The following is a 115,343-nucleotide window of genomic DNA, read 5'->3' on the forward strand; positions in this document are numbered from 1 at the left end:
CGTGGCGGCGGTCAGGCCCTGCTGCGCCAGCTCCAGCCGCCGCGGCGTCACGTTCAGTTCGGGCTTGCCGGGCTGGTCGCTGGTCTGCACCTCGACGAGCCGGGCGCCGAACGCACCATCCTCGTGAGCTGCCGGCGGCCGCCAGCAGCTGCGTCGGGTCATCGGCCGTGATCTCGATCCCGAGGTCGGACCTGGCGACGCGCTTCTTCGCCGACCGCCGACACCGACAGGCGCATCGGGGACGCCCGCCAGTTCGGGGCGCAGCACGTTCATGAACGCGTTGACGCCCAGCGAACGCCTTGACCGGCTTCAGGCGGACAAGGACCGCCGCATCCTCGATGCCCCGCGCCTGCCGCCGACCTTCACCATCACGCCTTCCACCTCGGGGTGGGCGCCGGCAATGGAATATGCCACGCGGTCGGCCACCTCGCCGGAACGGGACAGGCTCGTGCCCTCGGGTGCCCGATGAGCTCCTGCACTGGCCCCGGGTCGGTGGTCGGGATGAACTCGCCGCCCACGAAGCGGAACAGCATCAGGCTGCCGACCAGGACCAGGGATGTCACGGCCAGCGGCACCCACTTGCGGTCCAGCGACCAGGCCAGCGAGCGGCCGCACGCCGCGGCCAGGCCGTCGTAAGCCCGGTTCCAGCCCCGGGCCAGCCGGGCGCCCAGGCCTTCGCCGTGCCCGACTCCCTGCCCCGGCCGAATCATGCGGGCGGCCAGCATGGGCACCAGCGTGAAGCTGACCACCAGCGAGAACATGGTGGCATAGACGACGGTCAGGCCGAACTGCAGGAAGATGCGACCGATGACGCCGCTCATGAAGGCGATCGGCGTGAACACGACGACGCTGGAGGTCGAGGCGAGCACCGTGATGCCACTTCCTTCATGCCGCGCTCGGCGGCTCGAACTGCTCCACGCCTTCCCGCACCAACCGGCCGATGTTCTCCAGAACCACGATTGAGTTGGTGACCAGCGTTCCCACCGAGATGCCGAGCGCCATCAGCGACATGACGTTGAGCGTGAAGCCGGACGACTGCATCAGCATGAACGTGGCGACGACCGAGATGGGCATGGCCACCGCGGCAATCAACGTCTGCCGCCAGTCGTGCAGGAACACGAACAGCAGCACGCCCGCCAGCAGGATGCCGAGGGCCAGGTTCGTGAGCACGTCCCGGACGGAATCGCGCACGAAGCCCGCGTTCTCCGAGACCTGCTCCAGGCGGTAGTCGGACGGCAGTTCGGACCGCAGCTTCTCCACGGCCTCCTGCACGCCGGCAACCACCTTGACGGTGTTGCCGTCGCTGCGCTTCTGGACGCCGATGCCGATGACCGGCTGGCCCTTCCACTCGGCCATCTCGCGCAGTTCGGCCGTGGCGTCGCGGACGACGGCCACTTCCGACAGCGGGATGGACTGGCCGCCGGCGATCGGCAGCCGGAACTGGGCCAGCTCGGCCGGGTCGCGCACCTCGCCGCGCAGGCGCACGTTGATCTCGCCGGCGCCGCGCGTGATGTGCCCGGCCGGGACGTTCAGGTTGGCGGCGGACATCAGGCGCACCACGTCGAGCAGCGTGAGCCCGTAGGCGCGCAGGCGCTCGGCGTCCACATCGACCCGCACTTCGCGCTCGCGCGCGCCGGTCACCACGACCTCGGCCACGCCGTCGACGCGGCTCAGGCGCTCGGAAATGACCTGGTCGACGGTCCGGTAGACCTCGTCGAGAGGACGGTCGGCCGATACGGCCAGGTTGATGACCGGCTCGCCGCCGATGTCGTACTTGGCGATCACCGGGTCGTCGGCATCCTCGGGCAGCTCCGAGCGGATGCGGTCGATCTTGTCCTTCACGTCGATCGCGGCCTGGTCCTGGCTCACCTGCAGCGCGAACTGGATGATGACCTGCGAGACGCTCTCACGCGATGTGGAGGTCAGTTCCTCGATGTTCGCCAGGGTCGACACCTGGTCCTCGATGCGCTTGGTGACCTGCGACTCGATCTCGCCCGGCGCCGCGCCCGGGTAGACCGTGGTGACCACGATGACCGGGTAGTCGATGCGGGGCATCAGTTCCAGGTTCAGCGCGCGATACCCGTTCCAGCCCAGGTAGAGCATGGCGACCATGAGCATGGTCGTCAGCACGGGTCGCCGCACGAATGCGCTCAGCATGGACATCTCAGCCCTCCACGCGGCGGACGCGGTCGCCGTCGCTCAACCGGCTCTGCCCGAAGCGCACGACCTGCTCGCCGGCGTCCAGGCCCGACGTGATCTCGACGAAGTCGGGGTCGCTGGCGCCGATCGTGACCGGGCGCTTGCGGGCCACGTCGTCGGCGCCCACCACGAACAGGGCGTTGCCGTCGACGAGCGCCGCGGCCGGCACGCGGACCACGTCGGTGCGCGCGCCGGTGCGCACGCGGGATCGAGACCAGCAGGCCGGGCACGAGCCGTCCGTCGGTTGGCGAAGAGGGCTTCCCGGCCAGGAGATGGGTCTTCGGGTCGGCACGCAGGTCGAGGCGCGCGACTTCGCCCTGACGCAGGGAGCCGTCGGGCGCGTCCCACGCCACCGGCTGGCCCACGGCCAGTTCGAGCGCCTGCCGGCTGCCGGCGGTGAAGTGGACCTTCACGTCGTCGGTCCGCGCGATCCAGACCAGGGGCTTGCCGGCCTCCCGCCACGTCACCCGTGTTGGCGACGATGCCGGCCACGATGCCGTCCTGCGTGGCGACGAGCGAGGTGCTGCCCTCCACGTCCTGCAGTTCGGCGGCCGCCACCTTCAGCCGGGTCTCGGCCTGGTCCAGCGCCTGGTCGCTGATCGCGCCCTGGGCATGCAGCGCGCGCAGGCGTTGCACGTCCTTCACCAGGTTCTCGTGGTTGGCCCGCGCGCGGGCGTAGCTGTGGACCATCGGCGTCGGAGCCTCGCGCGCCAGGCGCACGATGACATCGCCGGCGCGCACCTTGTCGCCTTCGTGCACGTTGATGGCCGTGATGCGCAGCGCATTTGTCGAGGTCACCGCATACTGCACCACGCCCTCGACCGTGCCGGCCAGCGGCAGCCAGCGCTCGCGGTCGCCGCGGTCGGCCGCCACCAGTTCGACGGGCTTGCCCGACGCTGCCTGCGTCGATTCCAGGCTGGCCGGCGCCTCGGCGCTCGAGAGTGCATTGAAGCGGACCGCGAACGCGGCAATCGTCAGCACGGCGATCGTCGCCAGGATGGCCGGGGTCCTCGGGATGCGGGTCTTCATGAGTCGGCTCCTGTGCTGCCGACCGCCAGTTCCAGGGCGGCCTGTGCGAGGTTCGAGGCGTGAAGGGCGGAGGCCAGCTGGGCGCGGGAGGTGGCCAGGGCGCGTTCGGCGTCCAGGCGTTCGAGCGGGGTGCCCACGCCGTTGTCGAGGCGGACGACTGCCAGGCGGTGTGTCTCCTGCGCCAGGCGCACGGTTTCCTGCGCACCGGACAGCGCCGCGAGCGCACTCTCCAGCGACAGCGCGGCCCGCCGCACGGCCAGTTCGCGGTCGCGCAGCGCGCTCGAGTTCAAGGCGGGTCCCGCGCAGCCACCACGGCGGCCAGCGCGCGCAACTCGGGGCTGCCGGCGCGCATGCGGGCCAACAGGTCGTCGAGCGGCGCCGGTGACGGCGCTGCCGCCAGCGTGTCGGCCGGCGCCACCTCGGCGCCGCAGACGCGCGACAACTGGAGATCGGCCAGCGCGAGCCGGTTGCGCGCCTGCACCAGCCGCGGGCGATGGTTGGCCAGTTCGACGTCGGCACGCTGCCCGTCGAAGCGACTGGTCGTTCCCTGCTCGACACCCAGCCCGGCCAGGCGCGCGGCCTCGGCCGTCTCGGCCAGCGCCAGTTCGGCGTTCGCCAGTTCGGCCCGCGCCAGCAGCGCATCGCCGTACGACACCGCCGCCAGGTAGCGCACGTAGTCGCGCACGGCCACTTCGCGGTACCGGGCGGCGTCGACCCCGCCGCGCGCGGCGCTTTCGGCCGCCGCCAGGCGACCGGAGGTCCAGAGGTTGATGCGGGCCGTCAGGGCGATGCCCAGCTCGAGGTCCTGCCCCATCTCCAGGCGCGTGACACCGCCGAACGCGGCGCCCAGGTCGGGCGGCAGGAACATCACCGGCTTCTTCAGGTTGGCGGCGTACTGCGCCGCGAGGTCGAGGGTCGGCAGTCGACCCGAGCGCGCGTCGGCAAGGTTCGCCACGGCGGCGAGCACGGCCTGCGTGGCCTGCTGCACGGTCTGGTCGCCGCCCAGGGCCAGGCGCACGGCTTCGTCCCTGGTGACGGGTGTCTGGGCCGCGACGGCGCCGGCCCACAGGACCGCCGCCACGCAGCACATCAGGCGATTCATCGGTTTGCCTCCGGGCGCGCCAAGTGCGGGCGCACCATCAGGTCCATGATGCGATCGGGAATATCCTGAACGGGTCCTCGACGCCGCTGGCAGCCAGGTCATCCACGAGCGCGCTGCCGGCGCCGACGATCATCGTGGCCAGCAGCCCGGTGTCGACGGGGCGCAGTTCCCCGCAGGCGATGGCCCGGTCGAGCAGGCGGCGGGTGCGGTCGCGGAAAAGTTCGATGATGGACTGCTCGGCCTGCTGCGGGCGGCCGAGCTTCTCGGCGACCTGCAGGCGGATGAGTTGCAGTTGCCCCGACGCGAAATCAAAGGCCGCGCGTAGCGTGGCCAACAAGGCCAGCAGCGGCGCCGAGTCGTCGTCGACGCGGGCGGCGAACGCAGCGCAGTTCGTTGATGGCGCGTTCCTGCAGGGTGCGCAGCAGCGCTTCCTTGGAAGGGAACAGCGTGTAGATCTTGCCGACCGAAAACTCGGCCCTGCCGGCAATCTGCTGCATGCTGGTGCCGTGGAAGCCCTGCGCGGCGAACAGGGCCAGTGCCGCGTCGAGGATCTCGATCTCGTCCTGGCGGCGGCGGCGTTCGCCTCGATTTCCGGTCATGGCGGCCTCCCGAACGGTGATTTCACGTTGTGAATCGACATTCACGATATGAATCTTAATTCATTTTTTCAGCGGCCGCCAGCAGAAAACGCGCGAGCATGTTCATATTTGTTGCAACACATTACACAACAACAAGTTGTCTTGCCGTCGGTCCCCGCGCCGACTTTCACTGGCGACACCACCGTCCCCAAGAACCCGCCACGCCCGGACTTCCTCGACACGGTGCCGGCCGCGGCCTAATTTCTCAGGGCAACCCCCGCGAGGCCGAAAATACGGCCCACGACGCCCGGCCCCACCTTGCGTCGCCCCGTGAGTCGAACCCGAAGAGGCGCGCGCGTCCATGGCCGCAGAACTCCAGCCACGCCCCCGGCACACCGGTGTGCCCACCGGCCTGCCCGCCGTTCGGCGCGCGCCTGCGCGCGCTCACGGCGGCGGTGGCGTTGCTTCTTGCGGTGACCCTGGGCGGTTGCCGCGCCTTCCATCCGGAAGCCGCTCTCGTCAACAAGGCACCGGAGACCTACATCATCGGCGCGCCGACCGAGCACGGAGGCGGCTACTACCGCTTCCATGTCTACTGGTACGGTCGCGACGAGGACGGCTACGTCGAGCGGTTCGTCTGGGCGTTGAGCAGCGGTACGGCGCAGGATCCCCGCACCGTCGACGACGAGGAGGATCGGTTCTTCAACCCGGGCGTTAACGCCTCGACGCTGGCGATCGGACACTGGACGACGCGCACCGACTCGATCTTCAACTTCACGGTCGACAACGGCGCCAATCCGTCGGCCGAGAGGACGCTGCACCTGGTCGCCCTGGACGACCGCGGCGCCTTCGACCGCACGCCGGCGCGGCTCCACTTCTTCGCCAACAGCCTTGGCACCCCGACGATGCAGTTCTTCCGCATCGACGGCACCGACACCGTGGCCCTGGCGCCGGGCGCCGTCGACACCGTGGGCTATGGTCGCCCGTACAACCTGGCGTGGCGGGCGCGTTCCCTGAACATCCGCGGCTACGGCGACGAGACGCTGGCCCTGCTCGACACACTGCCGCCCCTGACGGACGGGATCGTCGGCTACAAGTGGATGTTGCGCGGCCTGCCAGGCGAGGAATGCGATGTCACGAACGAGGACTGCTGGCATCCGCGCCGCTTCAACGAGAGCACGAACGACAGCTTCTCGTATTTCGGCGATGACACCGCGCTCCGCTTCGCGAACGACGGCTCGGCCCCGGGCGCCTTCCGGCGCCTGCTGCCCAGCGGAACCGTCGAGGTACTTGCCAATGCCATCGATATCGCGGGCGTCGAGGTCGCTGAGAGCGCGCGGCGCTTGCGCTTCATCGTCAATTTCGATCCGCAGACGCTCCTGCTGGACGGCGAGGCCGACTGGGCGCATCCGGACGATCCCGAGACCTACCCGTACTACATCCAGCTGGGCGACCCGGGGCGAACGCACCATCCGTTCCGCTCCGGCGATCGCATTCCCGACCGCACCTATGTGGTGGTCAAGGCCCTGGCCAGGGACGATCCGCGCGACATGCGGACCGCAGACGACTACCGGATCGGGCTGAACGGCTACCTGCAATGCTCGCGCAGCAACTACCTGGGGGGAGTCTTCAACTTCGCCTCGGAAGCCAGCGTGATTGACAACGCACCCGCCTGGGATGCTGGTGCCGGCGGCTGGTACGGCGACACGCTGGGATTCCTGACGGCGCCCAGTTCCACCTTCACGATCAACATGGTCTCGGTGGACGAGCTGGCGCGGCGCGACGGGTCACCCGCCACGCTGTCGTTCTCGGTCGGCTACCCGCCGTGCCTGCAGTGCATCGAATTGTTGCCCAAGCCGGGGATTTCGACCTCGGCCTTCGACGAGGACACGGCGTGCGTGGAGAGCGCCGCCGAGGTGGAGACGCATCCCTGCCTGGCCGGCGTCACCGACCTGAGGGTAACCTATGCCGGCGACGGCCCCGACGACCTGCGCTACTACGGCGTCACGAACATGATGGTGCACCGCGACACCGGCTTCCTGAAGGTCGCCGAGTCGCCGGCGCCGGGCGAGATACCGTTCTACTACGTCCTGCCGTCGCGCCTCTACAAGTTCAACCTCCTGCTGCACGGGCAGGACGACCCGCGCGATGCCTGGGCCGAGCCGCTGCGCCGCATGGGCGCCTGGCGCTACCAGGTGTCGTACGCCTGCGACCCTTACAACGTCATCCAGGACGGCGGCGGGAACGACGAGATCCGCGCCACCACCTGGGGTCCGCCCAAGCCGCAGACCATCGACCCGACGACCGGGGTCTGGAAGCTCGAGGTGTCCGTGGCCGTGCCCACCCTGCTGGTGCAGCAGGGTCCGGCCGTCTTCCGCGCCTATCTCAACGCCGCCATGGCTGCCGGTGACCCGACGATCGTCGACATGATCTACGACGCCGTCACGTCGCAGTTCGGCGAGGGCACCATCGATGCGGTGGCCGTGGACCAGACCATCTGCGGGCTGGACCCGGATCGCCCGGCACGCTTCAACTTCTTCCGCAACGTGCGTGTGCCGGCAGGATTGCCGGCCGGCTTGTCATGGCGTGACTGTGGGCTCGACGGCTACTTCGGGAACCGCATCAAGGATCGGTTGCCGTTGTCCCACGGCGCCATGTCCAGCCTCGGGGGCGAGCCGGTGCGCAAGCGGTTCCGCCTGACGCTGGTGACTCCCACGGGCGAACTGGTGTGCAGCGGCGACTGATGCCCGGTGCGTGCAGCCAGGCGTTCAACGGGGAGTTGCGGCAGCATCCAGCTGCTGGAGGTCCTGCCGCACCTGCGCGGCCTCGGGCGTGTCGGGCGCCAGTTGCAGGAATCGCTCCCAGGCTGTCCGGGCCTCGGCATCGCGCCCTCGGCGCGCGTGGACCACTCCCAGGTGCCTCCAGGCCTCGGCATCGGCAGGCGCGCGGCCCAGGTATTCCCCGAGCAGGATCACGCCTGTCGCCTCGTCGCCGGCTTCGGTCTCCAGCCAGCCCGCTTCCTTCCGGCGCATCCAGTTCGAGGGCTCGACACGCAGTGCCTCGCGATAGGCCGTGAGCGCCGCCGCGAACTCGCGCCTCTCGGCGCGCTGCCGGCCCAGCTTCTCCCACAGGAAGGCGATCTCGCGATCGTCCGGATAGGCCTGCGGCCGCAATCGAGCCAGGACGCGCTCACGCTCGGCATCCTGTCGCGCCGGATCGGTGACCGAGCCGAGGTTTCCGTTCAGGCGATAGTGACTGTTGCCGTAGTAGGAGCGGTGCAACCAGACCGCCATGTCCTCGACCCGGGCGTACGACGAGCGCTCGCCGGCGTTGACGGCGAAGACCGTTGCCGTGGCGAGTCCGAGCACGAAGGCCGGCGCGATCCAGCCCGGGGCGCGCGGCACATTGCTTTCCTGCCCGTGCCTGCGGCCGGCGGCCGCCACGAGCAGCACGGCCGTGTAGAGCAGCGGTGGCGACACCACGCACATCAGGTCCCAGTCGAAGGGGTAGCCGATCGAAGGGTTCAGGCAGAAATCGTGCAGCAGGGCGGCAGCGGCGGCAGCGGCCGTCACGTGCGCCGCCGCCGGGCGCCACGACCGCGACCACAGCAGGACAATGGCGAGCAGGACGGCCGGCGACGACAGTGACCACAGTGATCCGGCGAAGTCGAGCAGGTGCGGCCCGGAAAAGAGCGTGTAATGAAGCCACGGCTGCGCGACGCACGCCGTCGAGACCGGCAGCAGCACCTGCCGCGGCTCGGGCAGGCCGCCGGTGTAGAGGTAGTCGTAGCACCAGGCGCCGGTGACCATCCAGGCGCCGACCGCCATCACGAGGAAGACGCCGACCAGCGCGAGTGCCGCGCGTCCACCGCTCCAGGCGCGCAGGCGCGGCCGCGAACACGCCACATCGCGCAGCACAGCCAGCAGCGCCGCCGGCAACAGCACCAGCCACTGCCAGTGCAGGAACACCGCCACCGCCAGTGGCAGGTACACGCGTGCGCGCCGCAGCGAAGGCCGCTCGGGCGGCGCCAGCAGGAGCGGCGCCAGCGAGACCAGGAACCAGGTCGCCGCCAGCCGCGGCAGCGTGTAGTTCTCGACGTGGCCGAAGAAGAGCTGATTCGCGCCGTCGACAAGACCGAGCCAGGCGACGGCGGCGCGCGCCCAGCCGTGCAGCCCCGGCATCGTGGCCGCCAGCCGCAGGTGCAACAACACGAAGGCGGCGCCGCAGAGCGACGAGACGAGGCGGTAGCTCGCCAGCCAGGAAAGCCCGGTCGCGCGCTCGACCAGGTCATGGACCAGCGCGACGGCCGATCCGCGCGTGGCGATCCCGGGCTCGAGGACGCGCCCCAGGTGCCGCGCCAGGTCGTCGGGCCCGTGGTGGTTGAGGATGGCGAGGGTGTCGCCGTACATGCGCGTGGCGACCGGAAAAGCGAGGAAGCCTCCCAGTGCGGCGAGCGCGGCAACGGCAGGAACCAGGAGCGGGTGTCGCGCCAACGCCTCGCCGCCCGCAGCCCAGGCCGCCAGGAACCGGCGGCGCCAGGCCGGGACGCACAGCGCCGCCGACAGCAGGGCCAGGAACAGCGGCCAGGACACGGGCACGCGGTGGAGATGGTCCCAGCCCCAGGACCAGCCGGTTCCGCCAAACGCACCGGCCGCGAGCGGAACGCCAAGCACGACGACCGCCCCGACCAGGAGCGGACGGGAGGCTGGGGCCGAACGGGTTACGTCGTCGCGGGTCATGGCCGGTGTATAGCAGACACCCGCGGCAGGGACCACTGGTTTGCCGGTACCGGCGATCTCGCGGATATTGGGCCGCCACACCCCCACCCGCAGCGAAAGGCCCGGCCCGTGGAAGTGTCCCGACGCACGCTCAAGATCCTGGCCGCCGTGGTCTGGTACGCCGGCGGCGTGGCGCTGACGCGCAAGGGCGTCAGCCTTCTCCTCGAATCGCGGCGGCAGGATCCCGAGAGCGATTGCCTTTTCGTGGCGCTCGGCGCGGCCCTGCTGCTGGGCGGGTTGAAGGCGCGATTCCTGTTCAACCGCAGCTGCCGGCGGAACCTGGCGCGCATCGCGGCGCTCGAGCATCCGCGCGTCTGGCAGTTCTACCGCCCGGGGTTTTTCGTGGCGCTGGCGGTCATGATCGCGACCGGCGCGCTGCTGTCGCGGCTGGCTTACGCCGATCCGCGGTACATCTGCTTCGTCGCGGCCGTCGACCTGACGATCGCCGTGGCGCTGCTCGGATCCAGCTGGGTGTTCTGGCGCGAGCGCGCGTTCGCCGCGGCATCGCCGACCGGCTGACCCGGCGATGCCCGGAGATGACCCCGTGGACGATTCGTTGATCCCCGACCATTTTCGAATCCCTGTTTCAGGCACACCGCAACCGGCGCGTCGTCGCCGCCGCCGCCGAAGTGCCGCCCGCGCCGATTGATTCTGGACACCGCCCGCAGTCGGATTAACATTCATTTTACCGGATCTTTACATTCGCGGTCGCACCCGCCACCCATCCGACCCGGAGCGAGTCCGATGAAGTTCCTGCCATCCCAGGTCGATTTTCTGAAGTTCTTCGAACGTTCCGCGGACAACGTGCTCGAGGGCGCCATGGCCTTCAACGCCATGGTCGCCGACTACCGTGACCTCGAGGCGAAGGTTGCGCGCATCAAGGAACTCGAGACGGCCGGCGACACGATCACGCACGAGACGCTCGACGCGCTGAATCGCACGTTCATCACGCCGATCGATCGCGAGGACATCCACGCGCTCAGCTCGAAGCTCGACGACATCCTCGACCTGATCGACGCGGCGGCACACCGCCTGCTCGGCTACCGCATCGAGGCGGCGACGCCCGACCTGGTGCTGCACGCGCAGATGCTGATCAAGCCGATCGAGACGATCAAGACGGCACTGCTGCTCCTGGACAACATGAAGCACCACGAGCGGATCATCGGGCTGTGCCTCGAGGTCCGGCGGCTCGAGCACGAGGCGGACGTGATCCATCACGGCGCGATCACGCGCCTGTTCGACCACGAGAAGGACCCGATCCGCATCATGAAGCTCAAGGAAATCTACGAGAACCTGGAAGAAGCCACCGATCGCTGCGAGGATGTCGCCGACATCATCGAATCGGTGATCCTGAAGAACTCCTAGTCAGCGGTAGACCGGCCGTGACACCTGCGCACAGTGGACCCGCCTGCCATGGGGAGCCGAGCCGATGGACCTGACCATCGTCATCATCATCGTCCTGGTGGCGCTGATCTTCGACTTCATCAACGGCTTCCATGATGCCGCCAACTCCATCGCCACCGTGGTCTCCACGCGGGTGCTTTCACCCAAGTACGCGGTGATGTGGGCCGCCTTCTTCAATTTCCTGGCCGCTTTCACCTTCGAGCCGCACGTGGCGCAGACCATCGGCAAGGGCGTCATCCATGCCGAATCGGTGACGGCGGGCGTCATCGTCTGCGGGCTGATCGGCGCCATCGTCTGGGACCTGCTCACCTGGTGGTGGGGACTGCCGACGTCGTCGTCGCACGCGCTGATCGGCGGCTTTGCCGGCGCAGCGGTGGCCAACGCCGGGACCGAGTCGCTCATCGCCGCGGGCCTCCTGCGCATCGGCTCGTTCATCGTCCTGGCGCCGCTGATCGGCCTGATCGCGGGCTTCGGCATCATGCTGGGCGTGGCCTGGGCCTTCCGCCGCGCGACCCCCTACAAGATCGACGTGCTCTTCCGCCGCCTGCAGCTGGTGAGCGCCGCCGGGTACTCTCTGGGCCACGGCCTGAACGATGCGCAGAAGACGATGGGCATCATTGCCATCCTGCTGGTGGCATCGCACGACAAGGTGCCGAAGGACAGCTTCCTCTACATGGAAGAATTCCACATCCCGCTGTGGCTCATCCTCACCTGCCATGCCGCCATCGCGGCCGGCACCCTGGCCGGCGGCTGGCGCATCGTCAAGACGATGGGCATGCGCATCACCAAGCTGCGGCCGGTCGGCGGCTTCTGTGCCGAGACCGCCGGTGCCTTGACGCTGGTCGGCGCTTCCATGGCCGGCATCCCCGTCTCGACGACGCACACGATCACCGGCGCCATCGTCGGCGTGGGCGCCATGCACCGCACCTCTGCCGTGCGCTGGGGTGTGGCCGGGCGCATCGTCTGGGCATGGGTCTTCACGGGGCCGGCTGCGGCGGGTATCGCCTGGTTGTTGATGACGGGGCTGAAGGCTGTTACGCGCTGAACCCGGCATCCCGGCGCCTATGACGGGACAGGGCGTCCGGGTCGAGGGCGTGCCGCGGACGGGAGCCCTGCCGCAGGTGGCGCCTACGTCTGTCGGTTGTCCGGCGCGGGTGCTGTCGTGTCGCGTAAGATTTTGTTGGCCAAATAGTTATCAAAAATGGACGGTCGCGCCGGGCACGGGTGGACTGGCGGCACGAATCCGGATAGGATAAATCCGGATTCGTGCCGTTTCCCACCTCCCGGAGGTCGTCATGAACCGATACAGCCACTACCTGCTCTGCCTGGCCCTCCTCGTCCTGCCGCTCGTCGCCGTTGCCGATTCCGGAACCCCGCAGTGGTTCGGCGGCCAGGGCGCGCGCCATTTCCCGATCACGACCGCATCGGCCGACGCCCAGCGCTGGTTCGATCAGGGGCTCACGCTCTGCTACGGTTTCAACCACGCCGAAGCGATCCTCTCCTTCAAACAGGCCGCCGCCGCGGATCCCGAGTGTGCGATGGCCTGGTGGGGCGTCGCCTATGCCTGGGGCCCGCACATCAACAATCCGGAGATGAACGAAGAGGCGATCGAGCAGTCCCACGCCGCCATGACGACGGCGATGGAGAAGCTGGCGAATACCTCGCCACTCGAACGGATGCTGATCGAGGCGCTCAACCATCGCTACGCGTGGCCTTCGCCTCCTGACCGCATGCCCTGAACCAGGCCTATGCAGCCGTGATGCGCGAGGTGTGGCACGCGCACGCCGACAATGCCGATGTCGGCGCGCTCTTCGCCGAGTCGCTGATGAACCTGCGCCCGTGGGACCTGTGGACCCCGGACGGCCAGATGCAACCGGGCACCGGCGAGCTCACCGAGACTCTGGCCTCGGTGCTGGCGCTGGAGCCGAAGCACCCGGCCGCGCTGCACTTCTCGGTCCACACCTGGGAAGCCTCGCCCACGCCGGAGAAGGCCCTGCCCGCGGCCGATGAGCTGCGCGACCTGGTGCCGTGGGCCGGGCACCTGGTGCACATGCCCGCTCACATCGACATCCGCCTGGGTCGCTATGCGGAGGCGGCAACGGCCAACCAGAAGGCGATCGCCGTCGATCTCGCCTACGTCGAGAAGGCCGGGCGCGGCGGGTTCTACACCATCTATCGGGCGCACAACTACCACTTCCTGGCCTATGCGGCCATGTTCGAGGGACGGCGCGAGGTGGCGCTGACGGCGGCCCGCGACATGGTGCGCGAAGTGCCGTTGGACGTGGTGCGCGCGTTCGCCGACCTGCTCGACGGCTTCCATGCGGTGCCGTACCACGTGATGGTGCGCTTCGGGATGTGGAAGGAGATGCTCGACGAACCGCGTCCGCCCACCGACCTGCCGGTCATGCAGGCGCTGTGGCGCTACGGGCGCACGATGGCGCTGTCGTCGCTCGGCCGCGTCGAGGAGAGCGAGCGCGAGCTCTCCGCCTTCCGCGACGCCTGTGGCCAGGTGCCCGAGTCGCGCACCATGGGCAACAATCCCACCCTGGCGATCCTCGACATCGGGCTGTCGCTGGCCGAAGGCGAACTCGAGTACCGCCGCGGCGGCCATGAACGCGCCTTCGAACTGCTGCGCGTTGCCGCCCGGCGCGATGACGCGTTGCGCTACGACGAACCGTGGGGCTGGATGCAGCCGGTGCGACACGCACTCGGCGCCCTGCTGCTGGAACAGGGAAGGTGGCCGAGGCCGAGAAGGTGTACCGGGCCGACCTGTCGCGGCACCCCGGCAACGGCTGGGCGCTGACGGGCCTTGCCGAGTGCCTCGACCGCGACGGCCGGCAGGCCGAGGCCGAGCAGGTGCGCGCCCAGTTCGCCAAGGCGTGGAAACGCGCGGACACGCCGGTCGCAGCCTCGTGCTTCTGCCGGCTCGATGTCGCCGAGGCGGGCAGCGGCCAGCGGCGTTGACGGTCCGTACGGCCATGCGGCAGGGCCCGGGGCGCGTTTGCTCCCCGGGCCCGCGGCCGCCCCGCTCACTGCAACTGCCCTTTCAGAAACATCTTATCAATAAGGACTTTTCAAGTCTTATTTTATTGGGGGCCGCCCCCCGGCTTGGTAAAGTGGACGTCTCCCAACGTCCGCCCCTGAGCCGAGGAGGGTCCCCATGTCGCACCCCCACCACATCCACCGGCACCTGAACCGGATTGTCCTGACGGTCACCGCTGCCCTGGCCTTCTGCGCCGCGCCCGCCCAGGCCTACCTCGCGCTGCTGCGGCAGGGCGTCGAATCGGCAGAAGTGCCCAACAGCGGCGACCTGTTCGGCTACACGCTGGCGACCGGCGACTTCGACGGTGACGGCTACGACGACCTCGCCGTGGCCGCACCCTGGGAAGCGAACGGCCTGATCAATGCGGCCGCCCACGGACTGGTGACGGTGAACTGGGGCACGGTCTACGGACTGGGCCACCAGAACGCCGCGACCCTCAGCCCGGGTACACCGCTCGACGATTCGGTGAAGTTCGGCTACGCGCTGGCCGTCGGCGATTTCAACGGTGACGGGTTCGACGACCTGGCGGTGGGGCTGCCCGACAACGACAACGGCGCCGTGGTCGACGCCGGCGGCGTCTGGATCTACGACGGCTTCAGCGGCGGCATCCAGCTGGCGCCGAGCCTCATGCTCTCGGAATCGAACACCGGCGGCATCGCCGAGACAGACGACAACTTCGGCTTCACCCTCGCCACCGGCGACTTCAACGGTGACGGCTTCGACGACCTGGCCATCGGCACCATCGGCGAGGACAACGGAACCGGCGACGTGACCGTCGTGCGCAGCGGCGGCGCGGCGGGGCTTTCGCCGGCGACATCCACGACGTTCCACCCCGGCGTGCTCGGCGGCAGCCTGGGCAGCCCCGGCGGCTGGTTCGGCAAGGCCCTCGCCACCGGCGACCTCGACCAGGACGGCTTCGACGACCTGGTCGTCGGCGCCCCGAAGACCACGGTCGGGGCCGTCGGTTCGTCGGGCCGCGTCTACGTGCTCTACGGCGGCGGCAGCGGCATTTCCGCCACCGGCACCTGGAAGTGGGACACGTCCAATCATCCCGGCTGGCTGCAAAGCACGGCGCTGGAACTGGGCTGGAGCCTGGCGATCGGGGACTTCAGCGACCTGGACGGAAACGCGCCGCTGCAGTTCATCGCCGGCGCGCCCGGCTATGAAAGCGGCGGCCAGAACGACACGGGCGCCATCGTTCTCTTCTCGCACGACGACGCCAGCCGGGCGCTCGGCAATACCCGCATGGTCTACAACCAGCCGGCGAACCAGTCGAATGACCAGGTGCTGACGAACGACCGCTACGGGGAGACGCTGGCGACCGGCGACTTCGACGGCGACGGCTTCGCCGACCTGGCTGTCGGCGCCGTAAGCAACAACATCACCGAGCAGGCCGCGCTGGGCGCCCAGCTCGACGCGGGCTCGGCCTATCTCTACACCAGGGACGGCGCCGTCCTGACGCTGGACACCCACATCACGCACGTCACGCTGAACGACCATGTCTTCGGCGGCGACAACCTCGGCCGCGGGCTGGCCTTCGGTCGCTTCGAGGGCGGCGGCCGCGCGGCGCTGGCCGTGGGTGCCCCCTACGGCGACGACTTCTCGTACGAAGGCGACCCGACCGTCAGCAACGCCGGCCGCGTGTACATCCACGCGCCGTGGCGGCAGCCGCGGAACCGGCCCCACCGCGGTTCGGCCGCGCTCGACTGCAACGGCTACCTGATCTACGCGCAGCGCGCCTGGCAGCGCATGCGCCCGGCCAGCACCACCAAGACGATGACGCTGCAGCTGGCCTGCGACGCGCTGGACCAGGGCCAGGACCCGAACCAGCTGACCACCATCCCGGCCTGGGTGGCGAACAACGTGGGCGGCTCGCAGGCGGGCCACCTGCAGGGCGACAGGCTGACGTTCTTCGACCTCTTCAAGACGATGATGACCGTGTCGGGCAACGATTCGGCGATGTGGCTGGGTTCGCTGATTTCCGGCGAGGGGCTTGGCGGCTGGACCGGGTGGTCGACGCAGTCACCGGGCTTCGCCGCCGACATGGAGACCCAGGCCGACAACTTCGGCATGAGCTCGGCGACCAGCTTCACGAATGCGGCGGGCATCGACTCCGGCGACCATTACACGACGCCGCTCGACTTCGCGATCATGTCGTGGCAGGCGATCCAGGACCCCTGCGTGAAGGGGATCGTCAACCAGCCCAACTGGTTCGTGCCCGTGCAGCGTATCGGCGCCAACGGTATTCCCGGCCAGTACGGCAACATCATCCTGCAGTTCACGAACGGCTTCGTGAACGGAGTGCGCGGACAGAACCCTTCGGCCGTGGGCATGAAGGGCGGTCAGACGCCGGGCGCCCTGCGTACCGGCGTCTACAATTCGTACGTGCCGCTGGCGGCGGCCCACAACGCGGCCTCGGGCTTCGGCGTCTGGGACGACGACATTCCCGTGCTCGGCACCATCGCCGACTGCAACAGCTGCATCGGCGCCGAGCTGCTGGCCATCGCCGATCTCTACTGCCAGCAGGCGGCGATGCCGGACGACATCGTGATGCCCGATCCCGTGCCCGGCCCCTGGTCGGTGCTCAGGGACCTGAGCTCGGCCGCCGAGGACACGGCAAGGGGACTGGTCTTCAATGCAGCCGGCACGGAAGCCAACGAACTGGGCCGGCTGATCCAGGTGGACCTGCTGCGCGCGAACCAGGCCTGGCCGACCGCGAACCTGACGGCGCTCCTGCGCCACACCAGCGAGTTCTGCGTGAGCCCCGGCCGTGACGCAACTGTAGGCACGGCCCCTTACCAGCAGCACGACGGCTTCGTGATCTCCAACCGCGGCGGCGCGACGGTCACCATCAGCGTGATCGCCTCCGACCCGGCCGGATACCAGCAGGTTGTGACGCTCGCACCCGACGACTTCTTCAACGTGCCGGCCACCGACGGCAGCGCACCCGCCCCCGACTTCCAGTTGTCGGTGGCCAACCTCAGCTCCACGGCGAACGCGTGCCTCGAGGTGCAGGAGACGGGCTATCGCAGCCAGGTCTCGCTGGGCGACGGCATGTCGCTGCCCGATGTGGCCACGTTCCACCTCGAGCGCGTGCTCTCGGCGACGAATGACAGCTGGTCGCTGGAGTTCCTGGGCCTGGATCCCCAGCCGGGCAACCTGCTGGATGTCAGCGCCCACGACCCCGGCGCCTCCAGTTCCGTTGGCGACGGGCCCGGCCTGCCGGTGGCGCCGCGGCCCGTGCTGTCGCGCCTGCTGCCGAACGTGCCCAACCCGTTCAACCCCAGCACCACGATCCGCTTCGACCTGGCCGGCGGCGGCAGCGTCGACCTGCGCGTATTCGACGTGCGCGGCCGCCTCGTGCGCACGCTGGCGGCAGGCGCGGTCTACGTGCAGGGCCGGCACGAAGTGGCCTGGGACGGGCGCGACGAGCGCGGCCAGGCGGTTGCGTCCGGCGTCTACGTGGTGGAACTGACGGCCGGCAGCACCCGGCAGTCGCAGCAGGTCATGCTCCTGAAGTAGGCGAATGACCGCCTGCTCGAGGTCACCGGTCATTGAACGGAGGAATTCCGTGATGCGTCTCTCTCGATACCTGGTCGTACCCGCGATTGCCTTGCTGTTGATACTGGGCGGCTGCGGCGGCGGCGACGATGGGCCCAATAATCCCGGTGGTGGTGGCGGTGGCGGCGGAAACTCGTTCACCGCCGTGATCGACGGCGTCAACTGGACCAGCGACGAGGCCTCGATCTCGGTCTCCGGGATCAACACGCCCACGCGCGAAGGCATGCTGATCGTCACCGGCTTCGAAGCGTCGAGCGGACGTGGGCTGTCGCTGGCGTTCTCGTTCTTCATCGGGCCTGCGTCGCAACCGCTGGGCGTCAACACGGGCACCACCCCGGGCGGGACGGGCACGGTCATCATGGCGCCCGATTCGTGGATGACTCCATTGAGCGGCCAGGCCGGCTTCATTACGCTCTCGGCGCGCACCGCCACCCGCGTGGCCGGCACCTTCAACTTCACGGCCGCGGCCGTGGCCGGCGCCGTTCCGGCCACACGCGTGGTGACCGGCGGCACTTTCGATATCACCAAGGACTCCGGCCTGCCGCCCCTGCCGACGGGCGTCGGCAGCACCGCCATCGCCACGATCGGCGGCGTGCCGTGGTATGCCGCCACGATCATCGGCCTGGGCGGCGGCGGCACCAGCTTCACGCTGGCCGCCGACAACACATCCTACTCGATCACGTTGTCGCCCAAGCAACTGGTGAGCGCCGGCAACACCTACGGCATCCCCTCGCAGATGGGCATCACGGTCCTTCGCACCGGCACCGCGGACTCCTGGTGGGGCGGGCTGGGTGCCGATATCGGGAGCATCACCATCACGACGCTGACCACGAACCGCGTCGTCGCGACGTTCAACGGCAACCTGGTGCCGCTGAACGCCGTCGGGAACCTCGCCGTGGGCGGGGGCGCGATCAACGCCTACCTGCAGTAGCGCCCGCATCGGCGCCCTTCGATGTGCTATAATGGAGCGGATCACGGACTTGACCGGGGCGCGAGACCATCGCGCCCCGGTTCCACCCCGGCGACAAGCAGTACCCCGATGCGACTGACCACCTGTACGGCCTTGGGCGCCGCGCTTCTGTGCGCCACCCTCCTTTGCCTGGATGCCCACGCCGTCGACGTCACCTTCCAGGTGCACATGGCCGACCAGGTGCAGCTTGGCGCCTTCGACCCGGCCCAGGATTTCGTCGATGTGGCCGGCAGCTTCAACGGCTGGGGCTCCAGCCCCCTGACGCCGCTGGCCGATGCCGACGGCGACACGGTGTGGTCGGTGGTCGTGGCCGGCTTCACGACCGGGCAGGGCATCGAGTTCAAGTTCCGGCTCAACGGGCAGTGGGACGGCACCGAGGAGTTTCCCGGGGTCGGCAACAACCGCTCCTACACGGTGCTGGCGAGCGGCAACCTGGTCGACGTCACGTACAACGACTATGCGCCTGCGGGCGGCGGCGGCAGCGATCCCGTGGCCGTGGGCCCCACGCACTGGTGGAACGACACCGTCTTCTACGAGATCCTGGTGCGCAGCTTCAGTGACAGCGACGGTGACGGCATCGGCGACCTGCAGGGCCTGACCACGAAGCTGGACTACCTGAACGACGGCAATCCGGCGACGACGACCGACCTGGGCATCACCGGCATCTGGCTGATGCCCATCAACAACGCGCCCAGCTACCACGGCTACGATTCGCTGGATTACCGCTCCATCAACCCCGACTACGGCACAATGGCCGACTTCGAGGCGTTCCTGGCGGCGGCGCACGCGCGCGGCATCAAGGTCATCATCGACTACGTGATGAACCACTGCTCGAATGAACACCCCTGGTTCGTGGCGGCGCGCCAGAACTCGCCCACCTACCGGAACTGGTTCCGCTGGGCGCCCACCAAGCCGGACGAGACGGGGCCGTGGGGCCAGGGCGTGTGGCACTGGAACCAGTCGGGCTGGTACTACGGGCTGTTCTGGAGCGGCATGCCCGACCTCAACTACGACACGCCGGCCGTGAAGACCGAGATGCTGGACACGGCGGCGTGGTGGCTCGACGCCATCGGCGTGGACGGGTTCCGGCTGGACGCCGTGCTCTACATCGACGAGGACCCGGGCCTGTTGCAGACCACGCCCGCCACTCTGCAGTTCTGGCGGGACTTCAATGCGCACATCAAGGCGGTCGAACCGGACGCGCTCTCGGTGGGCGAGGCCTGGACCGCCAGCAGCACCGTGGCGCAGTACGTCACCAACGACCGGCTCGACCTCTGCTTCGAGTTCGACCTTTCGTACGCGATCCTCGGCGCGGTCAACGGCGGCAACGCCGGGGGCCTGGGCGGCAAGATGGCGCAGGTGCACGCGCTGTACCCGTACCTGCAGTACGCGACGTTCCTGACCAACCACGACCAGGACCGCTCGTTCAACGTGCTGGGCTTCGACCAGGGCAAGGCGAAGGCGGCCGCCGGCCTCTACCTCACCCTGCCCGGCGTACCGTTCCTCTACTACGGCGAGGAGATCGGCATGGTCGGCAACGGCGCGCACGAGTACATCCGCTCGCCGATGCAGTGGACCACGGGCGCCGGCGCCGGCTTCACGACGGGAACGCCGTGGCAGGCCATCAACGCGAACTACCCCCAGTTCAACGTCGCGACCGCGCAGCAGGATACGCAGTCGCTGCTGGCTTGGTACAAGAGGCTGGTGCACGCGCGCAACGGCTCGCCGGCGCTGCGGCGCGGCAACTGCGCCATGCTGGCGGTGTCGGAACCGGCTGCGCTCGCCTATGTCCGCGCCGACAGCCAGCAGGTGGTGCTCTGCCTCGCCAACACGTCCGCGGGCGCGCTGGCCGGGTTCACGGCAACGGCGACGGCGGCCGCGCTGGCGCCCGGCGACTACCTCGCCGTCGACCTGCTCGACCCGGCCGACACCCGCACGATCACCGTCGCGGCCGACGGCCTGATTGACGGGCTCGAACTGGGCGGCCACGAGGTGCGCGCGTACGCGCTGACGGGCGCCTCGGCGGTGGATCCGCGCGGCGGGCAACTGCCGCGCACCGGGCTGCTCCTGGAGCAGAACCACCCGAACCCGTTCAACCCCTCCACGACCATCCGCTACGCGCTGCCCGAGGCGGGGCGGGCACGGCTCGGCATCTACGACGTGGCCGGGCGGGAACTGGCCGTGCTGCTGGACGGGACGCTGGCCGCGGGCGCCGGGGAGATCCGCTGGGACGGCACCGATGCGCGCGGCCTGGCGGTCGGCGCCGGGGTGTATTTCGCACGGCTCGAGACCGACGGCGGGACGCGACTGGCGAAGATGACGCTGGTGAAGTGAGTCCCGCCGGCGATGACTACTGAGACCGCGTCCTCAAGTCCGCTTCCCGCCTGCCGATAACGCAGATCAACGCATTTCGGCACCCTTGGCAGACCTATCGTGGAGCCATAGCATGCGGATCGCCATCGTTGACGACGACCCCGTCAACCTGCAGCTGGTCACGAGCCTCGTGCGCAAGACCGGCGACGGCGAACCCGTGCCGTTCCAGAACCCGCTCGCGGGCCTGCTGTGGTGCACCGAGAACGACGTCGACCTGCTCATCGTCGACTTCCAGATGCCGGAGATCGACGGCATCTCCTTCATCCGCAGCTTCCGCGAGCTTCCCGACAAGTCCGACACGCCGATCCTGATGGTCACCGGCGACCAGGATCGCCAGACGCGCTACGAAGCTCTGCAGTGCGGCGCCACCGATTTCCTGACCAAGCCAGTCGACGCGATCGAGTTCCGGGCCCGCCTGCGGAACATGCTGGCCCTGCGCCACAGCCAGCGCCTGCTGGCGGACCGCGCGGCCCACCTCGCGGCCGAGGTCGCGACGGCAACGGCCGAGATTGCGCGGCGCGAGGACGAGATGATCACGCGGCTGTCGCGGGCGGCGGAATTCCGCGACCCGGAGACGGGCGCCCACATCCTGCGGATGGCCCGATATTCGCACCTCATCGCCGTCCAGATGGGCCTGCGCCCGGGCCAGTGCGACCTGATCATGAAGGCCGCCCCGATGCACGACATCGGCAAGGTCGCCATTCCCGATCACATCCTGCTGAAACCCGGGAAACTGACCCCCGACGAATTCGAGATCATGAAGGGGCACGCGGAGACCGGCTACCAGATCCTGCGCGGCAGTGCCTCGCAGATGCTGCGCATTGCCGCGGGCATCGCCCGTTCCCACCACGAGAAGTACGACGGCACCGGCTACCCGCTCGGCCTTTCCACCGGCATGATCCCCTTGCCGGCCCGCATCGTGGCGGTTGCCGACGTGTTCGACGCCCTGACCAGTTCGCGGCCGTACAAGAAGGCCTGGAGCGTCGAAGAGGCGCTGCAGTTGCTGACTTCGGGCAGCGGCTCGCACTTCGATCCCGTCTGCATCAGCGCCTTCATGGCACGGCTCGACGAGGTGCGTGCCATCAAGGACGCGTACCCCGCCGAGGAACTGCTGCCCGAGCCGGAAACCGACCCGCTGGCCATCGCCACCTGACCCTCGCCCGCCGGACCCGCCGGACGGGCCGATGGCAAGGGTACGTTCGCCCCCCTGTGACCTCACCAAGTGTGCTATATTGCCCCGTCTTTCCCCTGGATGCCGGATCATCGGCGGTCGCCATTGAACGGAGCTCGCGCCATGACCATTCATTCCCGGTTCGCAGCCCTCGCCACGGCGCTGCTCCTGGCCTTTTCAGTGCCGGCGATTGTGGCCGCCGCCGCCCCGCTGGCCACCGCAGACCATCTGGTGATCAGCCAGTTCGTGGTCAAGACCCGGGTGCCCTACGCGACGTTCGGCAGCCCCTTCATCGCGATCACCAACCCGACGGGCAGCGATGTCGACATGGGCAACGTCTACCTGACGGATGCGACACAGCTGCCCCTGACGCTGTACAGCAACATCGCGTTGAACAACCCGACGACGGCCAACCCGGGCGGCGGCGTCGGCGGCGACTTCCACGCGCGCTTCCCCGAGGGCTACGTGCTGCCGGCCGGGGCGACGATCTCGGTGGCGCTCAGCGGCAGCACACAGTACGTGGCCGCCTACGGCCGGCTGCCCGACTTCGAATTGTTCGAGGACGAGAACTACGTGCCCGACGCGGTTTCCGAACTGGTGGCCGCGTTTCCCGGTTCCATCGGGGCCGGCCTGGGCGGTGGCGGCACCAACGTGCCGGCGTTGTCGGACGTGACCGAGAGCATCGTCCTCTACAACTGGGACGGCGTGAGCGACCTGGTGCAGGACCTCGACTATGTCACCTGGGGCACCAGCACCAGCATCCGCGTCGACAAGACCGGTCGCACGGTCGGCGCCTCGACCTACCTGCCCGACACCGCGGTCGCTTCGCAGGTCGCGGTGGCCGCTGCCGGCCCCACCTTCGGCCATGCCTTCCGGCGCACGGGCACCGACGAGGGCGCTGAGGTGCCCACCGGCGGCAACGGACTGACTGGCCACGACGAGACCAGCGAGAACCTGAACGTCACCTGGGTCGATGTCATCGGCTCGACGCCGCCGCCGGCCCCCTCATCGCCGTTCCCGTCGGCGCCCGTGTTCACGTCCGCCTCGCATGCGCCGGCTGTTCCCTGGGTCGGGCTGGCCGTGCCGCTTTCGGTCAGGGTCGTCTCCAACAGCCCCCTGACCGAGGTGGTCTTCCACTACAGCGTCGATGGTGGCGCCTACGCCGACTCGACCGGCGTCTCGCTGGGCAACGGCATCTACGAGACGGTGGTGCCGGGCCAGGCAGGCAACGCCGTGGTCAGCTGGTACTGCACCGCCACCAACAGCGCCGGCCGCAGCGTGTCGACGCCGGTTGCAGCGCCGCGGTACACGAAGGGCTGGACCGTGGCGACGGCGCCACCGGTGGCCGCGCTGCGCAAGACGCCGTACCTGATCTGGCCCGGGGACCCGACGACGATGCAGGTGCTCTGGCAGACCCCATCGACCTGGCCCTGCACGTTCGAGTGGGGTCTCGACACGAACTACACGCTGGGCAGCGTGCCGACCGCCGAGTTCGGCACCGATCACCAGCACACCTACGTGATGACGGGGCTGACGCCGGGCGAGAAGTACTATTTCCGCGTCATTTTCGACCAGACCGTGTATACCGGCTCGTTCCGCGCGGCGCCGCCGCCGGGAACCACGAAGCTGAAGTTCATCGCCTATGGTGACACGCGGACGAACTCTTCCATCCACAACCAGGTCGTCGGCCAGATGATGCACGCGATCGACGTCGACCCCGAGCGCCAGACGCTGGTCGTCTCGGTCGGCGACATCGTCACGAGTGGCGACGACGAAACGAGCTGGGACAACGAGTACTTCCCGGCCGTCTACGCCAACGTCCGCCGGATGGGCACGATGGTCCCGTTCCAGGCCTGCATGGGCAACCACGAAGGCCTTGGGATCCTGTTCCAGAAATACCTGCCGTACCCGTTCGTCAACGGTCGCTACTGGTCCTACGACTACGGCCCGGCGCACTTCACGGTGGTCGACCAGTACGTGAACTACGCACCCGGCTCGGTCCAGTACGAGTGGATCCGCAACGACCTCATGTCGTCGAACAAGCCCTGGCGCTTCGTCGTCCTGCATGAGCCGGGCTGGAGCGCGGGCGGCGGCCACCCGAACAACGCCGCGGTCCAGGCCTACCTGCAGCCCCTGTTCGTGCAGTACGGCGTCTCCATCGTCTTCACCGGGCACAACCACTACTACGCGCGCGCGGTCGTCGACGGCGTCAACCACATCACCACCGGCGGCGGTGGCGGTCCGCTGCACACGCCGGTGCCGAATTCGGAAAACGTTCTGATTGCGGTGCAGTCGTTCCAGTACAGCCGCATCACCATCGACGGCACGCGCCTCGGCTTCGCCGCCGTCAACGGCGCGACCGTGCTGGACACGTTCACCATCGACAAGGTCTCCGGCGTGGAGGCCACTCGCACGCCTTCGCTTCTCGTGCTTCACGGCGCGACGCCCAATCCATTCAACCCGACGACCACGATCCGCTTCGACCTGCCGGCAGCGGGCCGGGTACATCTGGCGGTCTTCGACCTCGCCGGGCGCCTCGTCCGCACCCTTGTCGACGGTGATCGGCCGGCCGGCACCGACGGTGTCGTGTGGGACGGGTGCGACGCCTCGGGCCGCGGCCTGGCTTCGGGCACCTATTTCGCGAGACTGGAAGCCGGCGGAGAGCGTGCCGTCACGAGGATGAGCCTGGTGCGATGAACGGCCTGGGACGCGCGGCGCCGCGAAGCCGCGCGTCCCGGTGCACCTGTTTATCCCGGCGACCTCTTCCATCCTGACGCCAACGGCGCCCCCCGCTGATTTCGGCCGGTCAATCCCCTCGCCAACCAGCAAGCCTCATTCGAAATTGGACTTAGGCATGCCGGGCGTTTGGCCGTCCGGGAGTCACTGCCCCGGCCTGGCCGGCTTCGGCGCGAACGGCCTCGGCACCATGCAGCAGTGCCGCGGCAAGGCTATTGAGATTCGTTCCCAATATATGCTACGGTCTTTACTCGGGTTCTCTGTGTATTCATTGGGGAACCGCTCGCTTCGGTTCCCCGGGGGGAGGCACACATCATGTCCCTTCGGCAATTATTCATCCTCATGACGCTCGGTTGCCTGATCGGCGCCACGGCAATGGCCGCGACGCCCGACTATGCGACGCTCGGCGTCACCAACGGCCAGGATCTCGGAACCACTGTCCATCGGCACGCCAACGGCGGCGCCAGCAAGCTTGTCAATACCCATCGCGTGCCGATGAGCGGCACTCCCGAAGAGATCGCGGCCCGCTTCGTGGCCGAGAACGCACAGACACTCTTCGACGCTCCCGCTGCCAGCGACAAGGCCGGCGATGTGCAGGTCGGCAACCTGACCTTCAAGCTGGTGCGCGTGACTTCGTCGATGTCCGGCGACCATGTCTGGATGCAGGCTTATGCCGGCGACATTCCCGTTCGCGGCGGGTACGTGGTGACACACCTGACGCACGACGGCCAGGTCCTGTTCGTGACCAACGAACTGGGCGATGTCGGCTTCGAACTGGCCGCGAGTGCCGTGTCGCTGGACCGCGCCTCGGCCCTGGCGGCGGCGGCCCGTATTATCGGCGGCGACGGCCTCACGCGCGTCGAACCGAAGGCCGACCTGGTCGTCCTGCGCGAGGGCAACCGCGGTCGCCTGGCCTGGCGCACCGAGACGGCCACCTACAACCCGTACGGCGACTGGGAAATCATGGTCGATGCGGCGAACGGCGCCGAAATCTCGCGCCGCGACCTGATCATCTGCCTCAAGCCCGAGGAAAAGCCGGCGAGCATCAACCCGCCGACCGCTCCCATGACGCCCGACCCGATGAACCTGGGCGGCGCCAAGGGCGCGAAGGCCATCGGCACCGGCCTGGCCTTCATCGCCAACCCGCTGAACAACCACGCCGACCGCTATGGCTGGCGCGACGGCAACGCGATCATCGACACGGCGCGCGATGCTGTCAGCCTGACCAACCTCAGCGGCTCGGGCCTGCTGGCCGGCCCCTGGGTCGAGGTCTTCAATACCGACGCCCCCCGTGCCAACGAGCCCACGCTGACCTACAACTACAGCGCGCTCCTCGCCAACGGACACTTCCAGGAAGTGAACGTCTACTACCATATCAACTACTGGCAGGAGTACATGCAGTCGCTGGGCATCCTCAACGCCCGTGACCGCGTGACCAACTGCTACGCCCACCAGGGCGAGGACGACAACTCCGACTACAGCCCGTCGCAGGACCGCATCCGCTACGGCGACGGCGGCGTCGACGACTCCGACGACGGCGAGATCGTCGTCCACGAGTACGGCCATGCCATCCACAACGACATCGTGCCGGGCTTCGTCTACGCGGGCGAATCCGGCGCCATCAGCGAGGGCTTCGGCGACTACCTGGGCGCCGCCCTGGGCAACAACCCGCTGGTGGGCGAATGGGACGCCACGGCCTACAATGCCGGCCCCCCGCCCTTCCTGCGCCGCACCGACACCACCAAGCACTACCCCGAGGACATCGTGAACCAGGTGCACTCCGACGGCGAGATCATCTCGGCCGCGTGGTGGGACCTGCGCAACCTGGTCGGCCCCACGGTGGGCGACCGCCTCGTGATCGAGGGCATGTTCTACACGGGCACCAGCGCCACCTTCCAGGACTACGCCGACGGCATCGTGGCCGCCGACCAGGCCCTGTACGCCGGTGCGCACGTCGGCTACATCTACCAGGCCTTCGGCGGCCGGGGCATCGGGCCCACGTACCTGCTGAACTTCACGCATGCCCAGCAGGGTGACACCGAAGACCTCTTCGGCCCGTACCACCTGGTGACGACGATCACGCACACGAGCCCGATCACCGCCCCCGACGCCGTGAAGCTGCACTATCGCTACGGCAACGCGGGCGCGTTCACGGAAGTCGTGATGAACCCGACCGGCGGCTTCGACGAGTGGGCGGGCGACCTGCCCGGCCCCGGCGCCATCGGCACGGTCGAGTACTACCTGTCGGTCGTGGATGCCTCCGGCATCGCGGCGTCGCTGCCCGCGTCGGCCCCGGCCGCCGTGCTGAGCTTCGCGGTGGGCCCGGACTCGCAGGCGCCCGTGATCACGCACAACGCGATCACCGACAAGCCGCTGCTGGTGTGGCCGGCCGTGGTGAACGCGACGATCACCGACAACGGCGCCATCAGTTCGGCGACGGTCAGCTACACGCTCAACGGCGTGTCGCAGCCGGCGCTGGCAATGGCGAGCATGGGCGGCAACCTGTTCTCCGCCACCTTCCCGGAAGCCGCGGCCGGCCTGGTCGCCGGTGACGAGTTCACCTACTCGATCACGGCGGTGGACGGCAGCAGCATGGCCAACACGACGGTCAACGGCCCGCACACCTTCCAGATCATCGATGCTCTCGGCGTGGTGCTGATCATCGACGATGACGTGGTGGCGCAGGCCGACGAAAAGTACGACGACAGCAAGGGCGCCTTGCCGGTGCACGTGCGGGACGAGGCGTCCAAGGGCGCCGCGGCCAACGCGATGGCCTCGGTGCTGACGACGGCCGGCTGGGTCGTCTACCAGGAGCCGGCCGCGACCAGCGACCCGGCGACCTGGCCCGGCTACAGCTTCATCATCTCGTCGTCGGGTGCCAACACCAGCCCGGTCGCCGGCGCTCCCTACCGCGCAGCCCTCGAGGCCTACGTGGCGGCGGGCGGCAAGCTCCTGCTCGAAGGCGGCGAGGTGGCCTACGATGCCATCAGTTCGCCGGGCTACCCGACGTTCAAGACGAACGTGGTGCACGGCACGACGTGGAACTCCGACAGCGCCGGCCCGCTTGTCGTGCGCGCGGGCATGGCCACGCACCCGATCATGTCGTTGCCGTTCACGGTCGCCAGCCCGCTGGCGATCAGCTACACCGGCTACGGCGACGAGGATGCGTACGTGGCAGCCGCCGACGCCTATGTCGTGATGGGCACCACGAACTACCCGAACAGCGCCGGCATTGCGGTGTACGACAACACCCCTGACCCGGCCAGTGCCCAGATCGTCAACTTCGCGTTCAACTACGCGGCGCTGACGGACCAGGCCGAGGCAGCCGAGTTGCTGCAGAACACCGCGCTGTTCCTGACGACGCCCGAACTCGGCGGAACCGCGAGCATCTCGGGCGAGGTCACGGTGCTGGGCGGCTCGAACGGCGGCGTGCTGATCACCGCGAACCCGGGCGGGTTCACGGCGACGACGGCGTTCGACGGCACCTACACCATCAGCGGCCTCTACGCGAACACGTACACGGTGACGGCGACGCTGGCCGGCTACGGCTCGGCGCCGCAGATGGTCACGCTGGCCGCGGGGCAGCACGCGACCGACGTGAACTTCGGCCTGGCACCCATTACCGAGTTCTCGTACTGCGCCAGCCCCAGCCTGGCCATTCCCGACAACAACCCGACCGGCGTCTCCACGCAGTTGATGGTGACCGACGGCGACATCCTTGCCGGCATCACCTGCTCGGTGAACGTCACGCACACCTGGAAGGGCGACCTCGTGCTCGAACTGACGTCGCCGCTGGGCACCACCGTCCGCCTGCACAACCGGACGGGCGGCTCCACGGACAACATCGTCGCGCACTTCGGCGTCGACACGGCCGTGGACGGCCCGGGTACGCTGGCCGACTTCGCCGGCCAGTTCCCCATCGGCATGTGGACGCTGCACCTGGTCGATGCCGCCGGTTCGGACACCGGCACCCTGAACAGCTGGTGCCTGAACACGAAGGTCACCAGCTATGTGGTGGCCAACGAGGTGCCCAACGTGACCGTGGCCGTCAACGGCGGCCGCCCGCAGTTGAGCTGGAACGTCGCGCCCGGCATGGCCGACGGCTTCAATGTCTACCGCCGGACCCAGGCCGGGATCCGGACGCGCCTCAACGATTCGCTGGTGATGGCCAGTGACGGCCGCGTCGAGTTCGTGGACCAGTCCGCGGACTTCGCCGTGGGCACGGCGCTGTTCTACAGTGTCGGCGTGGTGCGCGGCGGATCCGAGATCGCGGTCGGAACCGAGATCGAGTACCGTGTGGGAGCCGGGTCGCTGCCGACGGCGTTCGCGCTCTACGGCAACTACCCGAATCCGTTCAACCCGTTGACGACCATCAAGTTCGACCTGCCGCGCGACGGCCATGTGGCGCTGCGGATCTATGACCTGAGTGGCCGTGCGGTCCGCACGCTGGCTGACGACAACCTCGTTCGCGCCACCCACACCTACCAGTGGGACGGCACGGACGACGCCGGTCATCGCCTGGCCAGCGGCGTCTACTATTATCGCGTCGATACCGACACCCAGTCGGCTACCGGCAAGATGATGCTGGTGAAGTAGAGAGCAGACAGCCATCGTTCGGTGCGGCGGCCCGGCCACGGAGCCGGGTCGCCGCCACCGACGAAGCATTCATCGACGACAACGGGCCGCTGACCGCGCCGCGGACGGCGGCCCTTCTCTCCGGGGGGATTGAGTCATGTTCCGATCGTCGCCCGCGGTTCGCCGCATAGCCTTCGCAGCCTTCGTGGCCACTGTTTGCCCGGCACTTCTGGCACCCGCCGTTTCATCGGCTGCCGGAGTCGCTTTCCTGCCCGGCGCCACCCGCGAGGCGGCGCCGGTCGGTGGATCCGACCTTTCGGTGCTCGTACGGGAGCTGCCCGAGGGACTGCTGGTGACCGACCGCCTGGCGCCCGGCGCCGGGAACCGCTTCGGCACGCCGTTCACGGCGAAGTCCGCGGGTTCCGAATGGTACCTGATCCAGCCGAAGGGCCATCGGCATCCGGCGGCCGAGATCGAGGCCCAGCTGGAAGGCATCGCCCACATCCACCTGGCCACCGGGTCGGCCTGGGTGATCGAAGTGCCGGCGGAAAACCTCCGCGACTTCGCCCACCTCGACCTGTGCCGCGAGCGCCTGCCCCTGGAGGCGCCGCCTGCCGGCTGGGATCGCGTGCGTTCGCGGCCCGTCATGCCGTCCGCTGCCAAGGATGCGGCGCAGAAGGCGGCGTTCGTCGACATGATCAGCCAGCCCGCCATCTTCCAGACCATCCAGGAGATCAGCGGCGCGGCCCTGTTCTGGCACAACGGTGCACTGCAGTCGGTCAACAACCGGCACATCAGCTCGGCCAAGCACACGCTGGCCGCCGACTACATGGCCGCCAAGCTGGCCGCGCTGGGCTACACGGTCACGTTCGAGTCCTTCACGCAGGGCGGTTACGCCTGCCGCAACATCGTCGCGACGAAGCTCGGCACGGTGACACCGTCCGAGTACGTGATCGTGGGCGGGCACTACGACTCGATTTCCCAGAGCACCAGCACCTCCGCACCGGGCGCCGAGGACAACGGCTCCGGCACGGCGCTGGTCCTGGAGCTGGCCCGCATCGCCGCCCCGCGTGACTTCGAACGCTCGATCCAGTTCGTCCTGTTCGACGCCGAGGAGCAGGGCCTGATTGGCAGCCAGCGCTTCGTCAACACCGCGGTGTCGCAGGGTCGCGATATCGTCGCCGCGATCATCCACGACATGGTCGCGTACTACAGCGCCAACTATGCCATGCGCATCGAGGGCGAGACGCCCTGGGAATGGCTGATGACGATCATGGCCGGCAATGTCGACGCCTTCACCGACATCGGGAGGCAAAAGGACTACTACAGCTGGGGCAGCGATCACGTTCCATTCCAGGACGCCGGCATCCCGGCCTTCCTGTCCATCGACTACGACTACGACAGCTACGCCCCCTACCACCGCACGACCGACACCTGGGCCGCCATCACGGCCACGGCGCCCATCGCCACGCAGATCGCGCGCGCGGACGCGGCCACCCTGGCCGACGTTGCCGGGCTGCTGCCCGACTACGTGGCCGGGACGGGCGACGTGCCGGCCGGCGCCCGGCCCGTGCTGAGCGCGGCGCCGAACCCGTTCAATCCGCGTGTCGAAATCTCGTTCTCCCTGCGGGAACCGGCGAACGCGGCCCGCCTGGCCGTGTACGACCTGGCCGGACGCCAGGTGCGCGAGCTGGCCGGCGGATCGCTGGACGCCGGTGCGCACGCGTTCACCTGGGACGGCCTCGACGATGCGGGCCGGTCGCAGTCCAGCGGCAGCTACGTGTGCCGCCTCGAGCTGGGCAACGGCGGCGAGCCGGCGAGCGTGAAGCTCAACCTCGTCCGGTAGCTGCCTGCCGATGTCGGCCGCCGGCCGGACCGCGGTGTTGATCCGCGGCGGCCGGCGGTCTAGACTCCCCGCCGAAGTCCCGATTCCCCCCAAGGAGATGGTAATGAGAAAAGCACTGCCACTCATGATCCTGCTGATGCTGGCCGTCCCGGCGCTGCTCCTGGCCGACGGAGGCCAGGACGACCCCGTGACGCGCAACGAAGCGCTCGCGCTCAAGACGAGCGTCAAGGCCGTGGTCGACGCGCTGGGTGCCCCTCCCGCCGGTTATGCCAAGTCGAAGGAGGAGTTCGATCTCCCCACGTCGATGGGCATCGACAAGTCGTCGGGTGTCTTCTACCTGACGCAGACCCGCGGTGAGTTCGAGTTCACCAGCGGCAAGAGCGGCGAGCAGCTTGCGCAGGAGTACCAGACGAAGATGATGGCCGCCCAGTCCAAGGGCGACTTCGCCGAGATCCAGCGGCTGACCACCGAGATGCAGACCACGATGATGTCGGCCATGGGCGCGGAGATGTCGAAGGTGCAGGTCAATGTGATCCTGAACACCAACCCGCACCAGAAGATCGACCCCGAGGGTGTCATCTGGGAAGCGCCCGGCGCCATCGCGCTGCGCACCGAGAGCTCCGACAACAACACGCACCTGATGCTCGCCTTCGACCCGAAGGCGCTCGCGGACACCCAGACGGTCTCGCTGGTGGACCTGGGCGAGGGACTCCACGCGGCGGCCAAACAGAAGACTGCGGTGCGCACGATCGTGGTCGAGCTCCAGGGCCCCGAAGCCGTCGTCACCGAGTGGGCGAAGGGCGTCGACAAGGCGAAGATCCTGGCGCTGATCGGCGAATAGCCGCCGCGCAGGCGAGATATGGAGCGGCCCCCGGGAGCAATGCCCGGGGGCCGCGTCGCTTATGGGGCGCCCGCCCCTTCGGCAAGGCGGCGGCCCCGGGCACGTTCGGGTTTCCGCAGCGCCGGCCCATCTGTTACATTCGTAACCGCTTCCCGCGTACCCCCCGACAACGGCACGCAACCCTTTGGAGACGACGATGCGATCGAGATTGGCCGCCCTGCTGGCGCTGGTGTTCCTGGCGTCCCTGGCCGCGACGGCGTGCGCCCAGGCCGACGACCCCAACCTCTGGCTCGAGGAAGTCGACGGCAAGAAGGCCCTCGAATGGGTCAAGGAGCGCAGCGCGAAGGATACCGCCGAACTCGAGGCGGTGCCCGTGTTCGAACCCATCCACGCGCGCCTGCTGGAGATCTACAACGACCGCGCGCGCATTCCCGGCGTGAACTTCGAGGGCGGCTGGCTCTACAACTTCTGGCAGGACGCCGAGCACGTCCGCGGCATCTGGCGCCGCACGTTCCTCGACGAGTACCTGAAGGACAGCCCGTCGTGGGACGTGGTGCTCGACCTCGATGCGCTGGCGAAAGCCGAGGGCGAGAACTGGGTCTGGCAGGGCGCCGACTTCCTGCAGCCGGCCGGCCGGCTGTGCCTGGTGACGCTGTCGCGCGGCGGCGGCGACGCCGCGGTGGTGCGCGAGTTCGACACCGTGGCCAAGGCTTTCGTCGAGGGCGGCTTCGCCCTGCCCGAGGCCAAGTCCCAGGCCTCCTGGAAGGATGAGGACACACTGTGGGTGGGCACCGACTTCGGTCCCGGTTCGCTCACCGACTCGGGCTACCCGCGCCTGGTCAAGATGTGGCGTCGCGGCACCCCGCTGACGAGCGCCGTCACGGTGTTCGAGGGCGAGCAGACCGATGTCTCGGTGGGCGGCTACACCGCCGTGACCCCCGAGGGGACCTACGACATCATCAACCGCACGCCGGAGTTCTTCCGCGGCCTGACGTATCTCCGGCTGGACGGGCACCTGGTCAGGGTGGATATCCCCGCTGACGCCGAGTTCCAGGGCTTCTTCAAGGGCCAGATGCTGGTCTCGCTGCGCACCGACTGGACTGTCGGCGGACACACCTGGCCGCAGGACGCGCTCCTGGCGATCGGCGTCGAGGACTTCCTGGCCGGCGACCGCGACTTCACGCAGCTGTTCACCCCGGGCGAGCGCGTCTCGCTGGGCGGCGTCAGCACCACGCGCAACCACCTGCTGCTGTCCACGCTGGACAACGTGAGCAGCCGCCTCTATCGCCTGACCCTGTCCGAAGGCAAGTGGCTCCGCGAGGAGATCGCCCTGCCGGGCCTCGGCACGGGCGGCCCCGGCGCCACCAGCGATGACCACGACACGTTCTTCGTCAGCTACAACGACTTCCTCACGCCGTCGAGCCAGTACCTGGCGGAGCCGGGCCAGGCCCTCCGCCGCGTCAAGACGATGCCGACGCACTTCGACGCGACCGGGATGAAGGTCGAGCAGTACGAAGCCACGTCGAAGGACGGCACGAAGATCCCCTACTTCATCTTCATGCCGAAGGACTACACGGCCAATGGTGCCAACCCGACGGTGCTCTACGGCTACGGCGGCTTCGAGGTGTCGATGCGCCCCGGCTACTCGGGCACCACCGGCGACGCCTGGGTGGCGCGCGGCGGCGTGTACGTGCTGGCCAACATCCGCGGCGGCGGCGAGTTCGGGCCGCGCTGGCACCAGGCCGCGGTCCAGGAGAACCACCAGAACACCTTCGATGACTTCATCGCCGTGGCGGAGGACCTGATCGCGCGCAAGGTCACCTCGCCCGCGCACCTCGGCATCATGGGCGGCTCCAACGGCGGCCTGCTCGTGGGCGCCACGTTCACGCAGCGGCCCGAGCTGTTCAACGCGGTCGTCTGCCAGGTGCCCCTGCTCGACATGAAGCGCTACAACAAGCTGCTGGCCGGCGCGAGCTGGATGGAGGAGTACGGCAACCCCGACACCGCCGACTGGGACTTCATGCAGAAGTGGTCGCCGTACCAGAACCTGGACAAGTCGAAGACCTACCCGAAGGTGTTCTTCAACACCTCCACCCGCGACGACCGCGTGCACCCGGGCCACGCCCGCAAGATGGTCAAGCGCATGACCGACATGGGCAAGCCCGTCTACTACTACGAGAACACCGAGGGCGGGCACGGCGCCGCCGCGAACCTGAACCAGCGGGCCTACATGTGGGCGCTGACCTATTCCTACCTCTGGAAGATGCTGAAGTAGGCGGCGAAACGCGGTTCGAACGGACAGCGCCCCCCGGCCCCGGCGGTCGGGGGGCGCTTCTTTTCGCCGGCTTCGGGACACGTCCGGCCCATGCGACGCGGGTCGACGCGGGCAAGCGCCCCGTGCTAGACTGCCCGCTCCCTGAAGCGCCCGGTCCCCCCTGCCCCGTGGAGTGCGGTCAATGACCCGTCCCAATCCAGCCGCCCCGGCGCCGGTTTTGCCGCTGCGCCAGATCGGGCTCTATGCGGCAACCTGCATCACCGTGGGCAACATCATCGGCTCGGGCATCTTCCGCAGCCCCCACACGGTAGGCCAGCACCTCGATTCGCTGACGCTGGTCCTGGCGGCCTGGATCCTGGGCGGCGCCCTGTCGCTGTGCGGCTCGCTGGTGCTGGCCGAGCTGGCGGTGGCGCGCCCGAAGACCGGCGGCCTCTACGTCTTCATCCGCGAGGGCTTCGGCGACGCCTTCGGGTTCGTGTTCGGCTGGGCCAACCTGTGGGTGATCAAGCCGACGCTGATCGCCTCGGTCACAAGCGTCTTCGCGCTCTACTTCTGCCAGGCCGCCGGGCTGCCCGGGGCTGCGGCGTTGCCGGTGGGCATCGCCGCCATCCTGCTGCTGACGTTCGTCAACTGGCTGGGCGTGCGCGAGGGCGTGCGCACGCAGACCATCTTCACGACGCTGAAGGTGCTCGGCATCGCGGCGCTGTGCGTGTGCGCGTTCACGCTGCCGCACACCGGCCCCGGCGAGGACGCCCTCCGCGCGGTGGCCGAGGCGGGCCCGAACACGGGCCACCCCTCGCTGCTGCTGGGCCTGGTGCTGGCGATGATCCCGATCCTCTTCGCCTACGACGGCTGGACCGACTCGACGTACGTGGCCGGCGAGATCAAGGACCCGCGCCGCGCGCTGCCGTTCAGCATTCTGGGCGGCACGGTGCTGGTGATCGGCGTCTACGTGCTGACGAACCTCGCCTACTACACAGTGCTGTCGCCGGCCGAGGTCGCCGCCATCGAACCAGTCGGTTCGGAGACGATCGGCCGCATCCTCGGCACCTGGGGCCAGCAGGCGCTGGCGGTGCTCGTGGCCGTGTCCACGTTCGGCACGGCCAACGGCTCCATCCTGACCGGCCCGCGCGTGACGCAGGCGATGGCCGCCGACGGCCTGCTCTGGAAGCCGCTGGCCGCACTCGACCCCAAGCGCGCCACGCCCGCCCTGGCGCTGTGGCTGCAGGCGGGGCTGTCGTGCGTGTGGCTGTGGGCGTCCGGGAGCTTCGAGGATGTCTCGGGCTGGTTCGTGACGACGTCTTGGCTGTTCTACGCGCTGACGACGGCTGCGCTCTTCCGCCAGCGCGCGCGGGAGAAGCGCGAGGGCCGCCGCCTCTCGGACTACCGCACCTGGCTGTACCCGGTCACGCCGGTGCTGTTCATCCTGGTGACGGTGGCGCTGATCGGCAGCGACCTGCACGACCAGGGTTGGCGTGCGGCGGCGGGCGTGTTGATCGCGGCGCTGGGGTGGCCGGTGTACCTGGTGTTCTGGCGGCGGCGCGGCGCCGCGAGGTAGGTTCAGGCGTGCTCACGCCCGGGAAGTGACAGGGAGCAGCCAGTAGTTCAGCGACTTGCCTCTCCGAGGACCCCGGCCTGCAGCGGCCGGGGTCTCCTTCTTGTCCGCAAGCGGATTCACAAGCGTTGTCTGGTGGGACTATGCCCTGCTTGGGGCTAATCCAGGCAATACGGATCGGTCATGCCGATCGGCGGCGAGACGTACGTCATGACGAAACACTGCTCATTCACGGCACTGTCGCCGAAGATCACCGTCGCTCCGGAAGTGTTCTGATAAGTGAAGTCGAGCTTCACTCGATCCCCGGCGCCGAGGGCGACGGGCGCAAAGGATGTGATCCGCGTTTGGCCGAGATCGAAACTCTCGTCCACAATGATGGTATCGGGGAATCCGGTAGTGACCTTCGCATGGGTTCCGTAGCGATTCGAGTACGGCATCACCGCGAAGATGCTGGTGGCCGTTGCGAGCGTACACTCAGCCGTTACGGTGATCGTTTGTGCGGCGGGAATCGACAGAGAAACACTGCCGGCCAGGAATCCCTCGGCTTCCGAATATCCGGCGGCAGCGCCCGCCATGAGCAAATCGATGGTCGCGTGCCCGGCCAGCGAACCCGCCGTGTCATTTACCAGGTGCACAACCAGAACCAGCTGCTCTCCCGGATTCAGCTTGAACCCGACATCATCCGGTAGCGTCAACGCGCCCGTGCCGGTGCCCGCCACGAAGAGAAGGCGCCAATCGCTCTCGAGCGCAGCGGTGCAGGCGGCAGTTCCCGCAGCACCAGGTGTTTCATCGACAGCGAGCCAGACCCTGAAAACTCCAGAACCGAGAGTCGGCGTGAACCTCTTGATCCAGGTCGTGGCTGCCACACCAACTCGTGTGCATTGGTAGGTTTCCGCTCCAGAGCCCACCGAGTAATCTGAACGGATCGATTGCGTCGCGTCCGCGTCATCGGCCGGCCCCGAATCCTTGTCGTTGCCGCCGCAGGAGGCGACTAGAAGTACGATGGCGAAAACCGCCCAGCAGTTGCGCATGTCAAGTCCTCTATGGTTTCGGCGCGCCGATCTCTCACCGACCAGTCCGACCGGATCACAGGCGGGAAGTCGGTGCGCACCGCTGTTACCTTGAGATCACAATCACCCGCCCGATTGTCGCAGTTCCAGCCTCGCCGGTCAATGCGTCCGGATAGAACCTAAGGCCGCTGCTGGACGGGAGCGGCAAGCGCATTCCTGAATTCATGATCGCGCCTGAGTTGGATGCGGCCATTCAAGAAGCCGATCGGCCTTTCCGTCGCCAGGAGGATAGGCATCATAGGGGCATGGCGTCCGCCCGCCTTATCGGAATTGGGCCTTCAGGTCTCCCCAGAAAGTAGAGTCTGTGGGTACCGGCCCGTTCGCGAACGGCTCAAACTGCACCACCGCGTATATCGCCGGGTTGTCATTCCCGTCCACGATCCAGCTGGCGATGGTCGCGGCCGAGTCCGTCCCCAATAGTTGTTGGTCATGTCCAATATCCGGACGGGCGGGGTTGAATACGTCTCGAGCTTCATCGACGCCCCAGCGCCGTGCATGATCTGACACCCGTGCAGTTGCACATCACTCTTGCCAATGATGACCGTGGCAAGACTGCCACCAGAGAAGATATTGTCCCAACCGACGACGGTCGACATGCTTTGAACGCGCTGCGCGGAGCGGAAACGGCGGTCAGGCGCGAGAGCGGGGTGCGCCGATTGACTTTCGGGGCGCCATTGTGGAATACTCGTGGGGTGTCGAGGCGCTATCGCGATGGCTTGGCGGGGGGAATGGTGGTTTCAATTTCCTATTCATCGGGGCCAAGCAGTGGCTGGGCGCATACAAAGACGATTTGGGGTCACCGCCATACAGCGATCCGCGGTTCCGGTTGACCTTCAATCTGATCGGGAATCCTGGCTGGTTAATCGTCAGGCGTGATGGCCGGGCCGTTCCCACCGGCAACAGCGCATGTCACAGAGCAGCGCCCCGCGCGACATCGGATCAGTTGGACCAGTTCAAGAACGCCCTAGATGCGCGGGCGGAGTACGGACCCACTGCCGCTCGGCAGGGTCGATTGACTTGGACGTTCCCGTGAGGCTGGACAATGACGGAGAGGAGGAACGATATGCGCCGCTGCCGCACCCTCATTGTTGCGCTCTTGGCCTGCGCGATGCTGCCCGCAAGTGCGCACCAGGTGGCCGCGTCGTCCGAGCTGGCGCGACGCGCGCTCATCATCGGCGTCAGTGAATACAGTCACGTTCTGTCGCTGGATCACGCCGACTCGGATGCGAGGCATTTCTATCGCATGCTTACCAACCCGGACGTGGGGGGGGTCTACGGCGAGGATGTTCGGTTTCTCTCCACGATGGCACCCGGAGTCGAGTCAGACCTTCCGACGCGTGAAAATATCCTCCGCGCGCTCGACGCGCTGGCTGCCACTCCACAGGTGGGCGGCACGCTGTGGTTCTACTTTTCCGGACACGGAATGGAACTCAACCGCTTCAGCCACATTGCCCCCATGGATGCGGATCCGACCGGCCCGCTAACGGAACAACTGATCTCCATGGCCGACGTGCGCAGCCGCCTCAAGATGGCGTGTCCGGACGGCACCATTGTCATCGCGCTGGACGCCTGTCAGTCCGGATCGCCGCGAAGTGTACGATTCCGGGACATGGCTGGCGAGAGCGAGGAAACCGCGCCCGGCCGCGCCAATGTCATAACGGCGGCGGCCGCAGACGTTAACCAGTCCGCCATGGAGGTCGTGGCGCCGCCCGGCGGCGTGTTCACCAATTTTTTCGTGCGCGCGCTCTGCGGCGATGCGGACGCCAATCAGGATGGGGTCGTGTATGCCTCCGAAGCCAAGGACTATGTCTGTTCCCGCGTGAGCGGCTTCGCGAGGCGCTGGACGGGGGCGGATCAGTCGCCCCAATTCATTCTCCATCAGGGTCACGACGTAGCCCTGACGCGCAGCAGCACGCCGGCGATTGAAAGCCTGGAGACGCTGGGAGACGATCTCGTCGTAGCACCCGGCGCGAAACTCACGCCGGGAGTCGTTCTGGCGATCGAGGGCGACCAGGAGAATCTGGCGATGCGGGCATTTGCCAAAGCGGTGCCCGCCGAGGAGTACAGGCTCGTCGACTCCGGCGCCGCAGCGACGATGTCGGCGGTTAGCACGGCTCTGGGTCCATCGCGCGGACGCACCGCACAGGTGGACATAGGCGCCCGCTACCTGGTTGTGATCAAGGTGTCCACGCCGACGCAGTACTACCGGCAGACGGACAGCTACAAGTGCATTGCGAGCGTTCTGGTGCAGGTATTCGATGAATCGGGTCAACTGATCGGCATCGCGGAACAGGAGGCCACGCGCCCGGCCTTCGATGAACACGAGTCGGTCCGCACCGCCCTGCGCGCGGCCTGCTCGGCTCTGGTGGGGACGCCACAACAGTCGCGATTTCTGGAGGCACTTCGGGGCGGCGAAACCCAATGACAACAACACGCAAAAAGGCAGGCGTCCAGCCGGCTCACCGTGGCGGTGGCTTCTTGGAGCGATCCCATGCCGGAGGTCGCCCACCGCGAGCAGGCAGGCACGCAATTCTCGCCTGTTGGCGATCGTAACGGAGTCGAGATGGATGGGCCCTGCCACAGACCAAACGGACCGGCAGCGCGAAAGCTCCTGCCGGCCAGACAAGGAGACATCGAATGAAGCGCTCAAGGGACGGCATTGGCAGGGCAAGATCCGGATTCTTCCTGGCACGGCTTGCGGGATTGTGGATGCTCCTGTCGGCAGCCGCGCTCCCGGGTTCGGCTCGCGCGCAGGGCAATCAAGTACCCTGTTGGTCCACGGACGACTTGCGCGCGTTGTTGGAGGGGGCCGTCGACGCGGCAGCAGGATGGGGCCAGGCAATGGATCACGTGAGCGAGGTTTACCGCGAGTTAAGCGGGAAACAGGCGTTCGATCGTGCGGACAACATGCTGGTATTCTCGGGCCAACTTGAAACTCTTGTGACCATGCACGCTTCTTTGGTAAGCACAGAACTCCTCTGTGCAGCCATCACGGACCCGCAGATGCGCAGGTGGGCGTTGCTTATGCTTTCGTCGAACTATGAACATATGCAAATGCTGTGCGATAACATGGAAAAGGTGTGTGCAGCCGATACGGACTACGAAGAAAGCCGCCAAATGCAGGGCGAGGTCCTTCAGGTGACCCGTCAGTATGACCAGGCGGTCGTCCTTCCGCGTATCGCCGAACTCAACCGCTTGAAAGTGAACCTTCACGTCGATCCGAATATCGATGGAGCGGGCCCCCTCGGCAGTCCCGCCAGGTAGCGAAGCAAGTCCCGTTTCTTCGCTGGCGAATGGTGCTAGCTTCTTGGGGAGCAGAATCTGAATGAACGACAGGCGATACACAGCTGGAGCGGCGATCGCCGACTTCTACGTTGCCGCGACCGTGGCCGGCGCGGCGGAGGCCTTGTATGGTATCGCCGCGTGCCACGCCAAGGCAAGCGCTCCTGATCTGGAGGCCAAATATGCGAAACAACAAAACAACCCACAGCGCAATTTTTGACTGAGAACAGTATCAATAGGCAATAAAAAAATACAATTGCAAATACCGGGGGCTTTCGCCCTGGTCGCCGCTGAGAGCCGATGATCGCAACGCTTCGATCATTTGTGGCGCCCCCCGGCAGCTGCGTTTTATTGACGAGAAGATTGGGCCGCTATTGGCAGTATAATCACGGGGCGTGCGTATCCACGGCGACGATTGGGATCAGACCCGCGCCGCCGAAGGCCGTGGCGGACGACAAGGGGGCGTCACCCCCCCTGTCACACATCGGGAGCGGTCACGACCTGTGAAGTTGCCATGCGGAGTGGATTCGCAGCAAGAAAGCGCCCGGCTTGATGGGCGTATCGATTCCGGTCGTTCGGACAGGAGGCACAATTATGAGGTTCAGGAACAGCATCGCCTTGTTGACGATGATTTTCGTGGTCACGGCCACTAGTGGCTTGCTCGCGGCTGAAAGCCAACCCGGCGGTGATGGCCGACCCTATTTGCAAGGCAAGGATGAACAGAAGCCCTTACCCGAGGATACGGCCAAAATCAAGGACAAGGAGTGGCTGAAGATTGGCTATCCGGCATTCCCGGGTGGATTCAAGCCGCGACTGGCGGTGACCTTCTCCGAACCGCAGGAACGGCAGGAGAATCTGCCTCCGATCCAGGATGAATACCTGCGCACTCTGGCGTCGCTTTTCAACGAAGGCCGGGAACAGCCGGACGCGTCGCCGCTCAGCCACGTGGAGGACATTGTTCGGCAGGCGCTGGGAAGGACCAACCGCTTCACGATGCTCGAACGCACGTCGGCCCAGTCCAATGTCCTCGACGAGCAGCAGATGGGCCAGAGCGGTATGGTCGACAGCAAGACCGCCCCGGCGGTCGGACACCTGAAGGGTGCAGATTTCGTGGTCAAGGCCACGATCATCGAGATCAACCCGGAAAAGGAATCCAAGGACATCACCGGTATCGCCGGCGGGATCGGTGGCGGGACCTTGTGCGTATTCCAACTGAAATCGGCCACTGATTCCGACGCAAATCGGCCACCCATTCCGATTCAATTCGGCCACCCATTCCGACCGAAACCGGCCACCGATTCCGACGCAATTCGGCCACCCCTGGCAGGGTAGACGGCCGACAGCGACGCAGGACACCCCAGCGGGTACCGTGCTTCTTCACTCGCCACGCCGAGCAGAAGGAGCCGAGGTGCCCAGAGAGCGGTTGTCCATGCGAAAGATCAAAGAAGTCCTGCGTTTGAAAAGAGGCTGCGGCCTGAGCAGCCGGGCCATCGCCCACAGCTGCGGCATCGCGCGTAGCACGGTGGCGGAATATCTGCGGCTGGCGGAGGCGGCGGGTCTGACATGGCCGTTGGCCGAGGATCTGGATGACGCGGCGCTGGAGTCGCTGCTGTTCCCGCCGCCGTCGTCGCTGCCGGCCGATCAGCGGCCGCAGCCGAACTGGGCACAGTTGCATCTGGAGCTGAAGCGGCACAAGGGCGTGACGCTGTTCCTGCTGTGGCAGGAACACAAGGAGGCGCATCCGGAAGGTCACCAGTACAGCCGGTTCTGCGAGTTGTACGGCCAGTGGCGCGGTCGTCAGGACCTGGTGATGCGGCAGACGCACCGCGCGGGCGAGAAACTGTTCGTCGACTACGCGGGCCCGACGGTGCCGGTGGTGGACCGGTTGACCGGCGAGATCCGGCAGGCCCAGGTGTTCGTCGCCGTGCTTGGTGCGAGCAACTACACGTACTGCGAAGCGACGTGGACGCAGAAGCTGCCGGACTGGATTGCGTCCCATGTGCGGGCGTTGCATTACCTGGGCGGCGTGCCGCAGGTGCTGGTGCCGGACAATCTCAAAGCCGGGGTGACGAGCCCGCACCTCTACGAGCCGGACCTGAACCCGACGTACCAGGAGATGGCCAGTCACTACGAGGTGGCGGTGCTGCCGGCGCGGGTATGCCGCCCGAAGGACAAGGCGAAGGTCGAGGCCGGGGTGCAGTTGGCCGAGCGCTGGATCCTTGCCAAGCTGAGGCACCGGACGTTCTTCTCGTTGGCCGAGCTGAACCGTGCGATCACGGAACTGCTGGAAGCGCTGAACAACAAGCGGTTCCAGAAACTGGCCGGCAGTCGGCGCAGTCTGTGGGAAGAACTGGATCGGCCGGCGCTCAGGCCATTGCCGTGTTCGCCGTACGAGTACGCCGAATGGCCGCGCGTGAAGGTGCACATCGACTACCACGTGGCGGTGGACAAGCACTACTACTCGGTGCCGCATCAACTGGTGGGCCTTCGCTGCGAGGCGCGGGTGACGGCGTCGACGGTAGAGGTGCTGCATCGCGGCCGTCGGGTGGCGAGCCACGTGCGCAGCCACTTGCAGGGCCGCTACACGACGCTGCCCGAACACATGCCAGAGCACCATCGGCAGCACGCCGAGTGGACGCCGGAGCGAGTGGTGCGCTGGGCTGGCGAGGCTGGTGGCGCGGTGGCGGCGGTGGCGACGCGGATCATCGCGAGCCGGCCCCATCCCCAGCAAGGCTACCGTTCGTGCCTGGGCGTGATACGACTGGGCGAGCAGTACGGAAATGCTCGTCTGGAAGCGGCCTGCGAGCGCGCACTGGCGACCGGCGCGTGCAGCTGCAAGAGCTTGGGGTCGATCCTCAAGAGCGGCCTGGACCAGCAGCCGCTGCCGTCGCCAGTGCCGCCGACACCGTCGATCGAGCACGAGAACATCCGGGGCGCCGACTACTACGCGCCCGTGCTGCCGTTCGCCGCCGCGGGAGGTCGCCCATGTTGATCCATCCGACGGTGGAGAAGCTGCGCGACCTGCAGCTGGGCGGGATGGCCGACGCCTTGGTCGACCAGCTGCAGACCCCGGACGCATCCAGCCTGAGCTTCGAGGATCGGCTGGGGCTGCTGGTCGATCGGGAAGAGGCCGCCCGCGAGAACCGCCGACTGAAGACCCGCCTGACGCAGGCGCGTCTGCGCCTGCCGGCGTGCACGGAGGACATCGACTACCGCAGTCGTCGCGGGCTGAGCAAGACGCTGGTGTTGAGCCTGGCGTCGTGCCAATGGATCAAGGAGAATCTGAACGTGGTGATCACCGGACCGACCGGCGTCGGCAAGACGTACCTCGGCTGCGCGCTGGCGCAGCAGGCATGCCGTCACGGGCAGCGGGTCACGTACCAGCGCCTGCCGCGGCTGTGCCACGATCTGGAGATCGCCAAGGCCGACGGCAGCTACCGGAAGCGGTTGGCCAAGCTCGCACGCGCCGACCTGCTGGTGCTCGATGACTGGGGACTGGCGCCACTGACGCCAGAGAACCGGCGGGACCTGCTCGAGGTCCTCGATGACCGTTACCAGACGCGGTCGACCCTGATCACGAGCCAACTGCCGGTCAGCACCTGGCACCAGTACCTGGATGACCCAACGCTGGCTGACGCGATCCTGGACCGGGTGATCCACAACGCGCACAAGATCGAGTTGACGGGCGAGTCCCTGCGCAAAAAGAAAGGAGAAACGTTGACCGCGACTGCGGAGGCGGGCTAAGAATGAGATCCCTGCGTCGCTACGCTCCGGCGGTGGCCGGAATACGTCGGAACAGGTGGCCGGAATGGACTGGACTGCGCGGCCGGAATCGATCGGAACGGGTGGCCGAAATCACTGGAATACGCACCTTGGGCATCGGGAGCGTTGGCGTATCAGGCAAGGTAGCTTTCTGCCGCCTAAACGTTCGATTGGTCAACGCCACGTCGGGCATTGTTGCGCACGACATGACCGTGGACGGGACCTCCAGCAGCTCGGGCCTGAAGATCGGTGGCGGCATCCTCAAGGGCGCCACGGGTGGCATCTATGGCGGGGGTGCCGGCATCGACCAGAAGAAGGCGGCATCGCTGGCGGACGCCCTGCAGTCGTGCGCGAACAAGATCGCCTACTTCTTGACGCTGAGTGTCGATGACGTGCCCTGGACCGGAGCGGTGGCCATGGTCTCGCCGCTGATCATCAACGCCGGCAAGAACATCGGCCTGCGGGAGGGGCTGGAGCTGCAGCTGGTTACGAAGGGCGAGGGGATCCCGGATCCCGACGATCCGTCGGTCATCCTGGAATACATCGAGACTCCCAACGGTGCGATCCGCATCACCCGCGCGGGCGAAAAGACCTCGACCTGCGAAATCATCGAAGGTGGCGAGGGCGTGAAGGTCGGCGACTATGTGATCCTGGAACCGAAGAACAGGTAGGACGCAAAAATGCGGGGCCCGGTTTGTGCCGCCGGGCTCCGCGCACAATACGACGCCGTTCATTTTCGAGAAGATTCCGATGCCGTGGGCGCAATCGTATCCAGGGCGCTCCAGATCGACTCGCACAGCCCCGGGCGGTACACCACCGCCCGAAAGGCCTCGTACTCACGACGGTACATTTTCCATCGCTTCAGATCCCCCGTGTGGCGGCAGTAGATCGGGTTGTCCAGCCTGTCCGCGGACTTGACGATGAGCGCCATTTCCTTCGGCCCTGTCACACGCCGGCCAGCCATTTGTGAGCTGCCGCCTTTCGCTCGCGACAGGACATCCCCGTTGAATCCGTGACCAGGCCCACGCAGTCAACCACAAAATCACCGAAGGGTTTGCGCACACACTCAAGCGCGGTGTCATTCTTTTCCACGATATCATAAAGGTAGGCGATGACCTGGGCGATCCTGCCAAACCGTGAGCGTGGCGCGCCAGAGTGCCGGCGAGACCCGCCAGACCGACAAGCCGCCCCCTGCGCCACCTAGAAGCGGGGCAGGGCCTCCAGACATGAGACCCAGGGCCAGTACACAAGTATCCAAGTCACACATCGAGCCAGCCCACGACATTGATCTTGAAGAACAACCCAAGTGCGATCCGGGGATCACCGCCCGGAATGATCGAAAGAACCCCGCGAGCTAACTGGAAAGGGGACCTGCATGAACACCCGTTACGAATGCCGCCTTGCTGCGGCTGCCGCCATCTGGGTCCTGGTCGGCTTGTCATTCTCAGGATGCGATAAGGAATGCCTGGACTGTATTCCCGACGAACCGCCCCCGCGTCTGACCGAAACCGGCATTTGGGATGTCAGCAGCGAAAGGCGCGATTGCACCACCAACGAGGTGCTGTCAACCGGATACCATGAGGACAAGATATGTCCCGATGACTCGGATTTCGGTGATCTGGATCTGTGTTCGATAACAAGGTCGGGCAACAACTACACGCTCAACTGCACCCTTCCGGTGGTTTCCGCCGAGTGCAGCGGGACCATTCAGGTGGTCATGAACTACGCGCTCATCAACAGCAGGTCCTACACGGTGGATGGGACCCTAGCAATCGTAGTTGAGCCGGCCGGCTGTTCGCAGGAATGGTTCCCCGACTTCGGTCCTGATGGGTGCGCCCGTGTGCACGAAGTGCACGCCTGGCGCGAACCTGTCAGCCTGGAAATCTGCGGTCTGAAAGAGTTGCAGAAATCCGGCGGGGACACCGCCGCCTTCGATCCCTTCGTCGAGATCAGCGCGGCGATTCATCGCCATCTTGTCGAGTACGTAAATCAGGCGGCAGGCTGACCGGCTAGGTGTGAACCCGGCGAAGCACGGGCACGGCGGCTCTCCTGCTCTCAAGGGAGCCGCCGCGCTCGAATAGTGGAGATGCTCGGCGGCGGGAAGCGCGCTCATCGCCGCGCAGCCCTCTTGCCGGCCCCCTGGGCAGTGGACGTCCACTGGACCGCAAGGGTGGATCAGCCAGAGACAAGTTGCGGTTTACCGGTCACACACCTCGGCGGGGGTCGACATCAAGGCCATGGTGGCCACGGCGACCAGCGGCAATTGACGACGCACACCCGGGAGGAATCATGTCGAACTCGCGCCTTCACTCTATCCTAAAGGCGGCAACTGGGCCATGGCTTGCCGGCCTCGTTCTGGCGCTATACGCCGCCGGTTGCGCCAAGGGGCCGACTGAGCCCAGCCCACCAGCCCAGAACTACCCGGCCGCGGAATTGTCATCGGAGTCCACGAATGGATACCTCGGCGTGCTGGCTCCGGATGCCGGGACCCGCGTCCATCTATTCGGGGCGCATTCGCAATCCGGACAGCGCGACACCCTTTCTTCTGTATTCATTCAGTCACAGTCGGGAGATTCGGTAGCGCTCCACCTAGATGAATTCGAGCGCATCACCGACCTGGACGCGAACGATGGATTCTCGCTTCGCATCGAGTATCTTGACAGCGGCGAAGCGCAAGTGACCGCAGTTCAAGGTGATTCGCTTCTCACATTCTACGTGGATCGGTGGGGACATGCCGGAACGCCGTCCCGGCAGGCGGCGACAGCGGCTGCGGGTCGGGATGACGTTCCGCTTCAGTTGGCGGACTCCAGGAGCCTGATCCAGCTCAACACCACCTGCGGGGGCGCCCCCTATCCGATACGATCCGTGCGCGGGTTCTTCGTGCCCAGGACCCCTGATTATCGGCGGCACTATCCGGTCCAGGTGCGACGCACGTGCCCGGGCTGGCCGTGTGCCTCCTACGATATTCGGGTGCCAGTGATCGGGCGACTGATTGAGGCCAACCTCGCGCAGGCCTATTGCCTGCAGACAAGGCCGGCGATCTGCAATCTGATGCAGCAGGTCAACGGCAGCGACCTGGACCACAGATCGGTCGCCATGGTTGCCCTCGAGGCGCTCTGTCCGAGCAACGGCGGAAGTGCCGCCGCGTGCAGGGTCGCGCAATTCCTGGCGAGCCATCTGGGCTCGGTATGCGATATCGGGTGCGATTTTCTCTACCCGATCACCCACGACCGGTCAGATCCGGGCCCCGTGACCGGGGGCACGCTCTATCTCGAGGCCCGGCTTGGGCACCGCATCGTGGAGCCGCCATCGTACGAGGTGGAGTTCTCCGGGCTGCTGACGCAGCCGATGGTTATCACGCTCGACGTTGGAGGGGGCGAGTACAACGATGTCGGATCGTCTGCATCGCTGGTCATCCGCGGCCACTCGATCTACGCCCAGGTCAACGGATATCTCGCCTGCGCCCCGGAGGGCGAGACGGTTCAAATGTCGGCATCAAGGATGGGCCTTGGTGAAGAGGATCAGACGCCCATCAGGGCGACCGCGAGCTTTCTGCCGGCGGACGGTTCATTTCGGGGAAACCTCGGTCCGCTTCTGCCCTGCGAGCGGTACGCCATTGTCGTCAGACCCGTGCTTCGGGACGGGACACCGAATGGAGTGTTTCCGGCGGGTGAGTTCGACGTTCCCGCCGTGGGGGTCGGGGCAAGTGCGATGCGGCTTGGCGCAATCGTACAGGATCATGGTGCGGATCGACTGCGCCTGTCCCCGATGGCATTCGACTTCACCACGGGCATGATCTATCTGTCGGACAGGGGGCTCTGGTGGGATGTCGGGGTGAGCGGCGAGAGAGTCGCGGGGATTGCCGGCCTGGATTGGCATTCGGACGAAACCAGCGTGATCACCGGTGAGGAAATGACCTGTTCCGATGGCGCCTCCCTGTCGATCAACCTGTCCTTTCCGGGGTCGCAGCGGGTCAACTACTGGGATGAAGAAGGGGTGTTGATAGCCAGGAGCATCCCTGGACGAGTGGAAATCCATATCGTCGACAAGCCACACACCGGATCGGTCTGCGAGGGCTCGTTCACACGGGATGCCGGGCACGGCGGCATCGGGGGGGATGGCAGGATCTTCGCGGTACCGCTGGATCTGGGGAAAGTCCGGGTCGAGTACAATCCGTAGGCACCATTATCGCGAGGTTCCGTACCACTGGACCGGCGCGTCTGTTTGAGGCCGCTTGGAGACTAGGGAGTGGGCCGCGGCCGTGGCCCCGGTCACGACCCACTCCAGCCACAGACAGCTTGTTGGCCACTTTGCGCGGGTCTCCGCCTGATGCGCGCCGGCGACGTGTGCCGGAGACCGGATGGGCATGCACGTGAATGACAGACAACGGCAAACACCGCGACGCGATCGTTGTGCTGTTGGGCCCCAGCGCCCAGACGCACGATCTCAGAGCGCGGCGCCTCCGGACGGAGCACGGCCATGCGGCACGGCATCGCTGCGCTGACGCAACCCGCTTGTATCAAGGGGCTTCGTTGTCGAAGCGTCCTGCCTCGTTCGCCCCCTTGACTGCCGTGACCATCAAGGGGAAAAGAAAAGGCCGCCTTCCCGAGGAAGTTGGCCCTGGGGTTCAGCTCAGGCCAGGTGGGAGATCTTGGGTGGCTGCCCGTGAGAGTTGGGGCGGGACCGGACCGCCCTCTTTAGACGCCCCGGCCCCGGCTGTGCGGCCTCGCCGCGGCGGTTTGGTAGGCATCTTCCCCGGTGGCCGATCGGTCCGATCCCTTGCCGGATCGAATTAATGGGAGGCACAACAGTTCGGCTCACTTCTTTCCCGGTGCCTGGAAGGGAGACGCCTTCGCCTTTCCAAAGTCATTCGGAAAGATGCCGTTCGGACTAAAGGGGGCGTAGGTCTGCAACGACTCCTCCAGGACCAGTTTGCCAAGACCCAGACCCAGATCGGAACTTACGAGCTTCGTGAGTCTTCCGTCTTCGCTCGCGTCGAACACGACTTGAACTAGCGGGTATGTCATGCCCGCCAGTTGATCCGCGGGAATGACCATTGCGAGCATCCCGAGGGCGAGGAGGCCCTGCATTCCATTCGGCGCGTCTTCGTCCTCTCCCGAAACATCAGTAGCAAGAAGTTGGATCTTCTCGCTCATCGTGAAACGCAACTCTTTGACCGTTCCGTCGAGCAGAAGGCCTCGCTCCACCAGGCTCCGCTCGAGTTGTTCCGACGCTTCGGCATCGACCGCCTCCGCGACAAAACCCACGGTTGCGAATTGCGGGCCGCCATCGTACCCCACTTCCGAGTAGAGAACCGACCCAAAATCCGTGTTCTGCAGCAGGATCAATTGTGTAAACGCAGTGATGCGAAAACAATTGGGATGATCTGAATCGGGCTCGACCACTGGCGTAACGGGAATTCGAAAACGAATTCTGCGACCCACGAAGTCCCTGCGTTCGGCCCAAGTGTTGGCGACCGCGCAGGCAGTCTGAGTCCACGAGCCATCGGATGCGGCTCTGGCATTGGCGGGAAGCGCCTTCAGGATCTGCTCCATGAACTGCGGGTCTTCGTACCAGTGAATCAGCGACTTGTCCGTTTCCTCATCGTTCCCCTGCGCGAGTGCAGGGGAACTCGAAACGGAGCCGGAAGTAAGAACAAGAAGAAGCAGTTCAATCAGAATTGTGCGCACGAGGCTTCCTCCCTGCCGAATGATCCACTATCGTGAAGTTCGAATGACGCGAGTATCGAGTGCACCCCGCTACACTTTCCAGCTGCGCACCATCCGATCAGGTTGTTTCTGGACATACAAAGCCAAGACACTCCACACAACTCGGCGGCCAGCACGCTCATGGCTTCTCTTCCCCGAGTTGCCGAGAGATTCGGTCACGAAGCGCTAGGGCGTGGGCCCCCAGGCCAAGCCAATGCAAACCGTTGACAAGCCCAATGATGTCCACCCAGCCAATTGCCACTAAGGCCATCCAGCCACCGGAACTTCCGGCAGCCAACGCGAGACCGGTGCCGCAAACCACAATTGGGATTGACCTGCCCCCAGTGATTGTACCACGTCCATCGTTAGGCGACTCGCCCCAATGGGGGCAACCTGACGGCCTCCGGGGCTGGCGGCCGGTAGCCCAGGGAACTGTGCGGTCGGACTTGATTGTAGTGCCGCCGCCACTGCTCCACCAAGACCTTTGCCTCAAGCACCGTGTAAGAGATCTCTCCATTCAGCAGCTCGTCCCGCGGCTTCCCGTTGAAGCTCTCGATATACCCGTTCTCCCACGGGCTGCCGGGTTCGATGTACAGCGTGTCCACGTGCAGCATGCCCAGGAACTTCCGGACTTCCTTCGCCGTCATCTCGGAGCCGTTGTCTGACCGGATGTGCTCCGACACGCCGTGCTCATGGAACAGCCGGGCGAACGTCGCAATCACGTTCCTCGAGTTCAGCCGTCGGCCGACCTCGACCGCCAGGCATTCCCGGCTGTACTCGTCCAGCACCGTCATCACCCGCAGAGCCCGGCCGTCCTGCGTCCGCTCGTGCACGAAGTCGTACGTCCACACATGGTTCCGGTGCTCCGGTCGCAGCCGGTTGCACTAACCGTCGTTCAACGGCGGTGTCTGTGTCTTCCGCGATATCATAAAGGTAGGCGATGACCTGAGCGATCCTGCTAGTCCGTGAGCGCGGCGTGCCAGAATGCCAGCTAGACCCGCCAGACCGACAAGCCGCCCTCTGCGCCACCTGGAAGCGGGGCAGGGTCTCCAGACATGAGACCCAGGGCCAGTACTCAAAAGTCCAAGTCACACATCGAGCCAGCTCACGACATCGATCTCGAAGAACAACCCAAGCGCGATCCGGGGATCGCCGCCCGGAATGACCGAAAGAACCCGCGAGCCCACTGGAACGGGGAACCGCATGAACACACGTTACAAAGGTCGCCTTGCAGCGGCTGCTGGCATCTGTGTCTTGGTCGGCCTATCATTCTCCGGCTGTGGCGGTGAATGCGAGACCTGTCCCCCGCCCCCGCCTCCGTCCGTGCGTCTGACCGGAGTCGGCATCTGGGACGTCAAAGGGGAAAGGAGCGATTGCACCACAAACGAAGTGCTGTCAACCGGATACCAGGAGGAGAAGGTATGTCCCGATGACTCAGATTACGATGTTCTGGGTCTGTGTTCGATATCAGGGTCGGGCAACAACTACACGCTCAACTGCACCATTCCGGTGGTTTCCGCCCAGTGCAGCGGGACCATTCAGGCGGTCATGAACTTCGCGCCCATCAACAGCAGATCCTACACGGTGGATGGAACCATAACAATCGTCGTTGAACCGGCCGGCTGTTTGCAGGAATGGCTCGCCGACTTCGGTGCTGATGGGTGCGCCCGCGTGCACGAAGTGCACACCTGGCGCGAATCTGTCAGCCCGGAAATCTGCGGGCTGGAAGAGTTCCAGAAATCCGGCGGGGACGCCGCCGCCTTCGACCCCTTCGTCGAGATCAGCGCGGCGATTCATCGCCATCTTGTCGAGTACGTAAATCAGACGGCAGGCTGACCGGTCGGGTGTGAACCCGGCGAAGCACGGGCACGGCGGCATTGGCAGGAATGGAAGGATCTTCGCGGTGCCGCGGGACCCAGGGAACGTTCGGATCGAATCCGAACAGCGAACACGGGCTTCCCGGGGCTCCGCGCCACCTGTCCGGCGCATTTGGTTGAGCCCACGAGATCTTGGCAAGAGCAGTCCCCGGCGTACCGGCTCAACATGAGGCTACGGACAGCCTCGTCAACTATCGACCTGAACGGTCGCGCAGGATGGATCAGGGGGACCCGCGTTGTTTGCGCCAAACCAAACTCCAGAGAAGCATACGGCAGGCAATACCGGCAGGCTTGTGCTGGCCTGCATCTGCATCATCACCGCCGCGGGTGGTTGCGCAAGCTACCAACCGGCCACCATCAGGGGGCTGGGTGATGAGGGCGCGTCCAGACGCGGCGCGAGTGGCGCTCAGAGCGAAGAGATTGCTGTGACATTGATCAGTGCCGACATCGGTGACATGGTCCGTGTGACCCTGCTGTCACACAGGCGGATAAGCGGCCGGATCGAAGAACTAACAGACAAGGAAATGGTTCTGATCATTGCGGACGGCGGCGGCCACAACCGGGTCATTGCGCGCGTCTCTGAAATAGACAGGCTGGAGGTTCGTTCGTCATCGCGCGCCCTGGAAGCAGGCGTCGCTACGGCTACCATTGTGGCAGCGTCCATGGCTCTTGTGATGGTGTCTGTGCTTTCGACGCTGCGGTGAGGCCCCAATCTCCAGACGGAAGATTGCCGACAGGGCGACGTTTTCGGGCGGACAGATTGGGCTATTCAGGCTGAGCGAGAGACGTAGTGGCCGCCGGGCCGAGTGGCACGACGCGGACATTGCGCCCTTTCGACGAGCGCCCGTGGCGTATGTCGCCGACCAAGCGGAGTCCTGGCATCCGTTCCAGTCGCCAGCAATCGACTTGTTCGTGCGGAATCAATCTGATATCGTGCGAGCAGGCGACAGATTCAGACGTTTCATGCGTCTTCGGGTAGCATGCGCCAGAGCGCCATGCCCGCGGCAAAACCATCGCACCGGTCGGCGGGATCGCCGGGAGGTTGTTAATGAACTCAACGGAAGACCTTGGCCACCATGACTGGGATCAGGCGCGCGGATTCCTGTCGCGGCGGCTGTCGCGGAAGCTCTTCCGGGCGGATCAAGCCACTTTGGATGATCTGACGCAGGAGGCGCTCGTTCGGCTAGTGCGCGCCGCGCGCCGCGAAACCGTACTCAATTTTGAGGGCCTGATGGAGACCATCGCCGAGCGCACGCTGGTCGACTACCTGCGCAGCCGGCGGGCGTGGCAGAAAGACCCCACCATCGATCCCAATGAATACCCGGAACACCCGGGACTCGCGGCCCTGCCTGCCGACGATTTGACCCCTTCCCTCGAGCGATTCCAATTTGCCGTGCTGGAGTTCTTTCAGGAACACAGCTCGGGCTGCCTGGATCTGGCCCACCACTATTTTCTGGAACGAAACTGGCTCGAAGTGGCACGCAAACAAGAGCGACCGCACACAGCCATCCGCCAACAGTGGAGCCGCTGTGTCGCTCTGCTGCGGAAGAGTGCGGGCAAGGGCGCCGGCTGGAGTTGGGAGTGGGCATGAGCAAATCACGCAGTGACTCCTTCCTTGATGATCCCCACGCCTGGGTCCGGCAGCGTCTTTTGCCTTTCGAGACCGGCCTTCTGGACGAGGCCGAAGAACAGCGCATCCGAGGACATATCGATGGTTGTGGCGAATGCTCTGAACGATGGCGGATCCTCTGCGAAGAGGCGGCCCACGCGGAAATTGGTGCACATATTCCGGCCGCGATCATGGCCACGTGGTCGCTGGCCGGCGCTCGGTTGCAGGGGCTCGAGCGCGCGATGGTGGAGCGGCACCTCGGGCGCTGCGCGGACTGCCGTGAGGATCTTCGGGTGCTGGGATTCGAGCCAGCGCTCGGGCCGGCACGTGTTGCCGAATCCGTTGAGCATCCCAAGGTGGTGGCCGGCGGTCGCGGTCAGCGCCACCGGGGCCCGTCCCGCGACTGGGGTTTCGGCAGGTGGGCGATGACGTTATGGGGCCCGACGGCTACAGCCGCCGCCTTGCTGCTTGCGGTCATGCGTGGTCCAGCCACGAGGCAATTGGCTCAGAATGAAATCGATGTTCCGCAGAGCAGCGCGCCACCTGTCGAAGTCGTCACCGTGCCCCAAGCGCCGTCGGTCGTGCCCGCCATACCGAAACCGGATGATCGGCCGGCGCGGCGTCCCCGACAGTCAGCGCGGCCCAGTATCGGGTTCGCAATATTCGCGCAGACTGTGGGGGACACGCGGAGCGCCAGTCGGGCATTTGGCGATGATTCGTTTGCGCCGGAACCGACACCCGGGCCATCAAGCGGCGAGACACTCAATATCCCTTTCAGAGCCGATCTTCCTGAATTGCCCGACGATTCACCGGCCTGGATCGTTGTGCGCGATTCGGACGACAAACTTGTCGCGCGCTTCAGGACCACCCTGGGCAAGTTCAAGGAGAACAATGCGAACCTGAGCCTTTCGCCCGGCGACACTGGACTTGCCCCTGGTAAATACGTCGTGCGGGTGGTGTTCGAACCTGCGGCGCCGGCCGTTGCCGAAAGCCTGACCAACCGTTTCGCCATCAAGTAGTACAGCGAAGCACCATTGTGCGACAACTGAGCGGCCATTTCCGGCATGATCACGGCAGTGGCCACGCGCCTATTCGTCCAGTGGGCCTACGTGACGAAATCTGCGGCGTCACACCACGAACCGGATCGCGACAGCACGACGTGGTTGCGGCCGACCGAGCCCGAGGCCGCGGCCTGGACCTGCCTGAGCGGCATTGCTATCTGTTCCTCAAGCCCCGGAAGACTACCAAAATGTTTGGCGGCGCGGCCCAAGAATCGGCGAGCAGTGCCGGTTGGAACTGCGAAAGTTGGCGGCCTGCGCCCTGATGATTGCCGTGTCTCAAATGGCTAGCGCGAGTCGGAACAACTTCGGCGAAATGCGGACTCGGCCGCGCCCCAGCAAACGTTGGGCGCACCGGCGGGTTACCGGGGCCGTGGATGCATATGACTGTTGCTGCCTTGCGGAACATCATGCCGCCCGGTCGCGCGGCTCCTGCACACAAATCAATCTGTCACACCGCCGGGTCCGCGCCGACGATGGAAACGAGTTCCCCGCGTCAGGCCAACGTCCTGCATATTGGGGCGCGGGCGAGGTGGTGGGGATTGCACCAGGCTGTCAACTGCGGGGATTGCTTCGCGTGCCATGGCCCCGCCGAACAGGTGCGGCGCGGTTCGCTGCTGCCGATCGCGGGGATGCCGCACCGTCTTGGCGGCCGAGAATCAGATTGGAGCGTTTCAGGCCAGCGAGCCCGCGCGCGGCGATTGCCTCGACAGAATGGAAATGCTTGTGGTCCGCGATCGCACGTGTCCCGCAGGCCAAAGACAGGAAACGGGACTCGAGGCACTGGTGAGCGAACTGATTCAAGCGGGCTCCGCCGGTGACGCACTTCTTGTACCGATCATGCCGAGAATGCTTATCAAGATGACGGAAATTACCCGGAGGTGGAGTGATGAACATCGGATTAGCGACAGGATGCCGGAAGGCCGGCGCGGCAATTGAAAGGATCCCACCGACGAAAGGGGCATGGCGGCACTTCGCGCGGCTTACCTTCGGAATCCTGATCACGATCCTCGGCGCCATCGACCGAGTCCCCCTGGTTCACGCCACCCAGTCTCTTTCGCCTGGCGCAATGACAGCGTGCGGTCCTGACTTCGGGCACGACGGTGTTTTGCTGCTCGGCACGACGCTCGCGATGTCCGTCGCCGCTGGTTCAGGTAGTGAAGAAGTTAAGGTCAATATTGGCCCCATTGCCATCGCGAACGGCTACGCGCTTTTCGCCAGCGGCCATGTTCTTCAGATTGAACTGCGCAACCCACCCTCACCGGGTCCCGCACCCATTGCGAGGTCCATTCACCTCAGCGTTGACCAGATGGGAAACCCACCATTCGGCACCGGGTTCTGCGCCGGCGGTGCGATTACAATGGTGCTGGCCGGAACTTGCCTCACGGCAACCGCAACGGGTGCAAGGTCGACGGGGTTTCTAGGAGCCACAGGCATTTCGGGAGCGCGGCTGGTAGCCCCATCCAGATGCCATGGCCGCGCCGCACAAGCCCGCAGGTCGCACATGGGCCTCACGATCTCCGTGGTTCATTCGGGCAACTGGCCGTGGAGCCCCGCGCCCTGCCGAGATCGTTATGTTGCCAACGGATCGCTCATGGGCGAGATCATGAAGGTGAACAGAAGCGTCCGCACGGTCTCAGTCACGGACTGCGGTGGTCCCGTCGACGCCGGCCGACAGCATTTCGGGATCGGGCCTCGGTCCGGATATCCGTCAGGATTCGGCACAGTTCCATGGCCTTCAACGATGTGACCCGCCTCTCCGGGGCACCGGTAGCATGACGGAGCGCGCGATTACCCGTGCCCCGGAGGACCGCCAGTGCCGTCGTCGATTGCGTGAACTTGGCCCGAATCGCCCGTTCGATCAACATCGCATGTGACTCGGACTGGTAGAGAATATGCCGGCCGGCCCAGTATACCCAAGCCTCCTCGCCCTCGGCCCAGGCCCGCGAGATCTTCCGGTTGGGATTCGTACCTGCCCGCCGTGCGGCGTGCCCAGTCAGCGTCGCGATACGATGCCGCCGGGCCGCCTTGGGGCCGTCCTCAGGATACTTGATCGCCTGGATGAAGGCCTCGACTGATGCGAAGTGCTGATCGTCCAGCACGAACGGTGTCGCCGCGAGGTTGGACAGCAGGGAAAGCGGGTCCCCGTCGCGGAAGATGATGTTGATCGGTTCGCCGTCATGATCCGTGCACAAGGTAATCGCTTTCGGCTGCGGCCGGGACGAATGAGGGACAACAGCGGTCGAGTCAGTTCATTAGTGACGATCGACATTCAGTGAGCACCGGCCTAGGGTGATCGGGTCGCGCGATTCCAGCCACGCGGATGAGCCGGCTGGATCTGCATCACGCCCGGTGCAGGACCAGTTCAGCTCACCGGGCGCGGCCGTCGCCAAGGGATTCGAACACGGTGCGCCAGCGATCATCGGCATTCGCCAGAGCGCTTGCGTCTTCGAGGATCTTCCCGTCCATGGACTCGCAATTTTGTCGTTCGGTGTTATCGCATGCATCGATCCACTCGCGGACTCCCGGCGCGCGCTCCTGCAATGCGGCACCCGCCGCCTCGCTGTAATCGGGCGCGACCGGGGCGGTAATTGTGAAACCACTCGTGGGATTCCCGAGCGGTCCACGCGGTAAGCTCTCCGCCAGGCGGCGCGCGTCCTCTCCCGAATAGACCCAGAAGTGGGGCCCACGATAGGCCAACGCCAACGCGTCGTGCGACAGATCCGGAGCCACACCGTCGACTTGTGCACAGTAATTCATGCGCTCATCGGCGCCGGAAAACTGCGCGAAGGCAAGATAGTATGCGGCAGCAAATGTGTTCCGCGCCTCGCTCAAGATCTCCGTTCCGGCCGCCAGAAATTCCCGGCCGGCCTCAGCGGCCACGGATTGCACCTCCTCATCTTCGTCGTTCTTTGGTTGCTCGATTAGCCGACGAACCAAGGCCAGATTCCGGACGCTTATCCCCAAACTGTCAGTGCGGGCGTACTCGGCCAACCGGAGCAACGCATGGTCCCGATCGAATGGCCACCAGGTCCGCCCCAAGAGCAGCGCCAGGCCCAGGCGGGGACGGTGTGACAGTAGCAGGTGGGCGACCGCCTTCACCATCCCGGGCCCACAGCGATCGCTGCACGAGACTCGTCCGCACGATTGGATCGTCGAGCCAATGCGTGAGCCGGTCTGCGGCCTCTCGCTGTCGTGAGAACTTCGCGGTGACCCAGTATCCCGCTTCGACCGGAGCAATGACCGCCCAGCATCCGTTGACGATGAGCATATCACGAACCAGCATGGCCTTATCGTTCACGTTCATTCGCGCGCCGCTCTTGGTTCCTTCAGCTACAGTGATTTGGCCGCCAACATTCCGGACGCTACTAGTCCAACGCCGTCACTATTCGCAGGGCCCGGCCGTGGTGCGCCCGCTGGTGCGCGAAGTCGCGCGTTAACAAACGATTCCGGCGCCACAACCGTCGCCGGATGATATGATCCGTCGTTCAACCACAGCCGGCCGCGCCTCTTCTGTTGCGCCGGCACTATCAACCCTTCCAGACGCCGGATCCGCCTCACTCGTTTGTGGTTGACTCGCGAGCTATCGGGCCGCAGCAACCGCGTCACGCACCGGTCGCCGTACCGTCCGCACTGCTTCGCCAGACCGATGATCGCTGCTGTCAGCCGCTCGTCGCGAGAGAACGGGTGTGCGCGCTCGCTCGAACTCGATGAGAGGTTCAGTGGATAGGCGCCCGAGCCGGGCGACCATGACCTGCCCCCAATGATTGTACCATGTCCAACGCCAGGCCACCAGATCCCAGGAGGCCATCCGGCGGCCCCCATCATTACAGGTAGCGTAAGGACGGAGGTGACATTATCACTGGGGGCAGGTCAATGTGGACACCGTGAGCGGGCCGGCGCCCGCGCCAGCCTGTGGTCAGATTCGCCTGACGCTCGGCGAACAACCGCCGGAAGTCCCGAGGAGTGTCCCGATGAGATCGATCGGCAGTACTGCACGCAAGAGGTGGGCGGATCAACGCTTCGGCCGACTACAGAAGGCGAGCGCAACCTTTCTATTCCTGTTTCTGGGCGGAGCCGCCCCGCCGCCAGACCAGATGAATGATGTCATGAGCCAAGCGCTCAGGGCGCTGAACGGGGCCCCGCAGGCGAGCCGCGATGATGGTGGGCCGGGCCCACGCTTCGTGTCATCTGATTTCAGCAATCTGTCCACACTTGATCTCGAGGACATGCGGGTACTCGAGGATGGCGTGCAACGGCTTGCCAAGGCCCGGGACGATCTCTACGCCAGCTATGGGCTCGGAGCCGGATTGCGTCCGGAGTTCCTTGAACTCATGCAAAGCCGCTATTCTCTGACAACGGACCAGGACCGGGCGTGCACCCGGGTCGCTTTGGCGTTGACGCGTGAAGCCCAGGCGGAATCGGGCGATATCCAGGTATTTGGAAGGGCTCTCGCGGAGTTGCACTCGATCGACCGAGATTTGCTCGCGATGCGTGCGCAGAATCCGGAGAACGCGGTACAACTTGTGGCATCCTATCGGCTGCTTCTGGCGACGATGCAAACCACCAGCGATCTGGTGAACGACGAGATCCGCAGATTCGGCGTGCCGGCAAGCATCGATGAGGAGCTGCTTGCGGGCAGCGTTTCCGGCCAGTCGCTGATCGAACTCTACGATGCGGCGCGTGCGCACAATGCCCTTGCCATGCAGCTACCGGTCGTGGGCAAACAGCTGGATGAGTTCTGGATTCAAGCCCGGGACTCGGGACTCATCGCGGTCACGCCCGGCGAACGCCTGCATTTGTTCAGGGAGGCCAAGACAGCAGAGGAAGCCGAAGCACTGGTCGCGGGCCTTTGTGGGGTTAGGTACTTTGACAACCATGGGCAAGTTCTCGAGTGTCTTGTGGCCTATGCAACCAACGCTGGCTGGCCGCCAAAGGTCCTCTACGGTGATTGGCGGCGGGTGTATGAACCGCCTTCATCCGTCTTTGCCGGCGCATCGGCAGAGATCGGCGCGGTGCTCGCAAAGTGGTTCAGTGAGGCCGGCGGCGAGTCTCCCTTGGGCGAGGTACTGGAGGGGCGTTTTCCCGAGGACGCTGAGTTTGTTCGCCGGGTGTTTCCCTGACATCACCGCGAGCCCTAGAGGCGGCCACCCCATGCGGCGGCCGGCCCCGGCTGACGCCCAATGCCGGGCTGCACGCAGCGGGGCGGCCGACCAGGCAACCGGCGACGGCCGGAGCCTCAACCCGTCGCCGCCAAATGGTGCGTGGCACGGCCGTGCTGGGGAAAGTTCGGCTATGGAGACAGAACATGCTCGTCTTTCTCGATGACGAACGTCCGACTCCCAGCGGCTGGACGCGTGCATATTGGCCGGAAGAGGCGATCGCGCTGCTCGAGTTCGGTCCGGTCACAGAAATCAGCCTCGACCATGACCTCGGGGATGATCAACATGGAACCGGCTACGACGTCATCGTCTGGATCGAAGAAGCGGTTGTTGTCAGCGGATACCTCCCACCCCGCATCGGAGTGCATTCAGCCAACCCGGCTGCGAGAGCGCGGATGGAGGCAGGCATTGGCGCCATTGAGCGGCTGTCGGCGCCCGTACGGGACAGGGTTCGGCCGGATGGCACTTTGCCGCAACCGCCCCGAAAGATCCCCAGACAGGCAGACGCTCCGGCCCCCACGGGTCTCAGTGCCGGGGTAGCACGCGCAATGGATGTGGGTCGGGCCAGGGCATTCGCCATTGCCGCACACGCGGGGCAGCTTTACGGCGACCGGCCGTATTCATCCCACCTGGACGCCGTGGCGGAGTCGGTGAGCCGGTTCGGCAGGATCGCCCAGGTTGTCGCCTACCTTCATGATATCGTGGAAGACACCGACGCCACGCTGGTGAGTGTGCGGGAGCTCTTCGGTGATCTTGTGGCCGACTGTGTGGATCTGGTCACGGATTCCCCGGAGATGTCTCGACGCGAGCGAAAGGCTGCTGCTCACGAACGGCTGGCCGGTGTCACGGGGTCGAAGGAATTGGCGCTCATCGTCAAGTCTGCGGACAGGCTAGACAATCTGATCAACTGTCTCCACTCAGGGGATCTGAAGCGGTGGGAAATGTACCACCGTGAGCACGAGGCCTTTCTGGCGGCGGTGTATCGCCCCGGGCTGTGCGAGTCGATCTGGGACCGCTTGGATGCGGTCGTGTCGACAGGGCCGGAATCTCCGCCACAATGAGCCACATCACGCCGCGCATGACGGCCTGATTTCAGGGAAAGTTCTGGTCGGCCCGCCGATTGATTTCATGCTGTTCCGAGCTGGCAACCAACGGGAAAGACTGACCGGAGATTTCCCGGTCGTTACCCGTCACAAGCCGGGCCGACACCCGACCTTGTGAACATCGCGCGGGGGCTTGTTCCTGGCCAAGTTTCGGAATGTGCGGATCTTACTGCTCATCACTGCCGGAGCCATCTCGCTGGCGCTCTGGTTCCATGAACGCGATACGACACTGACCTACGACGCGCTCGTGATCTTCGCGATCGTGCTGTTCAACGGAATCCTGGGCTACTTCCAGGAGTCGCGCGCGGAGCGCTCGGTGGCGGCGCTGCGGGCGATGGCCGCGGCCGATGCATCTGTCGTGCGTGATGGGCAGCCGAAGCGTGTCCCGGCCGCCGAACTGGTTCCAGCACGGATGATTGCGGGTCGGAAGGGGTCAAGAAGTTTGTCCGGGACGGCGCCGCCTTCGGTCCTCATGATGAACTCGGCGCGGCAATACGTCGCCATCTTGCCGAATTCGTGAAGCAGGTTGAACGCTGACAGGCCGGGCGTGAGCTTGGCTAAGCGCAGGCGCGGAGGCTCTCTTGTTGTCAGGGGAGCCGCCGTCCTCGAAAATCAGACGAATCGGGCATAGCTCGGGCGCTCAACTTTCAGCAAACAGGCGCGCGAACGCTAGCGCACCACTACCGCAGCCGGTCGGGGCTGCCCGCTCGTGACCGCAGGCTATCGCGGCGATCCGACCAACACAAACCCAGACCAGTAGCCGGGATTCGCATACGGACGTTGTCCCAATGTGTCCCTGTAATCGCGCAACCATTGCTTGGCCTCGCGCAATGCCGCCACTTTGGACATTTGCTGCTGCCAGAGATTCTCGTAAAACCTGGTCATTAGCAACGCGGTTGCGCGATCATCCACCTTCCACAGGCTTACCAGCAGGCTCTTTGCCCCCGCCTGTAGAAACGCATGCGCGAACCCCACCAGGCCTTCGCCGCGAACATCCTGGCCAAGGCCGGTCTCGCACGCGCTCAACGTCACCAGATCCGCATCCAGTTCCCATTGCTGCAGGATCTCTTGCACCGTCAATCGGCCGTCATAGATCCGTTCACCCAGTTTCGCCGCCTCGTAGGCATCCGGCAGATCTACGCGCGAGAGCACCAGGCATGACCGCTCCGGTCGCTGCTGGTCAACCAGCGCATGCGTTGCAATATGAATCGTTCGGTACGCGCCAAGATCCCCAGAATCGGCAAGTGCGACGAGCGCTTGTTCCGACGCCTCCGGGCCAAGCAGGACGGACGTGTTGCCGGCCAGCTTCGCGATGGAACGCACCTCGGTCCGCGAATTGCGCAGTCTTGGGAGCAGGGCCAGCGCCTCCTCGTCTCCGACGACGGCACTGCGCAAGTTCGCCGCGGCCACAGGGCTGGCGGTAACCGTGACAACATCTGTTCCTTCCGCCGCCATGGCGGCCCGCTGGGAAGGCGTATACGGCGGGTCGCCAATAAGTAGCGCCCTGCTGACAGCCGCTTGACGGTCGTCCGTTGAAGAGGCCCCCGTGCTTTCCTCGTGCAGCCAAGTGTAGATCGTCGATGAGGGGGCGTAGGAAATTGAAAAGGCGTCCAAAAGCGGGCGACCAAGCTCGTCGACCAGCGCTTCGACCGGAATGGTGGCCATCGCACCGGTTGGAACGACGACCAGGGCCTCAATGCCGCTTAGAGCCGGAAGAACGGGTTGAACGCGGGCTGCGGAAAATGCGGCAACGATTGTGTCCGAGTTGCCTGCGTGGTCGAGCGCGTCGTAGCAGGCACGAGCTTGGTCAAAGGGCGATGGGGACTTCGTCCCGGCGAACCCGGGCAGCTGTACCCAGGCGACAGGTCCCCGGCTGCGTATCACGTAGACCCAGGACACGAATGTGCCTTTTCTGATCTCGAAATCGAGCCAGCCCACGATTGCCTGCTTGTCGCCAAGGGCCGCTTGCACGCGCGGCAGGGGGTAGCTCTGGCCTTCGGCGATCGGATACCTTAAGGCCATGGCCTGCCTGAACTCGCTCAGGTGGGACTCGGCGGACAGCAACTCGAGCCGGGTCGCCTCCTCCCGTTGCATGGACTCAGGCGTGCTGTCGATATGTGCGGCTCTGATAAGAGCCTCTAACCTCGGCTCGAGCTCAATGACCGCCCGTTCCAAGCCGTCCTCGATAGCCGTTTCCGATTCCGTCAATGGACGCCGCCTGGCTGCCACGAGCAGATCAGCCAGTGCCCGGCCGCAGGATTTCTCCATCGCCGGCCAGGCCTTTTCGAACGCACCACTGGACAGCGATGCTATCGCCAGACTCGGGTAGGGCGATTCTTGGAACGTGGCGCGGGCGGTGCTTCGGCCAACCAGCAGCCGAGCGGATTCGAAGCGACCAGCCGCGTCGGCCAGAATGATTGCAGCGCTGTCGGGATGACCAGTTGACAGGTAGAGCCCCGCAAGATTGACGAGACTATGCACCACATCGGGATGGTCCGGGTTCAAGGTCCTTTCCCTTATAGCCAGTGCGCGCCTGTACAGCGGTTCGGCTTGCTCGAAATGGCCCTGGGCGTCGTGAAGTTGCGCGAGGTTGTTCAGGGCCAAAGCCACGTCGCGATGAACCGGGCCGAGGGACTTTTCCAGGATCGCGAGCGAGCGGATATGGAGAGTCATGGCCTGGTCGTACTGGCCCTGGGCGGCGTACAGAAGTGCCAGGTTTCCGAGATCACCCGCCAAATACGGATGATCCGGCCTGAGGGTCTTCTCGTCTATCGCCAGCGCTCGCCTGTAAAATGGCTCGGCTTGTACATAATGGCCCTGGGTGGCGTGTAGCAGTGCGAGATTGTTCAGGCCCGTGGCCACGGCGAGCGAATCCGGGTCGCCGGCCGTCTCGCGGATCATCAGCGACCGCTTAAAAAGGGGCTCGGCTCGTGCGTATTGACCTTGATTGAAGTAGGCGAGCGCGAGACCGTTCAAGGTAGTGGCCACATCGGGATGGTCTGGGCCGAGAGCCGTCTCACGGATGAACATCGCACGCCTGTGAAGCGGCTCACCGAGCGCGTACCGGCCTTGGTCGGCGTACAGTAGCGCGAGGTTGTTCATGTCTGTTGCTACATCGGGATGATGCGGGCCGAGAACAACCTCCTCAATCGCCAGCGCGCGCCTATAGAGCGGCTCGGCATCTTTGTACTGTCCCTGAGTAGAGTACAAGAGCGCGAGATTGTTCCAGCATGTGGCGACCTTTGGGTGATCGGGCCCCAACAGCCGTGTGTAGATTTCAAGTTGTCTCTCCGTTAGTGCTACCGCTTCGCCGTAATGGGCTTGACCGTAAAGATCCCCGACGAGCCACAGCAAACTGTCCGCTTCTGCAAAGGCGAGCTGACCCTCCCGTGACAACCCGGCGACCGTCGTCATAGTTGCCAGGATCTGCTGCGCGTCTGTGATTTCGTACGGGAGCGCAGTCGAATCTTGACTCACTACCGCCATAAATCTCTCGGCCAGAATTCGTGCTTCTGCATAGCGTGCCTGGGACTGCAACGTGCCAACGCTGTCCTGAAGCGCGGCGCGCCCAGTGATCTCGCTTTGTGCGCTTGCGATCACCGGGCAGAGCTGCAATACCGTTGCCAGCCAAGACATGGCGAGACGGGACCGTTGACGGCGGATTGGCTTGGGGCAATGGCGCACACTGGTCTCCTCTGAAGTCCAAAGATCGCCCGGCCCGCCTATGCTGACCGCTTCATGGCTGGCGACATCTCGAGTATCCAAACCAAATCACCGGCATCGCGCATCAAGACACACATTGGGCACACAGCAAGACGGGACAAATCCCACCACAATCTTGTCGTTCCGGATTCGGCCTGGTCGCCGATTCCCAAGACTCAGTCGCCGGACCTTTCCGTCATCAGGAACTATGAGGCCACACTGTCCGCCGGGGCGCCATTTGAGGGGAGGATGCGAATTCTCAATGTGTAGGCGCCAGGGCTCGGCGTCTTTTCCCCCGGGATGAAGGAAATGACCGTTTGTCCGTGCAGATCTGCGAGCATGGTCTTCATCTGTGCTACCGCGCTGCCGTCTGGGCCAATCAACATAATCCATGTTGGAGAGTCAGCCGGATAGTCCGGAATGGGGTCGGGAATGCGCAGTGTAAGCGTTTCACCGGGTCGGGGAAGGGGTGTCGGCTGAGGCTCAGCCTGATCGGGACCAGCGCCGCGAGTAGTGCCCGTGGCCGCCACCACCACCGTCAGCGCCAGTCGCGAACTCTGAGCGAGCGACGGGCCTCGCGATGATATCGGCTCCTTGGGCGGGGTGGATATTGGGGGTGGCTGAGCCAAGCCCGGATCACTAACGACGGCGATTTCCCGTGTTTCCGCCGGCCCAACCGGTAGGTCGCGCTCGGCGACGGGCGCCGGATTGCGCAAGATCAAGAGGGCGAGAGCCGCCGCCGTCGCTGTCGTTGCCCAACCACCGAGGAGCCATGGCTTCCATTCGCCGGCCAGCCACCGATTGCGCTCCCTGTCCTTGCGGCGATCGGCCCATGGCCGCGGTTCCGCGCCAGCCAGATCGGCCGCCGGCGCGAGGACAGGCTCAAACCCTAGGACGGCGAGATCACCGCGGCAATCTGCACAGCGCTCAAGATGGCGTTGCACCATCGCCCGCTCGAGCCCCCTCAGAAGCCCGCTAGCCGTAACCCAGGTGGCCATGATCGCGGCCGGTATATGAGAGCCATCTTCCGCCTCGAAGGGCGCCTCCACCACGAGGCGAAGACACTCAGAGCACGGCTCACAGATTTCCAGATGGTCGCGCAGAGTCTCTTCTTCGGCCTCGTTCAGCAACCCCGCTGCGAACGGCGCCATTCGCTTCAGGGCCCAGACGTGGACATCGTCCTGCGAATCGTCGCGACGCGAACGGTTCATACCCACTCCCAGCCCCAGCTGGCGTCCTTGCGTGCGGAAGCCCGCAGAAGGGCCCGGCAGCGGCTCCACTGCTGGCGCACGGCGGTGTGCGGCCGCCCGAGATCCTGGGCCACGACCAGCCAGTCCCGGTTCGCGAAATAGTGGCGCGCCAACTCCAGGCAACCCGAGTTGTTCTCTTGGAAGAACTCCAACACGGTGAACCGCAAACGCTCAAGACAGGGAACCGGGTGATCTTCAGGCGAGAAAGCGAGGCCCGGGTGATCGGGCTGTTCATGTGGGTCGACGGTGGGGCCATCCCGCGTGATCCGCCGGCTGCGCAGGAAATCCACGACGGTTCGCTCGGCAATGGTCTCCATCAGACCCTCTAGGTTGTGCACTGTATCGCGGCGCGCGGCTCGCAGAACGCGGACCAGTGCCTCCTGCGTCAGATCATCCAATGTCGCGTGGTCTTCTCGGAACAGCTTGCGCGCCAGTCGCCGGGAGAGAAATCCACGGGCCTGCTCCCAGTTGACCTGAGGCTCCTCCGGCGTTTCGCGGTTCTCTGTCTCGCTCACCGATGTTCTCCCTGTCGAGACCCCAGCCCCTGACGGCCAGCAGGGCCGCCATCGAGCCGCGCACCATCCTATCAGGTTGTTTTTGGACAGACAAGACCAATACACTCCACGCTGCTCGGCGGCGAGCACTCTCATCGCTTTTCTTCCCAGAGTTGCCGCAAGATTCAGCCGTGAAACGCCAGGGCGGCGACTTCCAGGCCATGCCAACGCAAACCGTTAACAGGTCCGGCGATGGCCAACCAACCAGTGGCCACCGAGGATATCCAGCCACCGGAACTTCCAGCAGGTTGATGGCCCCTGATTACCTCGCGCCCGATAGCCTCCAGTGAATCCGGCCCCACCGAGAGGTCGGAAAATACCGCAATCTTCAGCGATACAGTGCCTTAACAGACGACCACGAATGATGCTCCACCGGCGTGGCACACTCAAGGGAGACCTTGAGCCCAAGATCGACATCTTGGCCGTTCTCATCGAGGATCTCCAACCAATCTGGGTCAAAGGCGCGGAAATGTGCCTTGCCGCCTGCATAGGCGCTGGAGCTGTCGCCGAGCCACTCGACATAGATCCAAGGAGATTCCGTGGTGTGCATTGCGACGGCCAGCGTCTGGCCCGGGGTGACCCAAATATCGGCATCAGAAATGTCCAGGGCGACGTCCTGCGGCGCGCCCAGGTCGGCGAGGTAAACGAACCACTCTGCCAAGGGCTCATGCGGCACAATAGAGCCGGATACAGCACGGGTTGAGTAGACGCTGACTACCAGCGGACCCGAAAGCGCGCCAACCACGGCAACGCGCATTTCAAGGCTCGCGATGCGGCCGCCCAATTGGCAGGTGATCGTCTGGGATACTTCGGTTTCGGGGGCGATCGCCACACCTGCGGTTGCCTCCGTCTCGATGGCTTGGTCCAGACAGTCGTTGGCCATCGAGACACCGTGCAAGATCACGAAGCAGATCGCAGATGCCACAATGACCCGAGAGATCGGGAGTTTCATAGTCTCTCTCCTTCGGTGGGCAGGTTTCGATCGCGCGTCTCTCGCGCGTGCCTGCGTGGACTCGGGAAACGCTCTCCCTGACAGAGACTCATGTCGTTGGTCCAATGCGGTTGTGACAATCTTGGATGGCGCCGTGTTCTTGCGACAGGTATCGAATCTCGGCGATACTGGAGCGTGGCCCTGCTGTTCAGGAATGCTGCCGATGGAGCATGAGTGGGGCTGGGGTCAGTTCAATGATTGGAATTCACCGGCTCTACTGGGGGGGGGCAATAGACGCCCGACGCACCCTGAATCCCCGCAATCTGAACGCCAATTATCAGCATGTCACATGCGCTCGGCCAAGCCAGCGCGCCATTTGTCGCGACATCGCGCCAACGTGGTTCGCGAGGCTTGGCTCATCTTGTCGCACTTACAGCGACTCAGATGTCACACCGCAGGAGCCTCCGCGACCTTTGGGGTGTGAGGTCAGATGCCTTCGCGGCGTTTGAGGTGCCCCCTGGATCCAGAGAAAGTGAAGTAAAATGAAGCTCGCAACAATCGTGAAGGCCGCGTCGATTGTCATCATGGCCGGCTCCGTATCCATAATGGCGGGGTGCGGCGGCGACGTCATTGCTCCCTCTCCCCCCGTGCCGTCGGCGACGGGAAGCATGGCGGCGGCAATTGATGGTCAACTCTGCTCAAATGTGAGCCAATCGCCACCTCAGGCACAACTTGTCTCGCAAGGAGGCCTCTCGTCACTCAGCATCGTCGGGCTTCTCTTTGCGCCCACCGGACAGTTGGTGGGTACGATGTTCCTTGAGTTGGGCGGACCTATTGAATTGGGCTCCTATGACCTCACCCGTGACGCCATCAATGCAGATCAACCTGGAAACGCAGGATGGCTCTTCCTTGAATCGAGGGCCACGCTGTGGGGTACAAACGAGACCCACGTAGGAGTGGTGACGATCACAAGATTGGATATCGCGGGCCTCCTTGTTGAGGGCACATTCAGCTTCGACGGGATCAGCCCGGAGACTGGTGCATTGAAGTCCGTTCGGCAGGGGACGTTCTCGGCGCCGCTCGTGATTGCTGAGTGAATCCTGTGATGGGGCCGCAACTGCGCCGCCAGTACGGCCGGCGGCGTGAGCAGCTCTCTGATGTGAGCGAGGATCTGCGAGACGCAGGACCGGCAGTGGTCCCCACCTTGCAATGACGATTCTGATTCGTGCTACGCGAAGGCCGCCGGCGTGAGAGTTGCGCCGGCGCAACTCTCTCGCAGTCACAATATCTCACAGGTGCGCCGCATTTGTGCCGGCGCAACTGCCAACCGGCATCACCGCCTCCCACCGCCGCATGGCATTTGGGAGCGCTCGTGCCCGCTGCAGCCTGTCCACAGCCGGCGACAGCCCCGGCCGCGCGCGCCTACCGCCCGCGACGTCCGGCCGCTACGCTGCTGCACGAACTGGTGCGCACCAATCTCGAGACCTGGCTGGCCACGGCCGCCGAGCGCGACGAGTACGGCAGCGGCGTGCCGCTCCACGTGGCGGCCGCGCTGCGCAACTACCTGAAGTGCGGCATCCTGGCCCACGGTTTTGCCCGTGTTTACTGCGGCAACTGCCGCACCGACTTCATGGTCACCTTCTCGTGCAAGGGCGCGACCTGTGCCCGTCGCGCGCCACGCGCCGCATGGTCGACGTCTCTGCCAATATGGTCGACCAGGTGCTGCCCCGCGTGCGGCACCGGCAGTGGGTGCTGTCGATGCCCAAGCGCGTCAGGTGGCACCTGCGGCACAAGCCGGAGGTGGTCAGCGGCCTTCTGACGATCTTCCTGCGCGCGGTCGAGACCACACTCAGGCAGCGCAGCCCCGGCGCGCCGCCTGACGCCCGCTTCGGCGCCGTGGCATTCGTGCATCGGTTCGGCAGCTATCTCAACAGCCACGTCCATTCCCGACCTATTGCATGTGCTGGTGAAAGACGGCGTGTTCAGCGCGGGCGAGGGCGGCGAGGCGGTTCTCCACCCGGCGCTCGATCTGGAACGGAAAGACATCGGGGCGGTACAAGCAAAGATGCGCCACCGCCGCCTGCGCTGGCTGCACCGCCACGGCCACCTCGACGACGACGCCCTCCATGTCCTGGACAGCAGTGACCACGCCGGCGGCTGGTCGGTCGACGCCTCGGTGACATTTCCAGATTGGGACCGCCACGGCCTCGAGCGGCGGGCACGTGACTGCGCACGGCCGCCGCTCAGTCAGGAGCGGCTTGGCCGTCTCAACGAACAGACCCTGGTCTACAGCCTGCGCCGCCCGACCGTCGACGGTCGCACCGAACTGCAGCTGTCCTCGCTCGAACTGCTGGACCTGCTGGCCCAACTCGTGACCCCGCCCAGGTTGCGCAAGCACCGCTACTGCGGCGTGCTGGCGCCGAACGCGGCGCTGCGCGAGGCGGTGACGGCTTCGGCCGGGCCGGCGGGCGTGACGCTGCAGTTGCTGGAGCAGGCGCGTGCGAGCATGGGGCTGCCATCGGCTTCGCCCGCTGAGCCCAACCCTCCATCACCGCTGTCGCCTCTCCGCCGCGCTGCTGCCCGCTGCTGGGCGCTGCTGCTGGTGCGAATCTACGAATGCCTCCCTTTGCGATGCCCGAAGTGCGGCGATCCGATGCGCACCATCGCCTTCGTGCTGGACCGCACGACGATCGAGCGGATCCTCACGCACATCGGCGAACCGACGCAAGCGCCAGCGGTGATGCCGGCGCGTTCGCCACCGCAGCTCGCGTTCGGGTTCGACCAGACAGTCGCGACCGCGGAATGGCCGGAGATGGACCAGACGGCAGGGCAGCCGGCGGACGACTGGGAGTGATCCCGTCACAGAGAAACGGGAGCGGTCCGCAGCTTCGGCAGCGCGGCGGATGGGAGCGTGTGCGAGCGGAGCGGCGAGAAGGGCGCTGTGCGAGCCGATAACGGGGGCCAGGCGGGGATTGGGGGCAGGTCGATTGACTTTCGGGGCGGGGGTGAGAGATACTCAATGGGTGTCCGACGGTATCTCGGGGCGGCGGCGAGGGGAATGGTGGTTGATCTTTCTATTCCCCGAGGAAGGTAGCAAGGAATATTATGAACCCGGAAGGGAAAGTCAGTATTAACGCATTTCCAAATTTCGCGCGGCTTCTCCGTGAAGCCATCCTCCTGCGCCCGTCACTCTATCAGCTGGAGAGGGATCCGAATGGCTGGTGTCCAGTGGATGCCGTAATTTGGGAGCTAAAGCGCGAAGCGCCGGAACTGCGGAGTTTGAATATGGAGATGCTGATAGCTGCGGGGCGCAGCGCATTTCCTCACGCGTTTGAGTTGAGTGATGACAAGATCCGACTTGTTGGCTCGGCGGCTAGTTCTCCGGGTGAAGCAGCTATCACGGCGCCCCGGTTTATTTATGCCGCGTCAAGTTCGGAAGATCTGGATGAAGTACTCCAGAATGGATTACGCCCCTTGCCCTACAGATCGAGCGTCCATCTCTTTGACACACCAGAGGAGGCTAGGGAGGTTGCGGGCCGCATGTCCCATCGGCCGGTTGTTCTGCAGATCGCGGTGGACGGTATTGTCGATGCTGGTTTGAGAATCTCTACGGTTGATGGTCGTGAATGGCTTTCAGAGGCGCTGCCCGCGCACCTGGTAACATGTACCCGCGATAAAAGCGCTCTGCCGTTCGCCGACCCCTTTATTGGCCCATCTGGAGTGGACGTAGGCTTGCTCCCGGATAACAAGCTTCCCTCCTGGTTTCGTTACCCTCCTGAATTTCTGAATCTAGCAGGCGAGATCTCCGCGCGACTGAGAAGGTGGTGCATGCTCAAGGAAGAAGATTTGGCTTTCTGGAAATCCGGCCTGGAGGAGCGATATCCGGAACGTAAGGTGATCCCCTTCGCCCGCAGTGTAGACTCTGATGATATTGCATGCTGGGATTACAACTATCCAGGTAAGGTTCTAATAGTTCACGATTTCGCATCCTCCGGCTGGGAGCATGAGAAAACATACGAGAGTTTCCCAGCCTGGTTGATGGCCGAGGAGGGGCTCAACGCAGACACTTTTGGCAGGTAACTGCTGACTCTCGAGTAGATTCCTTCCATGGGGCAGGCTGTCAAGACACATCTCTCGGTCACGCTGACTGTACTTCGTAGCTCCGCACCAGCAGCAGCGCCCAGCAGCGGGCCGCGGCGCGGCGGAGGTTCGACAGCGGCGACTGCTTTCAGGCGCCGGATCCATGCGTTGTTAGCCGGCGGGGGTTGCCTGCGGATTGAATCACTGCGATGTTCCCGCCAGAACACCCGATCACGGCGGAGGACCCATTGCTGCTGCTCGTCAATACCACCAAGCTCATGGACTTCGACAACTCGACACCGTCCCGCCTGGCCACGACCGACCCTTCGTTTGCCGACACGGCCCGTGGACTCGTGAAGGCCCTGCGGCGACACGACGCGCGCACCCTCGCCCGTCTGATGGACCTGAATCCCGAGCTGGCCGACGAGACCCGGTTGCGCCTGCAGCGTTGGGGCGGGCCGGACTCCCCGGTCGTCCCTGCGCTCTACGCCTTCTCCGGCCTGGTCTTCAGGCATCTCGACGCGTCGACCCTCGACGCCGCCGCCCGGCGCCGGGCACGACGCCGGCTGCGCATCCTCTCGGGGCTCTACGGCCTGCTGCGTCCCTTCGACCGCGTCGAAGCCTATCGTCTGGAGATGGGTTGCCGCTTCGCACCGCCGGGCGAAACGAACCTGACCGGGTTCTGGCGGGAACGGCTCACCGACGCGCTCAACGCGGAGCTGCAGGACGACGAACCCGTGCTGAGCGTCGCCTCCCAGGAGTACCTGAAGGCCGTCGACGAGAAGCGGCTGCGCGGGCCGATCGTGCGGCCCGTCTTCAAGGAGCGACGGGCCGGCGGAAGGCTGGTCACGCCGGTGGTGCACGCCAAGATGGCGCGCGGCGCCCTGCTGCGGTACGCCCTCGACACCGGAGCCCACGGCCCCGCAGACCTGCTCGGGTTCTCGGCGATGGGCTGGGAGGCGGCCGAGGCGCCGCCGCAGGCGGGCGAGTGGCTGTTCGTTCGCGCGCCGCAGTAGCAGTGCCTGCGCAGCCGGCGGGGCACTGGTTGGGCCAGCAGGTCCAGCAGCGCGGGCGGAGTCGGCAACCGCTTCGTGGCCTATCGAATCACTGCGCCGATCCGCGGCCGCAGTTCGGCGATCACCGTCTCGAAACGCGGCAGCTCCGCGACCAACGGACCGAGCCATTGCGCCCAGGTCCTCTCCACATGGTCGAGAACAGCGTCGGGGAAGAAGTCATCCGGCTGCGAGAACGCGACGGACCGCACGGCGCACTTGGCACTCAGCAGATCCGCGAATCCCGCGAAGTCCATCCTGTCACCGTAGGCACCAAACAGTCGCCACAGATCGTAGTAGTCCCGTGCGCGCGATCGGCCCCAACCCCGTTCTTCCAGCCTGCGCGCATGCTGGAGAATCGCCCTGAGCTTCTCCGCTACGATCTCCTCCAGGGTATAGACCTGGACATCTGCCTGGATCGGCTCGCCGTATTCGTGCAGGATCGGCCGCATGATTGCGGTCTTCAGGAGGGGCTCATCCACCGTCACCTCAACCATCACGCGCGTGGTCGATGACTTCTGCCACGGCAACCGGGCGCGAATCGTGAAGGCCTCCTGTCCGCCGGGATGCGGCTCCCGCTCCTCGTAGCGGGTGCATTCGATTCCGACGGGGGCATATTCATCGATGAGTTCGGCAGCGGCGGCGCAGGCCTCGCTGACGGCGGCGAACAACGCATCGCCGGTCGGGGCGTCCGGTAGCCCTGTGAAATCCAGGTCCTCGGAGAAGCGGTATTCCCCGAAGTAGCACTTCTTGAGCGCCGTGCCTCCCTTGAAGACCAGGGAACCCTTCAAAGCTGGCACCTGACCGATGCCGGCCAGAATCCACGAGAGCAGATAGTCCCGCTCCAGGACCTCCCATGGCAGGCCCAGGTCCCTCCGGGATTCCTGAAGCCGGGTGCGCAGTGGTCTCACGTCGCGATCCTTCCGGGCAGGTTGACCTGGATCATCCAGCGCCCGTCGCAAGGACCCTGCCGTTCACCGGTTGGATCCAGAGTCCGGTATCCCATGACCGGCGCCGACCGGAGCCGTTCAAGGTGTGGGGACTCCAGGCCCAGATGCTCCAGTACCCAACCGAGCCGCCTGGCTGTGGCGCCATCGAGCCGGACGGCGTAGTCGATGATCCGGTCCAGATCCAGTTCGGCCAGCCGGACCTGGAACGCCTGCAGGACTTCCGCGAAGTCGCCGCAGAACTGCGGCTTCGACAAACCGTCGATCAGCGTGCGTTCCGGATCGGTCATCGTCACGCGGGCCTCGCCGATCCAGACCTGCCGTGTGCCGAAGAACCGCGTGTCGTAGACCCCAACGAAGGTGAAGGTCGCGCCTCCGGCGGGGAATCCGTCACTCCCGTCGGAGCGCCCGGCGGTTCGCTTCCGTGGCGTGGAGACATCCGTCGTCGTCAGGACATACACCCTGCGGGGTACCTGCTGTGTCAGCCCGTGGAAGTGCATGGCCGACCAGTGCGACACGGCCGCCGGCTGGACCAGAGCCATGGCGATCTCGAACTCGTGGATCGGAGCTACCCCTGGGACCTCGGCAGTCAGGGCGTAGAGCCCCCGCCGCAACTGGACGATCCAGCGGTCACGCCGCAGATGGTACAGGGCCTCCACGAGGTAATCGTCCTTCAAGCCTACCTGCGGGGCCCTTTCCCGGGCATGCTCCGTGGTGAAGATGCGGCAGCCCTCGCAGGCTAGTAGCCGTACCAGGTCGATTCCAGCCGCAGATCTCTTTAGCTTTTGGTTGGCATTCATTGGACATCTTCCAAGTTTTACCAGTCAACAACAAGCATTAATTGCCACAATACGGCATTCATTGGATATTGTCAAATATACGACTATTCATTACTAGCCCAGCGCCACCACCCGCCACAACGGCAGCTCGTCACCCAGCTGCGGCGCCGCCAACAGCCCGTTCTCGACCGCCCCGTCATCGCTCTCCGGTTCGCAGAGGTAAGCGGCGATCGCCGCCAGCGGCTGGTCCATCGGCACGAGCACGGCGCCCGGGAACGCCGCGCGCGATGACCGGCGCCAGCTGACCGCCAGCTCACCCACCGCCGCCGCCTCCAGGATGGCCCGCCCCCCGATCTGGCCGATGCCTTCGACCACCGGTGCCTCGACCTCGTACGCACCCGTCGCCTCCCGCACCGCCAGCCCGTGCAACCGCAGGTGATCGCCCAGCGCGCGCGGCACCAGGTACGCCGCCGGACGTTCCACCACCTTCGTGCCCGTGAACCGCCCCAGGTACGGCAACGTCACCGAGCACGGCGCGCCGTCCAGCGTGCGCGGCGTGCGCGTCAGGATCTCGACGGGCTCGGCGCACCGCTCCAGCGCATAGCGGATGGCGATCCGGTCGCGCGGCGCCCGGCTCAGCGCCACCGTCTGCACCACCTCGTCGCCGTGCGCCGCCACATACCGCAGCGTCTCGAGCATGAACGCGTACGCGGTGCGCACGCGCTCGCTGAACGGGATGTAGCTGTAGCACTCCAGCAGCAGGTCCATGCGGTTTGTCAGTCCACGGTAGTTGCTGCCGAACCGCGGATGATGCGGGTACGTCAGCCACCCCTCCCGCACGGACGTCGCCGGATCGGCCTCGCCACCCGTGTCGAGCACGCGCTCGTCCTCGACGAAGTTGCCGTACCAGCCCGCGTCCAGGCCGTGGTTGGCGCGCAGCGCCGCCGTCACCGGCGGCAGCAGGCGTTCGCGCATGTAGCGGATGGGCTCCTCGCGGCCGCTCTCGACCGTGTGCGGGATGTCGTACGTCATCGAGAAGCGGTGCACCGAGCCGTTGGTGGCGTGGTTGTCGATGGTCAGGTCGGCCGCCCAGGGCTGGCAGACGCGCGTCTGCAACAGGCGCATCTCCGCCGAGGCATAGCGCAGGTAGTCGCGGTTCAGGTTGATCTTGGCGGCGTTCTCGCGCGTGCCCACGCCGCTGTCGGGGCCCAACTGGCCCCTGAGCTTCGGCAGGTGCAGCGCGCGGTTGCCCGGGTCGATGGCGTCGTTGCCGTCGGGGTTGAACAGCGGCACGATCACCAGCGTCACGTTCTCGAGGACCTGCGCCGCGTCCAGGCCCGGCGTTCTGGCGAGCAGGTCGCGCGCCAGCATCAGGCAGCCTTCCTTGCCTTCCACTTCGCCGGGATGGATGCCGCTGACGACCATCACCACCGGCCGGCCCAGGCGGCGCGCTTCCGCGGGCGTCTTCACGCCGGCCGCGGACAGCACCAGCAGCGGCAGTTCGCGCCCGCCGGGGCTGGCGCCGAAGCTCGTGACATGCAGGCGCGGATCGCCCATCGCCGCGAGCCCGGCGATGAACGCCATCACGTCGGCGTGCAGGCTCGTGAATGTGTAGCCGCTCGATTCGGCGCGGGTCAGCGGGGGCATGGGAACCTCATTGGTACGGGTGCTTGAGAAGACAGGAAATTCAACCCGCCCCGCTCGCCGACCTGGGCGCCGATTCGGCCCCTTCGCGGTCGCACGGGTATCTCCTGAGCGGACGGTGCATCAGGTCCCAGCATCATGCTCGCAAGCCATACAGATTTGCCAACTATTCATGGCTGGAAGTCCGGATGGCCAAGCTGCCAGAGCGCGAAGGCGAATGCGTCCGCGAGCCCTTCCGATGGTCCGAACAGGTAGGCGTCGTGGCCGCCATGACGATCGAGGTCCAGGAGAACGGGCCGCGCGCCGCCGTTCGCAGCCTGAAGGCGGGCTGCATACTTGGCGCCTTGCCCGGGCCCGAAGTTGTAGTCCTCCGCGCCGCTGTGCACGAGCACTGCGGGGTACCCGACACCGTCGCGCACACGCTGGTAGGGCGATGCCGCCAGGATCGCCCGCAGCCCCGCAGCTGTCTGGTCCCAGCCGTACTCGCTCAGATTCCGCGCTCCGGTCGGCTGACGGGACATGCCGACAAGGTCGGCGGGGCTGACATCGTGGATCGCGGCGCCGAACAGATCGGGCCGGTCGACGATGGCGTTTCCGACGAGCAGCCCACCGGCACTGATCCCCATCAACGCGATGCCTCCGCGCCGGGTGTATCGCTTCGCGACAAGGTGTTCGGCCGCCGCAATGAAATCCGCCGTGGCGACCGGCCGGCGCTCGCGCCGCGCGGCCTCGTGCCAGGCGCTGCCCAGTCGCCGCCGCCGCGCACATGTGCGAACGCATAAATCCCGCCGTGTTCGACCCAGGCCAGCAACTCGGGCTGGAAGACGGGATCGACGGCGACGCCGGCGGCGCCGTAGCCTTCGAGCAGGAGCGGTGCGCCGCCGTCGAGCGGCGTCCGGAGTGAGCGCACGATCGAGACCGGGATCGCCGCGCCGTCGCCGGTGATCGCGATGGTGCGTTCGGCAACGATATCGGCGAAATCGGCAGCGAGGGGCGGCTCGATACCAGCGGACCGCACGGATCGTGTCGCGGGATCGTAGCGAAAGCTGCGCGGGGGCAGCAGCCACGACTCGACGGTCACACGCACACCCGGAACGTCGGGTCGCGCGCTCAGGGCCAGCGTTCCGGTGACGGGCAGATCGACGGGCGTTGCCACGCGATCCCCATGGGGCAGCCTCTGCAAAAGCATGGATCCGCCAATGCGCTCGCTCAGATAGAGCGCGTCCTTGGCAGCGCGCAGATCCACCAGCACTCCGGAACCTTCGGCAAGTATCGTCTCCCAGGTGCCGGCAGGGTCGGTGAGGTCCAGGCGGACGAGCCGGCCACGCGGTGCCAGATTGGCGCTGAGGGCGTAGGCGGCATCCCCAACCAGGACGAGTCTGTCCAGCTTGTCGGCGGGTGTGGCGATCCGGCGCCACGGCGTGGTCGCACCGCGCAGGCTATCAAGAGGTGTCGCGTACATCGAGACACCGAAGCTTGCCGCCTCCCACACATAGCCGACCAGCCAACGCGAGCCGGACGAGGTGATCACGCGACTCGGCGTGTCCGCCGGCGCCATCGGCACCGTCGCGGACAGCCCGAAGCCGAAGACGGCTTCATCCGCCTCCGCTTCAGTGCCCAGTCGGTGAAAGTGGATCCGGCCACGAAAGAAGCGCTCGCTCGCCGGCGCCCCCGGCACGGTCCGCGCATGAAAGAATCCGGATCCATCGGGATGCCAGGCAATCCGGATACTGCCGCCGCTTGCGAGCAGGATGTCGCCGATGCGGTCCGGCAGCAGACGACCCGAAGCTGTCTCGACGACGAGGATCTCCGGGTCCGCATCGCCGACCCGAGTGAGGCCGACGGCGATGTGGAGCCCGTCGTCGGTGGGAGCACAGGCAACGATGTCGGCGGCTTCTTTCGACTCGTGCGGAGAGGTATCGAAGATCATGCGCTCAGCGGTGTCGCTGCCATCGGCGGCCTCATTCCGGATGGTGATCGACACCCCCTGCGCGCCCTCGCGGACAAGGATGAGCCCCGCCGGAGTGTCGATGGACTGCCGGATGCCTGAGCCCATGGTGCGCAGCATGGCGAGGCGAGCGGCCAGTTCCTCACGCCGGGGAATCGCCGCCAGAGTGGTTCGCGTGTGCGCTTCCTGAAGTGCAAGCCAACTCGCCACAGCGGGATCTTCGGCGTCTTCCAGACGGCGATAGGGATCCGGCACGACGATGCCGAACAGCGTATCGGCGTGTGCACCGGCCGGAAACGCAGGTTGCGAGGCGGCTGTCGCACCCGCAGCGGCGAGACTGAGCAAAGCGAGCAGAACGGCAGGACAGCGCATTCTCAACTCCCGGGTCGTGTTACGGCGCGTGCAGATCGCCATGAAGCGCGTGCCTTGGCGGAATGATCAAGGTGCCTCGAGTAGCCACGTCCTCTCGGGACCGGACGGTTGCGTCGGCGCGCCCGGCGGCTGCCTCTTGAATAAACATATCATTATGATATGATATATGGGGAGGGAGATTACTGAACCGGGTGCAAGCCACCCAAGGGGGAATCCATGCCTACAAACCCTGCTTCGACCCACTGCGGACGCCGCCGTCCGGGCCGCGCGTACGTCCTGGCCGCGGCGACGCTCCTCGGCCTCGGGCTCGGCAACACCTCGGCGTCCCGAGCACAGGGCCTCGTGCAGTCCCTGACGGCTCCCGGGGCGCGGCTGATGCTGGTCGGCGACATGGACCTGGACGGGACGAACGAGATCGTCACGCTGCGCGATGACACCTACCCGGCGACGGTCCATGTGTTCCGGCGCTACAACGACTTCTGGCTGGACAGCGAGTCCTACGAGTTGCCGAACCTGGACCGGGAGGGGATGCCCATCCAGCTCGTGCCCAGCCTGGGGCCGGCGGGCGGGCGGCTCAGCATCCTGTACGTGACCTACGGCAGCGATCCCTTCGCGCCCTGGGGCCTCAGTGTGCTGCGCAACCTGGGCCCCGGACCGCTCGTCGATGCCAGCATCGTCGGCGGGCTCGACCGCCGGCCCAGGCTGCCGGCCTCGATCTCGACCATCGGCGCCAGCCCATCCGGCCCCGGTTGGACGCTCATCGCCGCCGCCCAGGGCGGCTCGGCGACCAGCGGCATCTACACGTTCCAGGGCCTCCAGGCGTGGCCGGCGGACTTCGAGCTCGCGCCGGGTTTCTTCCCGCTGCAGATGATCACCGCCAACTTCTCGAACGACGGGTTTCCCGATCAGGTGCAGATGGGCACGATCCCGACCGGTCCTTCCAGCAACCAGCTGGCGGGCCAGGTGCGCTACGGGCAGTTCGGCGGCGGCTTCGGCCCCTGGACCCTCATCGGCGGCGTGGCGGATAACGAACAGCCGCTGCGGGCGCTGGACTGGGGCGGCGATGGGCTGCCCGACCTGCTGACGAGCGGGCACTACTACGGCAACAGCGTCCTGACCCTCCACCCCAACACCGGGACGGGGCTGGGCCTGGAATTGGGACCGATCTCCAACTTCCTGCGCGACGACCTGCGCGCCATCCCCTGCGACCTCGACGGCGACGGCGTGCTCGAGGTGGTGTCGCTGTCGTACCTGCTCGGGCCGTCGACCGAAGTTTCCGAAGTGCTCGACACGGGCATCACCGTGTGGCGGCAGAACTTTCCTCCTTACGTGGAAGAGGAGAACCTCTACCTGGTGGGGCCGGCCACGCCTGCGCCGAACGCGCGGTTCGATCTCGCCGTGGACCAGCTGGACGGCGACCTCAACCTCGACGTCGCCTTCCTGGCGGAAGGCGTGATCACCATCTATCCCGGTCTCGGCGACCGGACCTTCAACGTCACCGGCGCGCCGGCGCCCCGGAGCGCGCGGATACCGCTGGGAAGCGATCCGGCGCGCGTGCTCGAGGTGGGCGAGCTCACGCTCACCAACGGCCGCCCCGAGCTGCTGGTCGGGTTCGAGAGCGCCACCGCCTCGCTGCGGGCGTTCACCTCCACCCTTGGCCTGAATTTCACCGAGATCGGCAGCGCCGATGCCGGTCCGGCCATCACCCACCTCGCGGCCGACCCGTTGCTCGGCGGCGTGGCCGTGGGGCGCGGCGCGGAGGCGCCGGCCTGGGTGCCGTGGGACAGCGGCGTGCCCGGCTTCGGCGCCGCCTTCGAACTGGCCCCGCTCGACAGCGCCGGCGGGCAAGGGGAGATGCGCGGGCTCGCGATCTCCGACGTCAGCAACGACGGGTTCGGCGACCTCGTCTGCCTGACCCCGGGGCTTCTCGGCGACCGTCTCGAGTTCTACCTGTCCGACGGCGCCGGCGGGTTCCGCAGCCCGGTCGCCGACAACCTCTACCCGTGGTTCACCGGCGTCGTCGGCCTGCAGTTCGGCAACTTCACCGGCGCCCCCTACCGGGAATTGCTGACGCTGAACACCGATGCGGCCGGTGTCCAGCACCTGGCTGAAATCTCCGCGTCCGGCTACAGCTACAACGCCGAATCGGCCGGACTGGGCATCGCGCCGCGGATCGACTCGCCGCACCCGTTCGCGGTCGCGAAGTTCCGCGGGCCGCAGGGGCCGTACGACATCGTGACCACCGATGAGACCGGCTTCGGCGCACGCATGCTGCAGATGGCGGCGGTCATTTCACCCTACTTCACGGACGGCCCGGTCTACCCGACCGCCGGCATGCCCGTGGCCTTCGCGGCCGGCGACCTGGACGGCGATGGGCGACAGGACTTCGCGGTGGCCTGCCGCGATCCGGACGCCGTGACCGTCTATCGCAGCGACGGCAGCGGCGGCTTCGCGCGGCAGGACATCGTCCTGGGTCCCGGCAGCGAGATGCAGGACGTCCGCATCGCCGACTTCGACGGCGACGGCCAGGCCGACCTGGTGTTCCTCATGAGCAACGGGTTGATCGTGCCGGCGAGCGGTGATGTCGCGAAGGACGGCGTGGCGAAGGACGGCGGCGCGGTGGCGTCGTCGGCGATGTACGTCTTCAGCTTCCCGGCGGTCTATGCCTCCGGTGTGCCCGACACACGTCCCGACCTGCCGGCGACGGCGCGAGCCGAGCTGCTGCCAAATAGCCCGAATCCGTTCAACCCGCTCACCGAGATCGCCTTCCGGCTGTCCCGCGACGCGCACGCCGTCTTGCGCGTGTTCGACACGCGCGGCCGTCTGGTGACGACGCTGGTCGACGGCGACATCGCGGCCGGCGAACACAGCGTACGGTTCGACGGGCGCGGGCTGGCCAGCGGCATGTATCTGGGCCGGCTCGAGGCCGACGGCGTCGTGCAGACGCGCAAGATGATGCTGGTGAGATAAGGGCGCGGACGGACCAGGACGAAAAGCAGGCGTGGCGGCCGCGATGGCCGCCACGCCCTTTCTTGTGCTCAAGCTTGTGGACGGGTTCGTGGCCGGGGACGGTGCGCGTCAGCCGCGCGGCACGCTCGCCTGGTCGGCCTGCTCCACCGCCCGCGGCGCGGCTTGCACCTGCACTTGCACCTGCACCTCGAGCCACTTGTCCTGATCGCGTCTCTCCGGGCCGTTGTAATGCAGGGCGCGGATGTCGCCGACGCTCTCCCACCCGGGGTTGGCGGCCAACCACTCGTGCAACTGCGCCATCCCTTCCCGGACGCGCTCAAGCGAATAGCCGCCCTGCATGCCGAGCGACAGGTAGGTGGCCTGCTCGGTATCCACGACCACGACCTTCGCGTCCTCGGCATCGGCGCCCACCGGGCCCAGTTCGGGGGAACGATAGAGGAACGACATCGTCATCGCCTTGAGCGGCGCGGGTTCGGCCGCGACCGGCAACGGCTCACCGCCGACCGACAACCCCCGATAGTCCATCTCCACCGGCGATGTCATGGCGATCTCGCGGCGCTGGATGTGGTTGAACAGCGGGAAGAAGGCCATGTTCATGGCGAGGCCGGCGTTGCCGACCTTCGAGGTGACCTCCGCGCGCCGCAACGACGGATAGGTCTTCAACTCGATGGCGCCCGGCGGAGTCGGTGCCGGGTATCCCACCGGCAGGGGCGTGGTGATGGCCGCCGAGCCGCTCACCCAGTCGTCACCGATGCGCCGGGAAACGACCTCCGTGTCGCCACCCAGGCGTATCGTTTGGCCCGGGGCGGGAACCGCCGTCGCGGAACGGGAGGGAGCGGGCGTCGAGACCAGCACCGCCAGCGCGGCGGCGGGCAGGAACTTCAGGCGTTCGTTCATCCGTGACCTTCCTCAATGGCTGATGGGGTCAGCATGTCGCTGTCTCGACTGTCGATCCGACAGATGACAGTATCGCACAGGGAGCGAGATCTGTCAATTGTTTGTATAGAATTTTTCTAGACATTATTGATACACTAACGAGTGGTGCCGGCGGGCACTTGTGCCGGCGCAACTGTGGCGGCTCCGATCGGGAAGGGCGGCCCGGCGGATCAGTCGAAATGGCGCAGGTCTTTCCACAGGGCAGACGGTGCAACCTTCAAGCCGCGGCAGTAGATGATGCCAAGTCCCTTTTCGTCCGGGGGTCCCAGGTCGGCACCAGCCAGGGCGCCGAGGGAGCGCGTTTCGCTGTACATCTGCCCCAGCCACGCCGCGTCGTAGCCGATGAAGACCAGAGGATCGAGGGCCGGCGACGACTCCCAGAAGGCATAGGCGTTGTGTCCGCTGAGGGCAGGCGCCATCCCGAGCGCGGCGCCGTAGACATCGATGGCTCCAGCCACGCCGTAGTTCGGTGCCAGGATGCGCAGGCCGGCGCTCTCGGCCGGCGTCAGCGCCTTGCACGCGTCCGCGATCTGGCCGGCGATTTCCTGCCAGCCGAACATGTTCGCCCAGTCGTCGTTCGGCAGCCGATCCATGATGGCGCCGAGATGACGGGCGGGAATGATCGGCAGGGATAGAGGCGTCATCACGACGTGCGACGCCAGCAGTCCTGCGGCCACCCGGCCCCAGACGCGCGACCGCTGCCGGGCCAGCAGCCGTTCCACGAGCACGGCACCCCCGGCAAAGAGCATGGGGTAGGTTGGACCCGCGTAGTACGGCTTGCCGCCGGTGACCAGGAAGATCGCCCACGCGACGGCGATGGCGATACCCAGCGAACGCCAGCGCCGCCCCGCCCGGCTGCCCAGCAGGAAGGCGAATCCCGCCAGCAGCAACGCGGTGCCCGCGATGGGCCCCGACATGCCGATCTGCGACCGCAGGAATCCCGACGAGCTGAGTTCGTCGTCGGCCCGGTTGTTGGCGAGGAATTCGAGCAGCGGTCGGCCGTGGTCAAGTTGCCACCGCACGATGGGCACGGCACATCCGGCGGCAATCGCGGCACCGAGCCAGATCCACCGGCCGCCCAGCAGGCGACGGTCGCGGGTCAGCACCAGTCCCGCCAGCAGCCCGGCACCCCAGACGAGAATCGTCAGCTTCGCCCAAAGGCCCAGCCCCAACAGCAGCGCGAACACGACCAGCAGCCGTGGCGATGCGCCGTTGATGACCGCGACCAGGACCGCGGCGCTGGCTACCCAGAACAGCTGGTCGAGCGCGACGGTCTGCATCAGCGAGCCGGACATCAGGTACACCGGTGCCAGCCCGACCGCCAGGGCCGCCAGCAGTTGGGCCCGGCGGCCGCCACCGAAGCGGGATGCCAGCCAGCCAGCGAGCAGCACGATCGTGGCGCCGGCGAGGGCGGGCCACAACCGCAGGCCCCAGGGCGAGAGCCCGAACAGGTGCTCGCTCACGGCGCTCAGCCACGGTGTCAGCGGCGGTTGATCCGGGTAGCCCCAGGCCGGGTGCCGCCCGCAGACCAGATAATAGAGTTCGTCGCGGTGGAACGGGTAGTTGCCGGCCGTTGCCATGTGGGCCAGGAACTTCATGCCGGCCAGCAACGCGACCGCACGGGACAGCGGTTCGGGCCGGCCGACGGCATCGGGCTTCAAGGCGCTGGCGACGTTGGACATCGGGCCGGGATCCGTTCGGTGCCGCATGGTAGTCGGATATCGTGAGCGGTCCCCGACGTGAGTTCCGCGAAAATGTTGCAGCGGGGGCGGTTCACTTCACGTCAGACCCTATGGAGTGACCGGCCCCCTTGTCGTATCGTCGCCACCGTCGTTCAGGTGGTAGGCGATGGCGGCCGGGTGGCAAGCACCGCAGTCGCGGGTTAGCGCCGAGGCGCCAGAGCCGCATGCGACGAAGGGAGCCGGCAATGAGCAGTATAACCTACGTCGGGCTGGATGTGCACAAGAGGACGATCGCCGTGGCGATGCTCTGCCCCACGACCGGTGAAGTGAACCAGTGGGAGGTCACGCACGAGCCGACCGCGTTGCGCCGGTTCATCCGCAAGCTCAAGGCGTACGCCCCGTTGCGCTGCGTCTACGAGGCCGGGCCGACCGGCTATGGCCTGCAGCGGCAGCTCCAGGCAGCCGGGATCGAGTGCATGATCGCCGCCCCGTCGCTGATCCCGGTCCGCCACGGCGACCGGATCAAGACCGACCATCGGGACGCCCGCAAGCTGGCCGAGTTGCACAGCGCCGGGCTACTGACGGCCGTTCACCCGCCGACCGAGGACGAGGAAGCGGTCCGGGACCTGTGTCGCTGTCGCGAGGACGCGCAGTTGGACCTGGTGCGGGCCCGGCACCGGCTGGGCAAGTTCCTGCTGCGTCGCAGCCTGAGCTTCCACGCCGGGTACCTGTGGTCCCAGCAGCACCGGTACTGGCTCCACGGGTTGAAGTTCGAGCGACCGGCCGACCAGATCGTATTCCAGGATTACCTGCTGGCGCTCGAGCAGCAAGAGGCACGGGTCGCCGCACTGGACGAGCAACTGGCCACTGCGGCGGAACAGGAGCCGTACCGCACGCCGGTCGCCCATCTGCGCTGCTTCCGGGGTATCGATACAGTCACCGCACTGTGCCTGACCGCGGAGTTGCACGACGTGCGGAGGTTCACCACGGCACCTTCCCTGATGGCCTACCTCGGGCTGGTGCCGTGCGAGTACAGCAGCGGCGACCATCGACGACGAGGTGGCATCACCAAGACGGGCAACCGGCACCTGCGCCGCCTGCTGATCGAGACCGCCTGGCACTATCGGCACAAGCCCACCGTGGGCGTTAAGCTGGCCAAGCGCCGACGCGGTCAACCGGCGGCGGTGATCGCCAGGGCTGACCGCGCACAACAGCGCTTGTGCCGGCAGTACAGACTGATGACGGGCAAGGGCAAGCACCACAACACCATCGTCGTGGCCATCGCACGCATGTTGATCGGGTACGTGTGGGAGACGCTGCGCGAGGCACAGCCCAGCGAGGCCTGAACACGATCGAACCGGCAGCCGGAGACGACGGATGAGAGCAGGCACGATCCAGAGAACCCGCGTTACCGTTGTGCGACTGGACTCCAACGTCCAGACTCACGATTTCAGAGTGCGGTACCTCACGACGGAGCACGGTCATGCGGCACGGCACCGGTGCGCCGGCGCAACCCGCGTATATCAGAGTGACTCGTCGTCGAAGCGTCCTGCCTCATCCGCCTTCTCTGGCTGCCGGAATCGCCAACCCGAAAGAGAAAGGCCGCCTCCCCGGAAGAAGACGGCCTTGACAAGGGTCACTCCATATCAGCGGTACAGGCCCTTGATCGCGCCGAAGCTGAGCGATTCCGCTGCCACCGGGCAGGTCGGGCTGTTCCAGCCAGCCACCGGGATGCTCACATGTCCGGACGACACGCCGCAGCAGCGGACCGTCCCGTCGACGCTCCAGACAACGGGGCCCGGGCAGGTTCCGTACGGGGGCACCGGCGGCCGGATGTAGAAGGCCAGATGCCCCGCCGCCTGCAGCATGACCTGGAACGTGGCCAACACGATGTGGCCGCTGGCCACCGGGTACGGGGACTCTCCGCCGACCAGGAAACCATCGAGCGCGGCATCGATGTCCAGCCGCCCGCCCAGGTCCGTCGAGAGCACGAAATGCGGCGCCCCCACCATGGAGACGCGGCAGGCGAAGCCGCCGGTCGGCGCCGACGGGTTGGCCAGCAGCAGGTAGGCGGGCTGGATAATGAACGGGTTCAGGGCGGCACAGTTGGTGTTGCCGGCCGTGTCGAAGTAGATCCCCATCGAGTCACGGTCCGGGTCCAGTCCGGCGAACGCGGCCGGGCCGGCCAGCGCGGCCAGCACGATCGGCAGGAACAGGCGCAGGCATCGCTTCATGGGATCGACCTCCCGGGTTTTTCATGCGTATCGCTCGTCACGTCGCGGCGATCCGCGCCCCGGCTACGCGCAGCGGGCGGGAACGCGGTCGATGGGATCTCCCGCCACAACTGTCCCACATCCAACAAGGCAAAGTCAACCGGACCGACCAGCATCTCCGGACGGCGCGGTCAGATGGGCGAACGGCAGCGTGCCGCGGCGCGGCGACGTTTGCAACCCGCCGGCGCCGGGGGTCGTATTCATGGTTGGCCCTGTCGCATGGACGGCGCGTATCAGTCGCTGGATGATTCCGTTCCCGCAGCAGTCCCGGAGGATTTCGTGAAATACCTGCGCCTGGCTCTGGTCATCGCCGTACTCGTGGCCGGCTTGGGTTGGGGCCTGGCGAAACTGGACGGGCCCGCCCCACATTCCGGGAACCCTGCGGCGCTGGCCCTCTGCGATGACGGCACCAGGGATCTGAACGCGCTGCGCCTGCAGGACGCCGTACGGAAGCTGGGGCAGTGCCTGGAGATGGATCCATCGCTGGCCGAGGCGGCGATCGCGCGCACCATGGCCTTCTATCGCCTCGGTGAGCGCCGGAATATGAAGGTGGAACTGGCGCGCGCCGACAGCCTGGTCCAGGCGATCCGGGACGACGACCGCCGCATGGTGGCCCAACTCCGGATGGGCGCTTTCCGCCGCAGCCGCTTCTTCACCGACCGTGATTCGCTGCTGGCGCGCCTGCGGAAAGAACAGCCGAAGAACATTCACGTCCTGGTGGCCGTGGCAGCCCAGGCCATGCGCGTCGACGACCAGGACGCGGCCGAACAGGCCTGGCTGGACATACTCGACATCGATCCGAACTACGCCATCAGCTACAACATGCTCGGCTACATGGAACTCGGTCGCGGCCGCTTCGACGAGGCCATTGACCACATGCAGAAGTATGCGTTCCTGTCGCCCGGGCTGGCGAATGCGCGCGACTCGCTGGGCGAAATCCTGATGGTGATGGGCCGCTACGAGGAGGCGGAAGCCGAATTCCTGGCTTCGGTCTCCATGCAGCCCGACTTCTACCAGTCGCTGATCAATCTGGGCGGAAGCTACCTCGTGCGCGGGCAGATCGCGCGCGGTATGGACATCCTGGAAAAGGTGCGCACACAGGTCGCCGGTTCCGACCTGGAGATGCTGGTGGACCTCATGATCATCCGCACCTTCCGCGAACTCGGTCTGGTGGAAGAAACGGAGCGCGCAACGGCCAGCTACATCAGTCGCTATCCCGACGACAAGCTCAGCGTGCGGATGCGCTGTTTCCGGCTTGCCGAGCAGGGGCAGGCGGACCGGGGCCGGGCCGTCGTCGACTCCTCTCTGGCGGTCTGGCGCGAGGACGGAGACGATCAGGATGCCGGGGAAGCCGTCGAGGTCATCGGCAGAGACGACTTCCAGTTCGAGGCCCGCGTTGCCGACGCCCGGGGCGATGTCCAGGCCGGAGCCGGCGCCTGGCGGCGCGCCATCGAGGCGCTGGCCGCCAAGCCTTATCACGAACGATGGTATCTGCACCGACGACTGGCGGCCGACCTGCTGGCCGGCGGTGACGCGGCATCGGCGCTCGTGGAGTTGGATCGCATGCTCGCGGTCAATCCGCGGCTGGTCGCGGCGCTGGTCCTGAAGGTGGAGTGCCATCTGGAACTTCAGCAGGGCACTGCCGCGCGGGCCGCCCTGGAGCGACTGAAGTGGTGCCTCGGCGGATCGGATCCGGAATTTCCGGCGCGCAGGGAAGTGGACCGGCTCGAGGCGCGGATGTCCGCCCTGGCTGGAGGCTGACCGCGCTACACTTACGGAAGGAAGCCGACAGCCTTGGGCGCGGTCCGGCGTGACCGAATGCGGAAGATGGCAGACATGGCGCCGTCCGGTGTCAAAGTATACTACGACGGCCTCTGCCAACTGTGCTCACGCGAGGTGGAGCATTACCGGCGGGAGTCGGGCGCCGAGGGCCTCGATCCGATCCGCGTCCATCGCGCCATGCATGTCAGGAAGTCCGACGGGACGCTGGCGGTCGGATCTTCGCCGCCGCCAGGCCCTGGCTCCCCAAGCGCAAGCGGCCATGCGGGCCGAGCACTTGATGCGCGTCAGACGTGCCTGATCCACGATTTCGCAATGGCCTTCAGGGCCGGGAGATTGGCCTTGAGCTGGGCGCCGCTACCGAGCGTGGCCATCGCGCGATCCTTGCCGAGCCATTTCAGCAGGCCTTTCGTGTCGGGGATGGCGTTGGCCGGCGCCTCCTTCCCCGGCTTGGCGCCGAGATGCATGATCAGCTGGACGGTGTCCTTTGAGCGCAGGTTCACGGTCGCGAACCACTCGGTGGTCCGGAACGACAGCGCGTTCCACTTCACGCCGTCGCTGATGGACTTGTCGGCGGAGAGGATCGTCTTGCGGACGGCTTCGAAATCGGCCTTCAGCGGGTGCTCAAGGGCGGCGAGGAAGTCGTTTGCTGAGGGCTCGGGCCGCTTTGCCTTTGCAATGACCTTCGCGGGATCCTTCGCAGGCTTCGGCGCGGACTTCTTCGCCGGCGCCTTGGGCGCGACCGTCTTCGTCTTCGTCACTTTGTGGACCTCCCGGTCCCTGTTGCAGGTCGTCCGCGCGCCACACTCTTGCGGCTAGTAGAAAGAACCACCATATCCCCCGATCCACAGCCGCTCCACGCCCCGTGATTGTCCCATGGAGCCGCCAGCCCGTCAATCCGCCGGCATCGCCGCGTGTCCGGGCGGCCAGTTGTCGGCTGTCTTTCGACGCCTGATGTCGGGAGCAAGACGCCATTGATTCCCGCATCGCAATATTAATCGAGCCATGGTACGGTTCCGGTGCCATCGGGCGCGCGCCTCGCCGAACTCGCTGGCGGAAGGGAGTCCCCCGCCGCTGCGCCGCCCGCCGATCCCGAAGAAAGGCGACACCATGAAGTCCGTGTTGGCGATCCTCGTCGCATGTTCCCTGGCTGGAGTGTCTCTGGCCGACTCACCGATCTTCTTTTCGGAATACATCGAAGGCTCGAGCAACAACAAAGCCGTGGAGATCTACAACAACACCAATCAGCCGATCGATCTGAGTCAGGTCGTGGTGGAGCGCTACAATAACGGCAGCACGACGCTATCCTACACTGCGACCCTCTCCGGCACGCTGGCCGCCGGCGACGTCTGGGTCATCGCCAACGCCGCCTCGGTGCAGGCCATCCTCGACGTCGCCGACGACGTCGTGCACAGCGAGTTCACCTTCTATAACGGCGACGACGTCCTCCTGTTGTACTGGGACGGCATTCTCCAGGATTCGATAGGCCGGCTTGGCGAGGACCCGGGCATCGAATGGGGTACCGGTACCGCCACGACGCTGAATCACACTCTCGTGCGCAAGGCGAGCGATTGCACCGGCGACATCGACTCCAGTGACGTCTACGATCCCGCCGTGAATTACGATGGCTTTGCCCTCGACACGTTCACGGATCTGGGGACGCACACGAACAACTGCACCATCGTGGCCGCCGAATCGTCGACATGGGGTGCGGTCAAGGGTTTGTTCCGCTGATCCGGAACGGCCGGCGCGACGCCTCCGCGAAGCCGACACCGGTCGCGCGACAGGATGAGTCCGTGGATAGTAAGCTCCCCCTCCCTTGGCGGGAGGGGGAGCTTACGGCATGACGGCGCGATCCGGGACCTCGATATCGACTTCTTTGCCATCCTGAGTCGGCTGTTGCGTCACCGTACGACTGCAACCCGCGCTGTTGCTGCGAATGTCCCTGATTCTATGCGGAGAAAATAGATTCCTGCTGCAACTTCGCGGTTGTTCGCATCCCGTCCGTCCCAGACGAGATCATGCGTGTCCCCAGCTGGAACTTCTGTTTCAAGCACTCGCACGCGCCGGCCGGCAATGTCATGCACGATTGCGGTGTAAGCGCTGCTGCGCAAGCCGCCGAAGCGAACAGTAACACGGTGTGGGGCTGGATTCGGAAACACCGCAACAACGCTCTCGATTTCGGATGGCGCAATCTCCACAGCACTCGGCTGGGAGCTGCACTGCGTCGGCGCCACGAAGAAGCCGGCTTGGTTATGCGTCGCGTATACAAGATCACCCGCTGCCACAACCGACAGCACCTGGCCATCAAATTCAACTGGGGTGGGGTCCATCCCGCCCACAACATGCGCGTTCACCGGTGTGGAAATGTCGACAACATGCAAACCATATCGCCCGTCTGCGACGTATGCGTAATCACCGGCGATCGCAATGTCCGATGCACCGCCGGGCGTATCGACGCTGCAGACAATGAGGGGTGCATATGGGTTGCTGATGTCGGCGACGTGGAATCCTGAGCCTCCTTCCATGATGTAAGCATGAGTGCCATCAATCTCAACATTGTACGCAAAATTGGTCGCAAAATACGGCAATACGATCTGGCTGACATATTGAGGCATCAGTGGATTGGAAATGTCAATCACCCACACGCCGAAGCCCTGGCACGCCACGTACACAAAAGAACCGGACACCGCCACATGGCCCGCGTTTACCGACACGCCAACGCTTGCCACGATTGCCGGAATCTCCGGATTTGCCACATCGACCACATGAAGGCTCCCACCCCAGTCCGCGAGGTAGGCATAGTGGCCCGAAACGACCACTGCTCTTGCGTCACCCGGCGAATCGACCAGGCCCGCGGGCTCCGGGGCTTCCGGGTGCGTGACATCGACCACTTGAAGCCCAAGCCCATTGGCGACATAGGCGTAATTGCCCGCAACGGCAACACCCTTGGCCGATCCCGGGAATGCGACACTTCCAATGACGACTGGAGCCTCGGGAAGTGCGATGTCGACGACTGCCAGCCCGCGATTGTTTCCCAATGTTACGTAGGCGTAGCTACCCGCGGTCGCGATTCTGGACCCCGTGTTCGGGAGCGAAGTGGTGCCGAGGGGTACAACTCGATCGGGGTTTGAGATGTCGATGACATGCACACCGTGGTTCCAGTCGGCAACGTAGGCGTACCCATCGCCCAGAGCGAGATCATATACATAGCCCTCCAGGTCGAACGCGCCGACTGCAATCGGGTCCGTCGGATCTTCGATGTTGACAATCTGAAGACTGGAAGAGTAATCAGCCACATAGGCAAGGTCCCCCATGACAGCCACGCCGCGTGCGCCGCTGGGGGGTATCAATACTGCCAACAACACTGGGGTTGGATGGGTCGCCGACATCGACCACTTGTAGTCCGTCCAGACCTGCAGTTACATATGCATAACCGCCAACGACAGCTACGTTATTTCCAGCACCTGGAGTGCTGACCGCACCAACAGCATGGGGGGCGTAGGCATTCGAGATATCAACTACATGGAGATCCATCGCCGTTGCGGCACCTCCCGAAGTGGCGACGTAGGCGTAAGAGCCCGATACTGCAACGCCTCCGTTGCAATACGGAAGGCTCACGCCGCGCACGATCCAAGGTTGTTGCGGATTGGAAACATCGATCACCAACAGCCCAGCAACATTGTCTGTCACATAGGCATATTCGCCAGCAACCGCGATTCCGTAAGTCCACCCTCCGGTGGCCTCCACGCTTCCGACAATGTGCGGACTCGTTGGGTCGGAGATGTCTATCACCTGAAGGCCGGATGAGTAATCAGCGACGTATGCGTAGTCTCCCGAGACGGCAATGCTTCGCGCGTCCCCTGGCGTGTCGACACTGCCCACTATGTACGACTTCTCGGGATTCGTGATGTCGACCACCAGGACACCCGACGAACTGTTGGCCACGTACGCGTGCGTGCCCGTAACGGCGACATCATAGGCCGGGGCGTCCACCGAAACATTGCAAGCCCAGTGCAGGTAGTCAGCGTAGTTCACGCATTCAGCGGCTGCCCTGCCAGAAAAGAACAAGCATCCCAACAAGACGGGCACGATCATGCGCGATAGCAGATCAAATTGCCTGGATCTGGGAAATCCCAGGATTGAAGGACTCTTAGCTGTCATGTGCCCGTGGGCACTATCCAACAGAGTCTGCGGTTCCATATGTTTCTCCCCCGGGTTGCGACTACGGCAACACGTTTGCAGTCAGGCCATATGACCGTTCACCCAACCAAACCCATCCTCACCGTCTCCGCTTCTACCTGTAGCTCCAGCCGCGCCAGGCAATTGCCCGAGCCGACCTCCGTACCAACCGCGGGCCCGGCCATCTCAGCCGGCCGGGTAGCTGCCGGAGGCACTATGGCTGCAATAATACCACACCACCACCCGGGCGCGGTCCAGAGATGCGGCTGCCCCTCGCCCGGGACCTGACGCAGGACCGAAAACGACAGCACACAATCGTTCCGCCTGCCGGAACGATGCTGCGGCATCCTGGCGGATCGCAGGAAAAACCGCCATGTCCCCGGCCCGGAGCCGCTCCACGTCCCGTGATTGATCCACGGAGCCGCCAGCCCGTCAATCCGCCGGGTCGGCTCGCCGAGGTGAGCGAGGATCCCCGCCCGCCCGTCGGTCTCGTCGAGCACGAGCGGACAGGCTCAATCTTCGATGGTCGGCGGTACGTACGGTGCAATGAAACGCACCCACCACAGATTCCGTAACTGCTGCACACGCTCCCACGGACCCCGCACTGCGAGCCCCCGCATTGGAGGGAACCCACCCCGGTATTCGAGACCGAGGTCCGCGATATCACGTAAGCGCATCGCATGCTCATGTTCCGATCCGAAGTAGTAAATATCGTAACCAGACTGGGAGGCGTTCCACGTCGACAGGTGCTTCATCGCGGGAGTGAATTCCTCAACTCTCCCGCAGTAGCCCATCCGGCTGACGCGACTAAGCGCCGCCACCGGAGCGCGCAATACGAACACATTCCGCTGCACCATCGCGAGGACGCGAACGCCACCCTGAAAGAGATCGGCCATTTCCGCAATTGACAAGCCCCGGTTTGTAACAAGGATCGCCACAAATCGAGAAGTATCGTCGGCTGCTTTCTCCAACAACAGGCGCTCCGGATAAGAACGGCCGCGCATGTTCAAGTCGACGCCAATGATCCCGATCCCGACTCGCAGCAGGCCGCTCGCCGTGTCGCCAAGGCTGGCCCCCAATCCATCCGTCTGTATCTCATTGATGTCGAGCCCCAGCGCGATGGCATCTCTCTTCATGCGATCGCCTGCCTCAACAAGATCCTGCGAATCGTGATACGACATGTCGCCCAGTATCTTGGCCACGCTCGCCGTCGCGAGTGCGTCGCCCGCCGGGAGACAAGTCATAACGATCATGACCCCGACAATCCTTCGCGGAATGGTCGCCGCGGTCATCGTGCCGCCAGGCCCAGGTACACGAGCCCGGCCACGCCCACGACCGTCACCACGACGCCGATGAAGCGCGCGAGCCAGACTGATTGCAGCACGCCGAGGCGGCGGACCGTCTCGGGCGTGCAGTGGGGAAAGAGCAGCAACCCCGCGCCGAGGACCAACAAGCCGAGCACGATCACGCCATCGGACCTGGCCATGCCGCCGCCAACGACCAACAGGCCGGCCAGGATGCTCCCGAGCAGCGTCCACCGCGAGTTCTGGCCGTCTTCACGAGGTAGGCGTGCATGAGTTCAGCGTGATCGGCACAGGTGCGGATGGGCGCGTGCGTGGGCACGAGGATGCCGTTGTATTCGCACCGGTGGGGCATGGCGTACAGATCGTAGCGCTCCTGCCCACACCACAGGCACCGGCCGCGTCGGCCACCGTCCTCAGCGTGTTCCATTCCCTGCCACTCCCCGTTGGCGTTCGATGATCCCAAGATAGCGGCTCCCGGCCAGGCGGCGGCCGGACTCGATCGTCATTCGCACCATCCCCGCCCGGTCCCCACCCCAGGAGCCTGCGATGTATTGCCGCGCCAGCGCATCCAGTTCCCGGCTCACCGCTTCGCGCACCGCCGCAGTCAGCGCCGCACACCGCAGGTGCGTCGCGGGCGCACGCTCCGACTTGCGCCGGCGCAAGGCGCTACCTGAACAGTGCCTTCACCGCCCCGAAGGCAGCCGATTCGACAGCCACCGGCGGGTTGAGGTGCGTACCGATCGCGAACTGGGGCAGGCTGAACAGGGGTTGGGTCCCGTACGCGCCGACATGGACCGAGCTGGCACCGTTCCGGTAAGTGAACGCCAACCGGTTGGGCACCAAGGCGGGCGAGCTCGGCTCCAGACGAAGTAGATGCTGATGGGGGTGTACAGCGGAGGCTGGAAGATCTCAGAACTGGTGGCCGATGCCGTGGTGTAGATGCCGATGGAATTCGGTGAATGGACGATTGTCTGGCTTGCGGCAGGCACGGCCACCAGCAGCAGCGCCATCAGGAGGATCAGCAGTCGCGACATGGATGGCAGCTTTCGTTCCGAAGTGTGGCACGCCGGGATCTGCGTCCGGACGCGCGGGCGATTCCCCTGATGGCCGGGACCGTCCCCCGGGGCCCGGGTGGATCGAGGATGCCGGGCATTCTCCATGATTCTACCACAACGACAGAGGCTATTGGAAACAAGCCACCAGGCGATGACGCGCGTCGGCGTCGCCCCGACTAGGGCCGGGAGCGCAGCCGCTTCGCGGCATAGGGCAGGTTTGCCCACGGTCGCTCGAAGACGGACGACATCTGCCACCCGAGCAGGCACCGCGAACAGTCCAGACGAAACATCCGTCGTGCACCGGGTGCCGTGCGCTCAGGTGCCAGAATGGCATTGAGCGGATCGCGCAGCACATTGCCAAGCGCTCCGTACTCGAAGCATGGCCCGTAGACGTCCCCGTTGGAGACGATCCGCGTCTCGGCATAGCCGAGCAGGCAATGGCGGAACGGATACTCCTGCTTCGTCAGGAATGTGCGGGCATCGGCGGCCACTGACCGTGTGGTCATGCCGCTTTGGAGCATCGCGTCCAGCACGGCTTCGGTTTGCCGCGCATCGGGCCACAGCGCGGTCAGGTTTTCCTGGATGTCAGGAGCCGCGGAATACGGCAGCACCCGGCTGGGGAGAACGATGTCATAGTCGTATCCCATTTCCCGGCACCAAGCGAGCAATGGACCTATATCACCGGCCAGGTGCTTCGTAACCACGCTGGCGATCTTGATCCGTTTGCCTTTCAGGCGGCCCAGCCCACGGCGGACGGTTTCGAAGTCGATGCCACGCAGCAGCTCATTCGTCTTGCCGAAGCCGTCGAGGGAAACACTGACGTTGGTCAGGCAGGAGTCATTGATCTGGTCCGCGTATCGATCCAGCAGCAGCCCGTTGGTACCCAGGATGACCTTCGAGAAGCGGCCCGTGGGAATGTGCGCGAGAACTTCAAAAAGATCCTCGCGCAGGAGGGGTTCGCCCCCGATCCAGCGAATGTACTCGAAGTCGAGGCCGGCGATCTCATCCACAAGCGCCTTGGCGCGCGCCGTGGAAATCGGCTCTTCCTTGCGGACCTGCCAGTAGTTGCAGGTTCGGCAGCGCGCCTGGCAGTTTTCCGTCAGGTCGATCGACACCAGGAGCGGGCGAGGTGAAGGAGGCAAAAAGGCTTCGCGGTGGGTGACGGCGGCCAGCACCATCCTGGCCTTGTACGTCAGCGAAGCGGCTCGTGTGCGCATGGCAATCATGACCTCCGGCAGGTGACCAGCGCACCTTACCACACACGCAGTCCAAGGTCGATTCACCGCTCCTGCATCAACCGTGACGGCGCCGTGAGACTTGCGCCGGCGCAAGCCAGTCCAGTGCCTCAGCCCGCCGTCGGCGGCACAACCCCGCGCTCGCCGCGCGAGACAACCACCGCCGCGGCCAGGTCGCCCGTCACGTTGAGCGTGGTGCGGCACATGTCCAGGAAGCGGTCCACGCCCAGGATGAGCCCGATGCCCTCCACCGGCACGCCGATGGTCCCGAGGATCATCGCGATGACCGGCAGCGAACCGGCCGGCACGCCGGCCGTGCCGATGCCGCCCAGGATGCAGATCACCATCACCACGAACTGCTGCCCCAGCGACAGGTCGATGCCGTAGAACTGCGCCAGGAACAGCGCTGTGACGCCCTCGAACAGGGCGGTGCCGTTCTGGTTGGCGGTGGCGCCGATCGTCAGCACGAAGCGGCTGATGTGGGAGGGCAGCTTGAGGTTCTCTTCGGCCACCTTCAGGGCCGTCGGCAGTGTCGCGTTGCTGGACGAGGTGGAGAACGCGGTGATCATCGCCTCCTGCACGGCGCCGAAGAAGAACCGCGGGCTCATGCCGCCCAGCGTGCGCACGACCACCGAGTAGACCACGAACTGGTGCAGGCACAGCGCCAGCACCACCACGCCCACGTAGCGCGCCAGCTGGCCCAGCACCTCGTAGCCCAGCTGCGCCGTCAATGTGAACAAGAGTGCCGCCACGCCCAGCGGCGACAGCGCGATGACCATGCCGATCAGGCGCATGGTCACGTCGTACAGTCCTTCGAGTGCGCGCTCGAACTGCCGCGCCGCCTCGGTGCGCGTGACGGCCAGGCCGATGCCGAGCATCAGCGCGAAGAACATCACCGCCAGCATGTCGCCCTCGGCCATCGCCGAGACCGGGTTGCGCGGCACGATCTGCACGAGCAGGTCCACGCCCGACTTCGGCGCGACACCGCCCGTGATGGCCGCCGCGCGCTGCCCCGCCCCTCGACCAGCCGCGCCCGCGTGGCTTCCGACATGCCGTCGCCCGGCCGCAGCAGGTTGGTCAGCCCCAGGCCCAGCAGCACGGCGATGGTCGACACCACCACGGTGTAGGCCAGCGTCCGCATGCCGATGCGCCCCACACGCCGCAGGTCGCCCAGCCCGGCGATGCCGAGCGCCAGTGCCGGCAGCACCAGCGGGATCACGAGCATGAACAGCAGGCGGATGTAGACCTGCCCCACCGGCTGGGCCACATAGCGGATGAAGGTGGCCAGGCCCGGGTCGTCGCGCAGCAGCACGTGGGAAGCCAGGCCGCCACCGGCGCCGACCAGGCCGCCGACCAGCATGCGGGTGTGCAGGGGAATGGCGCGCAGGGGTTTCATGCCGTCACCGGGGCCCGGGCACGGAAAGAGGCGATGGCATGGCCCGCTCCTGCAGTTGGCGCGTGGGAGTCCGAACGGAGGCTGGATGCTAGCTTGGGCGCGGGAAGAGTGTCAACGTGGGAGTCGGCCACGCGGGGCCCGGCAACGGAGAGGTCCTGCCTCAGGCCGTCACGATCACGCGGCAACGGTATCCAGGGCCACGCGGATCATGCTCTCGAAGCTGGTCCGCCGCTCATCCGACGTCAGGTGCTCGTGCCGCCGGATGTGGTCGGAGACGGTGGCGATCGTGAGGGCCTGCACGCCTTCCTCGGCGGCGACGCCGTAGAGGCCGGCGGCCTCCATCTCGACGCCGAGGATGCCGTACTTCTCCATCACGTCGAACATTTCCGTCTCGGGCGAGTAGAAGAGGTCCGACGAGAACACGTTGCCCACGCGCACGGGCACGCCGGCAGCGCGGGCAGCGGCCACGGCCCGTTCGACCAGGCCGAAGTCGGCCAGCGCCGCGAAGTCGTGGCCGCGGAACCGCACGCGGTTGACCTTCGAGTCGGTCGAGGCGCCCAGGGCGATGATCACGTCGCCCAGCTTCACGTCGGCCGCCAGCGCGCCGCAGCTGCCGACGCGGACCAGGGTCTTCACGCCGTAGCTCTGGATCAGCTCGGTCGCGTAGATCGAGATGGACGGAATGCCCATGCCGTGCGCCATCACCGAGACGGGCCGGCCCTTGTAAGTGCCGGTGTAGCCCCAGACGTTGCGCACGTCGGTGACGCGGCGGGCGTCCTGCAGGAAGGTGACGGCAATGTGCTCGGCGCGTTGCGGGTCGCCGGGCATGAGGACGGCCTCGGCGAAGTCGCCCGGCCTGGCGTTGATGTGTGGTGTTGGCATGGCGATAAGGTAGCGTGGAAGCGCCCCGGTGCGCAATCGCAATGCGCGCCGGCTCGCAGCGTGGCCTCCTTATTTGACTGTTTGCGTCATTTTTTTTGGTTCTGTCGAGAGAGACCGGAATCATCGGCACCCCGGCAAGCCGAAACTGGAAAAGCCGCGCCGCCGGGTCGATGGTAGGCTGGCACGGATAATCGGTCCCCGGCGGAGAACCCGAGAGGCCCCATGCTCCACATCTACGTCGATGGCGATGCCTGCCCGGTCAAGAGCGAGGTCTACAAGGTGGCCGAACGCTACGGCCTGCCGGTGACGCTGGTCGCCAACAGCTATATGCGCGTGCCCACGGCGGCCTGGCTCAAGCTGGTCGTGGTGGAGCAGGGACCGGACGAGGCCGACGACTGGATCGTCGAACATGCGGAGAAGGACGACATCGTCGTCACCGGCGACATCCCGCTGGCGGCGCGATGCCTGGACAAGGAGGCGCGCGTGCTGGGCCACACCGGGCGGCCGTTCACGCCCGAGAACGTGGGCGACTCGCTGGCCACGCGCCAGCTGCTCAAGCAACTGCGCGAGCAGGGTATCATGATGGGCGGTCCCCCGCCGTTCGCGCCGAGGGACCGCTCACTGTTCCTGCAGCAGCTCGACCAGATGATCCAGGCCATCCGCCGCGGCAGCTGACCCCGCCCGGCCCGGGCTAGGCCTTCGGCGCCGCCGCCTTCACGCTGTCGCTCGCAAAGGCCGAATAGGCCGTGAAATTCTCGCCGAACAGCTTGGCCACCTGCTTCGCCTGCGCGTCATACGCGGCCTTGTCGGGCCAGGTGTCGCGCGGGCGCAGCACTTCGTTGGGCACGTCGGGGCACGAGCGCGGGACCATGACACCGAACACCGGGTCGGGATCGTACCCCGCCTTGTCGAGCGCCCCGCTGAAGGCGGCGCGGATCATGGCCCGCGTGTGCTTGATGCTGATACGGTGCCCGGTGCCGTACGGGCCGCCGGTCCAGCCGGTGTTGATCAGCCAGCAGGCCGACTTGTGCTCGGCGAGCTTCTTGCCCAGCAGTTCCGCGTACACGGTCGGGTTCAGCGCCATGAACGGGGCGCCGAAGCAGGCGCTGAACGTGGCGGCGGGCTCGGTCACGCCGCGCTCGGTGCCGGCGATGCGGGCGGTGTAGCCGCTCAGGAAGTGGTACATCGCCTGGTCGGGGCTCAGCTTCGACACGGGCGGCATCACGCCGAAGGCGTCGGCCGTCAGCATGACGACGTTGCGGGGATGCCCCCCGCGGCCGCTCTTCACGACGTTCGGCAGGTGCGTGAGCGGGTAGCTGGCGCGCGTGTTCTCGGCCAGCGTGGCGTCGGCCAGGTCGCAATGGCGGGTCTTCATGTCCATCGCCACGTTCTCGAGGATGGTCCCGAAGCGGCGCGTGGTCTCGAAGATCTCGGGTTCGGCGTGTTCGTCCAGGCGGATGACCTTGGCGTAGCAGCCGCCTTCCAGGTTGAAGACGCCGTTGTCGGACCAGCCGTGTTCGTCGTCGCCGATCAGGGCGCGATCCGGTTCGCTCGACAGCGTCGTCTTGCCGGTGCCCGAGAGCCCGAAGAACAGCGCCACGTCGCCGTCGCGCCCCTGGTTGGCCGAGCAGTGCATGCTCAGGACGCCGCGCTGCGGCAGCAGGTAGTTCATCACCGTGAATATCGACTTCTTGATCTCGCCGGCGTAGCTGGTGCCGCCGATGATGACGGTCTTGCGGTCGAAGTCGACCAGCACGAAGGCCTCGCTGTTGGTGTGGTCGATCTCGGGAATGGCGTGGAAGTTCGGGCAGTGCAGGACCGTGAAGTCGGCCTGCCAGGTGTCGAGGACCGCCTGGTCGAACTCGCGGATGAACATGTTGCGCACGAAAACGTTGTGCCAGGCCGTCTCGGTCACCACGCGCACGCGGATGCGGAATTCGGGATCGGCGCCGCTGTAGGCGTCCTGCACGAAGACGGTGCGACCCTGCAGGTATGCCTGCAGCCGCCGCAGCAGCCCGTCGAACTGCGCGGGCTCGTACGGCTTGTTGTGCTTCCCCCACCAGACCTTCGCTTCACTGCCCGCCGACTTCACCACGAACTTGTCGTTGGCCGACCGCCCCGTGTACTGGCCGGTGCGCGTCACCAGCGGCCCCAGGTGCGACAAGTGCCCCTCGCGGCGGCGCACGGCTTCCTCGACCAGGGCCGGCGTGGCCAGGTTGTGGTACACGCTCTCGAGGTTCGTCAGCTTGAGATAGCTCAGGTCCAGCATGGTGACTCCCTGGTGGATGGCGAAGATCCGGCGGCGATTCGTGCCTGACACATATAGCGCCAATGAGCCGCCATGTCGATACGCGTCGATGACCGCGGGGCCTCGTCATCGAAATGAAAGCGGAGTATCCGTGTTGGCAAAAGTGTCCCACCGGACCCGGCGGGACGCGACAGCAGGGCACGAAACGGCCCGGAGCCATGAAGGCGCCGGGCCGATTCTGTCCGCCATCCGCGCGGCAATCCGCACGAAAATCCGCGGCTAGTTCGATACGATGATCACGTACTTGTTGGCGCGGAACGCCGCCGGATCGAGGATGCGCAGCTCCATGCCGCCGTCATACTCGGACAACTCGTAACTGCCGGCCGGCTGCGTGCTGACAACGCGCGCTTCGTCCACGTCGAGGGCGATGGTCGCGTTGGTTTCGGTGTCCAGCGGCATGAACGCGCCGCCCTCGACGTTGCCGGTGGGCCGCAGGGTGCGCCCGATCCCGAGCAGGCCGCCCTTGGACTCGATCAGGCCGGCATCCTTGAGCTCGTCCTTCGTGCCGACGACGTAGTACACGGTGTCCTTCTCGCGGCGAGAATCCTCAAGGTTCGCCGTCTGCATCTGGATCGTCTGGTCCTTGGCGGCCACCGTGGTCTCGAGGTCGACCACCTGCGTCTGCAGCTCGGCCACCCGGATGGTCAGCTGCGCGATCTGCTCTTCCTTCTCGGCCACGTTCCGGCGCAGGCCGCGGATCAGCTTCTCCATCCCGGCGACCTGGACATCTCCCTGCTTGACCTTCTCCTCCAGCTCGCGGATGCGGGCATCGGCCTTCTCGACGCCGGCCTTGATCTCGGCGATGCGCGCGAGGGTCTGTTCGCCGCGATTCTCGGACAGGCGCTGTTCCTGCGCCAGCTCCGACTGCAACGCCTGCGTGCCCTGCTCGCCCAGGTCGATGTCCTGCAGGCTCTCCTGGATCGACGCCACTTCCTCGATGGCCGCGGCGTAGCGGGCGTTCGTGGCCTGCTCCTCGGCCTGCAGGGTGGCGAACTCGGCGCGGCTGCTGCCGAGCTTCTGGTGGTATGAGAACGACACGCCCACGGCGATGATGGCCACTGCCGCGAGTACGGGTAGGATGATCTTCTTCATTTCGGCACTCCTTGCCTTGTTGGTGAATCCAGAGGTATCCACAGTATGGGCCCGTTCGCGGGAATCCGCAGCCAGCCGGGTTCGCGACAGCGTCGACAGGCTACGTGCGCGGAGCCGTAAGGTCTTCGAGTTCGGTGAGATGCGCCATCGCGTGGTCGCGGCCATCGCCGCACATCTCGCGCGTGGGCCGCAGGGAGGCACAGACCGCCGGGCGGTCCGGCGACATGAAGATGCGGCAGCCGTAGTCGGCCTGCAGGTGGATGCAGGGGACGAACGCCGGCTTGCCGACCGGCATGCCGGGGATCGGCGACGAGATGGACAGGACGATGCAGCAGGCGCCGCAGCCCGGCCGGCACAATGTCGGGGTGTCGTTCATCCCGTATGGTTAGTCCGGAACCGGGCGACAGGCAAGGCGCGCCTGCGCCGGCAGCCCGGCTGCCTGCGGGCTGGTCCGATCAATGCATACTCCCGGGCGACACGCCACCCAGCGGGCAGGAGGACACGCCATGCGGGCCAGAAACCCGGTTTTCGCGGCTGCAGCCCTGGTCCTGTTCGGCATTGTGCACGGATGCGGGCAGGGTGCGGCGCCGGAGGCCGACGGCATCGAGGTCTTCAATCCCCTGGCCCATCCCGAGTACGGCCCGCCGGCCGGCAATCCCGACGGGGCCAGCCCCATCCCCGCCGAGGCGGGGCCTGCCGCCATCACCGCTCCCGACCACGTCATCGGGAACGGCACGCCCGAAAGCTGCACGGCCCAGGCCTTCGTCGACGCCGTGGCCCAGGGCGGCACCATCGTCTTCAACGGCGGCACCGAGCCCTTCACCATCAGGCTGGAGCAGCAGGCCGTGGTCTTCAACGACGCGAACCCCGACGTGGTGATCGACGGCGCCGGACTGGTGACGCTCGACGGGAACGGCGTCACGCGCATCCTCTACATGAACACCTGCGATCCCGACCTGGTCTGGACGACGCCGCACTGCGACGACCAGGACCATCCGCGGCTCACCGTCCAGAACCTGACCTTCGCGAACGGCAACGCGATCAACGACGACGCATACGACGGCGGCGGCGCCATCTGGGTGCGTGGCGGACGCTTCAAGGCGGTCAACTGCCGCTTCTTCAACAACCGCTGCGCGTACGAAGGACCCGATGTGGGCGGCGGCGCGATCCGCGTCTTCGACCAGTACCAGGACCTGCCGGTCTATCTCGTGAACTGCACCTTCGGGGGCGGCGACGAGTACGGCAACGTGGGTGCGAACGGTGGCGGCATCAGCAGCATCGGCGTCTCGTGGACCATCATCAACTGCCTGTTTGCCGGCAATCGCGCGGTGGGCAGCGGCGGCAACCCTGCGCAGCAGGGCACGCCGGGCGGCGGCAGCGGCGGCGCCATCTACAACGACGGCAACACCATGACCCTGACGATCAGCGGCTGCCTGATCGAGGACAACGTCGTGAATGCCTACGGCGCGGCGGTCTTCTTCGTCACCAACGACCACAGCGGGAACATCCGGATCGAGGATTCCGTGATCCGCGCCAACACGGGCGGCTCATGGTACCCCGCGCACCCGGGCATTTCGATGCACGCGGACACGCCGTGCGTGGTGGTGAACTCGACGATCGAGTAGGCCCGCGGCATCCGCGCTACTTCACCAGCACCATTCGCTGGCTGCGATTCCAGTCGCCGGTGCCCAGCACGTACAGGTAGCTGCCGGCCGGCACGGGCTGTCCGGCCTGGTCGCGCCCGTCCCAGGCTTCGCTGTAGCTGCCCGGCGCCAGGTCGGCGTCGACGAGCGTGCGCACGCGATGTCCACCCAGGTCGTAGATGACGAGCGACACGCGGTCGGCGCGGGCCAGGTGGAAGCGGATGGTCGTGACCGGGTTGAACGGGTTCGGGTAGTTCTGGTCCAGCTGCGCCGGCGCGAACGCGGGCACGGCGGCCACCGTGTCGAGGGGCAGGCCGTCGGCATCGAAGTCGTCATAGGGGTAGGCGCTCGGATCGTTCACGTCCCAGTCGGCGAGCAGGGTGTCGATGAGCTGGGCCAGCTCCTGCACCTCGGGGTCGGCCTCCGCTTCGGCGAGCAGGTCGCCGATGGCCAGCGCCTCGGCTGCGGCGGCGGCGCTGATCTCCTGCGGGTAGCCGCCCGCCTTCACCGGCCCGTTGTTGTAGACAGCCGTGCCGTACAGCACCGCTTCCCAGGCGCGGATCGTGTGGCGCGGCGCCACGCCGTCGTTCGTGTAGGTATTCGTGGTGCCGCCCAGCTGGCCGGACAACGTCTCGTAGTAGGTGGCGATCACGGTCGAGGGGAAGATGCGCCGGATCTGGATGGCGCCCTGCGTGCTCGAGGGGCTGTCCTTATTGAGGGCGTCGTGCGTGACCGAACCGGCCGGCGTCGCGATGTCCACGTAACCCGTCTGCAGGCCGTTCACCGTGACGCCGCCGATGACGGTGCTGCAGCCCCACTGTTCGCCGTTCCACATCGGCAGGTCGGCGATGCTGCCGCCGATGCGCACCAGGTCGCGCTGGCATTCCATCCAGTTGGAGTGCGCGTAGAAATCCTGCACCGCGTGCAGGGCCTTGCCGAAGACGATCAACGCCAGCGCGAAGTCGCGCCGCCAGCCGGCGGGCTTCGGGTTGGCCTGGGCCAGGCCTAGCAGGATCCCCCGCGCCGCATCCACGCGCGCGTTCACGGTGAGGATCGATTCGTCGAGCCGGTTGTTGTCGAAGTGGTCGGCGCTCAGCAGGTTGACGATGGTCGCCGAGTCGGGATGGCAGCCGGCCGCCCACTGCAGCCACGACGGGCAGTAGCAGTGTTCGCGGCAGCCATCCAGGTCGGGCAGGCGGCAGCCCTGCTTGATGTAGGCGAGCGCCACCCCGGGCACGCCCTGCGTGGCCAGCACCTCGCCGGCCATGTTGGCGTGGCGGTACACTTCGAAGGCCTGGCTTGCCGCCGGCATGGCCAGGACGACAATCATGGCAACCAGTACGGTCACAGCCGGCGCCGGACGCGGCAGGCGCAACAGGCTCGGGGCGGCGTTCAGGGCGGGCATGGCGACCTCGGTTCGGGCTGGGACACCGGACGACAAATAACACGAGCAATTGTATCGCCATTCGGGCCGAAGTCAATCGTGGCGCCGCCCCGGTGGCGGACGCGCGCGAATGCTGCGAACATCTGTCCTTTGCGGGACCAACGACCAACCCCCTCGAGAGGCCATGCACCATGTCGACCAGAGCCTATGCCGCCCCGTCCGCCACCGCACCGCTCGGACCGCTGACCATCACCCGCCGCGAACCGCTGGCCGGTGACGTCGAGATCGACATCCTCTATTGCGGCGTCTGCCATTCGGACCTGCACTACGCGCGCAACGAGTGGGGCATGACGGTGTTCCCCATCGTGCCCGGGCACGAGATCCTCGGCCGCGTCACGCGCGTCGGCGCCAAGGTGACGAAGTTCAAGGTCGGCGACATCGCGGCGGTGGGCTGCCTGGTCGATTCGTGCCGCACCTGTTCCAGCTGCCAGGACAACCTGGAGCAGTTCTGCCTGGGCGGGCCGGTCTTCTCGTACGGCGGCCCAGACAAGCATTCGGGTGGGCAGACGCACGGCGGCTATTCCGAGAAGATCGTCTGCGACGAGGCCTTCACGCTGAAGGTGCCCGCCAACCTGGACCCGGCGCGGGCGGCGCCGCTGCTGTGCGCCGGCATCACCACGTGGTCGCCGCTGCGCAAGTGGGGCGCGGGCAAGGGCAGGAAGGTCGGCATTGTAGGCCTGGGCGGGCTGGGCCACATGGGCGTGAAGTTCGCGCATGCGCTGGGCGCGCACACGGTCCTGTTCACCACCTCGGAGGGCAAGGTCGAGGACGGTAAGAAGCTCGGCGCCGACGAGGTCGTCATCTCCCGCAACGCCGCCGAGATGGCGAAGCATGCCGGCAGCTTCGACATGATCCTCGACACCGTCTCGGCCGACCACGACCTCAACGCCTACCTGGCGCTGCTGAAGCTTGACGCCACCATGGTCCTGGTCGGTGCGCCGCCGTCGCCGCAGCCCGTGAGCGTCTTCAGCCTGCTCCTGCCCCGGCGCAGCCTGGCCGGCTCGCTCATCGGCGGCGTCGCGGAGACGCAGGAAATGCTCGATTTCTGCGGCAAGCACGACGTGATGTGCGATATCGAGATCATCCGGATGCAGGAGATCAACGAGGCGTACGAGCGCATGCTCAAGAGCGACGTGAAGTACCGCTTCGTGATCGACATGGCTTCATTGAAGGCCTAGATGCCCGTAAGCCTTCGACTGCGGGCCGTCATCCTTCGATGGCGGCCCGCAATTTTGCCGCCAGGTCGACCATCCGGTACGGCTTCTGTACGAAACCCGTGACGCCGGCGCCCTCGAAGCGCAGCGCCAGGTCGTGCTCGTCGTATCCGCTCGAGAGCAGGACCGGCGTCTTCAGGCCCAGGGCGTGGATCCGCGTCAGCGTCTCGGCGCCGTCCAACCCCGGCATGGTCAGGTCCAGCAGCACGCAGGCGAACTGGTCGTGGCCCGCGGCGGCCGAGCGGCGCAGGATCTCGACGGCCTCGGCGCCGTCGCCGGCGGTGACGACCCCGAAGCCCATCCTCTCGAGGAACCGTTGCGCGACCAGGCGCACCGTTTCCTCGTCATCGACCACCAGCACGGTGCCGGAGCCCCGCCACGCCGAAGCTGCGCTGACTGGCGTGGCGTCGAGCGCGGGCGGACCCTCGCTGGCCGGCAACAACACGCGCACGCGTGTCCCGGCGCCGGGCGCACTTTCGACCGTGATGCCGCCCAGGTGGCCACGCACGATACCGAGCACGGCTGCCAGTCCCAGGCCGCGACCGGCGAGCTTGGTCGAGTAGAACGGCTCGAACATGCGCGCGACCGTCGAGTCATCCATGCCGCAGCCGTCGTCGGCCACTTCCAGGTACACGTACGACCCGACCGGCGCGCGCGCGTCGGCGCGGGCCAGGTCAAGTTGCGCCCGGTCGCACTCCATGGTCCCGGTTGTCAGGGTGACCAGGCCGCTCCGTTCGCCGAGCGATTCCGCAGCGTTGATCACCAGGTTCATGACGACCTGGCTGATCTGGGTGGCGTCGGCCTCGATCGCCGGCAGGCGGGCCGCGAAGTCGCGCCTCAGGACCACCGACCTGGGGATCGCCAGAGCCACCATCTTCTCCGTGTCGCCGATCAACGCGTGCAGGTCGAGCCGGCTCACCTCGATCCGGCTCTTGCCCGTGTAGGCCAGCAGCTGGCGACACAGGTCGGCGGCCCGCTGGCCCGCCTGGATGATCGCCAGCAGGCATTCGTGGGCCGGCGAGGTGTCCGGGATGTCGGCCAGGGCCAGGTCCGCATTGCCGGTGATACCGAACAGGAGGTTGTTGAAGTCGTGCGCGATGCCGCCGGCCAGCACCCCCAGGCTCTCGAGCTTCTGGGTCTGCTGCACCTGCATCTCGAAGCGCTGTCGTTCGTCTTCGGCAAGTCGGCGCTCGGTAATGTCCTGGATCACGCCGAACATGCGGGCCACCTGGCCGGCCGGGGCGAACTCGAGCTCGCCCACGCCATGCACCCAGCGGACCGCTCCGTCGGCCGGCCGCACGATGCGGTACTCGCGGTCAAACGCCTCGCCGGCGCCGACCACCCGCTCCTGGAAGTAGCGGGTCATGCCTTCGCGATCGTCAGGATGCACGAGCTCGACCCAGCCCTCGACTGTCTTCGCGAACGAGGCGTCGATGCCGAACAGCGCATCAAGGGCCTCGGAGCTCGCCCACTCGCCGGTCGCGACATCAAGCTCGTAGTGACCGAGCCGCGCCAGTCGCTGTGACTGCCTGAGCTTGGATTCGCTGGTGCGCAGGGCGCGCTCGGCCTCGAGCCGTTCGGTCGCACTGCGGAAGATGCCGAGCAGGCAGGGCCGGCCGTCGAATCGGGTCAGCCGCGAACTGATGTCGGCACGGAACACCGAGCCGTCCCGGCGCCGCACCGGGACCTCCGACACCAGTTCGACCTTTCCTTCGACCTGCTGGGCGAAGTTGGCACGGGCACGCTCCAGCCAGTCCGCCGGATGGATATCGGCGATGGAGAGCTGCAGCAGTTCTTCGCACGTGTAGCCGAGCATGGTGCAGATGCGCGGGTTGGCCAGGACGAAGCGGCCCGTCTCCACGTCGGCCACCAGCAGGCCGTCCGTCGCGTCCTCGAACAAGGTGCGGTAGCTCGCATCACCCGCGCGCGGTGACGATCCTGAGTCACGGCAATCCCTGGCTTCACTCATGACCGCTGGGCTCCCTGCAGCCGGCACGACAGCCGGCCTCTCGGATGATGATCACCGTTGCCGGGCCATCCATGTTCAGCGCCGCCAGACCAGCAGCCGGGCGCGGCTGAGGTCGTGCAGCTCCACCGTCTCGTCCGGCGGGAAGCCGGGAACGTCGAAGCTGTTGCTGATGAACAGGGAGCCCGGTCGCATCTCGCGCCGCACCTTTTCCCACAGGCGCGGCATGGGCGCGGGCGAAAGGTACGCATAGACGACATCGTATCCGGACAGGTCGGTTTCCCAGATGCTGCCGAGCCGGACCTCGGCCCTGCGGGACAGCCGCAACCGGCTCACCAGGAAATTCAGCGGCGCCATCTCGACGCCGGACACCACCAGGTCGGGGCGCGCCGCCTTGAGCCGCAGCAGCCAGCCGCCGAGCCCGCAACCGAGGTCGATCACCTTCAGGCCCGGACGCTCCGGCAGGCGCTGCACGACGGCGTCGACCGCCGCGCTGCTGGACAGGTAGAGCGGCACCCGCGTGCGCAGGCTGCCGAGCGACGTCAGCGCGAGCACCGCGAATCCCGCCAGGTACCAGCCCGGGTGGATGGTCAGGTGGCGCGCCAGTCCGATCACCGGGAAGAACGCGGCATTGATGAGCTGCCACCACAGCGGTTGACGCAGCGCGCGGGAGACGACGAACGCCACCACCGCCTGGATGCCGAGCACGACGGCCGTCGGCCAGTCCAGGACCAGGCCGGGAGCGGCCACCACCCAGGCAGCCGCCTGGGCCATCAGCGCCACGGCGCCCGGGGGCCAACGGCGCCACGCCGCCGTGGCCGGAGTCTTGTTCCTGTCGCGACGCTTCAAGGAAGCCGTTCCCTTTGCCCGGATCTCCCGCCGGCGCCGCTGCAAAAACCTGCGCGGCGGGCACCCGGCGATCATGGCATGCCCTTCGCAGGCGCGTCAACGCTCGCCGCCGTGCTATGTTGCACTGCGCTGCAAGAGCCATTCCGACCCGGGAGACGCGCTTGGTCCGCCTGCTGAAATCATTATGTCTGCTGGTCGTGGTGAGCGGGGCCGCCGGCGCAGCCAGCCCTCCGGTGACGCGCGCCGACGTGTGCCTGCGCGGCGCCGACCTCTCGTCGCTGCCGCGGGTCGAAGCCGGCGGCGGCGTCTTCCGGGACGATGGCGCACCGGCCGACGCGCTCGCGCTCCTGCGATCCCGCGGCCTCGACACCGTCCGCATCCGCCTGTGGCACGCGCCGGTCGACGGCATCGGCGGGCTGCCGGAAGCGCTGGCCCTGGCCGAGCGCGCCACCGCCGACGGGTTCGGGGTGCTGCTCGACTTCCACTACGCCGACACCTGGGCCGACCCCGCTCATCAGCCTGCGCCGGCGGCCTGGGCCGGGCTGGCGTTCCCCGTCCTGGCCGACAGTGTGCGCTGCTACACGCGCGATGTGCTGGTCGCCTTCGCCGGTCGTGGCGTCGTCCCGCGATGCGTGCAGTTCGGCAACGAGATCACCGCGGGCATGCTGTGGGACCAGGGCCGCGTCGGCGGCGGCTGGGGCACGAGCGCCGCCTGGGACCGGCTGGCCGCGCTGCTCGAAGCTGCCGGCGCCGGCCTGGACGAGGCCCTGCCCACCGGGCCGCGCCCCGCGGTCATGATCCACATCGACCGCGGCGGCGACAACGCCGGCGCGCGCCGCTTCCTCGACAACCTGGTCGCCCGCCGTGTCGGGTTCGACCTCATCGGCCTGTCCTACTATCCCTGGTGGCACGGCAGCCTGCAGGCCCTGGCCGACAACCTCAGCGACCTGGCCACGCGTTACGGCAAGGGCGTGGCCGTGGTCGAGACGGCGTATCCGTGGACACTGGAATGGTTCGACGCCACGCACAACCAGGTCGGGATGCCCACGCAGCTGCTGCCGGAGTTCCCGGCCACGCCGGCCGGGCAGGCGGCGTTCGCGGCTGCCGTGCTGGCCCTCGTGCGGGCGGTGCCGGACGGGCTTGGCGCCGGCGTGTTCTGGTGGGAGCCTGCCTGGATCGCGGCCCCTGCGTACGGCTCGCCCTGGGAGAATCTCACGCTGTTCGATGACGGCGGCCGGCCGCTGCCCGCGCTGGACGCACTCGGGGCCGGCGCCCGCTAGCGGGCTTCGTGAGCCGGGCGCACGAACATGTCGGGCCCCAGCGCCGGGTCCGGCGTGAAGCCCACGCGCGCCAGGTACGAACGATGGCGATCCACCCCGCCGCGGGCCACGAAGCGCACGGTGCCCGGGCAGTCGACCACCGTGGGCCAGGCGCGGTAGAAATACTGGGCACAGCGGAAGTCGCGGTAGGCCGGCACCACGTAGTCCAGCCGCACGACCAGATTGCACTCGACGTCGGGCTCACAGATGACCAGCCCCACCGGCAGCATGTCGCGCAGGATGAAGACCAGCCGCGGGTTGGTGAGGGCCTCGACCTTGAAGTCGGGGAAGAACCGCGCGATGTCCTCGCGGTGGAACTCCAGGAAGCGCTGCACATAGCGGTTATCGAGCCGGCGCAGGGCCAGCAGCTCGAAGGCCTCGCTGCGCCCGGGCTGCATCTTCGCCAGGTAGACGACGTTGATCACGGCGATGAAGCCGTTCACCACCAGTACCGGGTAGGCGCCGACCAGCCAGCCGTAGGCCGCGAACAGGGACGCTCCGAGCAGGTTGAGCGCGCGCAGCCGCGCCAGCGAGTTCATCGTCAGGGAGACGGCCACCAGCAGGGAGGCCACGTAGCCGAGGATCTCGACCCAGTTCATCGCATCGCTTCCTGATTGTTCACGGTGGCAGCCGGATAAATCCCCGCCCCAACTTGATATATGATAGAGTTCATCGCAATTCCCGATTGCGCCCTCGAGCCGCCCCGAAGGCCCCCACCCTGTCCCGATCCAGGAGCTGCGATGCGTCACCGCAACGTCCTGTTGACCTGTTTCGCCCTCACCTTCGCCGTGCTGGCCCTGCCCGCAGCGGCCAGGGCCTCGGGCGTCCTCGTGATCCGCGCCGTCGGCTCCTCGCAGGGAGTCATCGCGGGCACCTCCACCCTGCAGGGCTACGAGAACTGGATCGAGGCCTCCTCCTTCTCGCACGGGGTCTCGGTGCCCATCGGTCCCAACGGCCTGCCCTCCGGCGCACCGCAGACGTCTCCGTTGAGCCTCATGTGCCGGTTCGATCGCTCCACGATCAAGCTGCTCACGGCCCAGGCCAACCTGGAGTCGTTCTCCGAATTCAGGCTGGAATGGGTCGACAGCGGCACCGGGGAAACCCTCATCCGCTATGAACTGTTCGACGGGGTGCTCGTCGACGCCCAGGAGTCGGGCAGCACCGGCGGCGACATCGCCCCCACCTTGAGCCTGTCCTTCGTCTATGCGCAGGTCGAGATCACCGACATGACGCTCGGTACCTCGGTGATCTACGAGTGGAACTCCGCGCCGGCCGCGGCCCCCGAGACGGTGGCCAAGGGGCTGCTGCTGTCGCCCGCCCCGAACCCGACCCACGGCCAGACCGCGTTCCGCTTCTCGCTGCCGGCCGACAGCAACGCGGAGTTGACGCTGTATGACCTGCGCGGCCACCTGGTGCGCAACCTGTACAGCGGCTGGACCTCGGCCGAGCCGACGGTGGCCGAATGGGACGGCACCGACGACAGCGGCCGCAAGGTCGCGCAGGGCATGTATGTGGCGCGATTGAAGTACCCGGGACGGGAGATCACGCAGCGGATCACCGTACTGCGCTAGCAACGTAACGGCGGCGGGGTGAGCGGTCGCGCTTCGGCGCGGCCGCGCCCGGCCAGCCTGCTAGTCGATCCGGGCGAAGTGCGCCTTCAGGTCGGCCATCCGGAACGGCTTCGGCAGCAGCTTCACGCCGGGAACCGTCTCGACCAGGTCGGTCGCCACCTGGTCGAGACGGCCCGTCGACAACAGGACCGGCAAGGCGGGGCGCAGCGCGCGCAAGCGGGGCAACGTGGCGACGCCACCCAACCCCGGCATGTTGATGTCGAGAACCACGACATCGAACAACTCGCCCGCTTCCAGCTTCGCCAGGGCTCCCTCGCCCCGCGACACGCCGACGGCGGCATGTCCCAGCGCCCTGACGAGGTCGCAGGTGCTCTGCTGCACCAGTTCATCGTCGTCCACGACCAGCACCTTCAGCACGCGGTGCGCGACGCCCGGCGCCGCTTCCGACGGGCCGGCCTCGCCGACGCCGGCGGTGTCGGCCGGCAGCAGGATCGACACCGTCGTGCCGGCGCCGGGCTCACTGCGGATCCGCATGGTTCCCCGGTGGGCCGTCACGGTACGGTAGGCGATCGCCAGGCCCAGGCCCGTGCCCTTGCCCTGCGCCTTGGTGGTGAAGAACGGGTCCAGCGCCTTGTCCAGGATCCCGGGCGACATGCCGCAGCCGTTGTCCACCACTTCGAGCAGTACCTGGGCGCCGTTGCTGCAACTGGTGCGCACGACGAGTTCGCCACCTTCCGGCATCGCATCGATGGCATTCAGGCAGAGGTTCATCAGGACGTGGGTGAGTGCAACAGCATCCCCGCGCACCGGCGGCAGGTTCGCGTCGAGCTCCGCGCAGAGCATCACCGTCTGCATCGTCGTCCGCTCGAGGAGGGCCATTTCGTCGCGCACAAGGGCATTCAGGTCGAGCAACTGCTCGTTCGCCAGCCCCTCGCGGGCGAAGTCGAGGAGCCCACGCAGCATCGTCCGCCCGCGCAGGCAGGCCTTCGTGATGGTCTGCATGTGTGCATGCAGCGGCGTGCCCTCGACGGCCATGTCCTGTTCCAGCTCCGCGAAGCCGAGGATGGCGGTCAGCACGTTGTTCATGTCGTGCGCCACGCCGCCGGCCAGGCGGCCGACGCTTTCCATCCGGTGCAGGTGCTGCACCTGGCTCTCCAGCAACCGCCGTTGTTCCTCGGTCCGCTTCGCCTCGGTGATGTCGGCCGCCACCCCCAGCAGGCAGCGGTTGCCGTTGAAGTCGAGCAACTCGCACGAGAACATGCAGACGATCTCGCGCCCCGTGCGGTTGCTGAACCGGACCTCGAGATTCGTGATGCGTCCATGGGCCAGCAGGGTGTCGACGATGGTCCGGCGCTCGATGTCCATGGAACCAGCCGAGTTCGGCCAGCGTGCGCCCGACGGCCTCCTCGCGGGAGTTGCCGGAAACCTGGCAGAACCAGTCGTTCACCTCGACAAGGCGGCCGGACTCGAGTTCGGTGAGGGTCATGAGCACCGGACTCGACCGAAAGGCTTTCTCGAAGCGTTCCTCGCTCGCCCGCAGCGCCTGTTCGGCGCGCACCCGATCGGTCTCGTTGCGATGCGACACGAGCACCGTACCGGGCCGGCCCTCCATCGGCATCGCCCGCAGCACGAACCAGCGCTCCTGGTCCGGGGAATGGCACGGATAGACGATCTCGAACAGCGGCAGGTCGCCGCACTGCACCTGCCGGATCCCGGCATAGGCCTCCTCGGCCGACGTCCGGTCCCCGCCGGCGATGCACTGCCGGAAGTAGTTCGCGCCGACATCACAGGCCGAGCGGTCCGTACCCCCGTTCGCCTGGGCGAAACGCCGTCAGGCCGCGTTCACTTCGAGGATCGTGCCGCCGGGGTCGATAACGGCCATATGGGCATCGTCGGCGTCGAAGACGGCCCGTACGAATGAGGTCTGCCGCGTGAGGGCGTCTTCGGCCACCTTGCGTTCGGTGATGTCGCGCACGACACCGAACACGACATGCCGGGCCTGGTCGTATTCGGCGGTCGAATGGACGTGACGCAGCGCGCCGTCGACGGGGCGCCTGATGGTGAACTCGATGTCGTAGGTCTCGCCGCGCTCCACCAGTCCCGCCAGCGCCGCATCCAGGGCGGGACGGAACTCCGCAGGGGAAACCGCCTGCGCCGTGGCCAGGTCCCAGAGACGGCCCGGCAGGCCGTAGATCTTCCCGGCGCCGTCCGAACCGCGCATGGTCCGCTTCTGCAGGTCCAGTTCCCAGTGGCCGAAGCGGGCAACCGACTCGGCACGATTCAATCGCGATTCGCGCTGGCGAACCTCGTCTTCGGCCTGTTTGCACCCGGAAACATCGAGGAAAGTGGCCACGACGCGACTGGGGCGCGCCTCGCCATCGCGGAAGATCGGAGTCGCCGAGACCTGGATCCAGCGCGTCCGGTTGTCGAGGGCATGGCTCACACCCATGATCACCGACTCGACGCACCGACCGGTGCGCAGCGCTTCCATGGCGGGATGCTCATCGCCCCGAAACGGCGATCCGTCGGGGCGGACGGCCTGCCAGCGCGGGTCGCTCGATGTTCGGCCCGTGATCTCGTCGAGGGATAGTCCGAGAACGGACCTGGCAGCGGGATTGCTCCAGATGATGGCCCCATCGGCTTCGTGCACGACAACACCGACGGGCATCGAGGCGCAATCGACGGGTGTGACCATCGCGGAAACAGGATCTGCTGCCATCTGCGGGCGCACCTCCGACCGATCCGGCCCGACATCAACACGGCATCCGCGATCCGACCCGCGGACGTACGGCGCCGTTGCCGTTGTGCCATAGTGCCACGATGGTCGTGCTGGGTCGACTCGGCGTCAGGTGATTTCCGGTCGTTGGCGGCTCAGGTCCGGAACCGCCCGATGCTCGCACGCATGGTCCCGGTCAAACGCTGCAGGTCGCCTGTGCTCGCTTCCAGGCGACGCGTTGACGCCGTCATGGCGGCAGCGGCCGTGGTGACGTCGGCGATCTCGCGTGCAATGGCCTTCGTCGCGGCTGTCGCTTCGGTCATCTGGTGGCCCACGTTGCCCACACCGCTCGAGGCGCCCGCCACGTTGGCGGCAATCTCGCGGGTGGCTGCCGCCTGCTGCTCGATGGCCGCCGCCATGTCGGCGACAACGCCGCTGACATCACCGATGGTCCGGGCGATGTGCTGGATGTTCGCCACCGAAGTCGTTGTCGAACCCTGCATGGCGCCGATCCTGGCACGGATGTCCTCCGTGGCGCTCGCCGTCTGGCCGGCGAGGGTCTTGACTTCCGAGGCGACGACGGCGAATCCCCTTCCCGCGTCACCGGCGCTGGCCGCCTCGATCGTGGCGTTGAGGGCCAGCAGGTTCGTCTGCGACGAGATCTGCGCGATGGAATCGGTGACGGCGCCGACGTCCTGGGCCGCGCGGCCGAGCTCGGCCATCAGGGAGGTGATCCTGTCCGCTTCACTCGCGGCATCGGCGCTGATGACGCGGGCGCGTTCGGAACCGGCCGCAATGTCGCCGATCGTCGCGCTCATCTCCTCGGTGGCGGCCGCCACGGAGCTGAGCCGGCCGGTGGCCCCGTTGATGCTGTCGGAAACCACGGCGGCACTGGCTGTCATCTCCTCGGCGGCGGCTGCAACGGCGGCGGCACGGTCGGAGGTGTTGTGGGCGGCGTCGTTGACGGTGCGGGAGACTTCACTGAGATCGCTCGAGACGCCGCTGAGCGTGCTCACGCCTGCGGAAAGGTCGCCCACCAGCGCGCAGGTTGCCGGACAGGGTCGCCATCGCGCGTGACGGGTTCCCGAACTCGTCCCGGCGGTGTGTCACGATTTCCGCAGTCAGGTCGCCATCGGCCAGTCTCGTGATCTGCTCGACCGACTCCTGCAGCGGCACGACGACGTTGCGGCGGATGAGCAGCATCAGCGCCGCGAACGCCAGGCCGACGCAGGTGAGCCCGAGGATCGCGGCCAGCCAGCGCTGGCTGGCGATGCGGGCCTGCGCGGCCGCCATCGACTTGCGGACGCTGACGACGGCCAGGGGCTGCCCGACCCGGGCGTCGTGACACTCCACGCAGGATGCCTCGGCCAGGAGCGGGCTGACCACCCTGACGACCGGGATGCCGCCGAACCGCTCGGTGACGCGCTCGATCTGTCCCGAAGCGAGAACCTGCCGCTCGCGCTCATCCATCCCGGCTTCGCCGCCGTCCCTGACGGCGCTGGTCGGGATGACCCTCAGTTCAGCGACGTCGCCGCCTTCGAGCCCCTTGACCAGTGGCTCGACACTCGTGACGCCCTCGGCCATGGAGAAGACCAGGGCCG

General features: G+C 66.3%; 92 protein-coding genes and 3 pseudogenes (1 of these 95 running past the window's edge). 48 read left to right on the forward strand and 47 right to left on the reverse strand.

The genetic code is table 11. The features are described from left to right. The 8 genes from IPG61_15925 to IPG61_15960 form a co-directional block, all read right to left on the reverse strand. Positions 1–162 (reverse strand): hypothetical protein (locus IPG61_15925; GenBank protein MBK6735528.1); only part of this gene is annotated, 162 nt, incomplete at its 3' end. Between the two features lie 206 nt (positions 163–368). Beyond that, a complete protein-coding gene (locus IPG61_15930) occupies positions 369–869 on the reverse strand; it encodes an efflux RND transporter permease subunit (GenBank protein MBK6735529.1) in 501 nt (166 codons plus the stop codon). 16 nt (positions 870–885) lie between these two features. Then, positions 886–2,163, reverse strand: a complete 1,278-nt coding sequence (locus IPG61_15935; GenBank protein MBK6735530.1) for an efflux RND transporter permease subunit — start codon at positions 2,161–2,163, stop codon at positions 886–888. A 36-nt stretch (positions 2,164–2,199) separates the two neighbouring features. Next, positions 2,200–3,228 (reverse strand): biotin/lipoyl-binding protein, encoded by a 1,029-nt coding sequence (locus IPG61_15940; protein ID MBK6735531.1) that lies wholly within the window; start codon positions 3,226–3,228, stop codon positions 2,200–2,202. Then, entirely contained in the window at positions 3,225–3,518 is a 294-nt protein-coding gene (locus tag IPG61_15945; GenBank protein ID MBK6735532.1) for a TolC family protein, read from the reverse strand. The genes IPG61_15940 and IPG61_15945 overlap by 4 nt, the downstream gene beginning before the upstream one ends. After that, positions 3,515–4,330 (reverse strand): TolC family protein, encoded by an 816-nt coding sequence (locus tag IPG61_15950; GenBank protein MBK6735533.1) that lies wholly within the window; start codon positions 4,328–4,330, stop codon positions 3,515–3,517. The genes IPG61_15945 and IPG61_15950 overlap by 4 nt, the downstream gene beginning before the upstream one ends. A gap of 37 nt (positions 4,331–4,367) precedes the next feature. After that, positions 4,368–4,664: a hypothetical protein gene (locus IPG61_15955; protein MBK6735534.1), complete on the reverse strand. Its 297-nt coding sequence runs from the start codon at positions 4,662–4,664 to the stop codon at positions 4,368–4,370. Continuing rightward, a complete protein-coding gene (locus IPG61_15960; protein MBK6735535.1) occupies positions 4,639–4,929 on the reverse strand; it encodes a TetR/AcrR family transcriptional regulator in 291 nt (96 codons plus the stop codon). Before IPG61_15960 ends, IPG61_15955 begins: the two co-directional genes overlap by 26 nt. Positions 4,930–5,306: 377 nt before the next feature. Between IPG61_15960 and IPG61_15965 the strand changes: the two genes are divergently transcribed. Continuing rightward, positions 5,307–7,652: a hypothetical protein gene (locus IPG61_15965; protein MBK6735536.1), complete on the forward strand. Its 2,346-nt coding sequence runs from the start codon at positions 5,307–5,309 to the stop codon at positions 7,650–7,652. 24 nt (positions 7,653–7,676) lie between these two features. Here the strand turns inward: IPG61_15965 and IPG61_15970 are convergent, their stop codons facing one another. Continuing rightward, on the reverse strand, positions 7,677–9,581 hold the full coding sequence (locus IPG61_15970; protein MBK6735537.1) for a tetratricopeptide repeat protein: 1,905 nt from the start codon (positions 9,579–9,581) through the stop codon (positions 7,677–7,679). Between the two features lie 174 nt (positions 9,582–9,755). On the opposite strand from IPG61_15970, the gene IPG61_15975 reads away from it, so the two are divergent. The 16 genes from IPG61_15975 (at position 9,756) to IPG61_16050 (ending at position 36,039) form a co-directional block, all read left to right on the forward strand. Beyond that, entirely contained in the window at positions 9,756–10,205 is a 450-nt protein-coding gene (locus IPG61_15975) for a hypothetical protein (protein ID MBK6735538.1), read from the forward strand. Between the two features lie 225 nt (positions 10,206–10,430). Beyond that, a complete protein-coding gene (locus tag IPG61_15980; GenBank protein ID MBK6735539.1) occupies positions 10,431–11,051 on the forward strand; it encodes a DUF47 domain-containing protein in 621 nt (206 codons plus the stop codon). 64 nt (positions 11,052–11,115) lie between these two features. Then, entirely contained in the window at positions 11,116–12,135 is a 1,020-nt protein-coding gene (locus tag IPG61_15985; GenBank protein MBK6735540.1) for an inorganic phosphate transporter, read from the forward strand. 250 nt (positions 12,136–12,385) lie between these two features. Further along, complete coding sequence (locus tag IPG61_15990) at positions 12,386–12,829, forward strand: hypothetical protein (protein ID MBK6735541.1); 444 nt, start codon at positions 12,386–12,388, stop codon at positions 12,827–12,829. 20 nt (positions 12,830–12,849) lie between these two features. Next, complete coding sequence (locus tag IPG61_15995) at positions 12,850–13,893, forward strand: hypothetical protein (protein ID MBK6735542.1); 1,044 nt, start codon at positions 12,850–12,852, stop codon at positions 13,891–13,893. Next, positions 13,827–14,054, forward strand: coding sequence for a hypothetical protein (locus IPG61_16000; GenBank protein ID MBK6735543.1), 228 nt, complete (start codon positions 13,827–13,829; stop codon positions 14,052–14,054). The genes IPG61_15995 and IPG61_16000 overlap by 67 nt, the downstream gene beginning before the upstream one ends. Positions 14,055–14,250: 196 nt before the next feature. Continuing rightward, a complete protein-coding gene (locus IPG61_16005) occupies positions 14,251–17,655 on the forward strand; it encodes an FG-GAP repeat protein (GenBank protein ID MBK6735544.1) in 3,405 nt (1,134 codons plus the stop codon). 52 nt (positions 17,656–17,707) lie between these two features. Further along, the gene (locus tag IPG61_16010; protein MBK6735545.1) at positions 17,708–18,625 is read left to right on the forward strand and encodes a hypothetical protein; all 918 of its coding nucleotides are present in this window, start codon (positions 17,708–17,710) and stop codon (positions 18,623–18,625) included. Positions 18,626–18,733: 108 nt separating this feature from the next. Further along, positions 18,734–20,998: a hypothetical protein gene (locus tag IPG61_16015; protein ID MBK6735546.1), complete on the forward strand. Its 2,265-nt coding sequence runs from the start codon at positions 18,734–18,736 to the stop codon at positions 20,996–20,998. A 112-nt stretch (positions 20,999–21,110) separates the two neighbouring features. Further along, positions 21,111–22,190, forward strand: coding sequence for a response regulator (locus IPG61_16020; protein MBK6735547.1), 1,080 nt, complete (start codon positions 21,111–21,113; stop codon positions 22,188–22,190). Positions 22,191–22,331: 141 nt separating this feature from the next. Then, positions 22,332–24,905 carry a metallophosphoesterase gene (locus tag IPG61_16025; GenBank protein MBK6735548.1) on the forward strand — a complete coding sequence of 858 codons (2,574 nt, stop codon included), beginning with the start codon at positions 22,332–22,334 and terminating at the stop codon, positions 24,903–24,905. 354 nt (positions 24,906–25,259) lie between these two features. Next, on the forward strand, positions 25,260–29,540 hold the full coding sequence (locus tag IPG61_16030) for a proprotein convertase P-domain-containing protein (protein MBK6735549.1): 4,281 nt from the start codon (positions 25,260–25,262) through the stop codon (positions 29,538–29,540). Positions 29,541–29,676: 136 nt separating this feature from the next. Next, positions 29,677–31,365: a M28 family peptidase gene (locus IPG61_16035; GenBank protein ID MBK6735550.1), complete on the forward strand. Its 1,689-nt coding sequence runs from the start codon at positions 29,677–29,679 to the stop codon at positions 31,363–31,365. 103 nt (positions 31,366–31,468) lie between these two features. Continuing rightward, entirely contained in the window at positions 31,469–32,206 is a 738-nt protein-coding gene (locus tag IPG61_16040) for a hypothetical protein (GenBank protein MBK6735551.1), read from the forward strand. Positions 32,207–32,402: 196 nt separating this feature from the next. Next, positions 32,403–34,481 (forward strand): S9 family peptidase, encoded by a 2,079-nt coding sequence (locus tag IPG61_16045; protein MBK6735552.1) that lies wholly within the window; start codon positions 32,403–32,405, stop codon positions 34,479–34,481. A 181-nt stretch (positions 34,482–34,662) separates the two neighbouring features. Further along, positions 34,663–36,039, forward strand: coding sequence for an amino acid permease (locus IPG61_16050; protein ID MBK6735553.1), 1,377 nt, complete (start codon positions 34,663–34,665; stop codon positions 36,037–36,039). Between the two features lie 155 nt (positions 36,040–36,194). Here IPG61_16050 and IPG61_16055 read toward each other — a convergent pair whose 3' ends face one another. After that, on the reverse strand, positions 36,195–37,067 hold the full coding sequence (locus IPG61_16055) for a hypothetical protein (protein ID MBK6735554.1): 873 nt from the start codon (positions 37,065–37,067) through the stop codon (positions 36,195–36,197). Positions 37,068–38,169: 1,102 nt separating this feature from the next. Here IPG61_16055 and IPG61_16060 point away from each other — a divergent pair. The 9 genes from IPG61_16060 (at position 38,170) to IPG61_16100 (ending at position 48,329) form a co-directional block, all read left to right on the forward strand. After that, the gene (locus IPG61_16060) at positions 38,170–39,531 is read left to right on the forward strand and encodes a caspase family protein (protein ID MBK6735555.1); all 1,362 of its coding nucleotides are present in this window, start codon (positions 38,170–38,172) and stop codon (positions 39,529–39,531) included. A 212-nt stretch (positions 39,532–39,743) separates the two neighbouring features. Next, positions 39,744–40,370 (forward strand): hypothetical protein, encoded by a 627-nt coding sequence (locus IPG61_16065; GenBank protein MBK6735556.1) that lies wholly within the window; start codon positions 39,744–39,746, stop codon positions 40,368–40,370. A 61-nt stretch (positions 40,371–40,431) separates the two neighbouring features. Continuing rightward, positions 40,432–40,608 (forward strand): hypothetical protein, encoded by a 177-nt coding sequence (locus IPG61_16070; protein MBK6735557.1) that lies wholly within the window; start codon positions 40,432–40,434, stop codon positions 40,606–40,608. A 374-nt stretch (positions 40,609–40,982) separates the two neighbouring features. Continuing rightward, positions 40,983–41,720, forward strand: a complete 738-nt coding sequence (locus tag IPG61_16075; protein ID MBK6735558.1) for a hypothetical protein — start codon at positions 40,983–40,985, stop codon at positions 41,718–41,720. Positions 41,721–41,796: 76 nt separating this feature from the next. Continuing rightward, positions 41,797–43,380 (forward strand): IS21 family transposase, encoded by a 1,584-nt coding sequence (locus IPG61_16080; GenBank protein ID MBK6735559.1) that lies wholly within the window; start codon positions 41,797–41,799, stop codon positions 43,378–43,380. Then, positions 43,374–44,132, forward strand: a complete 759-nt coding sequence (locus IPG61_16085) for an ATP-binding protein (GenBank protein ID MBK6735560.1) — start codon at positions 43,374–43,376, stop codon at positions 44,130–44,132. The genes IPG61_16080 and IPG61_16085 overlap by 7 nt, the downstream gene beginning before the upstream one ends. Before the next feature lie 128 nt (positions 44,133–44,260). After that, the gene (locus IPG61_16090) at positions 44,261–44,821 is read left to right on the forward strand and encodes a hypothetical protein (GenBank protein ID MBK6735561.1); all 561 of its coding nucleotides are present in this window, start codon (positions 44,261–44,263) and stop codon (positions 44,819–44,821) included. 704 nt (positions 44,822–45,525) lie between these two features. Next, complete coding sequence (locus IPG61_16095) at positions 45,526–46,155, forward strand: hypothetical protein (protein MBK6735562.1); 630 nt, start codon at positions 45,526–45,528, stop codon at positions 46,153–46,155. A 284-nt stretch (positions 46,156–46,439) separates the two neighbouring features. Beyond that, entirely contained in the window at positions 46,440–48,329 is a 1,890-nt protein-coding gene (locus IPG61_16100; protein MBK6735563.1) for a hypothetical protein, read from the forward strand. Between the two features lie 638 nt (positions 48,330–48,967). Here IPG61_16100 and IPG61_16105 read toward each other — a convergent pair. Together IPG61_16105 and IPG61_16110 are read right to left on the reverse strand one after the other, a co-directional pair. Next, entirely contained in the window at positions 48,968–49,840 is an 873-nt protein-coding gene (locus IPG61_16105) for a hypothetical protein (protein ID MBK6735564.1), read from the reverse strand. 383 nt (positions 49,841–50,223) lie between these two features. Then, positions 50,224–50,709 carry a transposase family protein gene (locus IPG61_16110; GenBank protein MBK6735565.1) on the reverse strand — a complete coding sequence of 162 codons (486 nt, stop codon included), beginning with the start codon at positions 50,707–50,709 and terminating at the stop codon, positions 50,224–50,226. A gap of 352 nt (positions 50,710–51,061) precedes the next feature. On the opposite strand from IPG61_16110, the gene IPG61_16115 reads away from it, so the two are divergent. From IPG61_16115 to IPG61_16130, 4 genes are all read left to right on the forward strand, one after another. Then, a complete protein-coding gene (locus IPG61_16115) occupies positions 51,062–51,694 on the forward strand; it encodes a hypothetical protein (protein ID MBK6735566.1) in 633 nt (210 codons plus the stop codon). Between the two features lie 277 nt (positions 51,695–51,971). Further along, complete coding sequence (locus IPG61_16120) at positions 51,972–52,439, forward strand: hypothetical protein (GenBank protein ID MBK6735567.1); 468 nt, start codon at positions 51,972–51,974, stop codon at positions 52,437–52,439. A 344-nt stretch (positions 52,440–52,783) separates the two neighbouring features. After that, positions 52,784–53,326: a sigma-70 family RNA polymerase sigma factor gene (locus IPG61_16125; GenBank protein MBK6735568.1), complete on the forward strand. Its 543-nt coding sequence runs from the start codon at positions 52,784–52,786 to the stop codon at positions 53,324–53,326. Continuing rightward, positions 53,323–54,363 carry a zf-HC2 domain-containing protein gene (locus IPG61_16130; protein MBK6735569.1) on the forward strand — a complete coding sequence of 347 codons (1,041 nt, stop codon included), beginning with the start codon at positions 53,323–53,325 and terminating at the stop codon, positions 54,361–54,363. Before IPG61_16125 ends, IPG61_16130 begins: the two co-directional genes overlap by 4 nt. Before the next feature lie 1,679 nt (positions 54,364–56,042). Here the strand turns inward: IPG61_16130 and IPG61_16135 are convergent. The 3 genes from IPG61_16135 to IPG61_16145 form a co-directional block, all read right to left on the reverse strand. Beyond that, complete coding sequence (locus tag IPG61_16135) at positions 56,043–56,597, reverse strand: hypothetical protein (protein MBK6735570.1); 555 nt, start codon at positions 56,595–56,597, stop codon at positions 56,043–56,045. Positions 56,598–56,772: 175 nt separating this feature from the next. Continuing rightward, complete coding sequence (locus tag IPG61_16140; protein ID MBK6735571.1) at positions 56,773–57,285, reverse strand: hypothetical protein; 513 nt, start codon at positions 57,283–57,285, stop codon at positions 56,773–56,775. Positions 57,286–57,735: 450 nt separating this feature from the next. After that, entirely contained in the window at positions 57,736–58,230 is a 495-nt protein-coding gene (locus IPG61_16145; GenBank protein ID MBK6735572.1) for a transposase, read from the reverse strand. A 146-nt stretch (positions 58,231–58,376) separates the two neighbouring features. Here IPG61_16145 and IPG61_16150 point away from each other — a divergent pair, with 146 nt between their 5' ends. From IPG61_16150 to IPG61_16165, 4 genes and pseudogenes are all read left to right on the forward strand, one after another. After that, positions 58,377–59,525: a hypothetical protein gene (locus IPG61_16150; protein ID MBK6735573.1), complete on the forward strand. Its 1,149-nt coding sequence runs from the start codon at positions 58,377–58,379 to the stop codon at positions 59,523–59,525. Positions 59,526–59,710: 185 nt separating this feature from the next. Beyond that, positions 59,711–59,995, forward strand: a pseudogene (locus tag IPG61_16155) (hypothetical protein). A 117-nt stretch (positions 59,996–60,112) separates the two neighbouring features. Beyond that, positions 60,113–60,625 (forward strand): bifunctional (p)ppGpp synthetase/guanosine-3',5'-bis(diphosphate) 3'-pyrophosphohydrolase, encoded by a 513-nt coding sequence (locus tag IPG61_16160; protein MBK6735574.1) that lies wholly within the window; start codon positions 60,113–60,115, stop codon positions 60,623–60,625. A gap of 175 nt (positions 60,626–60,800) precedes the next feature. After that, the gene (locus IPG61_16165; GenBank protein MBK6735575.1) at positions 60,801–61,187 is read left to right on the forward strand and encodes a hypothetical protein; all 387 of its coding nucleotides are present in this window, start codon (positions 60,801–60,803) and stop codon (positions 61,185–61,187) included. A 200-nt stretch (positions 61,188–61,387) separates the two neighbouring features. On the opposite strand, the gene IPG61_16170 is transcribed toward IPG61_16165, so the two are convergent. The 4 genes from IPG61_16170 to IPG61_16185 all read right to left on the reverse strand — a co-directional run bounded on the left by IPG61_16170 (position 61,388) and on the right by IPG61_16185 (position 67,125). Next, positions 61,388–64,351, reverse strand: coding sequence for a CHAT domain-containing protein (locus IPG61_16170; protein MBK6735576.1), 2,964 nt, complete (start codon positions 64,349–64,351; stop codon positions 61,388–61,390). A gap of 224 nt (positions 64,352–64,575) precedes the next feature. Then, positions 64,576–65,580 carry a zf-HC2 domain-containing protein gene (locus tag IPG61_16175; protein ID MBK6735577.1) on the reverse strand — a complete coding sequence of 335 codons (1,005 nt, stop codon included), beginning with the start codon at positions 65,578–65,580 and terminating at the stop codon, positions 64,576–64,578. After that, positions 65,577–66,134: a sigma-70 family RNA polymerase sigma factor gene (locus tag IPG61_16180; protein MBK6735578.1), complete on the reverse strand. Its 558-nt coding sequence runs from the start codon at positions 66,132–66,134 to the stop codon at positions 65,577–65,579. The genes IPG61_16175 and IPG61_16180 overlap by 4 nt, the downstream gene beginning before the upstream one ends. A 367-nt stretch (positions 66,135–66,501) precedes the next feature. Next, positions 66,502–67,125 (reverse strand): hypothetical protein, encoded by a 624-nt coding sequence (locus IPG61_16185; protein ID MBK6735579.1) that lies wholly within the window; start codon positions 67,123–67,125, stop codon positions 66,502–66,504. Between the two features lie 521 nt (positions 67,126–67,646). Between IPG61_16185 and IPG61_16190 the strand changes: the two genes are divergently transcribed. From IPG61_16190 to IPG61_16210, 5 genes are all read left to right on the forward strand, one after another. Then, complete coding sequence (locus IPG61_16190) at positions 67,647–68,201, forward strand: hypothetical protein (protein MBK6735580.1); 555 nt, start codon at positions 67,647–67,649, stop codon at positions 68,199–68,201. Positions 68,202–68,476: 275 nt separating this feature from the next. Beyond that, a complete protein-coding gene (locus IPG61_16195; protein ID MBK6735581.1) occupies positions 68,477–68,923 on the forward strand; it encodes a transposase zinc-binding domain-containing protein in 447 nt (148 codons plus the stop codon). 147 nt (positions 68,924–69,070) lie between these two features. Further along, positions 69,071–69,958, forward strand: coding sequence for a transposase (locus IPG61_16200; GenBank protein MBK6735582.1), 888 nt, complete (start codon positions 69,071–69,073; stop codon positions 69,956–69,958). A 251-nt stretch (positions 69,959–70,209) separates the two neighbouring features. After that, complete coding sequence (locus tag IPG61_16205) at positions 70,210–71,184, forward strand: hypothetical protein (protein ID MBK6735583.1); 975 nt, start codon at positions 70,210–70,212, stop codon at positions 71,182–71,184. Between the two features lie 209 nt (positions 71,185–71,393). Beyond that, positions 71,394–72,200: a YaaA family protein gene (locus IPG61_16210; protein MBK6735584.1), complete on the forward strand. Its 807-nt coding sequence runs from the start codon at positions 71,394–71,396 to the stop codon at positions 72,198–72,200. 80 nt (positions 72,201–72,280) lie between these two features. Here IPG61_16210 and IPG61_16215 read toward each other — a convergent pair whose 3' ends face one another. From IPG61_16215 to IPG61_16235, 5 genes are all read right to left on the reverse strand, one after another. After that, entirely contained in the window at positions 72,281–73,147 is an 867-nt protein-coding gene (locus IPG61_16215; GenBank protein MBK6735585.1) for a nucleotidyl transferase AbiEii/AbiGii toxin family protein, read from the reverse strand. Beyond that, a complete protein-coding gene (locus IPG61_16220; protein ID MBK6735586.1) occupies positions 73,144–73,860 on the reverse strand; it encodes a hypothetical protein in 717 nt (238 codons plus the stop codon). The genes IPG61_16215 and IPG61_16220 overlap by 4 nt, the downstream gene beginning before the upstream one ends. Positions 73,861–74,076: 216 nt before the next feature. Beyond that, entirely contained in the window at positions 74,077–75,609 is a 1,533-nt protein-coding gene (locus tag IPG61_16225; GenBank protein ID MBK6735587.1) for a M14 family metallopeptidase, read from the reverse strand. A gap of 167 nt (positions 75,610–75,776) precedes the next feature. Beyond that, positions 75,777–76,235 carry a S9 family peptidase gene (locus tag IPG61_16230; GenBank protein MBK6735588.1) on the reverse strand — a complete coding sequence of 153 codons (459 nt, stop codon included), beginning with the start codon at positions 76,233–76,235 and terminating at the stop codon, positions 75,777–75,779. Beyond that, a complete protein-coding gene (locus IPG61_16235) occupies positions 76,232–77,968 on the reverse strand; it encodes a hypothetical protein (GenBank protein ID MBK6735589.1) in 1,737 nt (578 codons plus the stop codon). Before IPG61_16235 ends, IPG61_16230 begins: the two co-directional genes overlap by 4 nt. A gap of 174 nt (positions 77,969–78,142) precedes the next feature. On the opposite strand from IPG61_16235, the gene IPG61_16240 reads away from it, so the two are divergent. Further along, complete coding sequence (locus IPG61_16240; protein ID MBK6735590.1) at positions 78,143–80,896, forward strand: T9SS type A sorting domain-containing protein; 2,754 nt, start codon at positions 78,143–78,145, stop codon at positions 80,894–80,896. A 108-nt stretch (positions 80,897–81,004) separates the two neighbouring features. Here the strand turns inward: IPG61_16240 and IPG61_16245 are convergent, their stop codons facing one another. Both IPG61_16245 and IPG61_16250 read right to left on the reverse strand, forming a co-directional pair. Continuing rightward, positions 81,005–81,793: a heme-binding protein gene (locus tag IPG61_16245; protein ID MBK6735591.1), complete on the reverse strand. Its 789-nt coding sequence runs from the start codon at positions 81,791–81,793 to the stop codon at positions 81,005–81,007. Positions 81,794–82,002: 209 nt separating this feature from the next. After that, entirely contained in the window at positions 82,003–83,514 is a 1,512-nt protein-coding gene (locus IPG61_16250) for a glycosyltransferase family 39 protein (protein ID MBK6735592.1), read from the reverse strand. A gap of 245 nt (positions 83,515–83,759) precedes the next feature. Between IPG61_16250 and IPG61_16255 the strand changes: the two genes are divergently transcribed. After that, positions 83,760–84,860: an IS110 family transposase gene (locus IPG61_16255; GenBank protein MBK6735593.1), complete on the forward strand. Its 1,101-nt coding sequence runs from the start codon at positions 83,760–83,762 to the stop codon at positions 84,858–84,860. A gap of 300 nt (positions 84,861–85,160) precedes the next feature. Here the strand turns inward: IPG61_16255 and IPG61_16260 are convergent, their stop codons facing one another. Further along, positions 85,161–85,748 carry a hypothetical protein gene (locus IPG61_16260; GenBank protein MBK6735594.1) on the reverse strand — a complete coding sequence of 196 codons (588 nt, stop codon included), beginning with the start codon at positions 85,746–85,748 and terminating at the stop codon, positions 85,161–85,163. A 318-nt stretch (positions 85,749–86,066) separates the two neighbouring features. Between IPG61_16260 and IPG61_16265 the strand changes: the two genes are divergently transcribed. After that, positions 86,067–87,548 (forward strand): tetratricopeptide repeat protein, encoded by a 1,482-nt coding sequence (locus IPG61_16265; GenBank protein ID MBK6735595.1) that lies wholly within the window; start codon positions 86,067–86,069, stop codon positions 87,546–87,548. A gap of 305 nt (positions 87,549–87,853) precedes the next feature. Here IPG61_16265 and IPG61_16270 read toward each other — a convergent pair whose 3' ends face one another. Beyond that, positions 87,854–88,327, reverse strand: a complete 474-nt coding sequence (locus IPG61_16270) for a DUF1801 domain-containing protein (GenBank protein ID MBK6735596.1) — start codon at positions 88,325–88,327, stop codon at positions 87,854–87,856. A gap of 349 nt (positions 88,328–88,676) precedes the next feature. Between IPG61_16270 and IPG61_16275 the strand changes: the two genes are divergently transcribed. Then, positions 88,677–89,300, forward strand: a complete 624-nt coding sequence (locus IPG61_16275; GenBank protein ID MBK6735597.1) for a lamin tail domain-containing protein — start codon at positions 88,677–88,679, stop codon at positions 89,298–89,300. A gap of 170 nt (positions 89,301–89,470) precedes the next feature. On the opposite strand, the gene IPG61_16280 is transcribed toward IPG61_16275, so the two are convergent. The 7 genes and pseudogenes from IPG61_16280 to deoD form a co-directional block, all read right to left on the reverse strand. Beyond that, entirely contained in the window at positions 89,471–90,883 is a 1,413-nt protein-coding gene (locus IPG61_16280; GenBank protein MBK6735598.1) for a T9SS type A sorting domain-containing protein, read from the reverse strand. Beyond that, the gene (locus tag IPG61_16285) at positions 90,858–91,604 is read right to left on the reverse strand and encodes a hypothetical protein (GenBank protein ID MBK6735599.1); all 747 of its coding nucleotides are present in this window, start codon (positions 91,602–91,604) and stop codon (positions 90,858–90,860) included. The genes IPG61_16280 and IPG61_16285 overlap by 26 nt, the downstream gene beginning before the upstream one ends. 656 nt (positions 91,605–92,260) lie before the next feature. Next, on the reverse strand, positions 92,261–92,950 hold the full coding sequence (locus IPG61_16290; GenBank protein MBK6735600.1) for a hypothetical protein: 690 nt from the start codon (positions 92,948–92,950) through the stop codon (positions 92,261–92,263). A gap of 86 nt (positions 92,951–93,036) precedes the next feature. Continuing rightward, positions 93,037–93,234, reverse strand: a complete 198-nt coding sequence (locus IPG61_16295; protein ID MBK6735601.1) for a hypothetical protein — start codon at positions 93,232–93,234, stop codon at positions 93,037–93,039. A gap of 1,049 nt (positions 93,235–94,283) precedes the next feature. Further along, positions 94,284–95,324 (reverse strand): radical SAM protein, encoded by a 1,041-nt coding sequence (locus tag IPG61_16300; protein ID MBK6735602.1) that lies wholly within the window; start codon positions 95,322–95,324, stop codon positions 94,284–94,286. A gap of 128 nt (positions 95,325–95,452) precedes the next feature. Further along, positions 95,453–96,702, reverse strand: a pseudogene (locus tag IPG61_16305) (dicarboxylate/amino acid:cation symporter). Positions 96,703–96,912: 210 nt separating this feature from the next. Further along, positions 96,913–97,620, reverse strand: coding sequence for a purine-nucleoside phosphorylase (gene deoD, locus IPG61_16310; protein ID MBK6735603.1), 708 nt, complete (start codon positions 97,618–97,620; stop codon positions 96,913–96,915). A 222-nt stretch (positions 97,621–97,842) separates the two neighbouring features. Between deoD and IPG61_16315 the strand changes: the two genes are divergently transcribed. Continuing rightward, on the forward strand, positions 97,843–98,295 hold the full coding sequence (locus tag IPG61_16315; protein MBK6735604.1) for a YaiI/YqxD family protein: 453 nt from the start codon (positions 97,843–97,845) through the stop codon (positions 98,293–98,295). Positions 98,296–98,311: 16 nt separating this feature from the next. Here the strand turns inward: IPG61_16315 and pckA are convergent, their stop codons facing one another. The 3 genes from pckA to IPG61_16330 form a co-directional block, all read right to left on the reverse strand. Beyond that, positions 98,312–99,889: a phosphoenolpyruvate carboxykinase (ATP) gene (gene pckA, locus IPG61_16320; protein ID MBK6735605.1), complete on the reverse strand. Its 1,578-nt coding sequence runs from the start codon at positions 99,887–99,889 to the stop codon at positions 98,312–98,314. Between the two features lie 258 nt (positions 99,890–100,147). Beyond that, positions 100,148–101,020: a hypothetical protein gene (locus IPG61_16325; GenBank protein MBK6735606.1), complete on the reverse strand. Its 873-nt coding sequence runs from the start codon at positions 101,018–101,020 to the stop codon at positions 100,148–100,150. Positions 101,021–101,120: 100 nt separating this feature from the next. Continuing rightward, on the reverse strand, positions 101,121–101,396 hold the full coding sequence (locus IPG61_16330; protein ID MBK6735607.1) for a YkgJ family cysteine cluster protein: 276 nt from the start codon (positions 101,394–101,396) through the stop codon (positions 101,121–101,123). Between the two features lie 130 nt (positions 101,397–101,526). Between IPG61_16330 and IPG61_16335 the strand changes: the two genes are divergently transcribed. Further along, the gene (locus IPG61_16335) at positions 101,527–102,645 is read left to right on the forward strand and encodes a hypothetical protein (GenBank protein MBK6735608.1); all 1,119 of its coding nucleotides are present in this window, start codon (positions 101,527–101,529) and stop codon (positions 102,643–102,645) included. Positions 102,646–102,661: 16 nt separating this feature from the next. On the opposite strand, the gene IPG61_16340 is transcribed toward IPG61_16335, so the two are convergent. Continuing rightward, a complete protein-coding gene (locus IPG61_16340) occupies positions 102,662–104,068 on the reverse strand; it encodes a hypothetical protein (protein MBK6735609.1) in 1,407 nt (468 codons plus the stop codon). A gap of 170 nt (positions 104,069–104,238) precedes the next feature. Here IPG61_16340 and IPG61_16345 point away from each other — a divergent pair, with 170 nt between their 5' ends. After that, positions 104,239–105,285 carry an NAD(P)-dependent alcohol dehydrogenase gene (locus tag IPG61_16345; GenBank protein ID MBK6735610.1) on the forward strand — a complete coding sequence of 349 codons (1,047 nt, stop codon included), beginning with the start codon at positions 104,239–104,241 and terminating at the stop codon, positions 105,283–105,285. Positions 105,286–105,313: 28 nt separating this feature from the next. Here IPG61_16345 and IPG61_16350 read toward each other — a convergent pair whose 3' ends face one another. After that, on the reverse strand, positions 105,314–107,290 hold the full coding sequence (locus tag IPG61_16350) for a PAS domain S-box protein (protein MBK6735611.1): 1,977 nt from the start codon (positions 107,288–107,290) through the stop codon (positions 105,314–105,316). Between the two features lie 75 nt (positions 107,291–107,365). Beyond that, positions 107,366–108,136, reverse strand: a complete 771-nt coding sequence (locus IPG61_16355; GenBank protein ID MBK6735612.1) for a hypothetical protein — start codon at positions 108,134–108,136, stop codon at positions 107,366–107,368. Between the two features lie 161 nt (positions 108,137–108,297). On the opposite strand from IPG61_16355, the gene IPG61_16360 reads away from it, so the two are divergent. Further along, positions 108,298–109,416: a glycosyl hydrolase 53 family protein gene (locus IPG61_16360; GenBank protein MBK6735613.1), complete on the forward strand. Its 1,119-nt coding sequence runs from the start codon at positions 108,298–108,300 to the stop codon at positions 109,414–109,416. On the opposite strand, the gene IPG61_16365 is transcribed toward IPG61_16360, so the two are convergent. Then, complete coding sequence (locus IPG61_16365; protein MBK6735614.1) at positions 109,413–110,054, reverse strand: YgjV family protein; 642 nt, start codon at positions 110,052–110,054, stop codon at positions 109,413–109,415. The genes IPG61_16360 and IPG61_16365 overlap by 4 nt on opposite strands. A gap of 141 nt (positions 110,055–110,195) precedes the next feature. On the opposite strand from IPG61_16365, the gene IPG61_16370 reads away from it, so the two are divergent. Beyond that, positions 110,196–111,026, forward strand: a complete 831-nt coding sequence (locus IPG61_16370; GenBank protein ID MBK6735615.1) for a type VI secretion system tube protein Hcp — start codon at positions 110,196–110,198, stop codon at positions 111,024–111,026. Between the two features lie 60 nt (positions 111,027–111,086). Here the strand turns inward: IPG61_16370 and IPG61_16375 are convergent, their stop codons facing one another. The 5 genes and pseudogenes from IPG61_16375 to IPG61_16395 all read right to left on the reverse strand — a co-directional run. Further along, entirely contained in the window at positions 111,087–112,391 is a 1,305-nt protein-coding gene (locus IPG61_16375; GenBank protein ID MBK6735616.1) for a response regulator, read from the reverse strand. After that, a pseudogene (locus IPG61_16380) lies at positions 112,378–112,644 on the reverse strand (PAS domain S-box protein). Before IPG61_16380 ends, IPG61_16375 begins: the two are co-directional and overlap by 14 nt. 213 nt (positions 112,645–112,857) lie before the next feature. Then, complete coding sequence (locus tag IPG61_16385) at positions 112,858–113,745, reverse strand: PAS domain-containing protein (GenBank protein MBK6735617.1); 888 nt, start codon at positions 113,743–113,745, stop codon at positions 112,858–112,860. A 152-nt stretch (positions 113,746–113,897) separates the two neighbouring features. Beyond that, the gene (locus tag IPG61_16390; protein MBK6735618.1) at positions 113,898–114,779 is read right to left on the reverse strand and encodes a hypothetical protein; all 882 of its coding nucleotides are present in this window, start codon (positions 114,777–114,779) and stop codon (positions 113,898–113,900) included. Next, a protein-coding gene (locus IPG61_16395) for a hypothetical protein (protein MBK6735619.1) crosses the window boundary here: on the reverse strand, positions 114,721–115,343 show its 3' portion. The gene runs 151 nt beyond the window's last position; 623 of the gene's 774 nt are visible here — the last part of the coding sequence; its start codon lies off the right edge, out of view; the stop codon is at positions 114,721–114,723. The genes IPG61_16390 and IPG61_16395 overlap by 59 nt, the downstream gene beginning before the upstream one ends.

It is taken from the genome of bacterium (assembly GCA_016703265.1).
Classification (GTDB): Bacteria; Krumholzibacteriota; Krumholzibacteriia; order LZORAL124-64-63; family LZORAL124-64-63; genus CAINDZ01.

Excerpts from the sequence above, each read along its gene's own strand:
- IPG61_15935 (MBK6735530.1), bottom strand. The coding sequence starts at position 2,163 with ATGTCCATGCTGAGCGCATTCGTGCGGCGACCCGTGCTGACGACCATG.
- IPG61_15940 (MBK6735531.1), bottom strand. The coding sequence starts at position 3,228 with ATGAAGACCCGCATCCCGAGGACCCCGGCCATCCTGGCGACGATCGCC.
- IPG61_15950 (MBK6735533.1), bottom strand. The coding sequence starts at position 4,330 with ATGAATCGCCTGATGTGCTGCGTGGCGGCGGTCCTGTGGGCCGGCGCC.
- IPG61_15960 (MBK6735535.1), bottom strand. The coding sequence starts at position 4,929 with ATGACCGGAAATCGAGGCGAACGCCGCCGCCGCCAGGACGAGATCGAG.
- IPG61_15980 (MBK6735539.1), top strand. The coding sequence starts at position 10,431 with ATGAAGTTCCTGCCATCCCAGGTCGATTTTCTGAAGTTCTTCGAACGT.
- IPG61_15985 (MBK6735540.1), top strand. The coding sequence starts at position 11,116 with ATGGACCTGACCATCGTCATCATCATCGTCCTGGTGGCGCTGATCTTC.
- IPG61_15990 (MBK6735541.1), top strand. The coding sequence starts at position 12,386 with ATGAACCGATACAGCCACTACCTGCTCTGCCTGGCCCTCCTCGTCCTG.
- IPG61_15995 (MBK6735542.1), top strand. The coding sequence starts at position 12,850 with ATGCGCGAGGTGTGGCACGCGCACGCCGACAATGCCGATGTCGGCGCG.
- IPG61_16005 (MBK6735544.1), top strand. The coding sequence starts at position 14,251 with ATGTCGCACCCCCACCACATCCACCGGCACCTGAACCGGATTGTCCTG.
- IPG61_16010 (MBK6735545.1), top strand. The coding sequence starts at position 17,708 with ATGCGTCTCTCTCGATACCTGGTCGTACCCGCGATTGCCTTGCTGTTG.
- IPG61_16015 (MBK6735546.1), top strand. The coding sequence starts at position 18,734 with ATGCGACTGACCACCTGTACGGCCTTGGGCGCCGCGCTTCTGTGCGCC.
- IPG61_16020 (MBK6735547.1), top strand. The coding sequence starts at position 21,111 with ATGCGGATCGCCATCGTTGACGACGACCCCGTCAACCTGCAGCTGGTC.
- IPG61_16025 (MBK6735548.1), top strand. The coding sequence starts at position 22,332 with ATGACCATTCATTCCCGGTTCGCAGCCCTCGCCACGGCGCTGCTCCTG.
- IPG61_16030 (MBK6735549.1), top strand. The coding sequence starts at position 25,260 with ATGTCCCTTCGGCAATTATTCATCCTCATGACGCTCGGTTGCCTGATC.
- IPG61_16035 (MBK6735550.1), top strand. The coding sequence starts at position 29,677 with ATGTTCCGATCGTCGCCCGCGGTTCGCCGCATAGCCTTCGCAGCCTTC.
- IPG61_16040 (MBK6735551.1), top strand. The coding sequence starts at position 31,469 with ATGAGAAAAGCACTGCCACTCATGATCCTGCTGATGCTGGCCGTCCCG.
- IPG61_16045 (MBK6735552.1), top strand. The coding sequence starts at position 32,403 with ATGCGATCGAGATTGGCCGCCCTGCTGGCGCTGGTGTTCCTGGCGTCC.
- IPG61_16050 (MBK6735553.1), top strand. The coding sequence starts at position 34,663 with ATGACCCGTCCCAATCCAGCCGCCCCGGCGCCGGTTTTGCCGCTGCGC.
- IPG61_16055 (MBK6735554.1), bottom strand. The coding sequence starts at position 37,067 with ATGCGCAACTGCTGGGCGGTTTTCGCCATCGTACTTCTAGTCGCCTCC.
- IPG61_16060 (MBK6735555.1), top strand. The coding sequence starts at position 38,170 with ATGCGCCGCTGCCGCACCCTCATTGTTGCGCTCTTGGCCTGCGCGATG.
- IPG61_16065 (MBK6735556.1), top strand. The coding sequence starts at position 39,744 with ATGAAGCGCTCAAGGGACGGCATTGGCAGGGCAAGATCCGGATTCTTC.
- IPG61_16070 (MBK6735557.1), top strand. The coding sequence starts at position 40,432 with ATGAACGACAGGCGATACACAGCTGGAGCGGCGATCGCCGACTTCTAC.
- IPG61_16075 (MBK6735558.1), top strand. The coding sequence starts at position 40,983 with ATGAGGTTCAGGAACAGCATCGCCTTGTTGACGATGATTTTCGTGGTC.
- IPG61_16085 (MBK6735560.1), top strand. The coding sequence starts at position 43,374 with ATGTTGATCCATCCGACGGTGGAGAAGCTGCGCGACCTGCAGCTGGGC.
- IPG61_16095 (MBK6735562.1), top strand. The coding sequence starts at position 45,526 with ATGAACACCCGTTACGAATGCCGCCTTGCTGCGGCTGCCGCCATCTGG.
- IPG61_16100 (MBK6735563.1), top strand. The coding sequence starts at position 46,440 with ATGTCGAACTCGCGCCTTCACTCTATCCTAAAGGCGGCAACTGGGCCA.
- IPG61_16115 (MBK6735566.1), top strand. The coding sequence starts at position 51,062 with ATGAACACACGTTACAAAGGTCGCCTTGCAGCGGCTGCTGGCATCTGT.
- IPG61_16125 (MBK6735568.1), top strand. The coding sequence starts at position 52,784 with ATGAACTCAACGGAAGACCTTGGCCACCATGACTGGGATCAGGCGCGC.
- IPG61_16130 (MBK6735569.1), top strand. The coding sequence starts at position 53,323 with ATGAGCAAATCACGCAGTGACTCCTTCCTTGATGATCCCCACGCCTGG.
- IPG61_16145 (MBK6735572.1), bottom strand. The coding sequence starts at position 58,230 with ATGATGGGGGCCGCCGGATGGCCTCCTGGGATCTGGTGGCCTGGCGTT.
- IPG61_16150 (MBK6735573.1), top strand. The coding sequence starts at position 58,377 with ATGAGATCGATCGGCAGTACTGCACGCAAGAGGTGGGCGGATCAACGC.
- IPG61_16160 (MBK6735574.1), top strand. The coding sequence starts at position 60,113 with ATGGATGTGGGTCGGGCCAGGGCATTCGCCATTGCCGCACACGCGGGG.
- IPG61_16175 (MBK6735577.1), bottom strand. The coding sequence starts at position 65,580 with ATGAACCGTTCGCGTCGCGACGATTCGCAGGACGATGTCCACGTCTGG.
- IPG61_16185 (MBK6735579.1), bottom strand. The coding sequence starts at position 67,125 with ATGAAACTCCCGATCTCTCGGGTCATTGTGGCATCTGCGATCTGCTTC.
- IPG61_16190 (MBK6735580.1), top strand. The coding sequence starts at position 67,647 with ATGAAGCTCGCAACAATCGTGAAGGCCGCGTCGATTGTCATCATGGCC.
- IPG61_16205 (MBK6735583.1), top strand. The coding sequence starts at position 70,210 with ATGAACCCGGAAGGGAAAGTCAGTATTAACGCATTTCCAAATTTCGCG.
- IPG61_16210 (MBK6735584.1), top strand. The coding sequence starts at position 71,394 with ATGTTCCCGCCAGAACACCCGATCACGGCGGAGGACCCATTGCTGCTG.
- IPG61_16225 (MBK6735587.1), bottom strand. The coding sequence starts at position 75,609 with ATGCCCCCGCTGACCCGCGCCGAATCGAGCGGCTACACATTCACGAGC.
- IPG61_16235 (MBK6735589.1), bottom strand. The coding sequence starts at position 77,968 with ATGGCGATCTGCACGCGCCGTAACACGACCCGGGAGTTGAGAATGCGC.
- IPG61_16240 (MBK6735590.1), top strand. The coding sequence starts at position 78,143 with ATGCCTACAAACCCTGCTTCGACCCACTGCGGACGCCGCCGTCCGGGC.
- IPG61_16245 (MBK6735591.1), bottom strand. The coding sequence starts at position 81,793 with ATGAACGAACGCCTGAAGTTCCTGCCCGCCGCCGCGCTGGCGGTGCTG.
- IPG61_16250 (MBK6735592.1), bottom strand. The coding sequence starts at position 83,514 with ATGTCCAACGTCGCCAGCGCCTTGAAGCCCGATGCCGTCGGCCGGCCC.
- IPG61_16255 (MBK6735593.1), top strand. The coding sequence starts at position 83,760 with ATGAGCAGTATAACCTACGTCGGGCTGGATGTGCACAAGAGGACGATC.
- IPG61_16260 (MBK6735594.1), bottom strand. The coding sequence starts at position 85,748 with ATGAAGCGATGCCTGCGCCTGTTCCTGCCGATCGTGCTGGCCGCGCTG.
- IPG61_16275 (MBK6735597.1), top strand. The coding sequence starts at position 88,677 with ATGAAGTCCGTGTTGGCGATCCTCGTCGCATGTTCCCTGGCTGGAGTG.
- IPG61_16280 (MBK6735598.1), bottom strand. The coding sequence starts at position 90,883 with ATGGGGGACCTTGCCTATGTGGCTGATTACTCTTCCAGTCTTCAGATT.
- IPG61_16295 (MBK6735601.1), bottom strand. The coding sequence starts at position 93,234 with ATGGCCAGGTCCGATGGCGTGATCGTGCTCGGCTTGTTGGTCCTCGGC.
- IPG61_16300 (MBK6735602.1), bottom strand. The coding sequence starts at position 95,324 with ATGCGCACACGAGCCGCTTCGCTGACGTACAAGGCCAGGATGGTGCTG.
- deoD (MBK6735603.1), bottom strand. The coding sequence starts at position 97,620 with ATGCCAACACCACACATCAACGCCAGGCCGGGCGACTTCGCCGAGGCC.
- IPG61_16315 (MBK6735604.1), top strand. The coding sequence starts at position 97,843 with ATGCTCCACATCTACGTCGATGGCGATGCCTGCCCGGTCAAGAGCGAG.
- pckA (MBK6735605.1), bottom strand. The coding sequence starts at position 99,889 with ATGCTGGACCTGAGCTATCTCAAGCTGACGAACCTCGAGAGCGTGTAC.
- IPG61_16325 (MBK6735606.1), bottom strand. The coding sequence starts at position 101,020 with ATGAAGAAGATCATCCTACCCGTACTCGCGGCAGTGGCCATCATCGCC.
- IPG61_16330 (MBK6735607.1), bottom strand. The coding sequence starts at position 101,396 with ATGAACGACACCCCGACATTGTGCCGGCCGGGCTGCGGCGCCTGCTGC.
- IPG61_16335 (MBK6735608.1), top strand. The coding sequence starts at position 101,527 with ATGCGGGCCAGAAACCCGGTTTTCGCGGCTGCAGCCCTGGTCCTGTTC.
- IPG61_16340 (MBK6735609.1), bottom strand. The coding sequence starts at position 104,068 with ATGCCCGCCCTGAACGCCGCCCCGAGCCTGTTGCGCCTGCCGCGTCCG.
- IPG61_16345 (MBK6735610.1), top strand. The coding sequence starts at position 104,239 with ATGTCGACCAGAGCCTATGCCGCCCCGTCCGCCACCGCACCGCTCGGA.
- IPG61_16350 (MBK6735611.1), bottom strand. The coding sequence starts at position 107,290 with ATGAGTGAAGCCAGGGATTGCCGTGACTCAGGATCGTCACCGCGCGCG.
- IPG61_16365 (MBK6735614.1), bottom strand. The coding sequence starts at position 110,054 with ATGAACTGGGTCGAGATCCTCGGCTACGTGGCCTCCCTGCTGGTGGCC.
- IPG61_16370 (MBK6735615.1), top strand. The coding sequence starts at position 110,196 with ATGCGTCACCGCAACGTCCTGTTGACCTGTTTCGCCCTCACCTTCGCC.
- IPG61_16375 (MBK6735616.1), bottom strand. The coding sequence starts at position 112,391 with ATGGACATCGAGCGCCGGACCATCGTCGACACCCTGCTGGCCCATGGA.
- IPG61_16385 (MBK6735617.1), bottom strand. The coding sequence starts at position 113,745 with ATGGCAGCAGATCCTGTTTCCGCGATGGTCACACCCGTCGATTGCGCC.